The following is a 115,343-nucleotide window of genomic DNA, read 5'->3' on the forward strand; positions in this document are numbered from 1 at the left end:
CCCGCCCATTCCCATTCCCGCACCAGTCGATGGCGATCGAGACCCTGCCCCAGCGCTGGCCTCGCCTGCGGTCGCTTCCGTCGTGTCGCCCGGTGATGCATCGAGTGCACCTATTGGTGTCCCGCCCATTGCCGTCCCCGCACCAGTCGATGGCGATCGGAGCCTTGTTCCTTCGCTGGCCTCGCCCGCAGTTGCTTCCGTCGTGTCGCCCGCTGATTCATCCAGCGCACCTGTTGGTGCCTCGCCTACGGGCATCCCCGCATCAGCTGGTGGTGATCGGAGCCCTATCTCTGCACTGGCTTCCTCTGCAGTGGGGTCCCCGGCGTCGCTGAGCGGCGTTTCAACCGCGCCCGCTGGTGCCCCGCCCATCACCATCTCCACATCAGCCGACGGCGTTCGGAGCCCTGCCTCGGCCTCGCCCGCTGATGCCGCCGGCGACCCCGTCACGTCGAGTCCAATACCTGTCCCCGCTGGTTCCGTTCGTCCGCCCTTGTCGATCCCGCTCGCTGCTCCCCAGGCGGACCAGTCGGCCCCGACCGCTGATGTCGCTGGCCACCCCGTCGCGCCGAGTTCGACACCTGTCCCTGCTGCCTCGGCTCGTCCGCCTTTGTCGATTCCGCTCGCCGCGTCTCAACTGGACCAGTCGACCTCGAGTTCGTTGTCAGAGCAGCCTGTTCCGGCGACTACCTCGTCGTTGCCGTCAGCTCAACTGGCTCCCACGGCGATCCCGCTGCCCTCGTCGGGCCACGGGCTCCCGACACAGTCCGCGGCCTCTCGGATTCCCGCGTCGCTCCGTCCGACCTCCATTCCGCTAGCCGCGCCGGATCGATCGGCATCGGACGCCCAGTCCGCGGCTTCGGTGCCCGTGGTGCAACAGGGAACCGTCAGTGCACCGGAGCCCAGCCCGGCAGCTGAGCGACCGCTGCCGCTCTCGGTGTCGTCGGTGTCCGTGCCGGTCGCGGTTACCCCCGCGTCCCAGGTACCCACAGCTCCACCCGCGCGCTCTCTCCCGCCCCTTCCCGGCAGCCTCGCCCCGGCAGCCGCACCTCCCACTGCCCGGCCGACCCCGCAGGCCGCTCCGGCGGGCACCCCCGCCGACGCGCGCAGCACCGAGGCACAGCGGCGCGCGGTGCGGACCGCCTTGGGCACTAAGTACGACTCCGCCACCCGCGCAGTCGTCCAGTTGCTTGCGGAGCGCCCTGGCCTGCGGGCTTCCGGTGACCCCGCCGCGTTGTTGACGGAGCTCGCGGTCGTCCGGGTGTTCGCTGAGGAGCCGGGAGCGTACGACGCCGCGTTTCACACGTGTTTGACGGCGGGGTTGCGGCGGTTGCCGACGATGCGTGGGGTCGTGGTCACGGGCTCGCGGCAGGTGAACCACCAGGAAGGCAGCAAGTTCAGGCTGCAAGGCCCCATGCTCGCCGTCGCCGCTGTTGGCGCTGCCGTCCCGGGGGAGACGGAACTGCTCATCTGGACGAACACCGCCCGCCGACTTGAAGGCCTTCTCGACGCCGACCGTCGCAACGACGTGGTCTTGGCCGCTCACACCCCCCTTCGAGTCTTGGCCGTTGAGGACAACCGGCTCCTCTTGGCCGAAGAAGGCGCGCCCACCGAGCGAGCACTCTCCAACCTCCGCGCCGCAGCGACCGCCCGAGCCGCCGTCGACATCCCGCACAACCCCAACGCCGCGCGCTGGTTCGGCGCGCTACCCGCCGCCTGACCGGAGCCCGCCATGCTCGCCACGCACCCCCTCACCTCGGACGCGGTGACCACCGCGCTCCCACACCCCCACGCCGCCCAAAGACCGCGCGCTCCGCACTTGCCCTCTCACCACCCAATCCAGCCCTCCCACTCGGCGGCCGGTCACCCGGCAACCTCCACTCACGACACTCCTCACCGCACCACCTCCACCCCCACCCACCACACGAACATCCAGCGACAGCCGCCCGACCAGCCCGCCATCGCTCTCCAACCACCTCGCCCGGCTTACAAGCGCCACGTCACCGACCACCCGGCCACATCGCACCAGCCTCCCGAGGCAGGCGCCCCGAGCCATGCTCTCGGCCCGACCGCCCAGGCCACCCTCACCCCACAACCGCAAGCCGGTATCAATCCGAAGGCCACCAGTCAGCCAGCCACGTCTTCCCGGCTGGCCAGCTGTGCTTTCGCGCATCAGGCCACCGGCTCGGCGATGCCGTTTGACCCGGCCGAGGCAGGTGCCGCGGGCAAGGCTGTTGGCCGCCGTTACCCGACGAACACTCAGGCTGAGCTCGCCTCGCGCCGTCACCTGGGTATCCAGCAGACCACTGGTGATCCGGTCATGCCTTCTCAGCTGTTTCGCCCTGATGGCGCCCATCAGGCCACCGGCCGCCCGGCCTTGCCGCCTCAGCATTTTGGGGCGGGTGTGCCCAGCCGGGCTGTTGGTCATCCGGGTGCCTCGCGCCCTTGGGGGTTTGCCGAATCCCCGCAGCGGCCCGGGTACCCACTCGTGCCTCGAGTCGGCCACCCACTCGAGGTCACCGATCTCCCGATCACCCCTTTCCAGATCGTGCCTCCACCAACCTCCGCACGGCAAGCACCCGGCCACTCGGCCACGTCCCACCAGGTCCGTCCGGGGCAGGGCATTCCCGCGCACCTGCCACGACAGGCTCCACTCGGCTGGGACCCGCACGTCGACAACCACCAGCGGCTGATCGACTTCCTCGCCGGTGTTGACCCCCAGGAGGTGCCGTCATGGCGAGCAGGTTGACCAATGTCCGTTCGGTTCTCAGCGTCTCGCCCACCGACGCTGACTGTTTCCGGACCGTCAACGACGCCATCGCGGCCGCGGCGGACGGTGACGTGATCGCCGTGCGGCCGGGGATCTACCGGGAGTCGGTCGTCATCGAGCGCGACATCACCCTCTCCGGTGCCGGGTCGGCGGGGGAGGTGCGCATCGAGGCGGTCGGGGCGCCCGCGTTGCACCTGACGGCCGAGCGGGCGACGGTCTCCGGGATCGTGCTCGCGCACAGCGATGGCGAGGCCGCCGTAGATCTCACCGCCGGTTCGTTGCGGATGGACGAGTGCGTGGTGGCAGCGGACTCGGCCGTCGCGGTCGCCGTGCGCGGGGGTGCGGAACTGCGGGCGAGGGACTGCACCGTCAGCAATCCGGGTGGCGCCGGTCTCCTGGTGTTCGACGGTGGCGGCGCGGAGGTGCGGACCACCACCTTCACCGGCATCTCGACCACCGCCGTGGTCGCGCGCACCGGGGGAGCGCCCCGGCTCACCGATTGCGACATCGTCGAGTCCGGTGGCGCCTTCCTCGCCGCCGACAACGCGGGTGGCACGGTGAAGAAGTGCCGCATCGAGCGGATCAACGGTCCCGGCATCGTCGTGGAGGAGAACAGCACCCTCAGCGTCACCGGCACCACCCTGTCCGAAGTGGAGGGTGTGGCCCTCCTGGTCGGCGCGGGCTCGTCGCCGAGCATGTACGACAGCACCATCATCAACGCCCAGGCCCAGGCGATCGTCCTGGTCCAGGGCGCGACGGCGACGATCGAGCGCACCGAGATCCGCGGCGCGCGCGGCCACGGCCTGCACGTCCTCGACTCCTCCCGGGCCGAGCTCACCGAGTGCGCCTTCACCGACTCGGGCCACGACGCCATCCTCGTTGGCGGTACCGGATCCGCCACCCTGACGAAGCTCACCGTCACCGGCGGCACCAACTCCGCGGTCATCGCTGAGGACAACGCAGACGTCGTCATCGCCGAGTCTCGAATCGAGCGAGTCAAGGCCACCGCGCTCATCGCTCGCGGGGCCGCCCGGCTTCGCGTAGACGGTGGCTCCATTAGAGAGTGTGGCACCGGCATCCTCTGGGAAGGGGCGTCCTCCGGGCAGCTCGGAGGCGTCGTGGTCGAACAGAACCTCGGCGACGGCGTCGTGCTCCGCTCCAGCGAACCGATCGAACTGCGTGGCTGCCGCATCGAGCGAAACCGAGGCAAGGACCTGCGCGACGACTCCGGACTTGCCCAGGTGGAAACTCCACAAGAGATCGGGCCACCCAAGGTCGAGACCTCCGACGACCTCAGCACCCTCCTGGAACAGCTCAACAAGCTCGTGGGTCTGGACGGCGTCAAGCGCGAAGTGGAAACCCTGGTGCGACTGCACCAGATGGCAGAGCGCCGCGCGGCCGCGGGCCTGCCGTCACCCCCGCTCGGCAGGCACCTCGTCTTCGCGGGCTCACCGGGTACCGGCAAGACCACCATCGCCCGGCTGTACGGCCGCATCCTCACCGCACTCGGGGTTCTGCGCACCGGCCAGCTCGTCGAGGTGGCCCGAGCCGACCTGGTGGCGGCGGTCGTCGGCGGGACCGCGCTCAAGACCGCTGAGAAGTTCGAGGAAGCACTGGGCGGCGTCCTGTTCATTGATGAGGCCTATTCCCTTTCCGCTGGGTCCGGCGGCACCGGACCGGACTTCGGCCGCGAGGCCATCGACACACTGGTGAAGCTGATGGAGGACCACCGCGATGACGTGGTGGTGATCGTTGCGGGCTACACCAACGACATGCGCACCTTCATGGCCGCCAACCCCGGACTGTCGTCGCGCTTCACCCGCACCATCGAGTTTACCGATTATTCGGCCCCCGAATTGGTGACAATTGTCGAGGGACTCTGCCGGGCTCATGATTACCGTCTGGAGTTTGAGACCCGGGCCGCGGTGCACTCTTACTTCACCAAGCTCCCGCGCGACGCCACTTTCGGGAACGGACGCACCGCACGCAAGGTGTTCGAGGAGATGGTTGGCAGGCAGGCCTACCGCCTCGCGGAAGACGACGAAGCGACTGCCATGGCTCTTACGAGGCTGCTCCCCGAAGACCTAGGACCGTTGCCCGGCAGCGGAATCGGTGCTGGAGCAGGGCGCATAGACCAAGAGCAAGTGGACAGACTCTTGTCGGACCTGCGCGGTTTGGTGGGCCTAGATGACGTCAAGGGCGAAGTCAGCAGCATGGTCGATCTGCTTGACTCGGCAAGACAGCGCCGTGAAGCCAACCTGCCGGTGCCATCGCTAAGCAGGCACCTCATCTTCGCGGGCCCGCCAGGAACCGGTAAGACGACCGTGGCAAGGCTCTATGGCTCAATCCTTGCTGCTATGGGCGTTCTCGCTCAGGGTCAGGTGATCGAGGTGAGTCGCGCCGACCTTGTTGGCGAGTACATCGGCCACACCGCTAAGCGCACCACGGAGTCCTTTGACCGCGCGCGCGGTGGCCTCCTGTTCATCGACGAGGCTTACACGTTGTCCAGCCGTCCCGGTGGCGGGCAGGACTTCGGCCGTGAGGCGATCGACACGCTCGTCAAGCTCATGGAGGACCACCGCGACGAGGTTGTGGTCATCGCCGCGGGCTACGCGGGGGAGATGGCGGGGTTCCTCGCCGCCAACCCCGGCCTGCAGTCGCGGTTCTCCCACCACGTCAACTTCGCCAACTACACCGCCGACGAACTGGTCACCATCGTCAGCCAGCACGCCACCAAGATCGGCTACGAGTGCACCGCCCCTACCGTCGCGGCGCTGCGCAGCCACTTCCTCGCGATCCGCCGCGATGAATCGTTCGGCAACGGACGATATGCGCGCCAGGTCCTCGATGAGGCGGTCACCCGGCACGCCCGCCGTATGCGCGGGATCACCTCGCCGACGATCAGCGATCTGTGCGTCCTGCTCCCGGAGGACATCCCGGCGGCGAGCCAGAGCGGCAAGCCACCCGGGCAGGCGTAGCGCTGGATTGGCCTGCCCATTCGGCGGGTTGTGCGGCCGGGCAAGGGAGTGTGAGCCTTGTCCGGACCGCGCGCCTTCTGCGCGGCAGCGTAGGGGGAGGAATCTCAATGTACGAACAGAAACGGCGTAGACGGCTGTCCCTCGTCTTCGCCTTGATCACGCTCTTATCCGTGTTGAGCCCAACTGCGTCTGGTGCGTCAAACAGCCCAGTACGGTCGCAGGCCAAGGAATCCGCAGTCATCGACGGTAGTTACATCGTGGTGTTCAAGGATGCGCCCGGCCCCAGGTCAGCCACGTCGAACACCGCCGCGACTACGGCATCTCGCTACGGTGCGCAGTTGACTTACACGTATCGACACGCCCTCAACGGTTTCGCGGGCCGCTTCGACGCTGAGACCGCCCGCAAGATCGCCGCTGACCCGGCGGTGGCGTACGTAAGCCAAGATCTCAAGGTCAAAGCCGACGGAACCCAGGTAACGCCACCGTCTTGGGGCCTGGACCGCATAGACCAACGCGATCGTCCATCGGACAACACATACAACTACCCGGCGAACACGGCTTCCAACGTCACCGCGTACATCATCGACGGCGGCATCCGCACCACCCACCAGGACTTCGGTGGACGGGCGACATGGGGCACCAACACCACAGGCGACGGCAACAACACTGACTGCAACGGCCATGGAACACACGTTGCGGGAACAGTCGGAGGTAGCACCTATGGCGTCGCGAAGGCTGTTAAGCTCGTGGCCGTCAAGGTACTGAACTGCGACGGTAACGGTACCTCCGCTAGCTTCATCGCGGGCCTCGACTGGGTGACGGCCAACCACGTGTCCGGGCCCGCAGTCGCCAACGTCAGCCTTGGTGCTTCCGGCACCAACCAGGCATGGGAAGACGCGGTCCGAAACTCCATCAATGACGGCATCGTCTACGCCATCTCCGCGGGCAATGACACCGAGGACGCCTGTAACCACACGCCAGCGCGCACTCCGCAGGCCATCACTGTTGGCGCTACCGACATCAACGACCGCATCGCCGACTTCTCCAACTATGGCACCTGCGTTGACATCCTCGCCCCCGGCGAGGCCATCCTCTCGGCCTACAATGACAGCGACACCGGTAGCGAGTACTTGGACGGCACCTCTATGGCCGCTCCGCATGTAACCGGAGCTGCCGCGCTGCTTGTCGCCGCAGAGCCCACCTTGACGCCTGCACGCGCCGCTGAGGCGCTCCTGCTCGATTCCACTCCCAACAAGGTCACCGCTGGCCGGGTCGGCACGCCCAACCGTCTGCTGGCGACCAACACCGGCAACCGGCCGGGCTACCCGGTTGTGGCGAACCCGGGCTTTCGCGCCGCACGCGTTGGTACCGCCTTCTCACTGACACTCACCGCGGCGGGTGGGACTGGACCGTACAAGTGGACCGCTACTGGTCTGCCTGCCGGCCTGACCATTAACCTCAACACCGGTGCCATTACCGGTACTCCTACGACTGCGGCGACCTCAACCGCTACCGTTACCACTACCGACGCCGCCAACCGGACTCGGGCCACGGCGTTCCAGATCACGGTGACGCCAGCCGCGGGTAGTTGCTCCAGTCCTGGTCAACGGCTGGTGAACCCCGGGTTCGAGAGCGGCTTCGCCCCCTGGAACGGCTACACCAACGTTATCGGTGCGTGGACAGGCGGTGACCGAGGCCCACGCACCGGCACCCGCGCGGCGATCGTCAACGGCAACGGGGTGCAGCACGACGAGATGCTCAACCAGGCCGTCCTGATCCCAGCGGGGTGTGTCCACTCGACACTGTCGTTCTACCTGCGCATCACGACGGAGGAGACCGATCCCGTCCCGTACGACACTGTGAGTATCTGGCTGGGTAACACGATCCTGGCGACTTATAGCAACACCGACGCTGGTGCGTACGCACTCAAGTCGTTCCCCGTGGGTGCCTACGCGGGGCAGGTGCTGGTGTTGACGATCGATGGCTCGGAGGACTTCGCGGCCGCGACCACATACTCCTTCGATGACTTCTCTCTCGTAGCGTCCTAGTGTGCAGAGGGCGGCGCGGGGTCAGCGATGACCTCGCGCCGCCCGTGCGGCCGGTCCTAGGCCCCCGTGCTCAGGATGGTGACCGAGTCGCTGAGCGTATTGGTCACGTAAGCCTCTTTGCCGTCAGGGGAGACGGCTAGTGACCACGGCTCTCGACCGACAGGCACCGTCGCCGTGACCTGGTTGGAGCCGACGTCAATGACCGAAACGGTTCCCGAACCGTTGTTGGCGACGTAGGCATGCTTGCCATCCGGCGCTACCGCTACCGCCATCGGCCGCTCGCCTACGTCAATCGTGTCGGTTACCTTCTGGGACTCCGTGTCCACTACCGACACGGTGTTGTCGTCGAAGTTCGCTGTGTAGATGGTCTTACCGTCCGGCGATACGGCTAACGCCAAGCTGCTCTTGCCGACCCGTACCGAGCCGAGCACTCGATGGCTGTCCAGATCGAGGATGGTGACCTGGTTGAGTTCCACGCTCACGACATAGACCTTGTTGTGGTCCACCACGAGGCCACGGGAGCCCGCCGGAGCCTTCGCGAACGGCGTCGCCACTGTGCCGTCCGTTTCCAGTTCGAGGATCTGGGCAGCTTCCTGGTCAGGGATGAGTAGCCTCTTACCATCAGGTGTCGTGTCCGGGACAAACAAGCCCTTGCCCGCCGGGACCGTCGACACCACCTCATCCTTCGCGGTATCGACGACAGCAACAGCGTTGCCCGGGCTAAGAAGCGTCACGAAGGCCTTGTCGCCGCTGACCACCACGTACTGCGGTGGCGCGGTCATCGGGATCGCTCGGATCACCTTCCGCGTGGAGCGGTCGATCACCGACACCGTGTTGGACACGCTGCTCGGCACATACACCTTCGACCCGGAGACGGCCACGCCACGGGGACGCCGTCCTACCCCGTTGATCGTCCCCGCCACGGTGGGGGAGCCGCTGCTCGCGCCAATGACAGCATCTGCTTGCGCGGCCACGGTCTCGCTGCCGCCACCAGTGAGGAAAGCGATGCCCCCGCCTACAACGGCGGCAGCCGCAACCGCGGCCACCGGGATCAGGAACTTCCGCCGACTGACCTTCGGGCGGGCTGATGGAGAGGGAACACGTACGGGCGTCGGTGCGACCCGCCTAGAGGCGATGGCGGCGGCGCCTAACGCAACGGTGAACTTCGGGTGTAGCCCGGTCCTCACTGGACGGCCGAAGGCGGCGGAGACAACCTGGTCCACCAGCGGGATGCGTGACGATCCACCAGCGAGTAGCACGGCCGCCAAGTCTCGTGGGGTAAGTCCAGCTGACGAGATGGTGCGGTACAGCGCCTCCACTGTTAGGTCTACCGACGGCCGGATCATCTCGTTGAACGCCAGCCGGGTGACTACCACCTCACGATGACCGGACAGCAGTGGCACTCGAACAGTCACGTCCGGCTCGATCGACAACTCTTCCTTGGCGCGCACACAGGCTGCCCGTGTCGCGGCCAGCACTCCGGCCATAGCCGGGTCCGCGGGGTCCGACTCGGTGAGCCCGCCGCCCACGGCTGCGTCCACATGGGCGAACAAGGCCTCGTCGAAATCCATGCCCCCCAGGCGTTCGATGCCCTCGGGGGTACCCACGATCTCCATGCCGTCTTCACGGGCCCGCAGGATGGTCGTGTCGAACGTTCCGCCGCCGAGGTCGTACACAGCGACAAGTTCGCCGACACCCAGTCGCCGCTCGGCCGCGTAGTGCGTGGCGGCCGCCTCAGGCTCAGTCACCAGGACCGCACCGGGTAGACCTGCCAGCCGGGGGACCTCGTCGAAGTGCTCCCGCCGGTACGGCCCCCACACCGCCGGGCACGTCAAGACCACAGATTCAGGGACTGCGCCAATAGTTGCAGTCACCCTCGCCATCACGGACTTCAACTGCGCCGCTAATAGCGCGGCGGGGGAGTAAGGGGCCCCTCCCACGACCAATGGTGTCGGATCACCCAACCGGCGCTTGAATCCGCGCGCCAACCTGTGCGGCTCATTCCGCGCCGCGTCCACCGCCGCGTCACCCGTGAGCAATGTCCCGTCCACCGTGGCGAAAACCGCTGATGGCTCAACGACTCCGGCTCGCCCCAGGGACACCATGGTCGTGGCGATCGGGCCGGAACCGGTCGGACCGATAATGGCGGCTCCGGTGAAGGTGGTGCCGAGGTCGATACCGACGCCGTGGCCCATGGAGTTCTCCCAGTCCGCGCGGGCGATAGCCCTGCTCCGGTAGTTGACTCTATCTTTGCGCGGCGGGGTAGGGATATCCCTACCCGGCTAGAGGGCAACCCCTGTTGCCCGTGGTCGCCCGCGAACCGCAATATTGTCCGATGAACCCGATCACGCGCTGGTGGCGACGGGTCCGCCCGGTGCGACTGCGCCCGGTGGACCCGGTGACCTGCGCGCTGCGCCGGGGGCTGGAACGTGATCTTAACGACGGGCCCGCGCAGCGGGTCGCGGCCTTGTCGGTGGAGCTAGGGTTGCTGTCCGTGGACCTCCCCGACGACCCCGCGTTGGCCGGGCGCATCGACCAACTGCAGGGCTCGCTGGACACCGTCCTGGCGGAGCTGCGCGAGATCGGTGGCGCGTTGTACCCGCCCGTGCTGGCCAGCGACGGGTTCGAACCGGCGCTGCACGCGGTGGCCGAGCGGCACGGCGTCGCCCTCGCCGTCAGCGGCGGCCCGGTGGACCGCGACACCGCGGACGCCGCGTGCCTGGCCGTGGCCGACCACCTGCGGTCGGTTCCCCGCGACACCCGGCTCGACGTGCGGGTCCGGCGCGGACTGGGCTCCGTGTGGGTCGACATCACCGAGGAGCGGCAATGCGGGTAGCCATCGCCGATGACGGTGCCCTGTTCCGGGAGGGCCTGGTCATGCTGCTGCGCGCGGCCGGGCACGAGGTCGTCGGATCCGTCTCCGATGGGGACAAGCTGGTCGCCCTGGTGGCCACGGACCCCGTGGACGTGGCCATCCTCGACATCCGGATGCCCCCTGAGCCCGATGGTGGGCTCGCGACCGCGGAGCGCGTGCGCGCGCTGCGACCGGAGACGGGGTTGTTGTTGCTGTCGCACTACGCCGAGACGCACTACCTGATGCGGGTCCTCGAGATCGGCACCGAAGGCGTCGGCTACCGGCTTAAGGAGAAGGTCGCGGGCGTGCAGGTGCTCGACGACACTCTCACCCGCCTGGCCTCAGGGGAGATCGTGATCGAACCGTCATTGGCCAAGCGCCTGGTGGAACGCCCCGCGGGTGGGGACGGTCCGGTCGGCGCGCTCAGCGAACGCGAACACGACGTGCTCCGGCTCATGGCCGAGGGGCGCACCAACAACGCCATCGCCAAGGAACTGTTCATCTCCGCGAAAGCCGTGGAGAAGCACATCGCGGCAATCTTCACCAAGTTGGACCTACCTGGTGACCCCAGCGTCCACCACCGGAGGGTCCTGGCGGTGCTCGCGTACCTGCGGGCCAGGCGGATCGACGGGTAACGGGGTGGACTACGAGGCGTTAGTCCGTGAACTGGCTGAATCGACCGGTCAGTCCGCGGCGTACTACGCCCCCGACGGCGATGGACTGACCGTTGCCGCTGCCTGGCCCGGCCCGGCTGCCCCTGCTGATCGCGTCGAGTCGATCCCAGGTGTTGTCGAGCGGGTACCGGGTGGGGGAGCGGTGGCGTTGTCCGCCGCGGGTTCGGGTGATCTGCAGCGGTTAGGCCGAACGGCTCACAAGATCGCTCTAGTCGCTGCCGACGAGCGGTTACGTGCCGAACGAGAACGGCTCACTGAGCGGGTCCACGTGCTTGAGGCCGATGCGCGCGCTGCACGCGAACGGCTCGCGGAGGTAAGAGAACTCGAGCGGCGCCGGATCGCTGGTGCGCTCACCGCTGTCACCACTCGCGAGTTCACTGATCTGCGATCCCTACTCGCGGACTTGGACTACGCGGGCAGTGACACCGCCCGTGCCCTTACCGCGTTCCGCACTGCCCTCGACGACGTCATCGACCGCTTTCGTACGGTTGTGCGCGGTGTCCACCCTGCAATGCTGCCCGAACGCGGACCAGTTGCCGCGCTTGAAGAACTCGCGGCAGATCTACCCCGCCCGGTTCGCTTCACTGGTGACCTGGGACGCCGTGTCGGCTGGGAAGTGGAGTCCGGGATCTACCACGCCGCCGCGGCCGTGGTGTCGTTGTTGGCAGAGGGCTCATCCCGCGAACCAGTCGAGGTGGAACTGTCGCGTGTGAACGGTGCTCTGGTATTGACCTTCGCGGACAGCTCCTCAACACTCACCGCCGCCGAGTTGCGATCCACGTTGAAGGACGATGCGGACCGGCTGGCGGCGTTCGGGGGCATCCTCGACACCTGGGTCACGGGTGGACGTGTGGTTGTGCGGATATGGCTACCAGAACGCCTCGACGGATCCGCCGTCGTGGCACCTGCCTCGGCCGAGGGGACTCTCTTAGCGCGGGTCCGGGACTTGGTGACCACGGCGGTGCGAGAGTCGGTAGCCGGTTGGTCGGAGATCGCCGATCGCTTAAACCAGCCGCCCACGGTCGCTCTGGTCGACTCTTCCGGCGCAGTGGAGCTGCTCACCGGATACACCTTCGCCAGCGACGGCGCGGTCACCTGGTACATGCACGGCCGTACCGGGGATGTCACCTTTCACCGCCAAGGCCTACCTCCCGTCACCACCCCAGTTTCGGTAGCGGGACTCACCCGCCCCTCTGACGTTTCCCGCTTAGTGATCCGCTGGCCAGCAGACATCCTGCGCCACATCACTCTCGTCGACATCCCGACCCTGCCGACGGCGGTAACCGGCTACGACGTAGTGGTCCTACCGCAACCCAATCCCACTTTCTTGCGTACCTTCCGCGACAAGGTCGACATCATTGTCGGCACGGACGACCTCGCGACCCTCTTACGCCGCCGCGTCATCGAGCGGGCCGACCTCATCACCGCCCGTTCGGTCCTGGCGGCTGCACGTCGCGCTCCACGCCCAGAGCCTCTGGCCCGCCTCTTAGACCGCATCGAGGCTGACGCTCATGAACTCGCCGAGCTATCTCTGCTGAACGACCTGGAGTCCGGTCACTTAGCCCTTCCCGGTGACCCGATACGCCTCTTAGGCGCCCACGGCCGCGCCCCTCATGCCCGTCTAGGGCTGCCAGCTTCCTCGAACCGCGACGAGATTCACCACGCCGCCGTCACTGCCACCGCCCTCTGGCGTACCCGTGCAGGCAACCCCGCCACCAGCCCTCACCACCGCGACGCCTGCCTGATTCTTGTCCGAACCTGCGAGGGCCTGTCCCTGATCTGAGGGGTCACGACGACGCGGGGATGAATCCTTCGACCGTGGTCCCGTTGCCCAGGGCCGAATCCACCCGGACTGTGCCACCGACATCGGTGAGTCGCGTCGTCAGGTTGACCAGGCCGGTACCGCTGCCGACCGCCTCGAACCCCGGCCCGTCGTCGCGGACGGAGAAGTGCAGACCGTCGGTGGTGGTGTGCACACGGACATCGATGGCGGCGCCGACCGCGTGCTTGTGGGCGTTGTTCACCGCTTCCAGGCACACGAAGTAGACGGCGGTCTCGACTGGCGCGGGATAGCGGGGCAGATCGGCTGCGACTTCCAGGCGCACATCGGTGTGCGGGGCCAATTCGGCCCCCAGCGCTGCCACCAGCCCCTTGGCGAGCGCCGGTGGCAGGATTCCCGCCGCGGTGCGCACGAGGCTCTCCTGGGCCGCGTCAAGCCTGCCGGACAGGGTGCTGATGACCGCGGGGTCGTGCTCGGCGACGGCGACGGCCATGCGCAGGGCCACCAAGTGGTGCTGGGCGCCGTCGTGCAGGTCGCGTTCGATGCGGCGGCGCTCGGTGTCCATCTCGGCGGCGGCCCGCCAGCGGCCGTCGGCCAGGTCGGCGGTGGCCTCGTGGCCGCGGCCGCGCAGGTCGTCGACCGAGCGGGTGAGCCGGATCAGGTCGACCACCGGCGCGAGCACGGCGGCGACCGCGCCCAGCCTGGCCCGGCTCGGCCGCACGCGGAGTTCGGCACCCGGGCAGATCACCGCCCGGAACCCGCTCCCGCCCGCTCCCCACGCGTAGCGGGCACCGTCCAGTCGCAGTTCGCAGCCCTCGGCGCCCAAGGCAAGCCCAACCGCCTCGGCCACGGCTTCCGGGCGGGGATCGCGCTCACCGACGACCGTGGCGACAGCGGCGAGAACGGCATCCACCGCAGGGTCCCCGTGATCACGCCGCGCCACCCCACCACGGTACCTCTCGGGTACCTCAGGCGGGACGGCTGCTCAGCACCGTCGACTGGTCGATCTTCCACTGACCACCTTCGTTAACCAACACGTAACGGTGTACTTCCCTGACGTTCCTGCCATTGGCGAACCGGTAGTCGATCGTGGCCGTCACGGTGTTCTCCCCGGCAGGGGTCACCCCGGAGATCTTCACCCCCTTGATAGAGCCCCAGAAGCGCTGGTAGCCCTCGTACCCGCCCGCCGGGTTCCGCTGGAACTTCTCCGTTAGGCGCGCCCACCCCTGGTCGAGCCCACCCGGCATCAAGGCGTAGTACTCCGTTAGTGCTGCCACCGGGTCGCCCGGCGATTGCACTACCGGGACCTCGGCAGGAGGAACGGTGGTGATGACAGGTGGCTGGGGTGTCGTGGTCGGGGACTGTGCCGTTCCCGAGGGAGTCGTCACCGGCGGAGTGGCCGCGGGGGGAGACGTCTCGGACGCTATCGGGGCAGCAACTCCCGAGCCTTGGCTATCAACCAAAGCAAGGACGGCAACGGTGCCGCCCGCTAGTAGTGCCAACGCCACCAAGACAATCGCCGACCTCTTGCGCCTCGGTGGCTCTACCGGCTCCAACTGCTGTGTCGGAGTGAAGGCAGTCGGAGTGAAGGCAATCGGATCGGCCTCAAAGGTGCTCAACGCATCGCGGACTTCCACCATGGTCGGCCGCGCCGCCGGGTCTTGATCCAGCATCCGAAGAAGCAGGGGTGTTAAGCCGCCCGCTCGCGCTGGGTTTGTGAAGACCCCCGTCGAGACCCGATAGAGCAAGGCGATCGGGTTGTCGTCACGCCCAAACGGCGGCTCACCCTCGACAACGGTGTACAGCGTCGCTCCCAGCGAGAACACATCAGAAGCAAAGGTCGCCACCTCGCCCCTGGCGACCTCTGGAGCTAGGTAGGCCGGGGTGCCTCTAACGGTGGTGGTAGCGGTGGCGGATGAATCGGCGGCAAGGCGAGAGATCCCGAAGTCGGTGATCTTTATGCGGCCGTCCTCGCCTAAGAGCACGTTGGCTGGCTTGACATCTCGGTGAACCACCCCAGCGTCGTGTGCGGCAGCCAAGCCCGACGCGACGGCCGCACCGATACGTGCGGCCTCCTCCGGGGAAAGCGGTCCGGAGGAGGCCAGCACCTCAGCCAAGCTTGTCGACGGCAGGTACTCCATGACAAGGCAGGGGTAACCGTCGTCATCGATGACGTCGAACACGGTGATGGCACCGGGGTGTTGCAGCTTCGCCGCGATCCGGCCTTCTCGCACCGCGAGCGCGCTGACGCGCTCCGCCTCGGGTCCAGGTGGGACCCGCATGCGCTTCACCGCCACCGTGCGGTGCAGGCGTTCGTCGTAGGCCCGCCACACCTCGCCCATGCCGCCTTTACCCAGCGGCTCGACCAGACGGTAGCGGCCGGAAACCTGTCGCCCGGAATCCCGTCGTTCAATCACTCAGGTGGGGTTACCCGCGCGGGGAACAGGTGAAACGGAGGGTTAGAACGGAGGGCTAGTTGTGGGTCATGCCGGGCGTGGAGTTGTGCGTCATGCCGGGGTCGGTGCCCGCCGAGGCCGGGGCGGCGATGACCGCGCCCACGACGAGCGCGACAGCGGCGAGGAGGGCGGCGAAAAGGGAACGCTTGGCGCGCATGGGGTTCTCCGTCGGTCGGCCGTCCGGCCGGTGCGGCCCGGACGGGCTGTGCACGGTGTGGAGCGGACCGATCGTCGCAATGCCACGCCACGGTGACGCCACACCCGCGTCAACGGCCGGTGAATGCGCGCGGAACCCCAGGCGACCACGCTGGGTGAGCGGGCGCTAGGCCATTGGGTTCGACCTTGCCGGGAACGTCTGTTCACCTGCAGTTCATGTTTCTAGGCTGATCCGATGTCCGCACCGCTGGGTCGCGCCCTTCAGCGTCGTCGCCTCGACGCCGCTGTCGACGCTGTGCGCGTCGGGCGGGGCCGTGTGCTGTTGGTCGAAGGTGAACCTGGCATCGGCAAGACGACCCTCGTGCGTGCGGTCACCGCGGCGGCTACGGGGTGCGCTGTCCGTTGGGGCTATGGCGATGAACTTGGCCAAGACTTGCCGCTGCTGCCTGTGCTCGACGCTCTACGGGGGGACGACCCCAGGCTTGAGGCTGCTGACCGGCTGTTGCGGGGTGAGACCGGTGCTGTCGACCCCGTGGCCGCCGCGTCGCGCCACCTGCTCGCGATCATCGCTGACCAGTGCGCTGCCGTCCCCACCGTGATTGTCATCGACGACCTTCAGTGGGCCGATAGGGCTACCGCCACCCTCTGGTGCCACCTAGCGAGACTTGCCCGCGATCTACCCCTGCTCCTCATCGGCATGGCCCGCCGAGTCCCTCGCGGCACCGAGCTGCTGGCGATCCGGCGAGCCGCGGGCCGGTCCGGGATCCTGACCCTTGACCGCCTCGATGACGACGCGGTGAACATGCTCGTCGCCGACCTCGCGGGCGGCACTCCCGGGGCGCGGCTGCTCGCACTGGCTGATGGTGCCGCCGGAAACCCGCTCTACATAACCGAACTCGTTGAAGCACTTCGCCGCTCAGGTTCCATCGCCGCGCAAGAAGGGGAGGCGGAGCTAACCGCGGACCTAGCGCCCGGGTCGCTTGCCGCCGCTATCGCACACCGCCTGGACTTCCTGCCTGAACGAGTCCGTTCGGTCTTAGGTGCCGCCGCTCTGCTAGGTGTCGAGTTCGATCCGGCTGATGTAGCGGCAGTGTTGGGGGAGAGGGTCACCGATCTAGTGAGCGCGTTGGAGGAGGCCCGCGCGGCGGGCGTTCTTCGCGAGTCGGCAGACAGGCTTGCCTTTCGCCATCCGCTGATCCGTTCCGCCATCCACGACGATCTACCCGCCGCCGTCAAGGCTGTTCTGCACCGTGACGCCGCGGTTGCTCTCGCTGGATCCGGTGCGCCGATCCGCCGTGTCGCGAAGCAGTTCCTGCGGGCGGTGGACCTCTCCGGAGCGGCCCGCCTCGACGCGTGGTCCACCGCATGGCTCGCCGACGCCGCATCGGCTCTTATCGCGCAATCCCCGGCTCTCGCTGTGCGCTTACTCGACCGCGCGGTTCGCGACACAGGCGAAGGCGGCCCGCTCGCGGCCCGTCTCGCCGACGCCCGCTATCGCACGGGCGACCCCGCTGGCGCCGAAGAGGTCGCAGCCCGTGCCTTGGCCGCTACAACCGACCCTGATCTGATCATCGACCTCCACTGGACCCTCGCCCAATGCCGTGCATTGACCGGCCGTTCCCGAGAGTCACTCGCCGCTCTAGCGGCGGCGGGCGACCATCTGCCTGACAGGCACAAGGCTCGGCTGTTGGTGCTTACCGCTCGCGCTCACCGTGACCTCGGTGAAGTTGACTTGGCCGGAGTTGTCGCCGCCCGCGCGTTAGAGGCCGCTGAAGACGACCGCTGGACAGTCGGCTGGGCCTTGCACGTCCTGACGGTCGTGTCAGTCATGAGAGGCGACGTCGCCTCCGCTCTGCCGCTGTTCGACCGGGCGCTCGCGGTCACCGGTGCCGACCCGGCGCTTCTCGACCTGCGCCTGCTGCTGCAGATCAATCAAGCTGTGGCACTCGGAGATGTCGACCGCTACCCGGAAGCCATCGCCGCTGCGACGACTGTGCGCACGTTGGCCCAAGACGCGGGTGGCCTGGTCCGACTCGCCCAAGCCCACAGCGCTCTCGGTGAGCTCTTGTTCGACGTCGGCCGCTGGGACGACGCGCTGACCGAAGTGACAGCTCTACCGGACGACGTCAAGGACCCCGGTGTCGCGTGCTGTGACCACGGCATCGCCGCTCTCATCGCCTTCCACCGTGGCGACCCCGAACGCGGCACCGCCCACCTCGCTGCGGCGGCTGAGCCCGCCAAGCACATCGGCAACCGTGTGATCGGGTCTCTAGCCCTCGCTAAAGCTCTCGACCATGAACGGCGAGGTAGGGCTGACCGCGCCCTCGCAGGGCTCTTGAGCTGTCTTTCCGAGACAGCTCAAGAGCTAGAGGAGATGGAAGACCTGCTCCCCGAGACCGTTCGTCTCGCGCTGCTGGTTGGTGACCACACCGCGACCGAGTACGTCGCGGGCTTGGCCGAGAAGTCCAACGAACCCACTGCGCACCGACTAGGGGCGGCAGCGCTATGCCGAGGCCTGATCGACCGTGACCCGCTAGCGCTGTCTCGGGCCGCTGAGCACTACCTCACGGCTGGACGTCTCTTCGCACGCGGCCGCGCGCTTCACGCTGCCGCAATTGCGTGGGCTCAGGCAGGGGACACGGTGTCCGCACGAGCGGCGTTCACAGCCGCCGACGACCTCTATGACACCCTCGGAGCGGCCTGGGATGCGGCAGGACTGCGTTCGGCACTCCATACCCATGGCATCCGTCGCGGCCCCAGGTCTCGCCATCGCGTAGAGCGCACGGGATGGAGCAGCCTCACTCCGGCAGAGTCAACGGTGGCGGAACTGGTAGCGCGCGGACTGACCAACCCCGCGATCGCCGCAAGGTTGGTGCTATCGCCACGAACCGTGGCCACCCACGTCTCCCACATCCTCGCCAAACTGGGCATGGCCTCCCGGACGGAGATCGCCAGGGAGGCCGCCGCTCACTACCGCGAGTCCGGGTGACGCTGTCCGCGCCGACGACTCCACATCGGCACCGCGAACCACCAAATCACAAACCACCCGACGATCCCCGTCGTCAGCCACGTCGCCTGACGCGTGCCCAGCACCACGTCCAGGATCAGAAGCATCGACGCCCCCAATGACAAGACCAGGAAGCCCAACCCGCACAAGGTGAACCACCCTGTCGCTGCCACCAAGTGGCTCTTGAGCCTCCGCCGGAACACAAGCCGGTGGAACGGCGCAGGCGCGATAAGAAGCGCCGTGGCCGCCGCCCCCAACAACAGGGCGATCACGTAGACGGTTCGCTGGAACTCGCTGATCTCAGCGAACCGGGGCGTGAACGCCAACGCCAGCAGGAAGGCCAAGAGGAACTGCACCCCGGTCTGCGCGACTCGGATCTCTTGCAACATCTCTCCGTAGTTGCGCGTCAGGCGCTGGTGCGGGGTCTCGGGATTGTGGATCATCGCGCTCTCCAGGATCACAGGCAGGGTGGTTTGTCCTGGTATCAGCCTGCTCGTCCACCCCGCCCGAGACATCCGTCCACTGACCGACACGGGAACGCCGCGTGACGAACCACCCGGGATCGACACAGCGGCCGCGCGAGGGGCGGGTCGTCCTGCTCGGCGAGGCGAGGTGCTCGCTGATCTGCCTGGGTGAGGCTCGACTGGTCCGTTGCGTCGACTATCAGGCAGCTTGGCCGATTTTCACTACCGCTGACGGTGGTCCTGTGCCACGGTCCGGCTGTGAACAGACGTATGCTTGTGACCAGCGTGCTCGCTTTGACAGGTGTGCTCGCGATGACCACAGCGGCTACGGCAGCGCCAACTCTGACGGTATTGCCCGACCTGACCGGGCAGGCTTACTCCGCCGTGAGTGACGTGAACAACCTCGATGTGGCGGTGGGCGCCTCCGGCGACGGCGACGAGGTTTACCACGCCGTCCGGTGGGCCGCCGATGGGACGATCACCCAGTTGCCCACCCTGCCCGGCGACACGACCAGCGGCGCGACCGCCATCAACCGCCACGGTGTCATCATCGGGGCCTCCGGTACCCGGGCGGTCAAGTGGAACGCCAATGGCACGGTCGTCGAGCTTGCCAAGCCGGTCGGATACACCTCGGTGCGGGCTGCGGCGATCAACAACAGCGGCGTCGTCGTCGGCACGGCTACCACCGACTTCGGCCACTACGCGGCTGTGCGGTGGGCAGCTGACGGTACGCCCACCCTCCTGCCGCAACCGGTCGGTGCGCGCTTCTATAGAGCGGCGGACATCAACAAGGACGGCGTGATCGTGGGCGCGGCCGACTCCGGTTCGACGACGGAGGCCGTGGTCTGGAACATCGATGGCACCATCACCGCGCTGACCCTCCCCGCGGGTGGGAGTGATGGCGCGGCCTCGGGCATCAACGACAACGGAGTTGTCGTCGGTAACGCTACCGTCGGCCCCAACCTCTTCCGCGCCGTGCGGTGGGATGCCTCAGGTGCACCCACCTTCCTGGCCATCCGCTCTGACGCCACCGGTAGTGCCGCCGCTGACCTCAACAACAACGGCGTCGTTGTGGGATACGAGCGGGGATCTGGCTCCTTCTCCTTCCGCGCGGTGAAGTGGAACGCGGCCGGTGTCGTTGTCTCGCTTCCGATCCCGACAGGGTCGTGGAGCAGCCAGGCAACCTCGATCAACAACAAGGGCACGATCGCGGGCGTCTCGCTGAACGACGCGCTCCGCTGGAACAAGCCATAGATAGAAGCCTTGGCGGCGGCCATACGCCGCCGCCAAGGCTTCTAGTGAGCCACTAGTGCTTGCGCGGCAGGATGATCTCCGCCCACACGACCTTGCCGTCGTGGGTCGCGCGGGTTCCCCATCGGGACGCGAAGGACTCGACGATGTGCAGGCCGCGGTGGTGCTCGTCCTCAAGAGCGGCGGGAAGGGTGCGAGGACGGGTAGAGCCGTAGTCGCTCACGTCGATGCTTAGGCGTGTCGTGTCGGCGTGCAGGCGTAGGACAGCAGGCTGGCCGGTGTGCACGATCGCGTTGGTGACCAGTTCGCTGGCGATGGTGACAGCGCGATCTGTCAACGCACTCAAGCCCCAGGCTTCCAGATGCCTAGAGGTGAAGTCCCGCGCTCGCGCCGCAGCGTCAGTGCCGGTCGTAAGGGTAAGCGTGGCGAAGTGGCGGTTGTTGCCCTCGTTGCGTACGTACAGCAAGGCCACGTCATCGGTGTGGGCGCCTGCGGTCAGCTGCGTGATGAGCTCGTCCAACGCGTTCTCATCTTCGGGCAGTTCGCGTATCGCGCTGGCAAGAGACTCGATGCCGTCGTTGAGGTAGCCGTTCCGAGTCTCGACCAGACCATCGGTGTAGAGCACAAGTCGTGCGCCTACCGGGAACTCGATCTGCTGCTGCGCGAAGGTAGTGCCAACACCCAGGGGCATCCCCATCATCTGCCCGATCAAGGAAGGTGTGCCGTCGGGCGATACGTACACCGCAGGCAGGTGACCGGCGCTGGAGAAGGTCAAGGTGTTGTCTGTGGGGTCGTGCACCGCATAGAGGCACGTGATGAAGTCAGCGTCCGGTGTCGCCATCGCCAACTCGGAACTGTTGCGCAGCACCTCTGACGGCGGTAGGTCCAACAGCGCGTACGAGCGCACCGCCGTCCGGATCTGCCCCATCACCGCAGCCGCTGAGACACCTCGGCCCGCGACATCCCCGATGACGAACGCCGTGCGCCCAACCGGCAGTGACACCACGTCGAACCAGTCACCGCCCACCTCGGCGCCGGTAGCGGCAGGCAGGTACCGGGACGAGACACGCAAACCCGGGGTCTGCGGGATTGTCGGCAGCATGCTGCGAGCTAGCTCGGTCGCCATCGTCCGCTGCCTAGCGAACAGTCGCGCGTTGTCCAAGGCGATCGCGCTATAACCGGCGATGCCTTCCGCCAACTGCTCGTGCCGCTCGGTGAACTGTCCCGGCTCGGGATGGCCGAAGAAGAACCCACCCAGAACCTCGCCGGACGACGGAGATATCACCGGCACCGCAAGGTAGCTGCACACCGGCAGGTGACCCTCCGGCATCCCGTGATAGGGCGGGTTGTGCCCGTACCTCGAGTCGTTGGTGATATCGGGGGAGCGGGTGGTGCCGATCCCCTTGAACGTCGGCGCGAACACCTTGGTGTTGCGCGGCATGGGGAACTTCTCGAACGCCGACCGAGGTACGCCTGACAGCGTGAACAACGTGTACGACTCGCCATAGGAGTCGATCAGGTTGTAGAAGAACGCGCCGAACGATGCCCCGGTCGCCTTCGTCGCCGCGTCGGTCGCGTCCTGGACCATGGCGTCGATGTCCAGCTGCGCCGTCAGCCGCCTACCCACCACTTGCAGTGAGTCGACCAGATCGGCCGCGGCCCGCCACTGCTCAACGGCTTCCTCAAGAGCGGTGGCCTGATCCCTAGAGGCCTTCTCGAGCACGGTCAGGTGCTGGCGCAGCGCGTCGCGTTCCGCGGGTAGCCCTGCCCCGTGCGCGAGCAGCCCGACGCGCAGCCCGATCGCGACCGCCTTGAACTGCTCCGCCGTCCCGGCGGGCACCGGCACCCGCGAGTAGAGCACCACCGCGAACGGCGTCCCACCTGGCAGCACGCCCCCGAAACCCAGCACCGAGGCGATCCCGTGCTCGGCCACCAGCGCCTGGTCCCGCACGAACCCGCTGCCCGCGGCGACCGGCACGTGGAACACCCCGTACCCGTCGGCGTCGCCGTGGCCCCCGAGCGTGTCGCCGGGGGTGAGGCCGAACTCCCGGGTCATCGCCGCCATGATCGGCATCGAGTCGAACTCGTCGGCGGGTGGCAGCCCGCGCACCCGTTCGTCGTCGCTGTACGCCCCGACAGCGGCCTCCAGCACCAGGTACCTGGCCCCGGCCAGCACGCCGGGGTGCCCGGTCAGCTCCGCGCCACCGCGGATGGTGAGCAGCCGGACCAGCGGCAGGACCGGCCCGCGCGCGTCGGTGAAGCACTCGTGCAGCCGCTTGACCACCGCGCGCGAGGCCGCGGTGAAGTCGACCGCCAGCTCCGCCAGCCTGCGCAGGTCGGCGGCGGTGCGGACCATGTCGGAGAGACCGAACCGGGTGATGTCGTAGGTCCGCGCGTCGGGCACCCGGTCCGGGCTCACCGCCCCGGTACCTCGTCGGCGATGGTGAACAGCCGGTCGAGCGCGGTCGCCGAGATCGTCGCCGCCACCTGCGGCCGCAACCGGGCCAGCGTCAGCGCCCCGCCCGCGGCGACGGCCGCCTTGTGCAGCCGGACCAGCGCGCTGAGCCCGCTCGAGTCACAGAAGGACACCTCGCCCAGGTCGAGCACCACCGCCCGCCCGCTGCTCACCACGGCATCGGCCGCGCGCAGCAATTCCGGCGTCGTCCCGAAGTCCAGTTGTCCGATCACCGACACCACCGCGGTGGCCGCCTGATCGTCCACCGTGATCGTCAGCAGTGCCGGATCACTCACCCCGGGCTCCTTCCGCTCGCTCGTCGGGTGCAGATCGTAGCCGCGTGTGCCCTAGTCACGCACAAAGCGCTCTATCGCCGGTCAGGCCATTGCCGGGCCTGTTCTGCCGCGCCTGTGATGGCGTCGACCACGGCAGACAGGGGCTGCCTCGCGTCCACGGGTATCGCGCCTAGAGCAGTCACCTGCTGCTGGTACTGAGGACACCAATTGCGCAACCACGTTCGTTGGCCGGAGGCGCGGCCGAAGTCGTGGTCCCGACCGGGGTTGTCCAGGCGGGTCACCATGGTGGTTTCGTCGATCACCAGCAGATAGGCCCGGTCGAATCGGGGCCAGGCCAGGGCGACGTTGTCAGCGTTGCCGCACACATAGCGAATACCAGGCCCATCCACGAGTTCATCCAGGAGTTCCAGGTCCCATGACCAGGTGTGCTCCGAGAACCATGCCGGGTCAGCGTCGTCAGGCAACCACACCGGCTTGCCAGTGCGGTCCAACCACGCTGCCAACACGTTGTCAGCGTCAACTGCGTCTAACCCACGTCGTGTCAGCTCGGCGGCTACCGAGGTCTTGCCCGACCCAGAGCAGCCGGTGACTAGTACGGCTCCCACGTCAGCGTGTCGACCTATAGGCGACCACTGCCACATCGTCGTCGTATCCCGTTGCGGGGCGTAGGTCGTCAAATACTTGGTCGATCACGGTGGCTAGGGGGACGTCGTGGGCGATTCGGTTCGACAGGCTCAGACGCAGCCGGTCAAGACCCGCATCCCAGGGTTCGTCTCGCCGTTCCACCAACCCGTCTGTGTAGAGCAGGACCGTTGAACCCGGTGGTAGCTCTGTCTGCGCGTCCGTCCGGTTTGTGTCCGGTAGTACCGCCAGCGGCACGGACCCAGCTTGGTCCAACACGTGCGTGTCGCCATCCGCGGTGACCACGACCGGCGGCGGATGACCTGCACGGCTGTATCGCAATGTGCCAGTGGCAGGGTCAACAATCCCGCAGAACACCGTTGTGCAGCTTGCCCCGGGCACGTCTTCCGCATAAGAGTCCAGTTGAGACAACGCTTGCGCCGCACTGTCCGCCTGTTGCAGCAATGCCCGGCACGCGCTACGCAACTGGCCCATCACCGCCGCCGCAGCCAGTCCATTTCCCACGCAGTCACCCACCACGATCCCGATGCGCCCCTCCGGTAGCCGGACAACGTCGTACCAGTCGCCGCCGACCTCCAAGGGGACCACAGCGGGCTCGTAGCGCACGGCCAGCCCAGGTGGCAGATCAGTCGGCCCCAAGAGGGCGTGTTGCAGGGTCAGCGCCACCCCGCGTGTCTCATCGAAACTGCGGGCCCGTGCCGTCGCCAACGCCAGGTGCTGGGACATCAGCGCGAACAGGGACCGGTCGGCCGGGTCCGGCGCCGACCACGGCCGCACCACCAGCACGGCGTCCGCCGCGCCGAGTGCCGTGACCAGGGCCAGTCCCGCCTCATCGCGGGCCACGGCCACCGCTCCCGGCCTACGCCGCGTGGCGTCCGCGATGGCCTGCCTCAGGTCGGGTGACCAGTGCTCCCAGGTCACCGCGTCCGGATAGGCCACTACGCGCGGGTCAGGGGAGCCGGTCCGCCACAGCACCACCGCAGCCGACCACGCCCCGAACGCCTCCGCCAACCCGGGTAGCCCGGCGCCGAGCACGCCGTCGACGTCAACCGCCGTCGCCAGCGCCGCGGTGTACCGAGCCAGGGTGGCCTCCCGGTCGGCCGCCGTCACCCGAGCTGTCACGTCACGGACCGTGCCCACTGACATCCGAGCCGCTCCTGTCCGGTCCGGCAGGGTCGCCACCAGCGACGACACCCACACGCGGTGCCCATCCCGGTGCCGGATCGGATAGAGGAACTCGCCCTCCCCTTGGCGCAAGAACTGCTGGTGCACCCGCTCTTGCTTGTGGCGGTCCGGCCCCTCTGACAGCCACGGGTAGGGCCACCGAAACGGCAACCCGCTCACCGGGTGGCCGGTGATCTTCCCGAAGGCCGCGTTCGCCTCGATCACCGTCCCCTCCGCGTCAGCCAGGTAGAACCCTTCCTGAAGCGCCTCAACGAGGGTCTTGCGGAACCTCGCTGCCCGCGTGCGTAGCCGAGCCAGTTCCAGGTTCGAGCGAACCCGCGCCACCAACTCCGCTGGCGAGAACGGCTTAGGTAGGAAATCGTCCGCGCCTGCGTCCAGGGCTTCCACCGCGGCGTCCTCACCAGCGCGTGCCGATAGGAACACAACCGGTAGTTCCGCCGTCATTGGATCGGCGCGCAAGGTGCGCACCAACTCGAAGCCGTCCATTCCGGGCATCATCACGTCGCTAAGCACCAGGTCGGGGGCCTCTTCGGCTATCCGAGCCAAGGCGGAGGTGCCGTCCTCGGCCTGCACAACCTGCCAGGTGGGGCTTAGTAGCGCCGTCACGAACCGCCGCAGATCAGGGTTGTCGTCGACTACCAACACAGTCGGTGCGTCCTTCGGCGCTCGTGCCACCGGCTCCACCGCCGCGTCCGACCAGCGCAGCGCCTCCGTCAGATGCGCAGTCCGCCCCGCGGGGATCGGAACACTCGACTCGGTCGCGGTCTCTCCATAAGGGATACGAACGCGAAAGGCGCTACCCGCGCCGACCTGCGACGTGGCGCCGGTAGACCCGCCGTGCAGCCTCGCCAGCTCGTCGACCAAAGCCAGCCCGATCCCAGCGCCCTCGAACGAGCGCCCACGCCGATCCGTGACTCGATGGAATCGCATGAACACCTGGGGCAACTCGTCCTCGGGTATCCCTACACCGGTGTCGCGCACTACTAGTTCGACGTCATCGCCCAGGTCGACCAGGTCCACCTCGACGTGCCCGGCGAAGGTGTACTTAACCGCGTTCGACAGCAGGTTGAGCACGATCTTCTCCCACATGCCCCGGTCGACCGCGACCATCTGCGGCAGCAAGGGACACCGCAGCACCAGTGATAGCCCTGCCTTGCGCACCGCGGGCGCGAATGAGGTCGCCACCTCTTCGGTCAACGCCGCCAGGTTGGTCCACCTGAGTTCCGGTGTAAGTGCGCCCGCCTCCAACCGCGCCAGATCCAGCAAGTCGTCAACCAGCCTGCGCAACCGCTCCGCGTTGCGCAGCACTACCTCGGCCCGCTTCTGCTGCGCAGGCGCAAGAGGGGTCACCTTGTCGGCTACCGCGTCGGCGGCCTCACCGGCGATCAGCGTCAACGGCGTGCGGAACTCATGGCTGACGTTCGCGAAGAAGTCCGACTTGATCCGGTCCAACTCGGCCAGGTCCGTGATCTGACGCCGTTGCTCCTGGTACGCCCGCGCGTCGGACACCGCCGCCGAGATCTGCCCACCCACCAACACCAGGAAGTCGTGGTAGTCCTCATCGAACTCCCGGTGCTCGGACACCCCCAACACCAGCACCCCGGGCGAATCGCCCCCACTACCTGGCTGCAACGGCACCAGCAGCTCGCGGTTGCCCCGCCGCACCGACTCCCGCGCGTGCCACGCCGCCGCTACCGCCGCGGCCCGTCCCTCGTCCTCGGGCGCCAACCCGCACTCGGCGGCCACCGGTAGCGCCTCGTCCGCCCCGAGCAGGTGGAACCGGGCATAGGCGACCTCCGCGTGGTGCTCGGCCAGTACCCGCGCCGCCGCCGAGCACACCGCCTCGACCGAGTTGTCCGCCGAGCGGGGCAACCCGCCGAGGTCGCGCAGCGCTGCCAGCCTGCGCGCGGCCACCACCCGCGATGTCGTGTCGGTGGTCGTGCTGAACACCCCCGCGATCCGCCCGTCCCCCTCGCGCACCGGGCTGTGCGAGTAGGTCCAGAACGTCTCCTCGGCGAAGCCGCGGCGGTTCATCACCAGCCGGTGGTCGTCCACCCAGGTGCCGGTACCGGTGCGCAGCACCTCGTCGATCTCCGGCCCGATCGTCGGCCAGACCTCCGCGAACACCGCCCGCCCCGAGACGCCGAGGGCGCCGGGGTGCTTGGCGCCCGCCAGCGGCGCGAAGGCGTCGTTGTAGAGCACGGTCAGCTCGTCGCCCCACCACAGCAACATCGGGTGCCGTGATTCCAGCAACAGCCCGACCGCCGTGCGCAGCGCCTCCGACCAGCTCGTGCGCGGCCCCAGCGGCGTCTTCGACCAGTCGACGCGCAGCACCAGCCCGGCCATCTCCCCGGCTACCGGCTCGTCGACGCGCACATCGGTGACCTTGCCCCATCGCCGCGGTGGACGCGACCTCTTCCCCAGGTGAACCGCGTCCGTCAGGATGAACCTGCGGTAACGGATACATTGCCGGTGGCGACTCTTCCGATGACGTGCGTATGGCGTGACCAAGGGGGTATGACGGTGTCGACCGCACCGGACGCTGGGGAGACCGGCATGCCGACCGTCGTGTCCGCTGTGGCCTCGACCCGGGGTGATGTGCTCACGGTGCACATGCCACCCAGGTTGGAGCACCTGGTCACGGTTCGTAACCACGTGCGGGTGTGGCTCGCCGACTTCGGCGTGGCCATCGAGACCGCCCGCAACATCGTCATGGCGACCGACGAGGCCATGACCAACGTCGTCGAGTACCGCTTCCGCGCGGACTCCGCTGCCGGGGTGGTGACGTTGACCGCCCAGGCCAGCTCCAACACCATCGTTGTCACGGTCGCCGACAACGGCCCCTGGCAGTTGCCGACGCAGGGCAACCCCATCAACGGCGGGTTCAACCTCCCCCTCTTGCGTGTCCTCGCCGACGAGGTCCACCTCCACCACCAAGACGGTAGGAGCACCCTCGTCGCGCACTTCCCGCATCGCGGCTGAGCGCACGCGCTCACCCGGCTCGGGGCATCATGGGCGCCATGAGCGTGCTGCGAAACGTCAAACGAGTCGGGTACGGAGCGATGCAGCTGGCCGGTCCAGGCGTCTTCGGGCCGCCCGCCGACCCGGATGCCGCCGTCGCCGTCCTGCGCCGTGCCGTCGAGTTGGGCGTGGACCACATCGACACCTCCGACTACTACGGCCCGTACGTGGTCAACGAGCTGATCGCCCGCGCCCTGCGGCCCTACCCGGCCGACCTGGTGATCGTGACCAAGATCGGCGCCCGCCGTGACGACACCGGCAACTGGCTGCCCGCGCTGGCGCCCGCCGAGCTCCGCTCCGCCGTGCACGACAACCTCACCCGCCTCGGTGTAGAGCGACTCGACGTGGTCAACCTGCGTGTGATGGACGAGTCGCCGCTGGAGGAGTCGTTCGCCGTCCTCGCCGCGCTACGCGAAGAGGGGTTGGTGGGGGAGTTGGGTATCAGCAACGTGACACTCCCTCAGCTCGAGAAGGCGCGCGAGGTCGCGCCGGTCTCTTGCGTCCAGAACCACTACAACGTCACCGAACGCGGCGACGACGCCTTGGTCGATCGGACCAACGAGCTCGGGATCGCTTATGTGCCGTTCTTCCCACTAGGTGGGTTCCAGCCGATCCAGGCTGAAGTGCTGCACACGGTCGCTTCCCGCCATGGCGCTACCGATCGGCAGGTAGCGCTCGCCTGGCTACTGGCTCGTTCGCCGAACATCCTGCTCATCCCGGGCACCAAGACGCTGGCGCACTTGGAGCAGAACCTGGCCGTGGCCGATATCGATCTCACCGCCGAGGACATCGCCGAGCTCGACGCCATCGCGGGCTGATCACGGGGCTGATCACCGGGTTGGGACCGTCGGTGGGGACCGGCATCTGCGTCATCACGTCGTGGTGATTTGTCGGCCCCCGCTGATATCCTGGTTCGGTGACGGGGCAGAAAGCCGACTGGGGCGCCTTCGGGCGGCGTTACCGGACATTCTTCCGCAAGCGGGCCGAGGTGCCTTTCCGCGTCGAGCCCCCCACCGGGGACGGGCGCACGCTGGGTTCGGGTGAGCCGCTCTTCACCTTGATCGCCAACGACAGCAAGGGCATGGCCGCGCTGAACTCCCTGGACCAGGTCCAGGTCGGTCTCGCCTACCTCGAGGGCCACCTCGACATCGAGGGCGACATCCTCACGGCCTTGAAGGTGCGCAAGTTCTTCGGGGACTTCCACCCCCTCTCTTACGCGAACCGGTTCCTGCCCGCCGTCGTGCGCGGTAAGACCGAGCACGACCGCAGGTCCATCACCGCGCATTACGACCGCGACCCCGAGTTCTTCCTGTCCTTCTTGGACGATCGGCACCGCTGCTACACCCAGGGTTCGTTCAAGTCCGACGACGAGCCCATCGAAGACGCCATGACCCGCAAGATGGACATGGCCATCGAGCAGCTGGGCCTCAACCCGGGTGACAAGGTCCTCGAGGTCGGTGGTGGCTGGGGCGCGTTCGTCGAGTACGCGGGCCGCAAGGGCATCGAGGTCACCACGTTGACCCTGTCCGAGCCCTCTGAGCTCTACCTCAAGGAGCTCATCGCCCGCGAGAACCTCCCGTGCCAGGTGCTGCGCCAGCACATCTACAAGTACTCGCCGGGCATCAAATACGACGCGGTCGTCAACATGGGTGTCACTGAGCACTTGCCTGATTACGCGACGTCGTTGCGCAAGTACGAGGAACTGCTCAAGCCCGGTGGACGGGTCTATCTGGACGCCTTGGCCATGCGTGCCAAGCACCGGATGTCCACCTTCATGAGCCGCTATGTCTACCCGGGTGTGTCGAGCCCCCTGCTGCTGCACGACTACCTGCGCCATGTGGCGAAGTCGCCGTTCTCCCTGACCTCGGTGGACGACGAGCGCCACAACTACTACCTCACCTGCAAGATCTGGGCCGAGAAGCTCGACCGCAACCGCGAGCACGTGATCAAGAACTGGGGCGACCCGCTGTACCGGCACTTCCGGCTGTTCCTCTGGGGCTCCGCCGCGGGCTTCGACAGCGGCCTGGTGCAGGCGTACCGCTGGACTCTGGAGCTGCCCGCGCGCTGATCCGACCGCGCCTGTGGACAACCGCGCCCGCACTGTCGGTGCCCGCCGCTACTCTCTCCGTGCGTGGGGGTTCTTCCTCCACTTCGGACCGGGTTGTGGAGGGGACTGGCTGTGCAGGGAACAGGCGCCGGGGGAACGGCCGCATGAGCACCGACACCGCGCTGCTGGCCGCGGGAGCGGTCCTGCCGGGCGCGAGCGCGGGCGCCGATCGGGACGACCTGCTGGCCAGGCGCTACGAACACCCCGCGCTCGAGGACCGCGTGGTCGTGCGGCTGGTGGCGGGTGTGCTGGCCGAGGCCGAGGACCTCACCGCGGAGTACCTCGGGTTCGCCGCACCGGTGAGCAGTGCTCGAGTCGGCACCGCCCGTCGCGTCGCGCTGGGCTTCCCGGCGTGGGCGCTGGTGCACGACCCGGCCAACGCGCACCACGCGTTGGCCCTGGTCAAGGAGATCGAGCGGCTGGACAGGGTGGCCAAGTCCAAGGCCGGGGCGGCGAAGGACGGGTTCACCGAGCTCGCCGCGATGCTGGGCCGGTCGGCGCCGCACTTCCTCCCGACCTTCTTCGAGGAGGCGGCGCGGATCTTCCTGCGGCACGGCAACGCCAACTACGCCGCCACGATGTTCAGCAAGGCCCGCGAGGCGGAACAGGTCCACGACCTCACGGTTGACCCGGATCGGGTCCGCGCGGTCTTCCTGGAGTTCGCGTTCGCGGGCGTGCTGCCAGCGAAGACGTTGTCCGCTTATGCCAAGGAGCTTGCCCGCCGCTACCCGCCGGTTGAGGCCTACGAACGGTTCCGCACCCTCTGCGTTGAACGCGTCAAGGGCGGGCTGCCCCCGCACGCCGGGATGCCCGAGGACCTCCGCCGCCTGGTCAAAGCGGCCAAACTCGATGCCCGAGTCGAGGACGAACAGGTGCTCCGGGCCATCCTGGACACCTCTGCCGTCGCCCACGCGGCGGCCGGGTTCTGGAAGTCCTATCGCGACGCCTTGATCGCACTGGCCGAGACCGACCCCGAGGCCAGGTCCCGGTTGCTGGTTCTCGTGCCGCGCAGGCACGGCACCCTGGAACCGTGGCTGGACATCATCACCACCGGTGGCGCGACCGCCCTGCTCACCGGCAGTCCCGAACCGACGGCCCCGGCCACTCTGACTCCGCCCACTCTGACTCCGCCCGCCCCGACCCCGCCCACTCTGACCCCGCCCGCCCCAGCCCCGCCCACCCCGGCCCGCTGGCTCAGCGAGGTCATCGCGGCCCGGTGGGCCGACTGGCGGACACCGGAGCGCACCCCGGCCCTGCTCGACCTGGTCGAGACGATGGCCGAGCGGCTGGTCGCCGACGGCGAGCCCGTCTCCGTGGTCGCCCGTCGTGACGACGTCGAACTGGACCTGCTCGACTTGCTCCTGGCCAACGGGGTACCGGTCACCACCGGTGAGGTCCCCTTGGACATGAACCTCCGGGCCTGGTTGTCCGACAACACCCCAGGTCGACGCGACCTGACCGCGGTGGCGGGCAGCGCCCTCGCCGAACGCCTGGGCGCGGAGGTCTTCAGCTACCTGCGGATCCAGTCGCGCGGCGGTGTTGCCGATGCCGCCTTGCTACGCGGTGCCCTGGAGGTACCCGGGTTGCGGGCAGCGCTGAAGGACTGGATCACCGTCCGGGCCGCCAGCCCCGGTCGGACGGTCATCGCTCTTGGCGCCACCTTGCGCGAGCTGGCCGTGCTGGGCATTCCTGAAGCCTTCGTCGACGCTCCCGAGGCCGCTGACTCCCTGGCCGCGGTCGACGTCGAGAGCGCCCTCCAGCACACGCTGCGGGCGGGGCTGCTCGATGAAATCGGGTGGGACGCGCTGGACCAGGCCGTGGTCACGTTCCCGATCGACAAGGACGGCAAGCGCGCGGTCGAGGTCGTCGGCGAGGGCTGGCCCGCGTTGGTGTTGGGCCGCGAAAGCCGCATCGTCGTCGCAGGGCCGGACGGTGTCCTCGCTGAACACTTGGCGCAGATCCCGGCCGAGGCCCGTGCGACGTGGCACTCCGCGATCAAGGCGGCGTGGTTCGACAGCGCACTCATCACTTATTGGCACGGACCCGAGAAGAACCTGGCCTACTGGAGTGACGATCCGCGAAAGCACTTCACCCCTGGCGAGCTGAGCGCGTGGGGTACCCATGCGATCACTCCCTCGGTTGCCCTGCCTGGTGGCGGTAGGTTCACCGGCAAGCGGGCGATTCACCCTGGCGACACGCATCTCTCCGAGCCACGAATGACCTATGGCGACGGAGCTACCGTGTGGTGCGCCCGGTGGGGCAATGGGTGGGAGTGGTTCCAGGTGGACCCGACCACCGGTGTGGCAGGCCGGGCCAGCCTTCCCGCCTTCCTCGACGACTTCACCGCTGATGGTGCTCAGCTGGAGCTTGTCCAGTGCGATCTGCGGCCGACGGCACCGGGTACCGAGTCCAGCCCTCTTGGCGCTGCTGGTGGCCTGCACGGGTGGCGGCTGCGCAGAGAGCAAGACGGGTCCTGGACCGGGGAAGGGATCGACGGTCGGCGCGTCCGCTCCACCAGCGCCGTCAGCGGCTTGCTTGAGGTACCGGGCGGCAGACTCGCCGTGGTGCGCAGCCACCGGGTCATGACCGTCCACGACGCGGATGACACCCCCGTGGCCACTGTCCTCGAAGGGGACAACCACCCCGACTACGCCGCCGGAACCCCCATGGTGGTCCCGTTCCTGTGGTGGCACCTGTTGCGTCCGCGGGACACAGTGGGTTCGGCCGCGCTACGCGGGGCGACTATCGACGCCGTGCGCATCATGCTGGCGGCCGCGGTGGCAGAAATCGAAGCCGATACCGCGCCCGACAACCAGACCGCCTATAGCGACATCATGGCGGACAAGCGCGACACCGTTGCCACGGCCGTTCTCAGGGCCCTACCCGGCCTCAGCCACCCCGCGCTGCTCGCGGGGGTTGTCGGTGTGGTTCGCGCCGCCGCGCGGCACCAGGTCGGGCTACGCGCCTTCGCCGACCTCGCCGTCAGGGCGAAGGAGCTCGGTGACTGGCTCGGCGACACCGCCCCCGTAGTGACTGACCACGACGTCAACACCGCGCTCAACTGGTTCGGCCACTTCAACGGCGGTCGTCAGACCGGGGCAGCGGCCACTCTGCCTGTTGTCATCGATGCGCTGCGCGCCGCTGCGGCACGGCCCACCCCGGTTGCTGAGGGCCTGCCGGAGCTCACCAGTACCGCGTGGCTCACGCTGCTGCCGCACCTCGGCGCCTTGGCACACCGAGCGGCCTCCCCGCTGGCGGCCGAGGACGAGCGGTCCGCGCTGGGGCACGTCCTGCGGTGGACCGCCGACAGCACCATCCTCGACCAACCGGGCCAGTGGCGGACACTCGCGATCAAGGTGCCGGACAACGACTCCTTCACCCGGCACAGCGTGATCCCGGTGGCAGGCGGATTCCTGAACGTGGTCGAAGGCGGCTGGTACGGCAGGCACGCGACCGGGATCCAGTTCACGGCGAACCCGGGCAGCTTCGCGATGCCGTCGGGCTGGACCGTCGAGCGGGAAGAGGTGGTGCCCACGACCCTGGACCGTGGTTGGATCCACCGCTTCCTCGACAACCTCGCCACCCATGGGCCGTTGCCGTGGCGCGAAGAAGCGGTCGCGGAGCTCGTCGAAGCCACCGGGATGGGCACAGCCGAGGCCGCCTACCTGCTCGCGGGGATGCCCGGCGTCACCAATTGGGGAAAGACCTTCCTCAGTACCCAGGACCGCGCTCTGCTCGGGCTGTCCGCGCCAGCGGCGAACGCGGCGCGGGAGCGGATGAAGGGCCTCAAGGACGACGTGCGCGGGCGGCTGCTGGCGGCGCTGGCTCCCGTGGACCCCGACGACCTGTGGACCACCGGCCCGGACGTCGCCGCCGCGGCCCGCGTGTGGAACGAGGTGTTCGGCCGGTCACGCCCGGTGGACGACGCCATCCTGGTGGAGGCGGCCAAGCTGCTCGTGCAGAGCCCGGTCGAGCACGTCGTCGGCTTGCTCAACCCAGCCGGGGCCCGTGTCCTCACCACCGACGCGGTGATGCGGCACAACGGACGGCACCTGGTGAGTCAGAACCCGGACGGGTTCACGCTCAACGACCTGGACGCCATCCCGCGGGTGCTGCTCTGGTTGGCGCAGCGCCTCCCGGCGGGGTCGGCGCACCGCGCCACCCTGCCCGAAGCCCTGGCCCTGGCCAGGCAACGCGCGGCGCACCCGGATTTCGGGATCACCTTCAGCAGCCTGGTCGGTGCGGCAGAGGTGCAGGCGTTGCTGGGGGTGGACCTGCCCGAGCCCGACGCCACCGCCAGCGTCCGCGAGTGGCTGGACGTCCATGGCAGCAGGCACACGATCTACTTCACGGTGTGGCCGGGCCGGGTCGGCCCACAAGACCGGGAACTCCTGGTGGCCATTGCCGAGATCTCCACCTCTCGTGACTTCCTCGCGGTGTGGGACCTCCTTGCCAGCGACGGTCTCGCCGCCGCGTGCGCGGTGCCGCCGCAAGGCGGACCGGACGCCTACTTCCAGGACCCCACGTTCTCCGTGCCACACTTGGTGAACCAGGTTGTGGAACGCCACAACCTGGACCCGGACGCCGCCGCCATCTACCTGCAACTGTTGGCGTTACCTGACCCGACAGACGCCAATGTGGCCCGCTGGACCGGGTGGAAGCCTGCCCGGCTGCGTAAGGCGCGGACGGCGCTCGCTGAGACCGACCTCGTGCTCACCGCCAAACGCGCCCGCGCGGGCCGTTCGCTGTTCCTGCCCGGCGGGTGGCTCGCTCTGCCCACACCCCACGTACCTTTGGAGACCTGGAAAGCCCCCATGTTCGGTTTCACTGACATCCCCACCCGCGTGATCGCCGCGCGAGAACCGATCACCGACCTGTTCACCCGCGCCTGGCAACGGGTGCTCGACGACGACGCCCCCGCGTACGAGGAAATCCGTACTGGGCGGCGCCGATGAGCAGGCAAGTGGATCCCGCCGAGGACGCCTACCGCGACGAGTTGGCGTTCCTCGCCGCTTATGACGACGGCCGCAAACCCCCGGGTTGGCTGCTCACCCCACGCGCCGCTGTCACCTTCATCATGGGCAGCGATCCGCTAACCCTGCCCACGCCCGTTGACGGGCTCCCCGCGCGACTGGCGATCAGCCAGAAGTTCGTCGGCGAGCGCGCGCTGGTGGAACGCGCCGTGATCACCTTGGCGGGCGAGCGCGGCCTGTTGCTGGTCGGTGAGCCGGGCACGGCCAAGTCGATGCTGTCGGAGTTGTTGGCGGCGGCGGTGTCCGGAACCAGCCAGCTGGTAGTGCAAGGGACCGCGGGGACCACTGAGGACCAGTTGCGCTACGGCTGGAACTACGCCCTGCTCCTCGCGGAGGGGCCCAGCCCGCGTGCGTTGGTTCCCTCTCCGGTCTTCACCGCCATGCGCGGTGGTGGTGTCGTGCGGGTCGAAGAGATCACCCGGTGTCTGCCGGAGGTGCAAGACGCGTTGGTATCGATTCTGTCGGATCGACGCATCGCCGTACCTGAGCTGTCGGGTACTGATGACGCCACCGTGCACGCGGCTCCCGGCTTCACCGTGATCGCCACCGCGAACCTGCGCGACCGGGGGGTGTCGGAGATGTCAGCGGCTCTCAAACGCCGCTTCAACTTCGAGGCCGTCGGCCCCATCGGCGACTTGACGGCCGAGATCGCGCTGGTGCGGAGGCAGGCCACGACAGCCCTCGACCGGGTCAACGCGCCGTTCGCGATCGACGACGTCGTGCTGGAGGCCTTGGTGACCGCGTTCCGCGACCTGCGCGCGGGGACCTCGGTGGAGGGCTGGGCGGTCGAGCGCCCCAGCACGGTCATGAGCACCGCCGAGGCCGTCTCGGTCGCCACCTCACTCGGCCTGGCCAACGCCTACTTCGCGGGCGACCGCGACCCGTTGTCGCTGCTGCCCGGCCACCTGCTGGGGGTCGTCCGCAAGGACGATCCCGCCGACGCCGCCCGACTCCTCGCCTACTGGGACGGCGCGGTGCGCCGCCGCGCCGAGTCCGGCACCCACACCTGGCGCCGCCTCTGGGACCTGCGCGATGTCCTCGACCACTGACCTGGCGACGACCACTGACCTGGCGACGCTCGACGAGCTCGTGACCCACCGCGCGCCGTTCCTGATCGGCGTGCGGCACCACTCGCCCGCGGTCGCCGCCGTGGTGCCCGCGTTGTTGGCGGCGGCCGAGCCGGAGGTCGTGCTGATCGAACTGCCGGAGGAACTGGGGGAGTGGCTTCCCCATCTGGCCGACCCCGGGTTGGTGGCCCCGGTTGCGTTGTCAGGCGCCGATCGCGAAGGCGGCGGTCTCGCCTTCTACCCGTTCGCCGACTTCTCACCGGAGTTGGCGGCGATCCGGTGGGCTCACCAAGCAGGCGTGGAGGTGAGGACCTGCGATCTCCCGCTGTCACGCCACGGCAGCGGCTACCGGCAACGCCAGGCCCAGGCAACGCCGCTGTCCGATGCCCTGCGGGACAAGGCAACCGGCCGCGGGGGCGACGACCTGTGGGACCGGCTCGTCGAGGCTGCCGCACCTGGACAGACCCCGGAGGCGGTCCGGCGGGCTGCGCTCTACGTCGGGTGGGCCATGCGCGCTGACGGCACTGTCGACCCGTTCGACACGCGTCGTGAGGCATGGATGCGTCAGGTCATCGCGGAAACCGACGGGCGGCGCTGCGCGGCTGTGATCGGCTCTTACCACGCTGCCGGGTTGCTGCGCGGTGCCGAGATCTCCCAAGAGCCCGCCAGCGCGCGTGAGACCATCACGTCATTGGTGCCTTACACCTTTGCCATGCTCGATGAGCGTTCCGGTTACCCGGCAGGCATTCGCGACCCGGAGTGGCAGCAGGCAGTTCTATCGGCCGCTGGTGATCCTGCCGAGGTCGAGGCGGCCGCAGCGAACGTGATTGTGCGAATCTGTTCCAGGGTAAGAGAACTGGGGCACCCCGCTGGTCCCGCCGAGGCGCGCGAGGCACTGCGCCTAGCGGTCGACCTTGCCCGGCTGCGCGGGCTTCCGGCGCCGGGCCGCAGCGAGGTAGTCGAAGCCATGCAAACGGTGCTCACTCACGCGGAGCCTCTAGGGCGCGGTCGGGTTGTCGCCAAGGCAGCCGGAGATGTCTTGGTTGGGCGGCGCACCGGAGGGCTCGCGCCAGGCACACCCCGCTCCGGCCTGGCACCGTCGGTGGAGGCACTGCTCACCCAGTTGCGGCTACCCGGCCCGTCAGACCGCGACCCTGCCGACTTGCGGCTAGACCCGCTGCGCTCCGAACGGGACGCGCGCCGCGAAGTCACCTTGCACAGACTCGCACTGCTGGGCGTCCCCTACGGAGAACCGACCGCCACCACCGGAGTCGGCGGCGCGGACGCCCTCACCACCCGTTGGCGGGCCACGTGGACCCCGGCCACCGCGGCGACCCTCCCCGTCGCCGGGCTGTGGGGTCCGACGCTGCCTCTTGCCGCTGCCGGACGGCTGAGGGCCAGGCGAGCCGATCGCGACGGTCACACCGCCCGAGATGTCGTCACGGACCTCGCCGACGCCGCCCGCTGCGGACTCGACGAGCTCCTCGCCGACGTCCTCGCCGACGCCGCCATCGTCCTCCCCGCCACGGCAACCCTGCCTGACCTGCTCGCCGCGCTCGACCAGCTCGACCGCCTCCGCGCGGGTCACTCGCCCGGCGTCACCGGCGACCCGGTCCCGCCGGACCTGGCGCGTGAGCTGGAGACCGCCGCCGTGGCACAACTCGACGGCCTAGCGGGCTCGCAATCCCCGGCCGACGCCCGATCCTTGGTCGAACTCGGCCAACGCCACGACGCCCACGGCACGGGCCTTCGCCTCGGCGCCGCTCTACGCGGCCTGACCGACCATGGCGCCCCGCTCATCGCCGGTGCCGCAGGCGCGACCCGGGTCTTGCTCGGCCTCCTCCCGCCGCAAGACCTGGGCGAACGGGCCGCCTCCCTGGTCGACACCGCCTCCTCCACGTCAGGCCGCGACACCCTGCGGGGATTCCTCACCGGTGTCCTCGCCGCGGCGGAACCGCTCTTGGAGACACCGGAAGCCCTGACGCCGCTGCTCGACCGCGTCGCCACGCTCACCGACCGCCAGTTCCTCGACCGCCTCCCGGCCCTGCGCGCCGCGTTCGCCACCGTGGGCCCCACCCCTCGACAGCGCATCACCGCCGTCGTCGAGCAGCACACCGGCGCTCGGATCGACACCGCGCATGACCCCGTGCTGCTGGCTCGGTGGATCCGGGCCGAACAGGCCGCCCTCGCCATCGTCGGCGCGCACGGCCTCCAGCCGGGCAGGCAGGCCGCGCCAACCCCGGCCGAGCCCGAGGCAGCACCGCAGCAAGGTGACATCACGCCCACGACCCGGTGGCGGCTGGTGCTGGGGTCGCGTGACGAGCAGACCGACGGCGCCAGCAGGCGGTACGCGGCCGCGCTGGACGAGCTGTACGGCGGGGGCAGCGGAGAGGGCGCGGACCGGCACGGTGTCGGAGCGGGCCGGGGCACGCCGTTCCCGAGCGCCCGCGAGTGGTCGATCGAGCTGGGCGAGTTGTTCGGCGAGCGCGTCCGAGAGGAGGTCCTGGCCGCGGCGGTCGAGAGCGGTCGCGTGGAGGCGGCCCTGCACCTCGACCCCGACGCCGTGCGCCCGTCGGTCGAACTGCTGCGGGATGTGTTGTCCCTGGCCGGTGGCCTGCCGGAGGCGACCCTCGCGCGGCTGCGGCCCCTGGTCGCGCGGCTGGTGCGGGAACTGGCCGCGCAGCTCGCCGTCCGGCTGCGGCCCGCGCTGACCGGGATCCAGCTCCCCGTGCCCAGCAGACGCCCCGGCGGTGGCCTCGACCTGCACCGGACCGTGCGCGCGAACCTGGCCACCGCCCGGCGCGGCGCCGACGGTCGCGTGCAGGTCCTGCCGGACAAGCCGGTCTTCCGCACCCGTGCCCGCCGCACCAGCGACTGGCGACTTGTCCTCGTGGTCGACGTGTCCGGCTCGATGGAGGCCTCGACGGTCTGGTCGGCGCTCACCGCGGCCGTGTTCGCGGGCATCCCCTCGCTGACCACCCACTTCCTCGCGTTCTCCACCGAGGTCATCGACCTGACCGAGCACGTGGCCGACCCGCTCGCCCTGCTGGTCGAGGTCCAGGTCGGCGGCGGGACCGACATCGCGGGCGCGCTTCGCCACGCCCGCACCTTGGTGACCGTGCCCGAACGCACGATGGTGGTGGTTGTGAGCGACTTCGAGGAAGGCGGACCTATCGGCCCCCTCTTGGCGCAAGTCAAGGAGTTGGTCACGGCAGGGGTAACCGTCCTTGGTTGTGCCAGCCTCGATGACACCGGTACTGCCCGCTACTCGGCTGCCATCGCCGGAGGGCTTGTTGCCGCCGGGATGCCTGTGGCGGCGTTGAGCCCGCTGGAGTTGGCGCGCTGGGTAGGGGAGAAGGTGCGCGGATGACCCTCCCACCGGTGGCACCGGAAGTGGTGCCGGAAGTCCTGGACGCCCTGCCGCCACGATTGCGCAAGCGGATCGACGGCGCTCTCGACCGGGCGGGCACTTGGCAGGTCGAGAACACCGACACGGGTGCGCGGGCGGTGCTCGACGCCGACACGACCTTGACCTGGACACTCCACAGTGGAGTTCTGACGGTCGCCGATGGCCTGGTGTGCAGCTGTTTGCTGGCGCCCAAGTGTCTCCATCGCGCGATAGCTGTCGCCGCGGCCGAGGTGGGCGAGACATCGGTGGTGGTCGAGGAAGTACCAGTGGTCGAAGGTGACCCAGTTCGTGAAGACGAACGTGCGGCCGCAGGAGCACTGTGGGCCGCCTGCGCGGAGGTCTTGCGGGTCGGGGCGACCGCAAGTGGTGCCGTCGTGCGCGGTGAGGTGCTGCGGGCCGTGCACAGTGCCCGGGTCGTGGGACTGCACCGCGCGGCGGCCGGTGGGGTCCGGGTCGCGACCGGGCTCGCCGAGGCGAAGGCAGGGGCGTCGTCTTTCGACCGGGAGACCTTGGCTGATGACCTCGTCGAGGTGATGCTGCTGTGCCACGACCTCCAGACCGGAGTGGGTGACCCGACGTCGCTGAGGGGGACCGCGCGCCGCGAGTACCGACCGGTCGGGTCGCTCCGGTTGCACGGTCTGTGCACGGAAGCTGTCCTCTCCGATACGGGATATGCCGGTGCCGTCACCTACCTGGTGGCCGCGGATAGAACACTGTGGACGGTCAACGCGGTCCTCCCCGGCGGCGAGGACCGGGTCATGGCCGCGGCGAACGGGCCGGTCGCGATGGGGGAGACGGGCCTGACGCACCGAGAACTCGGCCGTGCGGGACTCATGCTCACCGGTGCCACCGCATCCGAGGACCGCAGGTTGGGCGCGGGCAGCGGTGTCCGCGCTGTCGCCGCCACCGGAGCGGGGTGGGACGCGTCCCCCATCGCCGACTTGTGGGATGAGCCGCTGGCTGACCAACTCACCCGCGCGGACGGTCTCTTGTTCCTATCGGGAGCCGTGAGCGGCCCGACCTCGACCGCCCTCCGCATGAGCCTGAACACCGGTGACATCAACCTTCTAGGCGCTACCGACGCGGCGCGCGACAACCTCCGCCTCCTCGGCGAGCGCCCGGGGATGCCCATGCGCGTGGTCGCCCGGCTGGTGCCCGACCAGCCCGCGACCGCGGTCGCCATTGCCGTGCTGGCCCCACTCAACCGGCCCGGCCACGTCGACCTCACCCTCGATCGCCTGCAACGAGCCCACCTCCCCGCGGGTGAACCCAGCCCTCCGCTGCCCACCCCGCGTCCCGAACCGACCCCGTCCAGCCTGATCGCCAGCGTCGTCCAGCGAGTGGTCATCGGTGGCCGTGCCGTCGCTGCCTTGCCTTCCACCGCCCGCGACGCGGGAACCCTGGCCCGGTTGGGACTCGCCGCCACCGCGGGGCTGCTCGGCGACCTGGCCTCGACCGCCCGCGACCGCGAGCGCGACGCCTTCGGCCGGGTTGTCCCGGACCGCACCGACGCCTTCCCGGTCGCGTGGTTGACCGCCGCCGTCCACAGCAGGGAGTTCGCCCGGGCCGAGGTCCGACTCAGCTGGCCATTACCCGACGGCCAGGAAGATGAGGACACCGACGAGGGCTAGGCCGCCTGCGATGGCGGCCGCGACGAGCGACCAGACCACGGCCAGGCCGAACCGCCAGTCGTCGTCGCGAACCGCCAAGCGGACGAGGTAGCCGCCGAACCCGACAAGTGTCGCCACAGCGCCGGTGATGAACACGAACCCGACCGCGGCGATGCCCTCGCTCGGTACGAACACCTGGTCGCCGACGCGGCGGACGGTCAGCCGGGCGCCCTCTTGGTGCGTCTCCCGCGCCGGGGCGAGCACCGACTTGCCCGCGGGCTGGCTGCTGCCCTCGGGGTAGAACACGCCCGTGCACTGGTGCACGTCGCCGTCGGGTGTCGAGCGGCTCGTGCACCCGGCGACCTCGAACACGCCCGGCTCGCCCTTGTACCCGGAGTCGGTCCTGACCCCGCCCCAAACCAGCACGAACAGGACAACCGCGGTGGCCACCAACACCACCGCTGCCACCACCCGCGTCACCCTCAGCACCGTGGCCTCCCCGCTTCTCGAACCGGGAGTATGGCTCACCCGACGAGGTAGAGGACCACCGCCAGCACCAACACCGGCACACCGACCCCGAGCGCGGTGGCGAATCCCCGTCCCAGCGCCTCCCAGGTGCGCCACGGCTGCCGCCGCACCGCCTGCAGCCCGATCGACACCGCGAACACCACCAGCGCGACGACGCAGATCAGCAGCGCGCTCAGCAGCAGCACCAGCCGCCACACCTCGCGCTGGTTCGCCAGGGTGCCCTCGCGGTACACCGTGACGTGCTGCCCCTCGCCGATGCCGTGCGCGTCGGCGACGCTGACCCTGGTCACCGGCGCCAGCGCCCCGTCCGGGGTGAACTGGCCCCGGCAGCCGCGCGGCCCCGACTCGACCTCGTGCGCGCACTCGTCGACCGCCACCGTGCCGCGCTCCCCGGTGAACCCCGACATCACCAGCGCGCGGGGACCGAACAGCAGCACCAGCCCCACGGCGAGCCCGGCGACCACGACGGCCACCACAGCCTGGGCCAGTCGCCGTCGCCGCCGGTGTGTCATGCCTCCATGGTTACCACGCCGCACCGACGAAACCGGCGGATCGGCGGAAGATCAGGGCCGCGGCACCGGGGTTGGACAAGATCACACCGCGCTGGGCAGGCCCCGAACCCGGCCCACCGGGCGGCCGCGCGGGCGGGTCTGCCGGTGGACAACCCGGCTCGGGGTGGAAGTGTTGCCGCCCAACGAGGTGCTGGCCCCTCTCCGGGCACGAGGAGAGGGGCCAGCACCGGTGTTCGGGTTACGGCAGGGCGTTGAGGAACGGCCGGTGCGCGTTCTGGAATTCCCAGTTGTAGTACCGGTCCCAGTTGATCGACCAGGTCATCAGCCCGCGCAGGTTCGGCGAGGTCCCGCCGCGCAGGGTGTAGCTCCCGCAGCTCTGCCCCTTGACCAGGCAGGTCAACGCCTGCTGGACGGCGGCGGGCGCGGTGTGCCCGCCACCGGCGCTGACCGCGGCGGGAACGCCGAAGCCGAGCTGGTCGTCGCGCAGGCCGGGGAAGGTGAACCCGGTGTTGGCCACCGGGAACCCGGCCTTGAGCATGTCGGTCATGGCGATGTGGAAGTCCGCGTTGCCCATCGAGTGCCACTGGTTGTCCAGACCGGTGACCGAGCCGGAGTTGTAGTCCTGCACGTGCAGCACGGTCAGCGCGTCGCGCATCGCGTGGATGACCGGCAGGTACGACCCGGTGCGGTTGTCCCCGGCGCTGGTGCCGCCGTAGAACTGGTAGCCGACCTGGACGAAGAACGTCTCCGGCGCCATGGTCAGCACGAACTTGGCGCCGTACTTGGCCTTCAGCGACTTGAGCGCGGCGATCAGGTTCACCACGACCGGGGTGGTCGGGTTGCGGAAGTCCTTGTCACCGGCGTTGAGGTAGAGCGAGTGGCCCTCGAAGTCGACGTCGAGCCCGTCGAGGCCGTACTTGTCGATGATCGCCGACACCGAGCTGACGAACTTGTCGCGCGCCGCGGCCGAGGTCAGCTGCACCTGGCCGTTCTGGCCACCGATGGAGATCAGCACCTTCTTGCCCTTGGCCTGCTTGGCGCGGATGGCGGCGATGAAGTCCGCCTCGCTCTCGACCGACGGGCACTCGGCGACCGGGCACTGCGTGAACCGGATGTCGCCGGAGGTCACCGAGGTGGGCTCACCGAAGGACAGGTTGATGATGTCCCAGCTGTCCGGGACGTCGGCCATCTTGATGTAGCCGGACCCGTTGGCGAAGCTGGCGTGCAAGTAGCCGATCAACGCGTGCTTGGGTAGCCCGGTGTCCGGGCAACCGGGGGTCGTGGCACTGGCCTCTTGGCTGCGCGCCGACTCGCCCTTGTCGTTGTACGCGGTCACTGCGAAGCCGTGCGTCGTGCACGCGGTGAGGCCGCTGATCGTCGCCGAGGTGCCGGTGACCGTCGCCTTGAGCGCCGATCCCTCGTAGACCTTGTAGCCGGTGACGGTCCCGGTGGCCGCGCCCCACGACAGCGCGATCGAGTTCGCGGTGACCGCGCCGACGGACGGGTTGCCCGGCGCGCTCGGTGCGCCGCCGCCCGGGTTGTCGCCGCCACCACCGGGGCCGTCGAGGACGAGGTCGTCGACGTTGAAGGTGCCCGCGCCGTACCAGCCGTGCACGTAGAGCTCGGCGGAGGTCTGGGTGGCGGCGCTGGTGAACGACAGGGACAACTGCGTGTAGTTGGCGGCGGCGGTCCAGGTGGAGCCACCGCCGGTGATGCCGAGGTAGACCGGGTTGCCGCGCACCCACGCGGAGACGGTGTACTTGGTGTTCGGCAGGACCGACACGGTCTGCGAGCACCGGCCGTTCTTCGCGCCCGCGGCGGTAGAGGCCAGCGCGTTGGTACCGGAGTGCACCGGGGTCGTGACCACGGTCGCCGAGTCGCAGGTCCAGCCCGCGGTGGTGCCGGTCTCGAACCCGGGGTTGGTGAGCAGGTTGGCCGCCGCCGCGGGACCGGCGGCGAGGACACCGGTCGCGATCGCGGCGACGGCGGCCAACCCGGCCACCACCACCCGCCCACGCCGGCGTCGGGGAACGACTGTCATCTCGACAACCTCCATTGCCGCGGTGCGCAGGGGGGACACCGCTGCCTATTGTCTAGACCAATCAGCTGGGGTTGTCCAGACCTCTGCGGCCCAGCGGTGGCCCGCTTCCGGTGCTGGTCGGGCCGGGTGGGAGTCGGATGTCGCCGGGGACCCCCGGGCGGTCCGGGCCCGATCATCGGATGACCTTGTGGACCTGGCGATCTTGTCGGGCGGGGGGGGCGGGTGCCGGGAGAGTTCACCCGGTTCAGGGACAGAAGTTATCCACAGGTGGGCCCCGTGGAGATCGACAACGCCGGTTTCGTCGGACCCCTCGGGTAGAATGGTCCTGGGGACGCCCCCCGGGACAGGGTGGGGGCTGGGGTCGTTGATCTTGGGGGATCGCGGCGCCGGGGGCGGGGCGGTCGTGGGGGGTCCGAAGTGGGTGGGGTGGTCCACTGTGGATGGTTGATGACTCTCCGGGTGTCAAGGGGTTGGTGCGGGGGCGTGTTGTCCGAGCGGGACGGCGTGGGCAAATCAGCCACAGTGGACAGATGTGTCGTGTGAGGACTAATGGTGCGTGGCGGGGTGGTGAACGTTGCGCGGTGGGTGGGGGCCGAATGGGTGATCGCTGGGCCGTTCGGGGGTGCGGGTTGATCAAGGTGGCGGAGTCTGCGCCTTGTGGAGTAGTGGGTTGCTGCATTCGTCGAGATGTCCTTTGAGGACAGAGGTGTGTCCATTCGGCCTAGTCGGGGGTTGGCGCCTTTTGGCGTATCGACGCCCCGCGCGCGGCGGCCATATGCTCACGCGAAAATCGGCGGTCTCGTCGAGGATCGACGCGAAGGGGAGAGGGGGGTCCGACATGCGCAACGTCCGCGAGCTCTGATCAACCGGTAGTACGAGCAGGAGCCTGATCGGGGCGCTACCCGAGACGGTGTGAGCGGGCGCGGCCGCCGAGCCTGGACGGCCGCGCCCCCTCGGGTGGGAGACGAACCAAGGATGACCCTGGACCCCCAGGTTGAGCGGTACCGCGCCGAGCGTGAGCGGCTGCGGGTCACCCCGCTCTACGAGTTGACCCTCGACCAGGCCCGGGCGCAGGACCTGCGGTCCATCCAGGACGCGGCGGGCGAGCCCGAGCCGGTGGCGGCCACCGAGGACCTCGACGCGCGGGGGATACCGGTGCGGGTGTACCGACCGGACAGCACCGGCACGAGTCCGACCGCTCCGGTGCTGGTCTACTTCTTCGGCGGCGGTTGGACGTTGGGCACCATCGACACCGCCGACGCCATCTGCAGGCGGCTGACCAACGCCACCGGCTGCGTCACCGTGGCCGTCGGCTACCGACTGGCCCCCGAGCACAAGTTCCCCGCCGCGGTCGAGGACTGCCACGCCGCGACGAAGTGGGTCGCCGAGCAGGACTGGGCGGGCGAGATCGCCGTCGGCGGTGACAGCGCCGGGGGCAACCTCGCTGCTGCGGTGGCGCTGTTGGCGCGCGACAGCGGCCCCGACCTGGTGCACCAGGTGCTGGTCTACCCCAACACCGACCACGGCGCCGACACGGCCTCGCTCGCCGAGCACACCGACCGGTACCTGTTCAACCGGCACTCCGTGGCCTGGTACTGGGACAACTACCTCGCCGATCCGGCCGACGGCGCCAATCCCCTCGCCTCCCCGCTGCGCGCGACCGACCACAGCGGCCTGCCACCGGCGACGGTGATCACCGCCGGGTACGACCCGCTGCGCGACGAGGGCGAAGCCTACGCCCGCGCGCTCGCCGAGGCGGGCGTGTCCACCGAACTCACCCGGTTCCCCGGCATGGCACACGGTTTCTTCACCATGTTCGGGGTCCTGCCCGCCGCCGAGCAGGCCGTGGCGATCGCCGCGAGCAGGCTGCGCGCCGCGTTCGGCCTACCACCGGGGTGATCGGATCACCCCAGCACCGACCGGTCCAGTTGGGCCGTCGTCGGGCGGCCGCACAACGCCATGGCCTCGGCCAACTCCTCGCGCAGCAGGGTCAGCACGTGCTCGGCCCCCGCCGCGCCCGAGTGCGCCAAGCCCCACAGCACCGGCCTGCCCACCAGGACCGCCGCCGCGCCGAGAGCGAGGGCTTTGAGCACGTCGGCCCCGGTGCGCACCCCGCCGTCGACCAGCACCGGCAGCCGTCCGGCGATCGCGGCCACCACCTCGGCCAGCACGTCGGCGGTGGCCGCGACCCCGTCGAGCTGGCGACCGCCGTGGTTGGACACCACGATCGCGTCCACCTCGTGCTCGGCGGCCAGCCGCGCGTCTTCGGCGGTGAGAATTCCCTTGAGCACCAGCGGGAGTCGGGTGCGATCGCGAAGCCAGGCCAGATCGGCCCAGGTGATCGTCGGGTCGAACCGCTCCCGCGAGTGCCGCTCGATCGCCGACACCCCGGCCGCGGCGAGGTGGCTCTCGGCCATCAACTCCCTGCTCAGGTTCACCGCGCGCACGTGCGGGGGCAACGTGAAACCGCTGCGCAGGTCCCGGTGCCGCCGCGCCACCCTGGGCGCGTCCACGGTCAGCACCAGCGCCCGGTACCCGGCCCGCTCCGCGCGGCCGACCAGCTCCAGCAGCGCCGGGCGGTCGCGCAGCCAGTACAGCTGCATCCACAGTGGACCCGTGGCGACCGCCGCCATCTCGGCCAGGTCGGTGCTGGCGAAGATGCTGGCCACGAACAACGCGCCCGCGGCTCCTGCGGCCTTGACCGTGGCCAATTCCCCGTCCTCGTGCACCAACCTGTGGTATGCCATCGGCGCGACCCCCAGCGGTGCGGCCAGCGACGAACCAAGCAGGTCAACGCTCGTGTCGCAGGTCCCCACGTCCACCAACACCCGCGGTCGCAACCGGATCCGCTGGTAGGCGGCGGTGTTGGCGCGCAGTGTCCACTCCGCGCCGGACCCGCCGTCGAGGTAGCCGAGCACATCGCCCGCGAGGGTGGCTTTCGCGTGGTCGGCGTAGTCGCCGACGTGTAGTGGATTCACGAGTGCACTCCTGGGCCGCGCCGCTACTCTGCGCCGTTCGGGGTATTGAGCGGGGCATATCCTGTCATCCGCTCACCACAATTTCCAGCGTTTGGATCAGCTGGTCACCGACCGCGTTTCGGCCCCTTCTTTCGTGCGCTCCGCGTAGTCGGCGCCGAGCCCGATTCGCCTGTGCACACAGTGAGAACGCCTGGTAGTGGGCTTGTTGGCGCGACCGCGATTAGTCCTTTCGGGCGACCTTGACTCTCGTTGAGCCGGTATGCGATTGTTTCAGCCAGCCAGGGCGGCTAATGAACTCTCGCTACGGCGTTCGGCCTAGCAAACAATGTGAAGGAACCAATGGCGGGCGTGGATCTTCCGCTGGTGAATGAGCCTGCGGTGAACCCGGAATGGGTGGATGACCTGCTGCTCGGCGGGCCGGACGCGACTGTGCGGCTGCGGCTCGATCGGCCGATCGACACCGCGGCGCTGCGCCGATCGGTCGCGCTGGCGGGGGACCGGTTGCGCGCCGAGGGGCTCGTCGCGGGTGGCACTGTCGCATTGCGACTGCCCCCCTCGCTGACCTACATCGCTTTCCTGCTCGCCGCCTGGCGGATCGGCGCGCAGGTCAGCCTGCTCGACCACCGGCTCACCCAGCACGAGGTGGACGGCGCGCTCGAGCGGATCGGTGCGCAGTACGTCGTGGACGCCCTGGAGAGCAAGGGCCACCGGCTGTGCGGCTACGCCGAGGTCGTCGCCCGGGTGTCCGCCCGGGAGGGTGGCCGTCCGGCCGGGACGGCGCACGCGCTGGTGCAGTTCAGTTCCGGCTCGACCGGCGCGTCCAAGGTGATCGCCCGCACATCCGATGACCTGATCGCCGAACTCGCGCGCTACGACCGCCTCCCCGAGTTCCCCCGCGCCGGGGAACGGGTCGTGCTGCTGTCGTCGATCGTGCACGTGCTCGGCCTCGTCGGCGGTCTGCTCAACGCGCTGCACACCGGCGCGGAACTGGTGTTCCCGCGCAGGCTCACCGCCGAGGGCATCCTCGCCGCGGTCGCCGAGTCCGACCTGCCCACGACGATCATCGGCGTGCCGTTCCACGCCGAGCTGCTCACCTCGATCGCCGACCCCGCACCGCTTCCGCAGCTGCGCCGGATGATCGTCGCGGGCGAACTGGTCCGCCCCTCGGTGCCGACCAGGTTCCGCGAGACCTTCGGCGTCGCGCTGGGGACGATGTACGGGATGACCGAGCTCGGCGTCATCGCCACCGACCTCGACGGCACCCGGTGGCCCTCGGTCGAACCGACCCACGGCATGGACCTGCGCGTCAGCGGCGGTGAACTGTGGATCGCGATGCCCGCCTCGCCCTACCTGGGCGCGCAGGACCCGTCCCGCTTCGTCGACGGCTGGCTGTGCACCAAGGACGCCGCCGAACTCGACGCCGGTCTGCTGACCGTGCTGGGCCGGTTGGACTCGCAGGTCTCCATCGGCGGCCTCAAGGTCGACCTGACCGAGGTGGAGCAGGCGATCGCGGCCCTGCCCGCGGTCCGCGAAGCCGTTGTGCTGTACGACGGCGGGATCCAGGCCTACCTCAGCCTCACCGACGGCGCGACCGCGGAGCAGGTCCAGGCCGCGCTCACCGAGACCCTCGCGCCCTTCAAGCGCCCGCGCAGGCTGGTGGTGCTCCCGGCGCTGCCGCGCACCACGACCGGCAAGGTCGTGCGGGCCACCGCCGCACTCGTCGCCGCGGAGGCCGCATCGCGGTAGCCCCATGGTGACGGCCGCACAGCAATGGCCAGTGGTACCCCGGTCCGGGCAACACCGACGGCAATCGCACAGATAGGAGGCAGCGATGCAGGACCAGCTCCGCGAGTTCGTGCTCGACACGTTGCGGGAGATGAACTACGACGTCAGCGAGGTCACCGAGGACACCGACCTCGGGCCTGCCGGACTCGACCTGGAGTCCTTGGCACTGGCCGACCTGGCGGTGCAGATCGAGGACAAGTACCAGATCAAGTTCGGTGACGACGACATGGAGTCGCTCGCGCTGATGAACCTGGGGGAGTTCGTCGACGCCCTCGCCGACCGCCTCTCGGTGGCCCCGGCCGACACCGCGTCCTGAGATGGCCGCACCCGTACCACCGGAACCGACCGGTGGCGTACCCGATCGCGCCCAGGTGGTCGCGATGCTCAGCGGTTTCGGCGACCGCGGCACCGGCGAGGTCGGCGAGACCCTCGACTCCCTGGAGCTGACCTGGCTCATCGCCCAGGTCGAACAGCGCTACGGCGTCGAACTGGAACTGTCCGACGAGGTGTTCGCGGGCATGGCCACGGTCACCGGCGCGGTGGACACGCTGGCCAGGGTGCTGCCCGGGGCACAGGGCCATGGCTGATCGCCGCGTCCTGATCGCCGCCGCCGCGGCGCGCACCGCGTTCGGCGACCACGCCCGGCTACTGGCCGAGGGGTTCGCCGGGGTACCGGCGTTCGCCCCGGTCACCCGGTTCAGCACCGCGGGCCGCCGCACCCAGCACGCCGCGACGTTGCCCGGTTCTCCTTCCCTGGTCGACGAACTGGTGCGGGTCGTCGACCAGGTCTACCCCGGTGACCGCGCATCGGTTCCACTGCTGCTCGCCGCGCACGCGGACGCGAGCAACCGCGCCTTGGCCGAGGAGGTGGCGGCCAGGACCGGGGTGCGTGACGTGCCCCGGGTCTACACCGGGGCTTGCGTGGCGGCGACCTCGGCGGTGGCCGACGCGGCGACGATGATCGCCACCGGTCAGGCCGACCGGGTGCTGGTCGCCGCCGGGTACCTGGTGGAGCCCTCGACCTTCGCGCTGTTCGACGCCGGGAGGGCGTTGGCGCGCGACGGTCGGGTCCGGCCGTTCAGCGCGGGCAGGCAGGGGATGTTGCTCGGCGACGGGGTGGCCGCGGTGCTGTTGACGGCCGAGTCCGCGCGCCCGGTGGCGAGGTTGGTGGGCTGGGCCCGGTCGGGTGACGCCTACCACGTGTGCAAGCCACGCCCGGACGGGACGGGCCTGGCCCGGGCGATCCGGGGTGCGGTGGACCGGGCCGGGGTGTCCACAACAGACATCGACTACGTCAACGCGAACGGCACCGGCACCGGCTTCAACGACGCCGCCGAGGTCGCCGCGCTGCGCTTGGCCGGTCTGGACCGGGTGCCGGTGAGTTCCACGAAGTCCGTGCACGGCCACGCCCTGGAGGCTTCCGGGCTGGTCGAGCTGGTGGTCACCGCGTTGGCCATGCGAGCGGGCAGGCTGCCGGTGAACTCGGGTTTCCTCGGTGCCGACCCGGACTGCGCGGTGGAGTTGGTCGTCGACGGGCCGCGGCGAGCGCGCGTGGGGTACGCGCTGACCGTGAACTCGGCGTTCGGTGGCGCCAACACCGCACTGCTGCTGGAGGCCGCGTGAACGCCACCGTCGTCCCGGTCGTGGCCTCGGCCAGCTGGCCGGAGTCCGATGTGGACACGATCACACCGGTGACCGGGTTCGTCCTGTCCACCTTCAACCCGCTGGTGGCCGAGGTTGCGGCGCGATGCTTGGCCGGGCAGCAGCCCGGTGCGCGGACCGCGATCGTGCTCGCCAGCGCGACCGGTGACCGCACCAGTGCCGACGCCGTCGCCGAGGCGGTGGCGTCGGGCACCCGGGTGGCACCGCTGTTGTTCTTCCAGTCCAACCCGAACGCGGTGCTCGGGCACGTCGCCGCGCGGTGGGGGCTGACCGGCCCGGTGGTGTGCACCAGCCCCACCGGGGACCCGATGGCGGACGCTTTGGCGTGCGCCGAGCTGCTCTTCGCCGCGGGCGAGGCGGACGCGGCACTGGTGATCACCGTCGAGTTGGCGGACGACCGAGGCGGAACCGACCGGGCGGACGCCGTCCTGGTCACGGCGAGGGAGCGGGCATGACAGCCACGAGCATCCGGGCCACGATGGCGCGCGATCCGGAACTGGGCGCGGGCAGCGTGCTGAGCACCCTGGTGGCGCTGGGCGGCGATCTCGACCGGCCCGCGTTCACCTTCGACACCGCCGTCGAGGACATCCCCGCCTGGACCGCGCTCACCGTGCGCCAGCTCGACGAACGGGTGCGCGCCAGGGCCGCCGCGCTGCACGCGGTCGGCATCGGCAGGCGCGACCCGGTCGCGGTCACCGCCACCAGCGCGGCCGACAACATCCTCACCTTCCTCGCCCTGGCCAGGCTCGGCGCCATCCCGGCGCTCATCAACGCCAAGGTGACACCGGAGATCACCGCGCTCTACATCAACCGCCTCGGCGCGGTGGGTGTCCTCGCCGACGCCGCCCGCCGCGAAGCGCTCGCCCCGCACGGGCTGAAGTTGCTTCCCCCCATCGAGGACCTGGGCCACGCCGACCCGGCGGACGCCCCCGAGCCCTACCGCTTCTTCCGCGACGACCCGGTCGCGATCACGCACTCCTCCGGCACCACCGGTGTCCCGAAAGCCGTGCTGCACTCGCACTCCAGCCTCTTCGCCGCCAACCGGCACCGGCTGCGGATGCCCAAGGCGCAGGGGACCGACCGCATCCTGTCCGCGCTCCCGGCCCCGCACGCCGCCACCCTCATCGCGCTCAACCTGGCGTTGGCCAGCGAGAGCCAGCTGCTCGCGCTGTCGGCCCAGACCGGGTCGAGCGTGGTCGAGGCCATCGAGCGGTGGCGCCCCAGCGGCGTGCTCGGGTTCGCCGCTACCTGGTCGGAGATGGCCAAGACCGACCTGCGCGGCCGCGACCTCGACTCGGTCGCCCTGTGGTGGAACACCGGTGACTGCGCGCACGAGGCGCACATCCGCAGGCTGATCTCCCTCGGCTACCGCGAGGTGTCCACAAAGGAAGGCCGGGTCCGCAAGCCCGGTTCGGCGTTCATCGACGGCCTCGGCTCGAGCGAGATGGGTCACTCGCACTTCTACATCACGCACACCACCGACACCAACCGGTACGGCCGCTGCATCGGCCGCCCGCACACCTTCGCCGAACCCGTCGTGCTCGATCCCGACGGCAACGAGCTGCCACCGGGTGCGGTGGGGGAGTTGGGCACGAAGTCGCCGACGCTCTCACTCGGGTACTGGAACGACTCGGTCACCACGTACCGCACCCGCGTCCGCGGCTACTTCCTCACCGGGGACCTCGTCTACCGCGACGAAGAGGGTTACTTCTACCACGTGGACCGGCTTGTCGACTCCGTCGACCTCGGCGGTGGCAAGCGCTTGCACACGGCGCTGTCGGAGGAGCGGGTCCTCAACGCCTGCCCGGATGTCGCCGACTGCACCGTCGTCGCCGTTCGCGCCGACAGCGGCGTCGTCACCGACGTGCTGCTCCAACTCGACGCCGCGGGTGACCCCAACGCCGATCGCGTCGAGGCGATCCGCGCGGCCCTCGGCCCGGACGTCGCCGCTACGCTGCGCGAGGTCGTGGTCGTCGACGAGGACCGGATCCCGTTGGGCCCCACCGGCAAGGTCCGCAAGGTCGCGCTGCGCGAGCAGTACCTGCAGAGCCTGGGCGCGCGGTGAGACCGGCCGCGGCGATCACCGGGATCGGGCTGGTGACCCCGCTGGGTCGCAAGCCCGCCGAGGTCTTCGACGCCCTGTGCGTCGGCCGCTCCGGTGTGGTCTCCCCACCCGAGGGGCACCCGCTCGCCGGGCTGCTCGACGCTGCGGGCATCGCGCCGGACATCGACCCGGCCGAGGTCATGGACGCCAAGTCCGCCAAGGCCGTCGACCGGTTCGTGCTGCAGGCCATGGCCGCCGCCGATGACGCGCTGGCCGACGCCCGGATCACCGTGGGCACCGACGTCGACCCGGAGCGGGTCGCGGTCGTCGTCTCCACCGGTGGCGCGGGGCTGGAGACCTACGAGCATTTCGCAGCGCAGCGCTGGGAACGCGGCCGCGCCAAGGTGAGCCCGTACCTGCTGCCCGGGATGTTGGCCAACATGGCGGCCGCCCGGATCGCGATCAAGCACGGCATCCGCGGCCACAGCGCGTGCATCGCCACCGCTTGCGCCGCCGGGGCCCAGTCCATCGCCGAGGCGCTGCGGCTCATCCGCGGCGGCGAGGCGGACGTGGTCGTGTGCGGTGGCAGCGATACCGCCCTGCACCCGACAGTGGCGTCCGCGTTCGCCAACGCCTGGGCCCTCGCTCGCGGCTGGGGCGCCGACCCGACGGCGGCGAGCAGGCCGTTCGACAAGCGCCGCAACGGGTTCGTGCTCGGGGAGGGCGCGGGCGTGCTGGTCGTCGAACGCGCCGATTTCGCTGACGCGCGCGGCGTACCCGCCTATGCTGGACTCCTCGGGTGGTCGGTCAGCACCGACGCGCACCACCCGACCACCCCGCGCCCGGACGGCTCCGGTGCCGCGGCCGTCATGCGCCGCGCCACCGCTGACGCGGGCCTCACACCATCTGATGTGGACTACATCAACGCGCACGGCACGTCGACACCACTCGGCGACGCGGCGGAAGCCGCCGCGGTGCGCGCGGTGTTCGGTGACGACAGCCCTGCTGTCAGCTCCATCAAGGCGCTCACCGGACACATGCTCGGCGGCTCCGGTGCCGTCGAGGCCGCCGTGACCGCGCTGTCGGTCGCGGGCGGCGTCCTGCCCCCGACGCACAACCTCGACGACCCCGACCCGGACTGCGCGCTCGACCACGTGCGCGGCGCCCCGCGCCTCGGACCGGTGCGCGCGGCCCTGTCCAACTCCTTCGCCTTCGGCGGCCACAACGTCAGCCTCCTGATCGGCGCGCCCACGACCCGGCTGACCCGCGCCACCCCACCCGCTGACCCTCACTGACCCCTCTCACCCACCCGAATCCCGTAACCCCCGTCCACTGGCCAGAGGTCAAACATGCACGTACAAGCGATAGACCACGTCGAGTTCTACGTCGGTGACGCCGATGAGGTGGCCGCCACGCTGCGCGCCCAGTACGGCTTCCGGCTGCACGGGTGGGTGCGCGACCAGCCCGACCACTACTCCGTCCTGCTGCGCCAGGGGTCGATCCAGGTGCTGCTCACCACCGGGCGCGCCGAGAGCCACCCGGCCGCGGTGTACGTCGCCGAGCACGGTGACGGGCTGGCCACGGTCGCGCTCTCCACCGACGACCCCGCCGCCGCGCTGGCCGAGGCGCTGACCAGGGGCGGCACGGCCACGGGCACCCGGGTCACCGGTTTCGGCGACGTCGGCCACGTCTTCGTCCGCCCGGGTGAGCTGCTGTCCACAGTGGAGCAGGCCGACGGCGTCGACGAGGGCGCGCTCGACCTGCTCGACGCGGTGGACCACATCGCCGCCTGCGTCGGCCCCGGCGAGCTGGACCCGATCGTCGAGTACTACGAGAAGGTCCTGGGCTTCAAGCAGATCTTCGAGGAGCACATCGAGGTCGGCGGCCAGGCGATGAACTCCAAGGTCGTGCAGAGCGTGTCCAAAGAGGTCACGCTGACCCTGCTGGAGCCCGACACCACCGCCGAACCCGGCCAGATCGACGACTTCCTCGCGGCTCACCACGGCCCGGGCGTGCAGCACCTGGCCTTCCGCACCGACGACATCGCCACCGCCGTGCGCACCCTGCGCGAGCGCGGTGTCGGCTTCCTGAGCACCCCGGGCAGCTACTACGACGCGCTGGCCGAGCGCTTCGACCACGTCGCCGTGCCCGTGGAGCAGTTGCGCGAACTCAGCATCCTGGTCGACCAGGACAACGAGGGCGAGCTGTTCCAGATCTTCACCCAGACCACCCACCCCCGCCGCACGCTGTTCTTCGAGGTCATCGAGCGCCTCGGCGCGCTCACCTTCGGCAGCGCGAACATCAAGGCGCTCTACCAGGCCGTCGAGCGCGAGCGCAGCGGGGAGAACGCGCGAGGAGCAGCCCAGTGACCGCCGAGTTGACCGACCAGTACGCCCTCACTGAGGCCGAGCGCGCCCTCCTGCCGACCGACGACGAGGTCGCCGAGTACGCCGCCCGCGGCTGGTACCTCTCGCGCAAGCTGTTCTCCGACGCCGAGATGGACACCCTGGTCGAGGCCACCGAGCGCTTCTACGCCGGGCACACCGACCGCCGTCTGCCGCTGCGCCCGCCGAACCTGGCCTACTGGACGCCGGAGAAGGGCGATGTCCAGCGGCACAACGACTACATCCACTACGAGAGCGACGAGGTCGCCGCGATCCTGCGCAAACCGCTGCTGGGCGCGGTCGCCGCCCGGCTGGCCCGGGCCGAGGAGATCCGGGTGTGGCAGAGCACCCTGATCTTCAAGCCGCCGCGCCCGCAGGAGCAGTCCAACCAGGTCCCCTGGCACATGGACCGGCACTACTGGCAGACCTGCACCTCCGAGCGGATGCTCACCGCGTTCATCCCGTTCCACGACTGCGACGAGCGCATGGGCACCATCACCATGGTCGACGGCAGCAACACCTGGACCGAGATCCCCGGCGACGACTCCACCCGGCACTTCGCCCACCGCGACAAGGCCGAGCTGGAGCAGCTGCTGGCCGCCAACGCCGCGCACAACGGCGCCGAGGTCCGCAAGATCCCCATGATCATCCCCAAGGGCCACGTCAGCTTCCACCACTGCCGCACCTACCACGGCAGCGGCGCCAACCTCGCCGACCACCCCCGCCGCGCCATCTCCCTGCACCTGCAGGACGGCGACAACCGCTTCCGCCCCTACCTCAAGCCCGACGGCACCCCCGTCTTCTACAACCACGACGTCCTGGTCCGCCGCAACGACGAGGGAATGCCCGACTACACCGACCCGACCTACTGCCCCACCCTCTGGCGGAAATAGAACTTCGCACCCTGCGGAAATAGCCCGGATCTCCACCTCCGGGCTATTTCCCATGCCCATTTATTGCCGCACTGAGCGCCTCGACCACTTTCCTCGCCCGCTGCCCCTCCACTACCCCTCACCCCGACCTTGATCCCACTCCTGTTCCTGCTCGATGGGGCGAACTTGTTTTGCGTGGGGGAGCACCACCCGTAGCGTTACCAGCGGCAGGGCCACGCTTTTCGGCCCCTGCTTTGCGGACCTGCGTCGGGTGGTGCAGGGGCCCCGCGCAAAACAAGTTCGCCCCATCGAGTCCCCCCACCTGCGCACCCCCACCTGCGCACCCCCACGCCCAGCCCACACCCCAAGCGCCGTCCCGACCCAGCCCAGGACACAGCCCGGACCTAGCGCCGCCCCCGACACACCCCCCCAACGCCAAGAAGGCCCCCGGGAGCAGTCCCGGGGGCCTTCCAGCACAGCAGTCGGTCACCGCACCTGACGTGCGAACATCCGCGTGGCCCAGGTCACCGTCAGCGCCGCCAGCGCGATCACGATCAGCATGCCCGCCCACACCGACACGTCCCCCGGGTTACCCGTGAACAGCGACCGGGTGCCGTTGGTCGTCCAGTAGATCGGGTTCCACTCGGCGATCGCCACCAGCCAGCCCGGGGCCAGCGACAGCGGCAGCAGCACGCCCGAGAGCAGCGACAACGGCTGCGACACGCTGTTGATCAGCGGGCCGAGCGCGGCCGGGGAGGGGATCAGCATCGCCATCGCGTAGGACAGCGCGCAGGCCATGAGCGCCATCAGTGCCAGCATCAGGTAGGCCAGCATCAGCCAGCCCAGGTGCACCGTCAGCCCGAACGGCAGCGCGACCACGGTGATCACCACCGCCTGCCCCATCAGGGTCACGACCTCGGAGAACGCCCGGCCCAGGATCAGCGCGGTGCGGCTGACCGGGGTCACCCGGGAGCGCTCGATCACCCCGGAGCGCAGTTCACCGAGCAGCCCGAACCCGGCGAAGAAGCCGCTGAGCAGCACCAGCACCACCAGCAGGCCGGGCACGTACACCCGGTAGGCGTCGGCGTAGGTCTGCGCGCCGGTCGGGGCGAGCGCGGTCTTGAGCAGCGGGGCGAACAGCACCAGGTAGGCGACGGGCTGCACGAACCCGATCACCAGCCGGGCCGGGGTGCGCCACACCAGCAGCATCTGGCGGGTGAAGACCAGCCACGTGTCACGGAGGAACTTCATCTCGGACTCCTACTTGTCCCGCAGCGAGCGGCCGGTCTTGATCAGGAACACGTCGTCCAGGCTGGGCCGGTGCAGCTCGACGGTGTCGAAGTGGATCTCGCCGGCGTCCAGCACCCGCATGATCTGCGGCATCGCGGTGGTGCCGTCGTCGACGTAGAGGCGCAGGCCGTCCTCCCCGAGCTCCAGCTTGCGCACGTAGTCGTGGCCGTCGAGCAGCTCGGCAGCCTTGGGCCCGCTCCCGTTGAGGCCAACGGTCACCACGTCACCGGCCACGCCGTGCTTGAGCTCGGTCGGGGTGCCCAGCGCGACGATCTCACCGTGGTCGATGATCGCGATCCGGTCGCACAGCGCGTCGGCCTCCTCCAGGTAGTGCGTGGTGAGGAAGACCGTCATGCCCGCGTCGCGCAGCCTGCGCACCTCGTCCCACAGGTGCGCCCGCGACTGCGGGTCCAGCCCGGTGGTCGGCTCGTCGAGGAACAGCACCTTGGGCTCGTGGATGATGCCCATCGCGATGTCCACCCGGCGGCGCTGACCACCCGAGTAGGTGCGGCACTGCCGGTCGGCGAACTCGGTCAGCTCGAAGGCGGCCAGCGCCTGCTCCGCCCGCTCGATCGCCTCGGCCTTGCCGATGCCGTACATCCTGGCCTGCAGCACCAGCTCCTCGCGGGCGGTGACCTCGTCGGTCGTGGTGCCGCCCTGGGGGACGTAGCCGACCTTGGTGCGCACCGCCCCGGGGTCCTTGCGCAGGTCGGCGCCCGCGATGACCGCCTCCCCGTCGTCGGGTTCGAGCAGCGTGCACAGGATGCGCGCGGTGGTCGTCTTGCCCGCGCCGTTGGGGCCGAGGAAGCCGAAGATCTCCCCCTCCGCCACCGACAGGTCGACGCCGCGGACGGCCTCGACTGTGCGGGTCTTGCGCCGTTTGCCCAGCGTGAAGGACTTGCGCAGTCCCTTGACCTCGATCATGACGTGCTCCTGCTCAGGCCGGCGGGGGCCGGCGACCGGGTGGTCAGCTCCAGCAGCGCCGCCGCGGCGGCGTCCGCTCCGCCCGCCTCGGCGAACGAGGCGCTGACCGTGGCGGCGGCGGCCCGGTGGCCCGGGTCGCCGAGGACGTGGGTGGTGGCGGCGCGCAGCTGGGCCGCGTCCGCCCTGGCGAACCCGACCCGCACGCCTGCACCGGCCGCGACCACGCCGTTGGCGTTGATCGGCTGGTCGTGCCGGATCGGCGCGACCACCAGCGGGACGCCGTGGGCCAGCGACTCGCAGACGGTGTTGAGGCCGCCGTGCGAGACGACCAGGTCCATCCGCGGCAGCAGTGCCAGCATCGGCACCCTGGTGCGGGCGATCAGGTGTGGCGGTAGGTCGGGCAGGGTGTCCGGTGGGGCGATGAAGACGGCTTGCAGCCGGTCGCCCAGGGGCGCCAGCGCGGCGGCGGTCTCGCGCAGGAAGCGGGTCGACACGTCGTCGGCGAGGGTGCCCACGGACACCAGGACGTGCTGTTTGTCCTGGTCCAGCCAGTCGAACGGGAAATCGGGCTGACCGTGGCGCTTCGCCAGGATCGGGCCGACGCCCAGGACGTCCTCCGGCAGCGCGCCGGTGAGCGCCCGCGTGGTGCACGCCAGCACCAGGTGCGGTGAGTAGCGCAGGTCGAAGTACTCCTCGGCGGGCATCCCGGCCTTGTCCCACAGGTACCGCAGCCGACCGCGCAGCCACTCGTGCACCCGGGGCAGGTCGGCCAGCGGCTCGCCGAGCTCCATCGTCGAGCAGGCCAGCGTCGCCCAGGTGACCCCGAGCCGGTGCGCCACTATCGCCCCCGCGGGGGAGTGCTGGTCGACCACCACGACGTCCGGGCGCACCGCCTCGACGGCCTTCTCGACCGCGGGGAGGCTGAACCGGGCGAACGGCACGATGAACCGGTCCCACACCGAGCGCACCGCGGCCAGCCCGTGGTCCGACTGCGGCCGGTGCAGCCGCGTGCCGGTCGGGTGGATCACCGCGTCCGGGCCCAGCATCGGGCGCAGGTGCAGCTCAGGGCCGCACCAGGCGACCTCGTGGCCGCGCTCGACCAGCGCCGCCGCCAGCCCGATGGTGGGGTTGACGTGGCCCGCCAGCGGGGGGACGACGAACAGGAAGCGGCTCACCGCGCCCGCCCCGCCACGTAGTCGACGACCTGCCCGACGGTGAACCCGGTGATCTCGTCCAGCTCCAGCCCGCGCACGTGCCGCGCCAGTTCCACAGCGGGGCCGTAGCGCCCGCTCAGCGCGGCGTCGACCCGGGTCAGGTCCAGGCTGTCGAAACGCAGATCCCCTTCGAGTGTGGCGTTCGGCGTAATTGCGGGCGGGCATCCGCCGCACGGGCCGACGACCTCTCGGAGTATTCCCGAGACTTCCTCGAATAGCGCCACCGCGCCCCTCCAAACACCGCCCCAGTTGCGCGCCAAGGTACCGCACCCCGCCCGGTCCGTCACGAAGTATCTCGACGCGGGTGAATGGTCGGCAGGTGGAGTATTGACACTTTCCGACCGGCTCCCAACAATGCCCGCTAGAAGCTCAATGCGGCGGGGAGTAAAGCGGGATGACGGAGAAGATCCTCGTCGATTTCCACGGGACCGGCTCCGGGGTCGGTGACCTCACCTGGGGCCAGCGCACCGTGTGGCGCACGGTGGTCAAGACCGGGCACTCGGAGACCATGGGCGGCATCACGGCGCTGCCCCCGGGGACGACGGTCGAGCAGTCGGCGATGGTGCTGCGCTACGTGATGGGCAGGCACCAGTCGCTGCGCACCCGGCTGGTGTTCGACAAGCCCGACGGTGGTCCGCGCCAACAGGTGCACACCTCGGGGCAGGTCGCCCTGGCGGTCGTCGACGCGGGCGCCGAGGACCCGGCGGAGGTCGCCGAGCGGGTCAAGGCCGAGTACGAGGACGCGGACTTCGACTACGCCCAGGAGTGGCCGGTGCGGATGGCCGTGGTCACCAAGGACGGCGAGCCGACGCACTCGGTCGCGGTCTACAGCCACCTGGCCATCGACGCGCACGGCCTGGACGCGCTGGTGTCCGATCTGGCCACAATGGACTGGGCGACCGGTGAGCCGACGCTGCCGCTGACCGCGACCCAGCCGCTGGAGCTGGCCGAGCAGCAGCGCAAACCCAACGTGCTGCGCAACAGCGAGGCCGCGCTGCGCTACTGGGAGCGGGTGCTGCGCACCGTCTCGGCCAAGCGCGTCGAGGGCGAGTCAGACGACCACCGGTCCCCGCGCTGGGGCGACCTGTCGCTGCGGTCCCCGGCGTCCTGGCTGGCGACCAAGGCGATCGCCGCGCGGCTGGGCACCGACACCTCGCCGGTGCTGCTCGCCGGCTACGCGTGCGCGCTGGCCAGGACCGTGGGCAACAACCCGGTCGCGGTGCAGATCGCGGTGAACAACCGGTTCCGCCAGTCGCTGGTGGGGTCGGTCAGCACCATGGCCCAGACCTGCCCGCTGATGGTCGACCTCGCCGACGCCGGGTTCGACGAGGCGGTGCACCGGGCCAGGCAGGCCACCATGGTCACCTACAAGTACGCCTACTACGACCCCGAGAAGCGCGCCGCCATGGTCGACCGGGTCGCCGAGGAGCTGGGCGGGCGGGTCGAGATGGACACCTACTTCAACGACCGCCGCCCGCCCGGGCGCGACGAACACGAACTGGTGGCGCCCCCGGCTGAGGAGATCCTGGCCGCCCGCGGGTCGAGCACCCACGAGTGGGTCATGTGGACCGATGTGGACAGTCCGCTGCTCTACCTCGACGTGGACGCCGAGCCGGACGCGATCGTGTTCACCCTCACCGGCGACACGACCCGGGTCGCGCCCAAGTCCATGCTCGACCTGCTCACCGAGATCGAGACCGTGCTGGTCGACGCCGCGCTCGACCCGGGCGCCACGACGGGCATCCGGTCGTGACCGCGCTGCGCGAGGTGGCCGCGTACCTGCCGCCGGACCGGGTCCCGCTCGACGAGCTGGCACCCCGGTTCGGGCTCACCGAGCGGCAGGTCCGGTTGTTCCGCCGCTTCCACGGCCTCGACCAGGTGTGCCTCGACACCGGCGGCACCCTGCTGGACCTGCTCGTGGGCGCGACCGACCGGCTGGAGACGTTGCGCGGCCAGGAATCGCGGGTCCGCTACGTCATCTACGCCCGCGGCATGCCGGTCGCCGTGCCCTACCCGCGCAACCCGTTGCGCGAGTTGTGCGGCAAGCTCGGGTTGGACCACGCGCTGACCTTCACCGTGACCCACCAGGCGTGCGCCACGGGTCTGCTCGCGCTGGACGTGGCGGGCAGGCTGCTCGCCGCCGACCCGGACCCCGAGGCGTTGGCGCTGATCGTGTCCGGGGAGAAGACCTTCACCCCGGACGCGATGCTGGTGCCCGACACCGCCGTGTTCGGCGAGGGTGCCGCGGCCGCGCTGGTCGGCGCCGACGGTCCGCGCGACCGGCTGCTGGCCTACGCCTCGAGCGTGCGCGGCGACTTCGACGGCAGGCTGATCATCGACCCGGAGTTGGCCGCCCGGTTCCAGTACGAGTACCCGGAGCTGCTGACCGGGGTGCTGCTCGCCGCGGTCGAGCGGGCCGGGCTCACCCTCGACGACATCGCGTTGGTGTTGCCGCACAACGTGAACTCGGTGTCGTGGCGGCGGGTCGCCAAACGGATCGGGTACCCGGTGGAGCAGGTGCTGCTCGACAACGTGGCGGTCACCGGGCACAGCTTCGCCGCGGACCCGTTCCTCAACTACCGCACCGCCCTGGACCGGGGGCGGTTGCGGCCGGGGGACCGGTACCTGGTCGGCGCCGCCGGGTTGGGCGCGACGTTCTCCGCGATGGTCTTCGAGCACTAGCGTGATGGGAGGGCCCCGTGGGGTCTGTTGAGGTTGCTGAAGTTGAGGCTGTTGGTGCTGCTGACGCCGGGGCGGTCGGCGCCGGAGTGGACACCGAGTTGCTCGGGCGGGTCACCGACAGCATGGCGGAGCTGCTGCCGCGGGTGCTCAAGCGCGAGGTCACCGGGCTGAGCGCGGACACCAAGCTGTTCACCGAGCTGGGGTTGAGCTCGGCGAGCACGCTGGAGCTGCTGCTGGAGCTCGAGGACGAGCTGGAGATCCAGATCGACGTCGAGGAGATCGACCAGAACGACCTGGAGACCGTCGGCACCCTCGCGGCCTACATCGCCGCCCACACCGTCGCGGACGAGTGATGTTCACCTCCGGCGCCCCCGGCGCGGCCACCGGGCCGGCCCGGCTGGTCGCCGCGCACGCCAGGGTGTTCGCCGAGACCTCGCCCACCGCGCTGGACCCGGCGTTGCGCCCGTTCCTGGCCGACCTGGTCCGCCCGTACGGCAACGCTCTGCGCGAGGACCTGCTCGAGGAGGGCGTCGGGCACTCGTTCGGTGAGATGGCCGAGGCGATGCTGCCCTCGATCGTCGGACCGGACGAACCGGTCGACCTGCTGGTGCTCGCCTTCGCCATGCACGACCTGCGCCTGGGGCGGGCCACGGCCTGCTACCTGAGCGACCGGTGCTCGGGCAGGCCCATGGCGTTCGCGGTGTGCGACCAGGGCAGCGGCGCGGCGTTCACCGCGCTCCGGCTCACCGAGGCGTACTTGGGTTCAGGGGAGTGTTCGCGGGCGCTGGTGTTCATCGTCGAGCAGTCCGCGTTGCACTACGAACTCCAAGAGCCCGCACCGGTTCCCGATCGCCACACCGCCGTCGCCCTGCGGTTGGAGCAGGAGGGTCGCCGGCTCGGCCTGCGCCAGCACACCGGCGTCGACGCGCAGCGCGTCCCCGGCCTGCTGCGCTCGTCCCTGGCCGGGAACGACGCCCCGGTGATCGCGTCCGCGCGGTTGGCCGAGGTGGCCCCCGGCGTGGCGACCGTGGTGGCCGACGCGGGGCAGCCCTACACCGGGATCTGGTGGGAGCTGGCGCAAGGCGGCCACGAGGGCCCGGTGGTCCTCGCCGACTACGAACCCGCACACGGTCTACTGTGTATATCCACTGTGGATCAACTCACCCTGGCGCGACCGGCACCGGCGGTGGCATGATGGACACGGTCAGCGTCTGGCTCGTCGATTCGGTTCTCCCGCAAGGGTTCCTCGACGAGCTGCACGGCTACCTCGACGCCCGCGAGCGGGAGCGGGCCGGGGAGCTGGACCCGCCGCGGCGGCGCGAGTACGTCGCGGCGCACGGCGCGGCCCGGGTGCTCACCGGGCGGGCGCTCGGGATCAGCCCCGACCGGGTGCGCTTCACGATCGGGCGGCACGGCAAACCCGAGGTCGACGGCCTGCGGATGAGCCTGTCCAAGTCCGAGGGGTTGGCGATGGTCGCCTGCACCGCCGAGCGGGCGGTGGGGGTCGACCTGCAGCGCGTCGACGCGGGCATGGACGCGGCGCGCACCGCGCGCAGGTTCTACCCGGGCGAGGAGGCCGAGCACGTGGCCGACTGCCCGGTCCGGTTCACCGATCTGCTCGCGCGCAAAGAGGCGTGCGTGAAGGCGGCGGGCGGACGGCTGTTCCCCGGTTTGCGGTTGCCGGTGCACGGGCGCCGCGTGGTCCGCCAGGCCGACGGGCCCTACCGGGTGCGGGACCTGCCCGCGCCGAGCGGCTACGCGGCGGCGGTGGCGCTGGCGGGCGAGGACGACTACCAGGTGCGCGAGCACCTCTGGCCAGGACAGGGAGTGGCGCCATGAGTTCGGGACTGGGTGCGGGTCTGCCGCTGGAGACGGGCGTCCCCGGCGTGTTCCTGTCGCCACCGGGGTTCGAGCGGGTCATCGGGCTGCTGCGCGACGGGGTTGCCGCGCTCGCCGCGGACGAGCCCTTCCACCGCTTGGTCATCCCACCGGTGATCTCCCGCAAGACCATCGAACGCGCCGGTTACGTCGCCGCGTTCCCCAACCTGCTCGGCACCGTTCACGGCTACGGCGGCACTCCCAGCGGCTGGGCCAGGCTCAAGCCGCTGGTCGAAGAGGGCGGTGAATGGCATGCGCAGCAACAGATCGGCGACCTGGTGCTGCTGCCCGCCGCCTGCTACCCCGTGTACGCGGCGCTTGAGGGAAGCGCGCTCGACGAGCCCGCCAAGGTGACCGTCGAGGCGTCCTGCTTCCGCCAAGAGGCCACCAGTGAGCCCGGGCGGATGCGGTCGTTCCGGATGCTGGAGCTGGTCACCGTCGCCACCGACGAGCACTGCCTGAAGTGGCGGGCGGCTCGGCTCGAACAGGTCGAGGGCTGGTTCACCGACCTGGGGCTGGCGGTATCGGTGGAGGTCGCCGACGACCCGTTCTTCGGCCCGGGGCGCAAGCTCTACCAGGCCGCGCAACGGATGCAGGAACTCAAGTGGGAGCTCAAGGTCCCGGTCGCCGACGGCACTGTGCAGGCGGTCGCTTCGGCGAACTACCACAAGGAGCACTTCGGCGAGACCTTCGGCATCACCGCGGGCGGCGAACCCGCCAACACCTCGTGTGTCGCGTTTGGACTTGAGCGGTTGGCGTTGGCGCTGATCACCCGCCATGGCGAGGATTCCACGCGGTGGCCCGCCGAGGTGCTGGCCGCGTTGGGCGGTGGTCACCGTGGCTGACAACGTGGCGAATCCCGCTGTCGCGGACGGCCTCGCCGTCGCCGGTGTCACCGCGGTCCCGGCCACTGCGGCCGTGCCCGCTGGCCCGACCGTCCCCAGCAGTCTCGAGTTGTACCGGACCATGCGGTTCATCCGCCGGTTCGAGGAACGCGCCATCGACCTGGTCCGCGCCGGGGAGATCTTCAGCGGCATCCACCCGTGCATCGGGCAGGAGGCGGTCGCGGCGGGGGCTTGCGCGGCGCTGGCCCCCGATGACATCGTGCTCTCCAGCCACCGCGGCCACGGGCACCTGCTGGCCAAGGGCAGCGACCCGGGGCGGGTGATGGCCGAGATGGCGGGCCGGGTCACCGGCATCGACAAGGGGCGCGGCGGGTCCTTCCACCCCTCCGACTTCACCGCGGGCGTCTACAACGCGACCGGCACCGTCGGTCACGGCGCGGGCATCGCGGCCGGGATCGCCTGGGCGGCGGCGAAGGCGGGCGAGCCCAAGGTCGTGCTGAGCTTCTTCGGCGACGGCGCGGTCACCCAGGGCGCGTTGCTCGAAGGCTTCAACCTGGCCGGTTTGTGGCAGCTCCCTGTGGTATACATTTGTGAGAACAACCGTTACGCCACAACGCTTCCGGTGGAGACGGCGGTCGCCGGGACGATCACCGGCCGCGGCGAGGCGTTCGGCATCCCGTCCTCCGTTGTGGACGGACAGGACGCCGAGGTGGTGCACGAGGCGGTCGCCGAGGCGGTCGCCCGGGCCCGCTCCGGCGGCGGTCCGTCGCTGCTGGAGATGCGGACCTACCGCTACCACGGTCACCACACCTTCGAGATGTTGGTCCGCCTGCGCTACCGCGACCAGGCCGAGGTCAACGCCTGGAAGGAGCGCGACCCGCTCGACATCCAGGCGGCCAGGATCGACGCCGCCGCGAAGGACCGGGTCGACGCCGAGGTCGAGCTCGAACTCGACGAGGTCGTCCGGTTCGCCGTGGACAGCCCGCGGCCGGACCCGGCCGACGCCATGGACCACTACTACGCCGATGGTTTCCGACCGAGACCAGGCGTGTCGCTCTGACCGGGAAGGAGGTGTGCCGTGCCCAAGTTGTCCTACCTCAAGGCCCTCAACCGCGCGCTCGGTGACGAGATGGACCGCGACGAGTCGGTCTTCGTCCTCGGCGAGGACGTCAACTTCGCGCTGACCAACGTCACCGCCGGGTTCCTCAAGCGCTTCGGCCCGGACCGGGTGGTGGAGGTCCCGCTGACCGAGCAGGGCTTCACCAACTTCGCCACCGGCGCGGCGATGGCCGGGCGCAGGCCGGTGATCGAGTTCCAGATCCCGTTCCTGCTGCTGCTGGTGTTCGAGCAGATCACCAACCAGGCCAACAAGTTCCTGATGATGAGCGGCGGCCAGCGCAGCGTCCCGGTCACCTACCTGATGCCCGCGGCGGGGTGGCGGGCCGGGTGGGGCGCGCAACACTCCGACCAGCCCTACAGCATGTTCGCGCACATGGGCGTCAAGACCGTGCTGCCCGCGACGCCGACCGACGCCTACGGCCTGCTCACGACCGCGATCCGCGACGACGACCCGGTGGTGTTCTTCGGCCCCCTCGCCTCGCTGAGCGTGCGCGAGATCGTCGACTACGCCGACCTGGCACCGATCCCGCTGGGCAGCGGCCGGGTCCACCGCCCGGGCACCGACGTCACCGTTGTCGCTTTGGGGCACTTGGTGCACGAGGCGCTCGCGGTGGCCGAGGAGCTGGCCGACGAGGCGTCGGTCGAGGTGTGGGACCCGCGTTCGGTGTACCCGTTCGACTGGGCCGGGTTGGCCGAGTCGGTGGCCAAGACCGGGCGGCTGGTGGTGTTCGACGACTCGAACCGCTCGTGCGGGATGGGCGCGGAGATCCTCGCGACCGCCGCGGAGGAGATGCGGCTGGTGGCCCCGCCCAAGCGGGTGACCAGGCCGGACGGCGCGATCGTCGGCGCGGTCCCGGAACTGGACGAGGTGCTGCAGCCGACCAGGCCGCAGTTGGCCGAGGCGGTCCGCTCGGTGCTCAAGAGCCCGGGTTGGTGATCATGGAGCTGGAGCGCGTCCCCGTTCCGTTCCAGGGAGATGGCAGTGGCGAGGCCGGGCTGACCTGGGGTCAGATCGGCATCTGGCAGGCCATCGCCCGCTCGGGCGAGTCACGGACCATGGGTGGTGCGATCGCGCTGCCACCGGGGGTCACGGTGGAACAGGTCGTCGCCACGTTGCGCTCGGCCGTGGGCAGGCACCAGGCGTTGCGCACCCGGCTGGTGTTCACCGACGGCAGGCCCCGGCAGAGCCTGGTGTCCTCCGGCGAGGTCGTGCTGGAGGTCGTCGACGCGACCGGGTCGGACCCGGCCGCGGTGGCCGACGCGGTGCAGGAGCGCTACGCGAGCGTGCCGTTCGACTACGAGCACGAGTTCCCGGTGCGGATGGCGGTCGTGCGCTCCGGCGGGGCGCTCACGCACATGGTCGCGGTGTACCTGCACCTGGCGATGGACGCGGGCGGGCTGGAGGTGCTGATCGGCGAGCTGGGCAGCGACCCGGCCACGTTGCCGCCGGTCACCGCCGTGCAGCCGCTGGCGCAAGCGCTGGCCCAGCGGGAGCCCGCGGCGTTGCGCCAGTCCGCGGCGTCGTTGCGCTACCTCGAGCACGTGTTGCGAACGGTGTCGCCGTTGCGCTTCGGTGAGCCCCGCGAGCTGGGCGATCCGACGTTCCGGATGGTCCGCTACCGCTCCCCGGCGACCAGGCTGGCGGTGGACGCCGTGGCGCGCCGAGCCGGGATCAGCACCTCGCCGGTGCTGCTGGCCTGCTTCGCGGTCGCGTTGGCCAAGGCCGGGGCGAGCAACCCGGTGATGGCGATGCTGATGGTCAGCAACCGGTTCCGGCCGGGCTTCGCCGACTCGGTGAGCACGATCGTGCAGATCAGCCCCTACCTGATCGACGTAGCCGATATCACCCTCGGTGAAGCGGTCGCCCGGGCGGCCCGCAGCACGATGAACGCCTACAAGCACGCCTACTACGACCCGGACGCCCAGGACGAGGTGGTCGACAAGGTCGTCGCCGAGCGCGGCGAGGCCATCGACTTCTCCTGCTTCTTCAACGACCGCCGCAAATCCGACCGCGCCCCCGCCGGCGGCGCGGACCCGGACGCGGAGTCGCTCACGGCCGCGCTGGCGCGCTCGTCGGTGCACTGGGAGGACGAACCGGGCATGCCCCGGCAGAAGCTGTACCTGCACGTCGACGATCCCGCCGACGCGATCGAGTTCACCATGTCGGTGGACACCCGCTACTTCACCGCGACCGAGACCGAGGCCGTCGTGCGCGGCATCGAGTCGGTCGCCGTGCGCACCGCCCTCGACCCGGACACGCCGACCGGCGTGCGGGGCGAGACCAGGCTCCCGGCCACCGCCGGTGCCGGGGCGGACACTGCAGAGGGAGGTGCCCGATGATCGAGATCAAGTGAATCGCGCGGTAGCGCGGAGACCCTTCCGCGCTCGCTGAACAAGTTGGCTGCGGGGGTGGGCCGTTGGTGGACCCACCCCCGCACCCATGTCCACCCGGGAAGCACGCATGCACAGGTTTGGTCGAGCCGTTTGTGTCGTCGGCGCGGGTCCGCGCGGGCTCAGCGTCCTGGAGCGCCTGTGCGCCGGTGCCGAGGGTCCGGTGGTGGTGCACCTGGTCGACCCGTTCGCCGGGCGCGGTGGGCGGGTGTGGTCGACGAGCCAGCCCGCGTCGCTGCTGATGAACACCATCGCCTGCCAGGTCTCGATGTTCACCGACGTGACCGTCGACTGTGCTGGACCTATCCGACCCGGTCCGTCCCTCTATGACTGGGCTGCCGCGGGGTTGGCACCCGCTGTTGTCGCTGCCGAGGCCGCGGCGTTGACTCCGGACTCTTACCCCACGCGGGCGTTCTATGGTCACTACCTGGACTGGTTCCTCGATCACGTGCGGCAGGCAGCGCCGCCTTCGGTGGAAGTTCGGGTACATCGTCTTACCGCTGTCGCGCTCGATGACCTCCCCGACGGGCAGTGCGTGACGCTGTCCGACGGCCAGGTTCTTACCGGGCTGTCGGCCGTCGTGTTGGCGCAAGGCCACGTGGACATGCCTCTAGGGGCTATGGAGTCACGGTTGGCCGGTTTCGCTGACTCACGCGGACTGGGCTACCTCCCGCCGGGCAACCCGTCCGAGGTGGACCTGTCGGGGATCATGCCCGGCGAGGTCATCGCGGTTCGGGGGATGGGGCTGGCGTTCTTCGACTACCTCGCGCTTCTTACCGGCGATAGGGGAGGGCGGTTCAAAGAGCGCGCGGACGGGTCGTTGGCCTACGTTCCCTCGGGCCAGGAACCCGTGATTGTCACCGGTTCTCGGCGCGGGCTGCCCTACCACGCGCGCGGGGAGAACGAGAAGGGCGCGTTCGGGCGCCACGAGCCGGTGTTCCTGACGCTGGACGTGATCGCCGAGCTGCGCTCTCGCGCCGCGGTGTCGTTCCGCGAGGACATCTGGCCGCTGGTCGCGCGTGAGGTCGAACTCGTCTACTACCGGACCCTGCTGGGCGATGAGTTCGCCAGCCGGTTCATCGCGGGGGAGCCGGGGCTGGTCGAGTCGTCCGGCGTGCAGCCGTGGGACTGGGGGCTGATCGCGCACCCGGACGGTGGGCGCCGGTTCGGGTCGCCCGCAGAGTTCGACGCCTGGTTGATAGAGCTGCTGCGGGCCGACGTACCGGGCGGGAACGTGACCGACCCGGTGAAGGCCGCCTTGGATGTTCTCCGGGACATGCGCAACGAGATCCGCTTGGCGGTAGACCACGGCGGCATCACCGGCACCTCTTACCGCAACGACCTCGACGGTTGGTACACCCCGCTTAATGCGTACCTGTCCATCGGTCCGCCCGCTCGGCGCGTGGCTGAGTTGGTGGCTCTTATCGAGGCTGAGGTCGTGCGGGTGGTCGGCCCGGGGATGCGGGTGGATCTAGCCGATAGAGGCTTCCTGGTGAGCTCGCCCCGGGTCGGTGGGTCCGGGGTCCTGTGCACGACGCTGGTCGAGGCGCGGCTACCGGAGGTCGACATCCGGCAGACCACGGACCCGCTTATAGCGTCCATGCTCGAACGAGGCGACTGCGTCCCCTACCACATCCCGGATCCTGAAGGGGCGGTCGAGACAGGTGGGCTTGCCGTCACCCCACGGCCCTACCGGCTGTTGCGCGCGGACGGCACACCCCACCCCACCCGGTTCGGATACGGTGTCCCTACCGAGTCGGTGCACTGGGTCACCGCGGCGGGCATTCGCCCTGGGGTGAACTCGGTGATCCTGGCCGACGCGGACGCCATCGCCCGGGCGGCGCTGGCGGTGACCAGCAGCGCGCGGCCCCCGGTCGCGCGACCGGCGTGAGGAGCCGCGTGACCGGTACCGACAGTGGCCTGCTCGCCCCGGTGTGGGCGGGCGCCGAGGCGGCCGACCTGGTGACCGACGAGGCGTGGGTGGCCGCGATGGTCGAGGTCGAGGTGGCCCTGGCCCGCGCGCAGGCCAAGCTGGGGGTCATCCCGGCCGCCGCCGCGGCGGCCATCGCCGACACCGTCGCCGACATCGACGTGGTCGACCTGGCCGTGCGCTCACGCGGTGGCGCCAACCCCATCGTGGCGTTTGTCACCGCCTTCACCGCCTGCGTGCCCGAAGACGCCCGCGAGTACGTCCACCGCGGCAGCACCAGCCAGGACATCCTCGACACCGCCGCCATGCTCATCACCCGCCGGGTCTTCGACGTGGTGTCGCGCGACCTGCTGCGAGTTGCCGCTGCCTTGGCGAGGTTGGCCGAGGAACACCGGGACTCGGTGATGGCTGGGCGCACTCTTACCCAGCACGCGGTGCCGGTGACTTTCGGTCTTAAAGCCGCCGGGTGGCTGACCTCGGTGCTGGACGGGCTTACCCGTGTGCGTGGAGTGGTTCTGCCCGCGCAGCTCGGTGGCGCTGCCGGGACCCTGGCGTCCTATGTGGAGTACGCGGGGGATCCTTCGCACGGCCCCTTGCTGTCGGCGGAGTTTTCAGCCGTGTTGGGCTTGCCGGAAGCCGTAGTGCCCTGGCACGCCCTTCGCGCCCCTTACGTCGACATCGGTTCTGCGGCCTCTATTGTCACCGGTGCGTTGGGGAAGTTCGCGCTAGACGTCCAAGGCATGTCCCGCACCGAGGTGGCCGAGGTAGTCGAGCCCTCCGCCGAAGGCCGCGGCGTTTCGTCCGCGATGCCGCAAAAGCGCAACCCGGTCCTGGCCACCCTCATCATGGCCGCCGCCCGCCAGGTCCCCCTCTATGCGACAGTCCTGGCCCAGTCGATGCTCGCCGAAGACGAACGAGCCCCCGGCGCCTGGCACGCCGAATGGCAGCCCCTGCGTGAGTTGCTGCGCTCCCTCGGCGGGGCTGCCGCCACCGCCGCCGAGCTAGCCGAAGGCCTGGAGGTCTTCCCCGACCGCCTCCGCGCGAACCTATCGCTGACCGGCGGCACCATCGTCTCCGAGCGCTTGAACGTCGCTCTAGCGCCTGTCTTGGGCAAGGTAGAGGCCAAGAAGCTCCTAGCCAGCCTCTCCCGCTCCGAAAACTTCGCCGACGCTCTGCGAGCCGCTCCCGAGCTCGCTTCCGTGGACGTGAACGCGTTGTTGGATCCCGCTGAGTACCTGGGCTCCACCGGCGCCCTCATCGACCGCGCCCTCGCCCACTACCGCAACCTCCCATGACCCGCCGCAAACCCCCCGGCGTCTCCATGGAGTCCTGGGTCGAGTCCCAGATCCGAGAAGCGGCCAACCGCGGCGACTTCGACGACCTCCCGGGAGCGGGCAAGCCGCTCCCCAACCTCCACGACCCCAACGCCTGGCTAGCCGCCTACCTCAAACGCGAAGGCGTCGAGACGGAGGCGCTGCTCCCCGAGCCTCTGCGTCTGCGCAAGGAGATCGAGCGGCTGCCGGAGGTGGTACGGGGTGCCCCGACGGAGCGCCTGGTGCGAGAGCTGGTGGCGGACCTGAACGACCGCATCAAACTCTGGATGCGCAACGGCCAGGACACCCACTTCATGGTGCCCCTGGTGGACGAGGACGAGATCGTCTCCGGCTGGCGCGAGACCCGCCCCGTGCCCGAGCCACCGCCCGCTATTCCTCCTCCTCAACCGAAGCGCCGTTGGTGGAATCGCCGTGGAGCTTCGCGTACTCAGTAACGATCTCCTCGAAATCGACTGTAGACATATTTCTTGTGCGAAAGGAGATGGTGATCATCTCCGAAATTGCCGCGAGTGCGCGCGCAAGAAGTGTATCTCCCGCTAGTTGCGCGACGAACCCTTCGGGAAAGATTCCGCTGTACTGTCCTGAATCATAGAGTAGTGCGACGGCTGGTATCCAACCATTCTTGGGCAGGGTTTGCCAAAGGTGGATAGTCGAGCTCCATGAATGGTGTTTAGTGAGTGACTTGAACTCCTCTTTGCTGGTGTCGATCACGTAGGTGATAGTGATCAGGTTGGCCGAGTATGCTGCTAGTTGGCGCACCAGATCTACCGGTGTGGGCCGATATGCATCGTATTGGCTTGACCTGGTGCGGCTGCGATAGTTCCCGATCGCCGTCAATAGTATCGCGACGACGATATCTTCGTCGTCGGTCTTGAGTATCTCTCGAATGGTGGCGAGAATGTTGTATTGTTCGGCCAGGGCCCGGTGAGAGAGTAGCGCGAACAGTATTGCGTCGTTGGGGCCATCCCGGTTGAACTTGGCCCCGTGTGCCATGTTGATCAGTTCCTTGGTGATGTAACGAGCCACCAAGAACTCGCCGAAGGTGGCGTGGAGGAACTCGTACGAGCGCTGCTTCTGGAGGGTCAGCGCTTCTGGTGAGTGGATGAAGAAGAACTCGGCCAGCAGTCGCTTCCCGCCGTCGGGCTCGTGCCCGAGTAGAGCGGTCAAGTCCGCCGAGAGTTCAGCTTCGCTGATGTACTGGGCGCCTCGGTTGAACATCCCGAGTGCGGCGATGGACAGCCGCTCTATCTGCGCCGCGACGGCGGCGTCGAGGTTCACCGACGTGGTGGTCTTCGCGGCTTCCCGGCGGGCGAAGCTGTCGAAGATGCGCTCGTAGAGCGCGGTCGTGGACATGTCCTCGCTCAGGCCGGGTGAGGTCGGATCGGCCGCGTACAGCGCCAACATCAGCAACAGCAGCGGTTGCCGCGCCAGGTCTTCGTGCTTGGCGAGGTCTGCGGGCCGCAGGTCGCGGATTGTTCCCTCGTCGATGGCGCGGTGGTTCGCCGCTCGCCACCGATCGGTCCACGCTTCGATCCGCGGATCGTCGAACTCCACCAGCTTGACGATCGTCGCGCCTTCGGGAACGTGCACCCGGTCGGCGACCAGTGTCCGCGACGTCACGATCACCACGACCGGGAGCTCCTGGTCGTGCTCCACCGCCTGGAACTCCATCGCCTCGCGGAGGTAGCCGCTGCGGTCGATCTGCGACGCCTGCAGCAGCTCATCCAGACCGTCGAGGAGCACCACACGGACCGTCTGCGCGGTCTGTGCTGCCAACCGCGGCCAGGAAACGCGGTCGTTCGTCGCCTGGTCCAACGCCTGGCGGATCTGGTCCTTGACCGGTGCGCTCGCCTCCACCGACCGCAGCGGCACCCGGACCACGGTGTACCCCGAGGTCGGCAACCGGGCAGCGATCACCTTCGTGAGTAGCGACTTGCCCGCGCCGGGGTGGCCCAAGAGCAGCAGCGGCACCCGAGTCGCGTTAGGCGAGGTGAAGTGCGCGGCCAACATCAGGTCGAGGTCGTCGTGCGCGGGCAGCCCGGCCCACCACTGCTCACTCGCGATCTGCCCACCGGTCGAAGTGATCTTGTACTGAGGGGTGACGAACCCGTCCCCAACGGTCGGGAACCGGACGTCGACCCCGTACCGCTCCGCGTCCGCCGCGATCACCGGCTGGCTGAGCACTCCGCGGTTGGCCCGGTGCAGGGCCTCTTGGTCCCCGCCCAGGTCAGGGCCGACCGGGGTGAGGGACAGCAGGCCCTCCAGCCGCTGCAATGCGGCGGACTGCGCGTCGAGGACGGCGCGCACCTCGTCAGACAGCCCGGTGATGGCCTGCCGGGTGGCGGCGTGTTCGCCGAGGCTGGACCAGAAGAGGAACTCGGGGACGTCCGCCGCGAGGGCGAGGTAGCGGGACTCGTAGCGGGCCAGGACCTTCCCGATGAACTTGGGGTTGGCCAGGGTGATGTGGCCCGACCAGGCGTCCAGGCCCTTGAGGAAGTCGTCGGTGCGGCCCGCCGCGATGCCGATCCAGGAGCGGATGCCGGGCAGGGTCTCCTGGAAGCCGCGCGACGGGCACGGGGCCGGGATCGCCGCGAGGTAGAGGGCGTCGAGCGCGGATTGGTTCTGCTTGGCGATCGCGCCGGTTGCCACGTACCCGCGCTCGGCGTCGGTGATGGCCAGCTTCTTCATCGCCTTGGGGCCGACGGTCTCGGTCAGCACGTCCAAGAACGACGACGCGACGAGCAGGCTGTGGGCGGCCTCGATCAGCTCCCGGCGCTCACGGCCGCGCTTGTCCCGGAACCGCGCGGGCTTGAGCAGTGACCGCAGCAGGGAGATGGCCTCGTTCTTCTGGTCCACCCAACCCCACACCGTGGCGAACAGGACCAGCGGTGCCAACGGAGTCCCCAGCGTGGCGACTCCGGCGACCAGGCCAGCACCCAAGATCACCCCGCCGAGCGCCTTGTCCAGCTTGTCGACGAACCCCGGTTGGTCCCGGTCCAGGACGCGCAGTGCTTCGGCGAAGGTCAGGTCCGGCTGTCGTCGCACGCGGTAACGGTACAACGCACGGTTAGCCGCGGAGTTCTCGGTACATCGCGGCCGCGGCCGGGTGGAGTGGGGCTGGGGCGGTGTCGATGAGGGAGCGGACGTCCAGGTACTGGGTGCCCAGGGCCTGTTGGGGGACCAGGTTGGTGGCGCGTTCCACGAGGACGCGGACGGTGGCGGCGATGGTGGGGGACGACAGGCTGGGGGAGGGGATGAGGAGGTTGGGGACGCCGACGGTTGTCACGGGGGTGGGGGCTTGGTAGGTGCCGCCGGGGATGGTGACCTGGTCGTAGACCGGGCCGTAGCGGTCGCGGAGCGCGGGGATGTAAGAGGTGAGGTCAAGGAGCCGGATGCCTATCGCGTTGTCCAGCTCCGACAAGGCGGGAGTGGGGAGGCCGCCGGACCAGAGGAGTGCTTGGACGCGGGTATCGCGTAAAGCGGCTACGGCGTCGGCAAGGGGGTGGTGGTCGATGATGACCCGGACGTCCGCTGTGTCGATCAGTCGACCGCCGAAGAGGGCCGCGCCAGAGCCGGAGGCACCAAGAGACACGTGCTGCCCCGTTAGATCTGCCAACGTGCGGATAGGGCTATCGGCGCGGACGACGAGTTGCATGTAGTTCTCGTAGACCCGTCCAAGCGCGGTGAGATCTATAGGCGCGGTGAACGGTTCGGTGCCGGATCGCGCTGCGGCCAAGGCATCCGCCAGCGTTAAGCCAAGTTCAGCCTCGCCGGCCGCTACCCGGGAGAGGTTCATGACGCTGCCCAACGTCGCCACCACCTCGACTCGCCACTCAGGCTCAACAGCCCGCATCTCCCCGGCCAGCAACCGCGCGAACTCGACATAGAACCCGCCCGGCTCCCCGGCAGCGATCCTTACCCGGCCGGTCGGACTGCTGTAAGAGCACCCAGCAACCGCCAACGCGCCGACCAGGAAACTTCGCCGCGACAGCGCCATCACGCACCCCCGGGCAGCGACACGGTCACCGCCAACCCGTGAGGCTCCGCAAGGGCGATCCGCAACTCACCGCCATACGCGGTCACCAGGCGGTCCGCGATGGCCAGTCCAAGGCCCGACCCCGGGGCCGAACCGGAAGCACGCCAGAACCGGTCGGTCAGCTTCGGCAAGTCCTCCACGCGAACCCCCGGACCATCGTCGGTAACGGCAACTATCCCCGGTAGCTCAACCGACACGCGGACAGTCCCGCCTGGCGCGTACTTGATTGCGTTGTCCAGCAGCACATCCAACACCTGCGCCAGATCCGACTCCGAGCAGCCCACCGGAACCGATGCGATGTCCTCCACCACCTTCACCCCAGCCCGGTCGGCGGCAGGCACCCACGAATCGATTCGCTCACGAGCGACCACCCCGGCGTCGCAGCGCGCGTCCGACCCCACAGCCAACTCTGTGGCAGCCGTGTCCGCTGACGCCAGCAGCAGCATCGAGTCCAGCAGCGACTCCAACCGGTCCAGCTCGGCGACCATCGACGAGTACGCCGGTTCAGCCGATGGCGACACCCGGCCAGCGAGCGAGTCCATCCGCAGCCGCAACGCCGCCAGCGGGTTGCGCAGCTGGTGGGACGTGTCGGCCACCAACGCGCGCTGCCGGTGCGCGGACTCCGCCACCGCGTCCGACATGCGGTTGAACGACCCGGCCAACCCGCGCAGCTCCGGCGGCCCCAGCACCGGCGACACGTGCGCCCCCGGCGACCCGCCGCCCACCGCGCGCACCCCCCGCTCCAGCTCCGCCACCGGCCGCAGCACCCACCTGGCCAGCAGCAACGCCAGCGCCACGAACGCCAGCGCCGCGCTCAGCACCCCGCTCAGCACGATCCCCCAGCTGGCCCCGACATCCGCGGCCGCCCGGTCCACAGTGGAGCGCAACGCGACCGCGCCGGTGACCCGGGTGCCGCTGCCGATCGGCCTGGCGAACAGCACCGCGCCCGAGGACCACGGCAGCACGTCCGGCGCGGTGGCGGCGGGCTGGTTGCGCAGCGCCGCGTCCAACGCCGCCCGGACCAGCGGGTCGTCCGCGCGCATGCCGGTCTCCAGCACCGGTGTGCGGCGCGCGTCGATCACCACGACGGCGTCGCCGTAGAGCTCGACGTGCGCGCGGACCTCGGCGAGCAGCCGGTCACCGCCGACCGAGGCCAGCTCGGCGAACCGGTCCAGGTCGGCGGTGCGGCTGAGCGCGAACCGCTGGGTCCGCTCGGCGGAGGTGCTGTGCAGCAGCGGCCCGGCGAACCCGGCGAGCGCGGCCAGCGACAAGCCCAACAGCACCAGCAGCAGGCGCCTGCGCACGTCAGTCGCCCAGGCGGTAGCCGAAGCCGCGGATCGTGCGCACCAGGTCCGGCCGCCCCAGCTTCGCCCGCAGCGCCGCCAGGTGCACGTCCAACGACCGCGACACCGCCAGGTACGCGTCGCCCCACACCTCGTCGAGCAGTTGCTGCCTGCTCACCGCGGTCCCGGCGTGCCTGGCCAGCGCGGCCAGCACCTCGAACTCCAGGTTGGTCAGGCCGACGACCGCCCCGGCCACCGACACCCGCCGCGCGTTCAGGTCCACCGCGACGTCGTCGACCTCCACCACTGCGGGCCGGACCCCTTCCGCCGACAGGGCCCGCCGGGTCACTGCCTCGATCCTGGCCAGCAGCTCGATCAGCCGCACCGGCTTGACCAGGTAGTCGTCAGCACCCAGCCGGAGGCCGCGGACCACGGTGCGCTCATCGCCGTGCGCGGTCATCACCACCACCGGCGTCGAGGAGAGCTTGCGCAGCTTGCGGAGCACTTCTAGGCCGTGGATGTCCGGTAGGCCGAGGTCGAGCAGCACCACGTCGGCGTCGCGGTGGCGGATGAGCGCGTCGGCGCCCCGGGTGACCCACTCCACGGGGTGCCCGTGCGTGGTCAGCACGTCGTTGACCGCCGCGGCCACCCCGTCGTCGTCCTCGACCAGCAGCACACGCATCGTCAGTCCCGATCCTCGAGCGGCGAGTCGGTGGACGTTTCCCCCATCACCGCGTAGACCACCAGGGAAACCAACACACATCCCGCCACATAGTAGAAGAACACCGACTCGTGCCCGGCTTGCTTGAGCCACAGGGCGATGTATTCAGCCGTTCCGCCGAATATCGCTACTGTGAGCGCGTAGGGCAGTCCCACGCCCAGGGCACGGACCCTCGTTGGGAACAGCTCCGCCTTCACCACCGCGTTGATGGAGGTGTAGCCGGTGACGATGACAAGAGCGCCCACCATCAAGAAGAACGCCGGTACGGCCTCGTTGGTCCCCGCGAGTGCCGTCAACAGCGGCACCGTCAACAGCGTCCCCAGCACACCGAAGCCCAGCAGCAGTGGCCTGCGCCCGATCCGGTCTGACAACGCCCCCGCGAGTGGCTGCAACGCCACGAACACCACCAACGCCAGGAAGTTGATCCACGCGACCGTGCCCTTGTCGATGTGGCTGGTGTTCACCATGAACTTCTGCAGGTAGGTCGTGTAGGTGTAGAAGGCGACGGTGCCGCCGAGCGTCAGGCCTACCACCAACAGGAGTGACCTGGGGTGGCGCAGCAGGGCCTTAAGCGTCCCCCGGCTCTCGTTGGTCTGCTCGGCCTCGAAGCTGGGCGATTCGTCCATCGTGCGCCGCAGGTACATGACGACCAGAGCGCCGAGCGCCCCGACTGCGAACGCGATGCGCCAACCCCACGAGTCCATCTGCGTAGGCGTCAACACGTTCTGCAGCACGATCTGCAACCCCAGCGCGGTCAGCTGCCCAGCCGTGAGCGTGACGTACTGGAAGCTGGAGAAGAACCCGCGCCGCCCGCTCGCCGCCATCTCCGACAGGTAGGTCGCCGAGGTCGCGTACTCGCCACCCACGGACAGCCCTTGAAGCAACCGCGCCAACACCAGTACCACCGGCGCCGCCACGCCTATAGTCGCGTAGCCCGGGGTCAGCGCGATCATCAGCGACCCCAAGGCCATCAACGTCACCGATAGCGTCAACGCCCTCCGGCGGCCGAACCGGTCGGCGAACCGCCCCAGCAGCCACCCCCCGATCGGCCGCATCAAGAACCCCACCGCGAACACCGCCGCCGTGTTCAACCACTGCGCGGTCTGATCGCCCTTGGGGAAGAACGTCGCCGCGAAGTAGATGGAGAACGCCGTGTAGGCGTACCAGTCGTACCACTCGATCAGGTTGCCGATCGACCCCTTGGCGATGTTGGACACTACCCGCCGATCGGCCCGCTCCTTGACTGACATGGTCCCTCCCGTGGATCCCGTGATCGGGACCACAGTGCGGGGTGTAGTCGGGCATCGACAAGGAGTTGCCCGGGAACCTTACAGTCCCTTAGGGGAACGGGTCCTATAGGAGAACGCCACTAGGACGAGCGGGCGGCTAGACGTTGCGCGACTCCCATGCGCGACTTCACGCCCAGCTTGGTGAACACGCGCGCGAGGTGTCCCTCGACGGTCTTGCGGCTGAGGAACAGCCGGGTCGCTACCTCTCGATTGGTCAACCCGGACGCCACGAGCTCGGCGATCTCCAACTCTCTGCCGGACAACGCTTCTACCGTCCCGTGTGGACGACGTGGACGAGGTGCGCGGGCGCCCAACCGCGTCTCGGTAAGCCTGACTCGAGCCGATAGCCATGTCGCGCCGCAGGCGAGGTAACCCTCCTTCGCCCGACTCAACTCGACCCGCGCCGCGGTGAGGTCGCCTTCGGCCGCGAGGTGCTCGGCCAACAACTCCCTGGCACGCGCTTGCCGCACCGGGCCGCCGGTGATGGCACGGGCAGCGTCATCCCGGGCGGCGGTCGATCGGCCCAGCGCGGCCAACACGTACGACCGGGCGAAATGCCCGATCACGCTCGATCGCGCCACCGCCTCCTCGGCGAATCCGGCGGCCTCCTCGGTCCTGCCCAGGCCGACCAAGGCGATCGCGAGATGTCCCGCCCACGTTCCCCGGTCCCGCCCGCTTGCCCGGGACAGGTCAGCGCCAACCGACGCCGTGATGTGGCTTAAGCACCCGGCGAAGTTGCCCATCGCGAGGTAGGACTCAGCTGCCGACAACCCCGCGATCTCTGCCCACCACGACGACTTCGGTAGCACTACCGCTGCCAAAGCCTCTTCCGGGCCGTTCTGCCACAAAACCGCCAATTGCTCCACGGCCGACGCCAGTGCCGCTAGCTCCGGGCTGCCCATGGCTGTGGCAACGGCGTGCGCTTCCCGACAACCCGTACGAACCCGGTCAAGGCGTCCCGAGTGCAGCGCCAATGCCGCGTCCACCGCCAGGAGCTCCGGCAGACTCGACCGACGGCCGGTAGTCCTAGCGATGTCCAAACCGCGCTGCACGTGCCTAGTCGCTTCAGCGGTCCGATCCAGTGATAGCTCTACCCAGGCCAACCCAGCTAAATGGTCGCCGACAGCAGCGTCCGGCAACCCGTCCACCAGGCGAACCGCGGGCCACGTGCCATACGCGTTCGCCTCACCCGCGCGGACCGAACCGAGGGCGAGCAACACATGCCCCGCCACCTCATCGCCCTCCGCGATCGCGTGCCTGGCATGCCCCATGCACCCACTCGGGTCGCCCAGCAGTACAGCCACCGCAGCCCGCTCCGCCGCCACGCCAGGTGTTCTCGCGCGGGCTAGAAGCGCCTCAGCCTCGGTATAACGCCCCAGCAGGCGCTCGGTTCGCGCGCACGCCCGCACGACCTCCGGCCCTGGCGTCTCATCGGCCAGTGCTTGGTGCAGCACGTCCCTGGCGCGGACGAGGTTGCCGCCGAGCCCTAGCGCGCGCCCCAGCAGCGGCGTCAACCGGTGCCCTGTGCCGTGGGGGAGGAGTTGGATGGCGCGGTCCACCCACGCTGCCGCGGTCGCCGGCGCCGAGTCGAGCACCACCTCCGCCGCGCTCGCCAACGTCCGCGCCGCCTCGGCGTCGCCATAGGTGGCCGCGCGGGCCGCGTGGAAAGCCTGGAGCGGCAACGGCCCACCCTTGAGCCGGAGATACTCACCCGCCCGCCGGTGGGCTCCTGTCCGCCACGTGACGCCTGCCGACTGGTAAGCGGCCGCCCGGACCAACGGGTGCCGGAACGCGATCCGCGACCCGTGCGCGCGTACCAGCCCGATGGTCACAAGCTCGTCGAGCGCCCGAAGCACCGCGGTCTCAGGTAGACCTGCCGCCCGAACCACCACGTCCACGTCAGCCGGCGCGCCAGAGGCTGCCACCGCGTACGCGACCTCTCGCTGTACCTCGTCCAACGCGAGCACCTCACTGGCAGCGACCGCGAGCACACCATCCGGCAAAGGCGTCTCCCCAAGCCCCCGCGGATCAATCGCCGATAGCACTACTTCAGGCGAGAGCCCCGCCATCGCGGACAGATAGAGCGGGTTACCGCCACTGGCAGCGACCAGCTGCGCACACACGTGCCTAGGCGTACCGGGCAGCAGCGCGGCCACGGCTGAGGCGTCCAGTGGACCGGGGGACAACCGGGTCACCTGCCACGGCGACCGCGCCAGCGCCGCGGGCAGCCACTGGCACCCGTCCCGGTAGGCCAACGCGACCAACACCGGCCCCGGTGACGGCACCCGGAGCAGCGGCTCCAGCCAGTGCGCCCATTCCACCGCGTGCGCGTCATCAATCACCAGCACCGACGGACAATGCTCGGAGATCCGTTCGTTCGGCGGTCGAGGCACCGCCGCGAATCGCACGTCGACACCGAGGGAATCGGCCTGGTGGGCGAGTTCGGCGAGCAGTCGGGTTTTCCCGGTGCCCGGCTCACCGTGCACCGCGACCACCACCGCCTGGCCCGCGACCAGCGCGTCCAGTGACCGCCGGAGTGCGGAAAGTTCCTGCTCGCGACCAACGAGGGGCTCGCGGGCGGGTCTTCCCATCCGCCACCCCCAGAATCGCTAATCGAAAGGCGGAATCGCCGGTGTCGATTGTCGATCTTAGGTTACCCGGTTAATCGGCAGAAGCGGTCGGACGGCCCGAACCGGAGTCCAGAACGGTCCCCTGGATGTCATGGATCACATAGTGGTGCGGGGCCATCGCCCCGGGCCTGCCCGGCAGCGCGGCCAACACCGCGGTGTGCAGCTCCCGCGGGCCAGGCGCCGGAGCCGCCACGTGCGCGGTGATCCGCCCGTCCTCGGCGGTGACCCGAACCGCGCCACCGCCCACCGCGTCGCTCACCGCCGCGTGCACCTCGTCCAAGTCCACCCAGGACGAGTCCAGCAGCCGCCAGGACTCCTCGCGCCGCACCGGTGACACCCCGGTCGCCGCGCCGATGTCGCGCACCCGGACCTCACCAGTCGCCGCCGTCACCAAGAGGCGCTCTAGCGCCAACAACACCGTGTCGACCTCGGCCGCGGGGAACCGCGCCGTGTCCACATGCAGGCGGATGTCTGCGTCGGTGTCGCTGACACCGCCGAGAGTGAGCAGGAACGCCGTAGGCAACGTCCGGTCCGGCATCGGCTCCAGACGTGTGTCCGCTAAAGCCGCCACCGGGTCATCCGGGGCGTTGGTCGCTGCGGCCGCCGTTGTGGCACCGAGGTCGTTGAAGACAGCGTCGCGGTGGAAGTAGGTGCCGCGCTCACGGCCAACGTTGTCGATGACCTCCCACAGCTCGATCGAGTCGAACTGCGCGTAGCGATAGGCGTTGATGGTGGTCGCTTGCACCTGCCGCACGACGTCATCGAAGGTCGCGTCGTCATCGAGCGTGTAAGGCACCAAGGCGTCTTGCGCCAACGGCCCCACGTACTCCCGCCAAGCAGAGCGGAAGCGGTTGCCGCAGATGGACACGATGACCCCGTCCGGCGTCGCGGTCCGCACGCTGAGCAGCGCCGCCGCAGCCGCCAAGACCACGGTGGAGTAACTGGCGCCGGTACGTTCGACGATCACCCGCAGTGCCGACGCGGCCGCGGTCGACACCATCCGCCGCTCCAGGTAGCCCGGGGTGCCGTCCGGGTGCGGCGGCATCGCGCACATCGCCTGCGGGACCTGCCGCAGCCGGGTGTCCCAGTACTTCAGCGCCGACCGGGTCCGCCGTCTGCCGACCTCCGACTGCTCCCACTCCGCCTGGTCCAACGGCTGGTGCCCGCGCTCCTCGGCCAGGTCGTCGCGCCCGGCCAGCAGCGCCCGCAGTTGCTCGCCCACGATCGCCGCCCCCGCCGCGTCCACCGCGACGTGGCAGAACAGCAGCACCGCCACGATCGGCGCGCCACCGTCGGTGATCACCAGCACCCGCAGCGGCAACCCGTCGACCACGTCGAACGGCACCCCCAGCTGCTGCCACACCAGCTGCCCGATGAACGCCAGCGGGTCGTCGCCGGTCAGCTCGTGCAGCTGCAGCGCGACCTCGCCCTCGACGAGCACCCGCTGGGTGGGTCCCTCGGGGGAGTCGAGCACGAACGTCGTGCGCAGCGCCTCGTGCCGGGCGACCAGCACCCCCAGCGCCCCGACGAGCTCCGACACGGTGTGCCCGGGGGACAGCTCCACGAACACCGGCAGCACGTCCGAGCGGTCACCGTCGGTGCCCAACCACCGCAGCACGTTGCGCTGCCCCAGCGTCACCGGGCCGGTCCCACCCCGGACACCGCGGAACCGAACGGACAAGACGGGCACGGTAGGGCCATCGGTACTGGGCTTGGGCGCTGTCGACTGCGGCACCGTCATGGCGAACACTCCTCATGTCCCGGCGGCGAACACAGCAGGACCCTAGGCAGCCCGCCTGCGCCGAGCATGGGGGAAATCCCCTATCTTGACCGATCCCACCCGCCGGAACGCGGCTCGATGCCAAGCTCGGTTACTCCCGCCGGGGCAACTGACCGGTCGGGCCAGCGGTGACCGTGAAGCGGCCCGGTCCGAAGGTGACCTGACCGGTCGGGCCGGGCGAGATCGGCCCGGTCCCGGCCTGCAGGTCGGCCTCGAACCCCGGCAGCTTGAGCTTGATCAGCGACGGCAGCAGCACCGCGATGGTGAACAGACCAACTAGCACCGGCGTGGTCGTCGTCAGCATCACCGCGGTGACCTTGTCGCTGGTGAAGAAGGTGACCCATAGCGTGCCGAGCAGCGCGATAGACACCAACGCGACGGCATAGCCACCCCAGATCGCGGGTGCCACCGCCTTCAGTTCGCGTTCCAGCAGGTGCAGGTTGCGCTGGGCGTCGGCGTGCCCGGAGTCCCGCTTAAGACACTCCCGCAGGTGCGCCATGGCCCGTTGGCGGTACAAGAGCCGCCCGCGCGTGTCTCCGGCAAGAGAGCCCATGCGGTGGTGGGCTACTCCGGCGACGAAGTGCGGGTCGGCCTCGCTGTCTGGAGCGGACGAGATGGCTCCTTGCGCGTGGGCGTAGGCCTCGGCGTGCAGGTCAGCGTTCTGCTGCTTGTCGCCACGTTGGACTAAGAGCCGGGCCAAAGCCAGATTGGTACGCCACCGCGCCGGTCCATCTTGGCGCAAGAGCGCCGCCCGCAGAGTGGACTCCGCCTCGGCCTCATCACCGGCCTTGGCGAGCGCTTGAGCGGTTCCGATGGCAGCAGCGGCAGAGGCAGGATCAACGGCGAGCGCTTGCCGGAACTCCCGCTCAGCCTCAGGCAACCGATCGGTCCGCAGCAGCAGCGCCCCCAACTCCACATGCGCCGCCGCGTCGTACCAATCCCGACTGATCGCCTTGGCCAGCTCTGCCTCGGCCTCTTCATAGCGTCCCATTTGGACGTACAAGGCACCCAGGTCGGCATGGCTACCGTGGTACGGATCGATCTCCAGCGCCCGCTTGAAGTGGTACTCCGCCGACGCCAGTTGCTCCTGCCGGAACGCGGCAACCCCCAGACAGATGTGTGCGGACGGGTCGTCCCGCCGCTTGAGGAGCTCGGCAGCGATGACTTCCCCCTCTTGCCACCGACTCACCCCCTCTTGCCTGATCAATGCCCAAGCCAGCGCCAACCGCTGGTCGAAGTCGTTGGTGGGCAACGCCCTGAACTCACTCTCCGCGACCGCGAACCTGCCCTCGCTGAACGCCACCCACCCCAGTCCATACCGAGACGCCCGACGCTCCCGGTCGTTAACCGAGCCATCGAGCAACTCTTGGAACACCCGCCGCGCATCGGGCAACCGGCCGTCGTCGTGGTGAATCCACCCCAACTCGGCACGCAGGCTCCGCAGATGCGGATGCACCTTGATCAGCCTCGCGATCAGTCGCTCCGCCTCCCCATACCGGCGCAGCGACCGCAGGGTGGTCGAAAGAGCAACCCCATAGTCCGGGTCGTTCGGCACATCACGCATGGCCTCGGCTGTGCAGCGCGCAGCAGCGTCGAACGCGAGCCGGTACTCGTGCACCCGCGACAGCGCCAGCCGCAGCCAGACATTGGTCGGATGCCACTCCAGCCCGGCGCGGACCACCCGTTCGGCCTGATCGATCCGGTGCAGCCGGAACAACGCCTGGATCTTGTGGTCCATCGCGTCCACGTCGCGCGGTGCGATCTCCAACGCGCGGTCGGCGGCGGCCAGTGCTCCCTCCGCGTCGTCCAGTTCTAGTCGCAACCAGGCCGTCGAGGTGTGCACATCGGGATGCCCCGGCAGGAGTGCGACAGCCTCCGCCGCGGCCGCTTGGGCCTCGTCGAGCCGCTCTGCTCGCCGAAGCACCTGAGCGTGCGCGGTCAGCGCCCAAGGGGAGGTCGGCATGACAGCCAGAGCCCGCTTGCACCATGCGATAGCGGTGTCGTCGTCTCCGAGATCGGAGTTGAGCCATGCGCAGGCCAGGTACGCAGTGGCGTTGGCGCTGTCGTCTGCGAGTTCCGCTGCGGTCATGGCCTCCTCGAACCGCCGCGCGTAGCTGAGGAAGTAAATGAGGTTCTGCCGCGCCCACGCGTAACCAGGGGCGAGTGCCACAGCGCGCTGCGCCAGTTCAACCGCGGCGTTCTCGTCGTTGAGGTGGCTATGGAGCCATGCGGCCCCCAGCAGCATGCTCACGTTCTCCGGGTACTCGGCGACTGCCCGCTCCGCTTCCGCTAGAGCTTCGGGAAACCGATGTGCCTTCCGCAGGAAGTCGATCTTCCGGCGCAGCGCCCACAGGTAGCCGGGGTTGGCGGACCACACCTCGGTGGCGATGGCGATCGCGCTGTCGAACCGCCCCTCGGTCTGGAACACCTCCGCCTTCGCCATGCGCACCCGCACGTCCTCGGTGTTCGCGGCACTATCAGCTGCTTCATGCGCGTCGTGGTATCGACCCAGCTGGCGCAGGCATCCGATTCGTGCGATCAGTGCGGCCCTGTTGGCAGGCTCCTCCTCCAAGACCTTTTCGGCCTCGATCAACGCCTTGTCGAACCGGTGGAGGTCGATGTAGGCGTTAGCCGCCGCCATACGAACCTTGGTTGAACTCGGTCGAAGGGCCAAGGCGTGCGCCCCTGCCTCACACGCTTCGGCGTAGCGGCAAAGGTCACGCAGGTAGTCGATACGAAAGGCGAGTGCCTCCGCGTACTGGGGGTAGACGCTCAACGCGCGCTCGACCAGCTCTAACGCGCGGGTGTCTTCATCCAGCGTGCTGAAGTGCCGTGCGGCGGAGAGGTTGATCGCCGGGTCGTTCGGGCACCGTGAGAGCGCCGTGGCCACGGCGTCCGCGAGGTTCTCGGTGCTTTGGGCGTACGAGATCCGCGCGTTCAGCGATACGCGGTCAAGCGGGTGTGCCGCGATCGTGTCGTTAAGCACCGCCGCAGAGCGGTCGTCAAGGCCAGCCTGGTGGAAGGTGTAGGCGGCGACCCGGCTGATCGCCGGGTGTGTGTGGCGCACCCGCAGTGCGTTGTCCGCCGCTTGAACAGCGTCCTCTGTGGCGCCAGTGGATCGCAAGATCTGGATCAGTGTGGCCGTTGCGCGGCTGGCTCTGGGGTTGATGTCCAATGCCCGGCGCACGCATGCGATGGCCGCGTCCGGGTCATTGCGTTGCTTCTCTGTCCATGCGGCGGTGACGTGCGCATCCACGTCCCGAGGCCGTGCGGCGATCGCCTGGTCGATCACTGCTCGGGCCCGGTCCGGCTGCTTGCGGGCGTTCTCGATGGCGGCCAAGCTGCGCAACGCCCACGAGTGGCGCGGGTCCAGATCGATGGCGCGTTCGGCCAACGCGGCGGCCTCATCGAGCCGATCTACTGCATGCAGGGTCCATGCTGCTGTCACCAGCAGGTGGGCGGCGCCTGGGAACTGCTCGATCGCTTTAGCCTCCCACTCCTGGGCTTCCGCGTACCGCCACATCTGCCTCAGTGCTGTAGCCCGGTTTGAATAGGCGCTGGACAGATTGGGGTCGACTTCGATCGCGGCGTCGAAGTGGGGGAGTGACTCTTCGAGCGCGCCTCGCTCAAGATGGACACGCCCCAGCGTGACGTGGCACTTGCCTATAGAAGGGTGTGCGGCGACCAGACGCTCGGCGGCGGCCTGGGCCTCTGACCACCGGTACAGCTCAGCCAACCCGTCGGCGTACCAGCGCGCAGGGCGCCAGTCGGTGGGGGATAGGGCCACTGCCGCGTTGTACTGCTCCAGGGCCTCTTCGTGTAGATCGAAGTTAGCGTAGGCACGCCCGAGTGCTACCCGCAGCAGTGCATGCTCAGGGAAGCGCTCGAGCGACTCAAGCCCGAACGTGATCGCGTCCTCGTACGCACAAGACTCTGCCAACGCCACGAGGTGCCAGGTGGTGACGGCGGGGTCTTCTAGTTGTCGGGAGGTGAGTTCGGCGGCCTCGTCTTCTCGGCTCATCGCCAGCAGGACCCGGGCGTGTGCGACCACCACCTGCGGATCGTGCGGGGACGCGGCCAGCGCCTGTTCGCTGGCGGCCAGGGCGGCCGGGAGCTCCCAGCGGCGGCGGAGGAGGTCGATGTCGGTGGTGCTCACAGCTCCCCTTACGCTCGTTCTCCCACCGTGGTCGTGACACTCTCACGTTCCGTTACCGCTCGGGAGCACCGTGCCAGATCCGTTTGTGGCGTTGCGGGCCGATTGCGCCAACTGCCACGCACTGTGCTGCCGTGTCCCCGCCTTCGCGGCCTCGGCCGACTTCGCCATCACCAAGCCCGCCGGTCGCGCCTGTCCGAACCTGCTCGCCGACCACCGGTGCGGCATCCACGACCACCTGCGCACCAAGGGCTTCACCGGCTGCACCGTCTACGACTGCTTCGGCGCTGGCCAGAAGGTCACCCGCACCGCCCCCGAGGCGGCCCAAGACGTGTTCCCGGTCGTGCGTGACCTGCACGAGCTGCTCTGGTACCTCACAGAGGCCCGGGAGGTCGCGGCGCCACTGCGCGCTGACCTTGACCGCATGCTGGCCGAGACCGAGGACCTCACCAACGCGGATGTCGCCGCCCTGCGGTCCCTTGACGTCCACTCCCACCGGCACCGGGTCAACACGCTGCTGCTCAAAGCAAGCGAGCACGTCCGTGCCGGAACCAGAGGGAAGGACCACCGGGGCGCCAACCTGATGGGTGCCCGGTTGCGTCGCGCGGACCTGCGCGGAGCCAGCCTAAGAGGGGCCTACCTGATCGGGGCAGACCTAAGAGGCGCCGATCTGCGCAAAGCCGACGTGATCGGCGCGGACATGCGGGGCGCTGACCTAAGAGGGGCTGACTTCACCGGCGCGCTGTTCCTGATCCAGTCCCAACTGGACTCCGCGCGCGGCGACAGCACCACCAAGCTGCCTGCGAGCTTGGCGCATCCGGCCCACTGGTCGACTAAGGCATGAACTTCTTCGGGCCGATGAGTGCGGCGGCGCCGATCAGGACGTAGCCGACCACCGGGCCGAATGAGCCGACGCTGAGGTTGTCGAAGCCGTCGGCGAAGTCGGCGACGGCGGCCACGTGGACGCCGGACAGTGCCAACAGGATCAGGCCAGCGACCCGGCGGAACATGCTCACCGCGGTTTTCAGCACGAAGATGACCACCACAGCGACACCCACAGCGGCCACCGCCACGACCACGTCACGGGTGCTGAAGTCCTGCTGGACGCCGAACAGCCCGGTCATCGGGCCGACCCCGTAGCGCAAGAGCAGGTAGCCGACGCCGAGTAGGACAAGACCCGCCCACACGGCTTTCATCGCCACGGACTCGAGCACCGCCGAGAACGACAACAGCACGCCCAGCACGACCAGCGGGTAGCTGAAGATCACGACGTACCAGTCACCGAAGCCGTGGGCTTGGCCGTCGGACAGGTCACCTACCAAGCTCGCCAGCGACTTGGGGTCACCGCCGTGCGCCACCCACGGCAGCAGCGTCAGGCTCAACAGCTGCACCAGCGACCCGACGATCGCCAGCACCAACCCGACACCGGGGATCCGGCGCGGACCCGACGACGACCGCGACGGCTGCGTGGGCCGGGGTGCCGCGGGCCGCTGGGGTGACTGCGCGGCCGGTCGCTGGGACGACTGGGCAGGCGGGCCCGCCTGGCGCTGGGGCTCCTGCCGGTACCCGCCCTGCGGCTGACCCTGGCGGGGCTGCTGCGGGTAGGGCTGCTGCTGGGGGTTGGGCCGGTAAGGGCCACCTCCCACGGGCGGACCGTAGCCGCCCTGGCTGGGGTACCGGGGGTCGTGCGGCGGCGGTTGCGACATGAGCGAACCGTACAGTCAGGACCGGTCGAAAACAGCCCGTCGCCGAGGTGTCGATTCGCGAGGCAGCCATTCGTGTAGGAGGTGCGGGCAGCCGGACCGCCCGCCGACCCGGACGACAAGAGGAGACGACATGGCCCAGTACCTGCTCAGCATCCAGCAGCCCGACGGCGACCCGCCGCCGCCCGAGGTGCTCGACCCCATCATGCGCGACCTCGCCGCCCTCAACGAGGAGATCCGGGCAGCGGGCGCTTGGGTGTTCAACGCGGGCCTGCACCCGGCGCACACCGCGACCGTGCTGCGCCCGAAGGGCGACGACGTGCTGGTGACCGACGGGCCCTACGCCGAGGGCCGCGAGCACGTCGGCGGCTTCTGGGTGATCGAGGCACCCGACCTCGACGCCGCGTTGGCCTGGGGCCGCAAAGCGGCGCTGGCGATCACCCTGCCGATAGAGGTGCGGCCCATCGGCGGTCACTGCGAGTGAATCTGGACGACGTGTTCGCCCGGGAGTACGGGCGGGCCGTGGCGGTGCTGACCCGCGTCTTCGGCGACATCGACATCGCCGAGGACGCGGTCCAGGACGCTTTCACCCAGGCGCTGCGCACCTGGCCCGAGCGCGGGGTGCCGCCGAGCCCGGCGGGCTGGATCATCACCACCGCCCGCAACCGGGCCATCGACCGGCTGCGTCGCGAGGCCGACCGCGACGACCGGCACGCCCAAGCCGCGCTGCTGCACGCAGCGTCGGAACCACCCGAGGAGGGCCCCGTGGGTGACGACCGGCTGCGAATGGTCTTCACCTGTTGCCATCCGGCGCTCGGCAGACCTGCCCAGGTCGCGTTGACGCTAAGGCTGCTCGGTGGTCTCACCACCGCGGAGATCGCCCACGCGTTCCTCGTGCCTGAACCGACCATGGCGCAGCGGTTGGTCCGGGCCAAGGCGAAGATCCGCGCCGCTCGCATCCCCTACCGCGTCCCCAGCGACGCCGACCTGCCTGAGCGGCTGAGGTCGGTGCTGGCGGTGGTGTACCTGGTGTTCACCGAGGGGCACGCCCGCCGCCGCCGCGACCTGTGCGCCGAGGCCATCCGCCTCGCCCGGCTGCTGGTGGAGCTGATGCCGGACGAGCCGGAGGCCCTGGGCTTGCTGGCGCTCGTGCTGCTCACCGACGCTCGCCGCGATGCCCGGGTCGATAGTGAGGGCGCGTTCGTGCCGTTGACCCGTCAGGACCACGCCCGCTGGGACCACGCGATGATCACTGAGGGCCACGACCTGGTCCGCCGGTGCCTGCGCCGGGGCGCGCCCGGTCCGTACCAGATCCAGGCCGCGATCAACGCCGTCCACACGGACCCACCCACGGACTGGACGCAGGTCCTCGCCCTCTATGACCAACTGATCGCGGTAGCGCCAACTCCAGTCGCACGTCTCAACCGCGCCGTCGCGGTCGCCGAGGTCTCTGGGCCTGCCCTGGCCTTAGCCCTAGTCGAGGAGTTGGACCTCGATGGCTATGCCGTCTTCCACGCTGTGAAGGCCGATCTACTCCGGCGACTGGATCGCGTCGGAGACGCCGGGCCGGAGTACACGCGCGCGATAGAGCTGAGCCCGGACCCCGTCGAGCAGGACCACCTGCGCCGTGTACGAGATGCCCTGTGACGCGACCACGGGGAGTGCACGGCATGATTCGGGAGTGCCATCGCCCCTGCGTGCCGTTTCCGCCACTCGGTATGTGACCCCGTTGCGGGAAGGCGGGTCGTTGCCCGGGCTGGTGGAGGCGGACGACCTCGGGATGTACGTGCTCAAGTTCCGCGGCGCGGGCCAGGGCCTCAAGGCGTTGGTGGCCGAGGTGGTGGTGGGGGAGTTGGCGCGGGCGTTGGGCCTACCTGTGCCGGAGATCGTGTTGGTCGACCTGGACCCGGAACTCGGTAGAGCGGAACCGGACGAAGAGGTCCAAGAGCTTCTTCGTGCAAGTGGCGGCCGTAACCTCGGGTTGGACTACCTGCCCGGCTCGTTCGATTTCACCCCGCTAGTCCGCGATCCAGGGCCGGAGTTGGCCGCGCAGGTGCTGTGGCTGGACGCCCTGGTCCTCAACGTGGACCGCAGTTGGCGCAACCCGAACCTCTTGCTCTGGCACCGCGATGTGTGGCTCATCGACCACGGCGCCTCTTTGTACTTCCACCACCGGTTCGCGCAGGGCTGGCAGCCCGCGCAGACCTACCGGTTCGACGCCTCCGACCACGTGATGCTGCCGGTGGCAGGCTCCGTCACCGAGGTTGACGTGGCGCTCACGCCCAAGGTGCTCCCGGTGCTCGATGGCGTGCTCGACCTGGTGCCGGACGAGTGGCTGGACGACGTGTTCGGCACGCCCGACCAGGCCAGAGCGGCCTACCGGGCGTACTTCGAAGCGCGACTGGCCGACGCGCCGCGCTGGGTCGGGGAGTTGGAGGCGGCTCGTGTCGCACGTGTTTGAGTACGCGCTGCTGAGGGCCGTACCCCGCCAGGACCGCGGCGAGATCATGAACGTCGGCGTCCTGCTCTATTGCGCCAGCCTGGACTACCTGCGCTGCCGCACCCATGTCGACCCGGATCGGCTGCGCGCCCTAGACCCGGATCTCGACGTCGATACCCTCGCCTCCGCGTTGACGCTGTTGTGCGGCGCTTGCGATGGCACCGACCTTCGAGCACCGGTTACGGGAATCTCCCTAGGGCAGCGCTTCCGCTGGCTGACAGCGCCACGCAGCACCCTTGTGCAGACATCACCCACCCACCCCGGCCTCACCAACGACCCGGACGCGGACCTAGAGCGACTGTTCCAGCGTCTTGTCCTACCGGTAGGCGCCTAAGCGCTTAGGCGCGCCCGAACGGGAGAGTCGCGTCGATGAAGCCGCGCTCGTCCCCGCGCGGCCACTCCGACCGCGGCGTGCCCCTCGTGGCCATCGCCCACAGCACGTCCTCCGCGCACGAGGCGTCCACATCGTCATCGGTGAACACGATCAGCCTGCCGAACGGGTGCCGGTCGAACGCCCGACGCGCCACGTCCGCGAGCCGGTGATCGTCGGCGTGCGACCGCTTGCGCACCGAGACCACCAAGAGCAGCATCCCGCCACCCGCCGGGCTGTGGTGGACATCGGTGACCAGTTCGTCGTCGACCGCCCGCGCCACCGACAGCGCACCGGCCAGGCCCAAGACGACCGACTGCTCCCGCCCCTCTTCCAGCATGCTTTGGTAGAGCGGCTCCGGTCGCGCGGTCACCCCAGTCACCGTGAGCACCGGGCGCCCGTCCGACATGGTCTCGTCGAGGTAGCCCTCCAGAACAATCTCGGAGTCCGCCAGCACGGTGGTCTTAGCGCCGACAGTTAGCGCTACCGGCGCACCAGCCAAGGCACCGGCAAGAGCCAACTTGTCCACCGGCCACAGCTGAGACGTCAACGCGGACGCCACCGTCGCCGCGGGAGGCGCGCCGATGTTCACCGACACCGGTAGCCGCTCCCCGGTAGCCAGTGCCTCGGCACGTAGGTTCGCTAGCGCCTCATCCGGACCCATGCACACGGCCAACCGAGACTGGTCTAACACCAGCATCCGATGCGCCGACAACACGACCGCATCGCCACGGTTGGCATAGGCAACGCCCAGGGTGAGATAGCGCTCGGCATCCCGGCGAGTCAGCATCGGCAGCCTGTACAAATCCACATGGGGCCACCGGTCCCGGGCCCGCATCACATGCACAGGCGGGATCGCCGCGTCGATCAGCGTGTTCACCGTCTCTTGGTTCGCACGCCGGGGGAGCCCAGGTAGGAGTGCCCTAACACGGTTGATGTCGCCGTAAACCCCGAGCAGCAGCGGGATGCCGGTATCCGGCACCTGGTACTGCACCACCATCTCCGAGCGCGGCGCCGACGGTAGACCGGTGAACCGTTCGACGAAATCCGCTGCCACCGCGTCCCGCCTGAACAAACGACTCATAGGGCCGTGCTCGCCCGGCGGGATCCGACGCAACGCCGCGCGCAGCGACAACGCCGTGGGCTCCTCCACCATGGGGGAGCGCGGAGTCGGGATGGCGGTCATCTAGGCACTCCAGCGCGATAGGACAACCAGGCTGCCGCGTTGGGTGCCCGCAGCAGAGCCGTACCGACCAGCACCGCGGTGTATCCGGCGTCCACCAGTCTCCTGACCTGTTCCGGGCGCTCGATGCCGCTGGCGCTCACGGGGGCGCGACAACCCGCCGCCCGCAGCACCGGGAGCAGCCGCTCGCTGCGGCCCAGGTCGGCCGGACCGCGTTCCCGCAGCCGGATGTCCTTGTTGTTCACCGCGAGCACGCACTCGGCCGCGTGCGGCACCGCGGCGATCTCGGCCTCGGACACCACCTCGACGAACGGCGTCAGCCCCAACAGCAGCGCCTTGTCGACCAGCGACGCCAGCACCCGCCCCGGCAGCAGGGCGGCGGTCAGCAACACCGCGGCCGCCCCGACCTCCTTGGCGTGGATCAGTTGCGATTCCCTGGTCAGGAAGTCCTTCTGCAGCACAGGCAGTTCGCAGCGCGCGGTGATGTCGGCGAGCAGCCGCAGATCCCCACCGAACCACCTGCCCGTCACCACCGACAAGCACCCGGCCCCGGCGCTTTGGTACGCCGCCGCGATCGCCACCGGCGACCGGTTGCCCAGCAGGGACAGCCCGTCAGCACCCTGCATCTTGACCTCGGGGATCACCGGGATGGACGCTCCGAGCACCGCCTCGATGAACCCACTCACAGCCGCCACCCCGCCAGCAGCGCGCTTACCCTGCCGGGGTCGATCTGCCCATCGCCGCCTCTACAACCGGTATCCACATCCACTCCCGCGAACCGGGGATGCCGCCGGACGCTTGCGAACTCGGCAGCGTTGTTAGGGGTAACTCCGCCCGACAGCAGAAACGGTCGGTTCAAGTAGTTGGCGATCTCGAGCACTACTGCTTCCGCGAGAGGCCGCCCGGTGCTGCCTAGCGCCCCGTCCGGTCCCACACAGTCGAGTACGAACATGTCCACGCCCGCCCGCTCATAAGCGCCCACGAGTGATCCCTCCACGCAAACCCCGTCCCTGACGTGCAGCGCTTTCACGACCGTCAGGCCTGCCGCCTTGAGCACCCTGACCACCCTCGGTGGTTGAAACCCGTGGAGTTGGACCCACCGGACCCCGGCTGTCTTCGCGAGCCAGGCAATGTCGTCGGCGAAGGTGACCATCACCGGCTCAGGGCCACCACCGGAGGCCAACTCCGCGAAGGTCGACGGCGACAGGTTCGCGTGGCCGCCCCGCACACCACACCACAAGCCCACCAAGTCCACGCCGCCCAATGCGGCGAGGTCCGTGGCGCGTGTAGCGCCGCAGACCTTCACCATCGGCTCAGACATCCGGCAACCCCGCCAGGGCCGCATACATCCCGCCGACATCGAACTCCTCGTCCTGCAACGTCCCCGAGAAGTACTCCCCGTAGGCGGACAGGTCGAAGTGGCCGTGCCCGGACAGACCGAAGAGGACCGTTCGGCCGACCCCCTCCTCCTTGCTGCGCAACGCCTCCCGAATGGCGGTCTCAACCGCGTGACACGACTCAGGTGCAGGCACGATCCCCTCTGCTCGAGCGAACCGCACACCCGCCGCGAAACACGCTGATTGCGCTACCGCCACGGGCTCGATCAACCCCTGTGCGACGGCCTCACTCACCAGGGGTGCCATGCCGTGGTAGCGCAATCCGCCAGCGTGCAACGGCGGTGGGATGAACCCATGCCCGAGGGTGTGCATTCGCAGCAGCGGCGTGAACCCGGCAGTGTCACCGAAGTCGTAGGCCAACGTTCCCCGCGTCATCGACGGACACGACGCAGGCTCGGCCGCTATCACGCGGACAGACCTACCGCCCCGCAGTTGCTCACCCAAGAACGGGAACGACAACCCGCCCAAGTTGCTGCCGCCGCCCGCGCACCCGATCACCACATCCGGGTAGTCGTCGGCCAACGCGAACTGGGCGATGGCCTCTTGGCCGATCACGGTCTGGTGCAACAACACGTGGTTAAGCACACTGCCGCAGGCGTAGTTCGTCGACGGGTCCTGCGCTGCGATCTCCACGGCCTCCGAAGAGGCGATACCCAGGCTGCCGGGAGAGTCCGGGTCTCGCGCCAAGATGGACCTACCGGTCTCGGTCTCGCTGCTCGGACTTGGCACACAACGAGCGCCGTAGGTCTGCATCAACAGTTGGCGGTAAGGCTTCTGGTCGAAGCTCACCCGCACCATGTAGACGCTGACGTCTAGGCCGAACAGCGCACCCGCCAGTGCCAGCGACGATCCCCACTGCCCGGCCCCCGTCTCCGTGGCGAGCTTGGTGATCCCTGCCTGCTTGTTGTAGTAGGCCTGCGCGATGGCGGTGTTCGGCTTGTGGCTGCCGGTAGGACTAACGCCTTCGTACTTGTAGTAGATCCGCGCGGGCGTGTCCAAGGCACGTTCCAACCCGCGCGCCCGCACCAACGGCGAGGGACGCCATCGCGCATAGATCCGCCGGACCGGCTCCGGGATCTCCACCTCCCGGTCCAGTGTCAACTCCTGCCTGGCCAGCTCGGCGGGCACGATCGGCAGCAGGTCGTCAACGGTGATCGCCCGACCGGTCGCCGGGTGCCGGGGCGCGGCGAGGTCGGGCAGGTCGGCGGCGAGGTTGTACCAAGCGCGCGGGATGTCCTGCGCGCTGAGCGGGAACTGCACACGCTCGTTCATCGGCGGGCTCCAAGGTGTCGGTCGCTTCCGGTCAGCTTGCGCGCCGACAAGCCCGAGTACAGGCCCTCGACCAGGTCATCTCCGGCCGGCCGGGGATCGCTGTGGGTGGCTGTCGCGGCCGCTCGCTCACCCATGGCGACCCATCCGGGTCAACAACGCCACCGCCGCGCCACCGCGCACGGCCTCGACCGCGTCCGCCTCGGCCCGCGTCCAGTCCGACCGCGCTCCGGACAGGACGGCCAACGCCGCCGCGTTCAGGCACACCGTCCGCACCGCCGTGGCGGGCGCGGTGCCCGACAGCAGCGCGCGCAGATCCGCCACCGCGTCCACACCGGGTGCCAAGTCGAGCACCGTGCCCGGTCCGGACGGCTCAAGCCACCAACCCCGCCCGGTCGCTCCCTCGTGCACCCAGTTGGCGGCGAAGGACACCAGCTCGTCGACCCCGGCGTCGTTGTGGCACAGCCAGGTCCGCTGATCCGACCGCCGAGCCGCCAGCACGCGCAACGCGGGCAGGTCTTCCGGGCGCGACACCCCGGTCAGCTGCGCCGCCACCGACACCTGGGCCAGGAACGGCCCCACGGTGTTGACGAACCGTCCCACTGTCCGCAAGTCCAAAGGCACGATCTCGGCGGCTAATAGCGAGATCTCCACCGGATACACGAAGACCCCGGCGAACCCCACCCCGAACCGGTCCACCATGTCCATCAACTCGGTATGCGAACCGGCGACAGGTATGCCTGCCGCGCCAAGCACGTCCAAAGAGCCCGCCCGGCTCGAGTACCCGCGAGACCCTGTCTTGACTACCCGCACTCCCATCGTCGCAGCCACTACCGCTGCCGCGGTGGAGATGTTCACCGTGAGAGGCCCACCGCCGGTGCCAACGATGTTCACCGCCCCCGGGTAAGCGACCGTCTCACCGCCGCCACGCTCCTGCGCGGCATCGAACAACGCGGTCAGCGACCCGGGGTCCGGCATGGCCGTCGACAGTGACGCCAGCACTGCCGCCGCCTCACCCCTGGCCAGCCGCCCCCGCGTCAGCCGATCCAGGAAACACCCCCACTCCGCCACCCCCACCGGGTCGACCCGCCTGGTCAACCCGGCAAGCAGCCCCGACACCTCAACCCGCCCGCACCGGCGCCGCGGCGAGTCCCGCCACCGCGCGCACCGACCGCAGGTCAGCCGGGTCCACGTCGTCCGCGGGCACGTCGAAGGTGTCCTGCAGCCAGGCCAACACGCGCAGCACACCGAGGCTGTCGAGCACCCCGGCCGCCACTAGGTCCAGATCCGGGTCCAACTCATCGGCGCGCACATCGGGTAAGAACTCCTCGACGACGAACCGCGTAACGGCGCCCAGCACTTCGCTCACGGAAACCTCTCCCCCTCACCGCGCGGACCCCGGGCACGGTCTCCACAGTGGACATCCCGGTAGCCTTACCACCACCGGGTTGCCTAAGTTAAGGCCGGTAGGGGGGTCGGACATGGGTGTCCGCTACCCACATTCCGGGCCGCGAGCGCCCGTGTTCGCGCAGGCCACGGCGCGGTACCCCCATCAGGGGGTCCTCAAGCTGGGGTGGAGCGCCGAAAGGGCGTGGTTTCCACCCATGGGTATGCTGGGGTGCTCACCCCAAGGCTCCTAAGAGGACAAATCGGGTGGGGTTCCCGTAGGTCAACCGGGGTGGCCTACCCCTATCGGGGTGCCACCCCGTGGTAGGCCCGCTACGATGCGGGGGACAACCCCGCTCACCACCGCGCGACGGAGGACCCCAGTGGCGTCCAAGCCAGCCCCGCAGCCCACCCCGGCCGAGGAACCCGCGCCCGAGAAGGGGATGCGCGCGCACGCCAAGCGCAACCACGAGAAGCTGCGCGTCGCGGCCAACATCGTCGTCGCCGAACAGGGCGCCGACGCCTCGCTCGAGGAGATCTCCCGCCGCGCGGGCCTCGGCTCGGCCACCCTCTACCGGCACTACCCGACCCGGCTGATCCTGCTCGACATCGTCTTCCACGACCGCGTCGAGGCGCTCAACGCCGAGACCGCGCCGCTGCTGACCGCTGCTGATCCTGGAGCCGCCCTGGTCACCTGGGTGCGCACGTTGGCCGAGCACTTCACGGCGAACCTGGGTCTTGCGAAGTTCCTCATGCTCGCTGAGGGGGCTAAGGAGCTGACCAGCGCGCATGCGCAGGTTCGGGAAACGGGTAAGAAGGTGCTCGGGCGTGCGCAGAAGGCCAAGGCTGCTACGGCTGATGCCAGCATTGCTGACCTGCTTGACCTGGTGAACTCGATCGTGCTGGCGAATGAGCGGGATGCGGCGCGGGTGCGGCGGCTGCTTGATCTCGCTGTGGGGGGTATTCGGCGCTGATACGGGGGGCTCGTCTGCGGGCGGCCTGCCTCGTCGCCTGGCGGCGACCTTGGGGCCGGATCACTGCCTCGTCGCCTGGCGGCGAGCTCGGCGACCCGGATCGGACGGCCTCGTTGCCTAGCGGCAACCTCGGCGTCCGATCCGCGGCAATGCGGAGAGCTCGATGGGGCGAACTTGTTTTGCGTGGGGCCCCTACGACACCCGTGGCAGAACCGCAAAGCAGGGGCCCAAAAGCAGGCCCTGCCGCGTGAACAACGCTACGGGTGCCGTCCCCCCACGCAAAACAAGTCCGCCCCATCGAGCCGGCTTGGCACCAGCGGGTCCGACTGTTCAGGCGCTGAGCAGGCGGGCTGAGGCGGACCTGACGGGAACCGGTCTGGCACCAGCGGCTTCCGCCGTGGTCGACGAAGCGGCACGGTTGCCACCTCCAACCCCGCCTCAACCCCCGCGGGCTGGACCGGCGGCTCCCTCTCCACCCCCAAGGGCGCCATCTGCGCCGTCGCCAAATCAGGCACAGCCGTCGTCGTGAGCACCAACCAAGAACAAACCATCAAAGCCCGTCGCATCACCGAAGCCGTCATCACCAACCTCGGCCTCTAGCCCCCGTCGCCCTCCCCGCGCGCGCACGCGACCGAGTGGCGCCCAGCCCCCACCCTCTCCGGGGGGCGTCCCCGATGCCAATCTACCGGGTGTCAACCCTGCGGAGGGGGCTGGCGGAAATCTGTGGATGGCCGGGTGGGTTGTGGATAACTCGCGACCTGGGGAAACGGCAGCGGAGGGCTGAGCTTCACCTGGTTGAGGCGTTGATCGTGGCCGACCTGGCCGCTCCTGGAGCGAAGTGGTGCCATTCCGAGCTGGCGGGTTCGGACGGGGGCTAGATCACGGGGGTTGTTTCGGTGACTGGGCCGTGGCGTTGGAGGTCGGCCCAGGCGCGGGCTAGGCGGCGGACCAGTTCGGTGATGACGTCGTGGGGGAAGGTGAATGGCACTCGGATGTGGTTGTCGTGGGCGCCGGTGGGGTCGGTTGCTGATCCTGGTACCGCTTCTACGCCGTGGCGGAGTGCGACTTGGGCGAAGATCTGCGCGCTGGTGTCCGGCAGCGCCACCCACAGAGCCGAGCCGCCGTCTGGGGTTTGCCAGCGCCAGGTGGGGAGCTGTTCGGCCAGCAGGGTTTGCATGTGGTCCAGCCGCGATCGCATTGTTGCGGCGCGGATGGCGGTGATCTCGTCCAGTCTGGGCAGCAGTCGGGCGGTCAACGCCTGGTCGAGGACTGGGCTGCCGAGGTCCGCGCGGACTTTGTAGCGGGCGAGGCGTTCCACGATGGCGGCTGGGCCCCGGACCCAGCCGATGCGCAGCCCGCCCCATACCGACTTCGCGACTGAGCCGACGCTGAGGATCTCGGCATTTCCCCTGGCGAACGCTCCTATAGGGGGCGGTGTGGCGCCGGTGCGGCTGTGGAACCCGCTATAGGCGTTGTCCTCCAGCACCGGCACGTTGAACCGGGCGGCCAGTTCGGCTACCCGTCTTCGCCGGATCGTGGACATCATCCGGCCGGTCGGGTTGTGGAACGTGGGCATCAGGTAGGCCAAGACGGGGCGTTCCTCGGCGAACACGGCCGCCAAACGGTCCGGGAGGATGCCTTCATCATCGAGCGGTACGCCTACCAGGCGTGCACCGGCCGCCCGGAAGACGTCCAGACAACCCGGCCAGCTCGGCGACTCCACCACGACAGTGCTACCTGGCCGCAGGTACATCTGCGCGACCAAGCCGATGACCTGCTGAGCGCCCGTGGTGATGAGTACTTGGTCGGCATCGGTCGGTAGGCCTACCCCGGTGTAGTGAGAGGCGACGGCTTCGCGCAGCGGGGGATAGCCCCTGGGGTGGTAGCCGACATCCGCCATCAGGTCGTTGAGCTCGCCGTCGGCCAGTTCGCGATAGACCTCGGCGAGCTCTGGCGCGGCGGGCTCGATTGCCATCGCCAGGGAGATGATCGGCCCGGGGCCGTCCACCAACCGCTGGAAGATGGAGGTGGCTCGCCCACCCGGGATGCGCCCATGTGAGCCGTTGACCCTAGGTCGCGCGCTGACCCGGGTACCGCTACCGCGCACGCTGTCGACAAGACCCTTGCCGCGCAGTTCGTCATAGGCAGCGACAACGGTGGCGCGGCTGACCGTGAGCAGTTTGGCCAAGTCGCGCTCAGAGGGGAGGCGTTCCCCCGCGGGCAGATCGCCCACCTCGATGCTTTTCGCTACCGCGCCCGCGAGTTTCCGGTAGAGCGGACCGCCCGCGGTGGTCCAATCACCGAGCAACTCCACCAGGCTGTTCGCGTCGGAGAGGCGGTCCATGATCATTAAGGTACCGGTCCGGGCCACTGGGAAACCGGTCCACTTCCGCCGTGATTGGACTGGACTGGGCCCGCGCATGCCGGTATGCGGCCCGAAAGGGGCCTCGACGGCCATCGCGGCGGAGTTCGGACCGGTGCCCGCGCCGTCGACCCGGGGTGCGGGAAATGCGGTATTGGTCACATTGTCGTCGTTTAGCGCGACCTGGGAATCAGCGTTCGGGAATCCGCTCGACCGGCTCGGTGAACGCCATTCAAGGGGATCGTCCCGGTTATCCGAATATTTCTTCGACACCTCGCCCGCGGCCGGGGCGCCACCGCGCACTTCGCCCGCTCAGGTCCCTGGGCTGCGGGAACCGGCGGCGGTGGGGTCGGTTCCGGTAGGTCCGAGAATCGCCATTGCCCGGTCGGGCGCCGACAATTCCGACGGTCGAACCGACCCCCACCTGGCGACCGGGTGGCCGGGCTGACAAGATCGACGCCGTGCCGAACCCGACCCCGAGTCCCGCACCCAGCCAGACGTCCGTCCAGCGCGCCGTGACCGTCCGGTTCACCCGCGTCCCCGACCAGCCGGTGATCCCCGCTCAAGCCGTGCCGGTGAAGGCGCCGCGCGCCCAGGAGCCCCCGGTCGACCTGTTCGCCCCCTTCCGGCCGGTCGAGCCCGAGGCCCCCGCCCCGCCCGCGCTCACCGACGCGGCGGCTGCTCAGGCCTTCGCGCCGGTGGAGCAGCCCCCGCGGCCCGCCGCTGTGCAGCCCCCCGCCGCTGTGCAACCCATGGCCGCTGTGCAGCCCATGGCCCCGCCGCCCGCGCCTGTGCGGCCCGTGGCCCCGCAGCCTGCCCCCGTGTCGCCGCAGCCAAGGCCGGTCGCGTCTACGCAGGTAGTTCCACCCGCGCCGTCTCCGTTCGCCCCGCCCGCGGCTCCCGAGGCCCCGGAGTCGCTATCGTCGAGGCTGAACCCCGCGCACCTCGCACCCACCGCGCCGGTGGGCCCGCGGTCCACCGGGCTGGAGTCGCTGTCGGCCCGGATGTCTCCGGTTGCGCCATCAGTGGCAGATGCGCCTGCCGCGCCCACAATGCCTTCACCCGCTGCGCCTTCACCCGCTGCCCGCAGCGCCGAAGCCGTCGTCGCACCAGTCGCGCCTATCGCGCCGAGCCCGGTGGCCCCGGCGCCGCTCCCGCCACAGGCTCCTTCGCCCGCTCCGGCTCCAGTGGCTAAGAAGCCCGAGCAGAAGCCTCTTGTGCGGCGGGTGGTGCGGCGGATTATCGGGCCGAGCCTGCTGCAGCGCCGCGACTGATCCCGCCGGACGGCGTGAGGTCCTCACCGGAGTGAAGAACGCCTGGTTGGTGGGCTGTTCACCGCCACAGACGGTGGATGCACGCTGGCTGAACGTTGCCCGAACAGGCCTATCGCGGGGTCGTTCGGCGATCTAGTTTCAGCCGGCAGTGTTGGGCAGGGTTGTGTGGATGAAGGGGAGTTGACGTGCGCTCACGTCCGCGACGTCTCCTCGGTGGATTGGTGGTGACCACTCTCGCGGCGTCCGTCGTCGCGGTGGTCTCCGGCCAGTCCGCCGCGGCTGTCGGGTTCGCGCCAGGGAACATCGTGGTGGCCAGGGTGGGGACCGGTGACGCCGCGCTGAGCAGCGCGGCCACGGCGGTCTTCCTCGACGAGTACACGCCTGCGGGCACGCTGGTGCAATCGGTGCCGCTGCCCACCGCCGCGGGCGCGGGCAAGCGCCTGACGCTGAGCGGGTCGGCGACCTCGGAAGGGGCTCTTGCCCGCTCCGCCGACGGCCGCTACCTGACCTTGGCCGGCTACGACGCCGACCCGGGCTTGGCAAGCGTCGCCAGCACCAACTCCGCCGCGGTCAACCGCGTGGTCGGCAGGGTCGACGGCTCCGGCACGGTCGACACCACCACTACGGTCACCGACACCTTCAGTGCCAACAACGTGCGTGGTGCGGCTACCGACGACGGCAGCCGGTTCTGGGTTGTTGGCGCTAACGGTGGCGTTCGCCTCGCGGCCCTCGGCTCGACAGGTACCTCTACCCAGATCAACTCCGCCAACCCGACGAACCTGCGTGCCGCGGTTGTTGCGGGCGGGCAGCTCTACGTCAGCACCGGTAGCGGCACCACCGGCGTCTACACCGTCGGCGCTGGTCTGCCGACCACCGGCGGACAGACTCCCGCCTTGACCGTCCCCGTCGCGAGCCCTTACGCCGTCGCGGCGCTCGATCGCGATCCGGCTGTTCCCGGCGTCGACACCCTCTATGTCGCTGATGACTCTGCCGCGGGCGGCATCTTTAAGTTCTCCTCCGACGGCACTGCTTGGACCGCGCGCGGCTCGTTCCGCCCGTCCAACAGCGCTGTCCGTGGTCTCACCGGCGAGGTCACCGGGTCCGGCGTGACCCTCTTCGCCACGACCACCAACAACGTGCTGGTCAAGGTCGACGACACCGCAGCTTCCGCGGCTCCTATCGCCGCTGCCTCGACCGTGCTGCGCACCGCGGCCACCAACACCGTGTTCCGCGGTGTCGCGCTCGCCCCGGCGTCGTCCACCACCGCGCCCTCGATCACCGCGGAACCCCAGGACACCGCCGTCGCTTCCGGCGCCACCGCGACCCTTAGTGTCACCGCGTCCGGCACCGGCCCGCTGACCTACCAGTGGTACAGCGGCACCTCGGGCAACACGGCCAACCCGGTCAGCGGCGCCACCAGCGCGTCGTTCACCACCCCGGCGCTGACCGAGTCCGCCAGCTACTGGGTCCGCGTCTCGGGCCCCGGCGGGCAGGTCGACAGCCGCACCGTCGCGATCAGCATCTCGGGCAACACGAACACAGCGCCGACCATCTCCGCCACGCAGGAACTGGCGCTGACCGTCGCGGACCCGGACAACCCACCCGCGGTGCGCACTGTGACCGTTGGCGATGCCGAGACCCCGGCCAGCGGGCTGACCGTCACCGTCACCAGCAGCGCCCCGGCGATCGTGACCGGCGGCGCTACCGGCACCGGCGACGTCCGCACCCTCACCTTCACCCCCGCCGCGGTTGGCCGCGCGACGCTGACCATCACTGTGTCTGACGGTGTGCTCACCGCCTCGACGACACTGCCTGTCGCTGTTTCCGCTGCCTTGCCCGCGGGCCAGCGCAGCTACTACGGCGCCAGTGACGCCAGCACCGCGATCGACCTCGGTGGTGGCGCGATGGTCGTGTCCGACGACGAGACCAACGTGCTGCGCGTCTACGACCGCGAGCACTCGCGTTACCCCGCGCAGTCCTTCGACGTCCGCGCCGCCGGGCTCGCGCTGCGCGACACCGACGTGACCCGCGAGATCGACATCGAAGCCGCAGCTCGCACCGGCGACACGATCTTCTGGATCGGCTCGCACGGCCAGAACTCTTCGGCCAAGACCCGTCTCAATCGTCAAGAGCTGTTCACCACCAAAGTGACCGGTACGGGCACTGGTGCGTCTTTCGCGCTCGGCGGCAGCTACCAGACCTTGCGCGACGACCTCATCGCGTGGGACCACGCCAATGGTGACACCCTCGGCATCGCCGCCGCCGCGACTCGCGCCCCCGAGGGCGACGGCGCCGGTGGCGCTACCGGCGTGAACATCGAGGGTGCCGAGTTCGCCCCCGATGGCACGACCCTGCTGCTGGCTTTCCGCGGCCCGCTCACCGGCGACGGCAAGGCCATCGTCATCCCGGTGACCAACGCCGCCGCGCTCGTCACCGCCAACCCGACCACCGGCGTCACCGCCTCGTTCGGCACCGCTCTGCGGTGGGACCTCGGCGGCCGCGGCGTTCGCGAGATCCGGCGCAACGCCGCCAACCAGTACCTGATCATCGCGGGCCCGTCGAGCGCGGGCACCGGCGCCGCGGGCGAGTACGCCTTCTACAGCTGGGACGGCGACGCCACCCACCAGCCGCTGCCGCGCTCGGGCTCGCTCGACGCGTTCAGCCAGGTCGGCAAGCCCGAGGCCATCGTGGACGTGCCGAACCCGCTGACCGACACCGCCACCGTCCAGGTCCTCACCGACGACGGCGACACCGTCTTCTACGGTGACGGCACCATCGCCAAGGAACTCCCGCAGTGGCAGCGCAAGGCTGTTGGCGCCACCGTCGCTGTTGGCGCCGCCCCGGCATGCACCTCGCCGGTAGGCACTATCGGCTCTGTTCAGGGCACCGGAGACATCACGCCTAAGAACGGTCAGACCGTGACCATTCGCGGCACGGTCGTCGGCGACTACGAGGGTGCTCAGCCCGCGTTGCGCGGCTTCTACCTGCAGGACGGAGGCGACGGCGACCCCGCCACCTCCGACGGCGTCTTCGTGTTCGACAACGGCGCCAACCTGGTCTCCAATGGCGATGTCGTCCAGGTGACCGGCACCGCGTCGGAGTTCCAGGGCCAGACCCAGATCACCGCGACCGCTACCGGTGTTCAGCCGTGTGGCACGCAAGCCGTGGTCACCCCGACCTCGGTGACCCTGCCGCTGCCTAACGCCACCGACCTGGAGCGGGTCGAGGGCATGCTGGTGAAGGTCGCGCAGACTCTTACCGTTACCGAGCACTTCCAGCTCGGCCGCTTCGGCCAGGTCGTGGTGTCTTCCGGTGGCAGGCTGCAGCAGCCGACCTCGGTCATCCGGGCGACCGACCAGGCGGCCGTGCAGGCCAAGCAGGCGGCGAACAACCTCAACCGGCTGATCATCGACGACGCCACCAACGGCCAGAACCCCGACCCGATCGTCTTCGGCCGGGCAGGCCAGCCGTTGTCCGCGCAGAACACGCTGCGCGGCGGCGACACCGTCACCGCGCCGGTCGGTGTGCTCACCTACACCTGGGCGGGCAACGCGGCCAGCGGTAACGCCTACCGGCTGCGTCCCATCGGCGCGCTCGGCGGCACCGCCGTGTTCGACGCGGTCAACCAGCGGCCGACAGCACGTCCGGACACCGGCAACGCCACCGTCCACGTCGCGGGCGCGAACCTGCTGAACTTCTTCAACACCTACACCGGCTGCAAGCTGGGCACCCAGGGCGCGGTAACCGACTGCCGCGGCGCGGGCGACGACACCGAGTACCAGCGCCAGCTGGCCAAGGAGGTCGCTGCGATCCGCTCGCTGGACGCCGACGTCACCGGTGTCATGGAGCTGGAGAACGACGGCTACGGCCCGGGCAGCGCCATCCAGGCCCTGGTGGCCGCGCTGAACGCCGCCGAGGGCTCGACCGTGTGGTCCTTCGTGGACGCCGACGCCGCCACCGGCGTGGTCGACGTGGCCGGGACCGACGCGATCAAGGTGGCCGTGCTCTACCGCGCCGACCGGGTCACCCCGGTCGCGGGCGCCACCTTCGTCGACCAGAACCCGGTCTTCGAGCGGCGGCCGGTCGCGCAGACCTTCGCCACCGCCGACGGGTCCCGGTTCACCGTGACCGCCAACCACCTCAAGTCCAAGGGCTCCTGCCCGACCAGCGGTCCCGACACCGACCAGGGCGACGGGCAGAGCTGCTGGAACGTCCGCCGCACCGCGCAGGCGACCGAGTTGGCCCGCTGGCTGCGCGAGATCGTGGTGCCCGCCGCGGGCGACGAGGACGTGCTGATCGTCGGCGACCTCAACTCTTACGCGGGTGAGGACCCGATCGCGGTGCTGGAGGCCGCGGGCTACGTCAACCTGCCCAAGGCCTTCGGCGGCGCCGAGGCGTACTCGTACGTCTTCGACGGCCAGTGGGGCTACCTCGACCACGCCCTCGCGTCGCGGTCGCTCGCCCCGCAGGTGACCGGTGCGGGCGAGGCCCACACCAACGCCGACGAGCCGTCGGTGCTCGACTACAACACCGACTTCAAGACTCCGGGACAGGTCCAGTCGCTCTACGCGCCGGACCGCTTCCGCACCAGCGACCACGACCCCGTGCTGGTCGGTATCCGCCCCGGTAGCCCTGCCGCGATCTCCGGCACCCCGACCCCGGCGACTGTCGGCGAGGCGTACTCCTTCGCCTTCGGTCTGAGCTCCCCGGCGGCCGTAACGCTCGCTGCGGGCACATTGCCCGCGGGGCTGTTCTTGAGCGAAGAGGGCGTCATCAGCGGTACGCCTACCGAGGCTGGTGACCGGACCTTCACGGTTCGCGCCACCAACGCCTATGGTTCGTCGGACGCCGTCGCCACCATCCGCGTCGCCAAGGGCTCAAGCTCGACGACGTTGACAGCGACCCCCAACCCGATCGCCGCAGGCGCCGAGTTGACCCTGTCCGCGCGCGTTGACTCTGCCGTCGGTGCTGCGGGCGTGGTGACCTTCCGGGACGGAACCACTGTCCTGGGTCAGGCGTCGTTGGCTGACCGCGTAGCCACTCTGCGCACCACGCTGGCGGCTGGCTCCCACGTGATCACCGCTTCTTACGCGGGTTCGGCCGCGCTTGAGCCGTCTGAGTCCTCGCCGGTCACTGTGTCGGCTTTGGCGCCGGTCACGATCGACGGCACCTTGCCAGACGGTCGGGTTGGCTCGCCCTACACGGGCGCATTGACCATCACCGGCTCGCCGCAGACCGTTAGCGCTACCGGTCTTCCGCCGGGTCTGTCGATCGGGCAGAACGGCCGAGTGACAGGCGTGCCTACCGCCGCTGGCACGTTCGCTGTGACGGTTACCGCCACCAATGCGGTGTCCACGGTGACTAAGCAGTTCCAGCTGCGCATCACCGCGGCCACCACCAGCACCACGGTCGTCGGCGACCCCAGCCCGTCCACCATCGGTGGCGCTGTCCGCTTCACGGCCCGCGTCTCCGGCCCGGCGGGCACGACCCCCGACGGCACCATCCAGTTCGTTGTGGATGGTCGCCCGCTCGGTGCCCGTGTCGCGCTCGTCGGCGGTTCCGCCACCAGCCAGCCGGTCGCGAACCTGACCATCGGCCAACACCAGGTCCGAGCCGACTACAGCGGCTCCGCCTCGTTCGCCGCCAGCGCCGCGACCAGCACCCACCAGGTCCAGTTGGGCGTCAAGTTCCTGGCCCCGACGGGCCCGGTCCGCGCCGGTGACCTGGTGCCGGTCCGCTTCCAGCTGACCGACGCCAACGGCACCCCGATCCCGCAGCTGGCCTCGGCTCTGCTGCTGCTCAGCGGCCGCGTCTCCGTCTCCATCGACGGGGTCCAGCAGTTGCGCGCCACAACCCCGCTCTACGACCCCTTCAGCGACAGCTTCGTGCTGCTGTGGAAGACCGCCAAGCGCCCCACCGGCCAGTCCACCATCACGGTGTCCATCACCTACCCGGACGCCCCGACCCAGCGCACTCCGCTGCGCGTCACGTTGAGCTGATCCACCAGCAGTCCGATGGGGCGCACCCGGCGCGGGGTGCGCCCCATCGGCGTTTCCGGACGCCGACGGCGTGCGCTTCGACCTCGACTTGGTCGAGCAGCGTGCGTTCGGCAGTGGACTGAACTACGCGCGTTATCAGACCCAGTGAGGCGTGGTGTTCAGCCGCCTCGGCCCTCCACTGGCGGAGCCGAGGCGGCTGATCGTTCTACCAGACTGAGTTGATGAGTCCTGTCCCAAGCCGGATCTGGTCGAAACCGTTGCCGTCGTTGTCGTCGGTGTAGGCGAGGATGATCTGCCCGAACGGACTCACTGCCACCGCCGGCTCCGTTTGGCTCCCGGTCACAACTGTGTGGACCTTGATGCGCGGGAGGCGGCCGGTAGTACTGCCGTTGGGGTTCAGGCCCTGGGCAAAGATGTCAGTGGCTTCAGCCCAGTTCACGACCACTGCGAGCTGGTCGTCGATGCCCACCTGCGGGTCCGTTCCAGGCAGGAGCGTGTCGGTGGTGGCCCGCGCAGCGCCCGCCGCGGTGAACGAGCGCACCCCCACCTGGGCGTCCGACTCCCACGCGATCGCGAAGTCGCCATTGAAGTTGGCGGCCACGGAGGGATGGCGCTGCTGGCCCGCAGTGGTCACGTTGGCGACGCCTTGGGCGAGTTTGACCGCTCCTGCGGGGGTCACGATCTTGCGGCCGACGTTGAACGAGCCGTTGGCGTCGCCGTCCTCGGTCCAGGCGACGATGGCGTTCCCGGGGGCACCCATAGCCACGTCCGGGGTTTGGTGCGTGCCGCCTGCGTTGTTGACCTGAACCTCGTAGGTCTTGGACGTGATGGAGGCGAAGCCGGAGAGGCGAACAGTGGGAGCGGCGGTGCCTTGCTGGTCTTCGAAGGCCACAGCGAATCCGGCGCCGTCCGGGTCCGCCGCTACAGACGGGTTGAGTTGCTGTCCGTCAGCGCTGGCGTTCGCGGTAGTGCTACCTGTCACAGTTCCCGCTGCGTTCACTGCGCGCACGGCGATGTTGTAGTACCCGTTGGCATCAGGGTCTTCTGACCACACCACGACGGCGCTGCCGTCCTCGTGCAGGGCAACGTCTGGCTGGACGTGACGCCAGTTTCCTGTGCCGCCAGCGGAAAGCTTCTTCTCGTACAAGGAAGCACCGTCCCTATAGAGACGGAGGTAGACCTCACTGTGGATTGGGTCCCCGGGGTTGGTGGCGTCGCGATCGTCCTCCCACACAACAGCGGTGTAGCCGGTGCGGACGGTGGCGATGGCGGAGTTGTCTTGGTCGCCGGTGGAGGCTGAGTTGGCGGTTACCCAAGTGATGTCAGCGGGGGTAGTGCCATCTGCCAAGGCTTGGCCCGCGAACAGAACGGAACAAACGGCGGTAGCGCCCGCCACGACTAGTGCACGCATGGTTCTCCTGTTCACGGTGCCTGAAGTCCGGGGTTGCCTGCCTGGATGACGTAGCTCTGCACGGTCTTGATCGGGTAGTCCCGCACAGTCACCTTGTCTAGCACGCGGAAGTCGACGTTCATCTGCGTCGGGGTGGTTACCGTTCGCACGTAACCGCGCTGGTTCTTGTGGAACTTCACGTGCGGGTTGAGGCTGGACGTGCCGGTGTCGGCAGCGTTGCCGTCGCCGCCCGAGGTGATCGACGTGGTGACCAGTTCGGTGCCGATCACCTTGTTCTGGGTGGCGTAGTTGTCCATGATGTTCGACGCCCAATGCCGGTGGACATCGCCAGTTAGCACTACCGGAGTATTGCCACGCGCTTGCCAGCCCGCCTGAATCCGACCCCGGTTGGCGGTGTAGCCGTCCCACGAATCCATGCTCTTAGACCCGTCGGCGGCCGCCAGCTTCTGCGCGAAGAACACCTGCTGACCAATCAGGTCCCATGTCCCCAACCGCTGGCCAAGACCGTCGAGCAACCACGACTCTTGCCCTGCCCCGGTCAGCGTGCGCCCAGGGTCATCCGCCGCCGGGCAGACCTTGGTGCCATCACCGCAAGCCTGGTCATCGCGGTACTGACGGGTGTCGAGCATGTGCAGCGTGGCAAGGCTGCCCCACCGCAAACGCCGGTAGAGCTGAAGGTTCGCCCCGGACGGGGCCTGCGCCGAACGCAACGGCATGTGCTCGTAGTAGGCCTTGTACGCCGCCGCGCGCCGCGCTGCGAAGTCGCCAGCGGGGGAGCTGTCAGCGCGGATCAGGTTGGCGTAGTTATTTTCAACTTCGTGGTCGCGCGACGTGAGTCAGCGAACTACAGTTGACGTGGCGTCTACCAGCGAGGATACGACCATGAGCGCACCGACACCCCGGAAGCGGCGCAGGTTCAAGAAGCAGGACAGCGAGCGGCCAGAGGTGGTTCCGTTCATCCCGGATGGGGATGCCGCGCTGTGTTACGTCCGGCAGTCGCATTTCACGGATGAGAGCACGTCAGGTGCTACTCAGGCGAGGGACACGCACCGGTGGGCGAACGCGTACGGGGTGCCGATCGTGGCCACTGTCGAGGACCTTCATGTGTCCGGTGATCTGGAGCCGGAGAAGCGTGGAGGGCTTAAGGCGTGGCTATCGGATGCACCTCCGAAGCCGTGGAAGACGTTGATTGTCTCCAAGTTGGATCGGCTCGTGCGGAATGTCGTGGATGCCCTGAGGTTGCTTGAATGGGTGCGGGCGCGCGGTAAGCGCCTGATTTGTATCGCTGAGGGTATCGACTCCAGTAACTCCATGGCCGAGTTCTTGATCACGTTGATCGCGGCATTTGCTCGCATGGAACGTGAGCGGATGCGGGAGCGCTTCATTGACGCCAAAGCGCGTCTCAAGGAAGCGGGTCGCTGGGGTGGAGAGGGGCACGTCTACGGCACGATGCCGGTCGAACTTCCAGGTGGCGGCTGGATTCTGGGGCTGGACCAGTACGCGGTCAAGGTCCTGCACTCCCTGTCCAAGATGGCAAGGGAGGGAAAGATGCTCACTGAGATGCGCGATTGGCTCACGGATAACAAGGTCCTGGCGCCACGAAACCGCCAGATGGTGTTGGCCGCGCAGCGGAGAGGGGAAGACGTAGCAAAGGTCCAGCTTAAGGAGCATGGCTGGAGCGTTACTGTAATTCGTCGCGTTCTGGCGAACCCCGATCTGGTCGAGTTCGGGATCTTGGAGCCCGCCGAACAAGCGGAGATCATCGCTCGACTTGATGAGCGGGCGATGCGGAAGAAGCGTGGAAGTAACAAGCCGTACGGGTTCTCTGGTGTGCTCGTATGCCCTGAATGTCTTGAACCGTTGTGGCATCGGATCGCGCATCACGATCGAACTCTCTCGGATGGGCGCGCAGTCGAGTATCAGTACAACTACTGGCAGTGCCCGTCAAAGAAGCACGGCCCGGCCATGCATGCTGAACAGATCGAGCCTGTAGCGGAGCAAGCCTTCTACAGGATCTTCGCGATGGTCCCTGTTCGGGAGCGGGTGATCCTGCCTCCCACCACTCATGCGAATGAGATTGCGAAGCTGGAACGTGAGTATGGAAAGATCATGTCGGGGGTTGCGCGGGCCAAGTCGGCGACCGACCGTGGCCGCATCATGAAGGATGGCGAGAAGATTCTCGCCGATATTGACACGCTGAGGGCGCTTCCGATCGACCCGGGCGGGGTGCAGTGGGTTCCGACGGATCGGACGTGGCAAGAGGAACTCGCGGGACTGTCGTCGGAGGATCGGCGGCTACGATGGCTGGAACTTGGCTTCACTTTCGCCGTGCAGAAGCGCTATGACGGGTCATGGTCGGCGGGGTGGCGCTTGCCGGACGGGTGGCAGGAGTCGATGCCGGAATTGGCCAAGTGGTACGACCGCAACACCGGCGCCACCGTGGATGTCGCCGACCTACTGATTCAGCCTCCCGCCGAACAGGAACAACTGAAACCCCACCAGGACTGACCACCGCTGGCCTCCATAAAGAACCCCTCTCGTCCGGGCGACGAGAGGGGTTCTTTGCGTTTCAGGGCGTCTGCCACTTCTGGTGTCCAAGTATCTCGTATGCCGTTTCCATGGTGGATATCAAGTGTTCGATGTCGGCGCCTTCAATGGAGACCCACAGCGCGCCATCGGTACCCGCCGTGATGGCGATAGTGGCGTTGTCCTCGGCGCCGGATGCCGTCCGACCGGATGAGGCGGGTCGTGACTCAATCGTCGTGGCGGCCCCTCCCCTCGTCGTGGGGAAGGGAGGCGGGGTGCCTGGTCGTGGCGCCTGGTTCCGGGCGGGTTGTGGGGGTATTGCGGGTGTGGTTGTGGCGGGTCCCTGGCGCCTGTTTATGCTGGTCAGGGCAGGGAGTGCGGTGCGGGGAGGGGGCAGGGAAAGGTCCCTGGTTCCCGGTGTCGTCCCTGGCGTGTTCCCTGTGGGTGATGGCGGTGTTGATATCGTCGGTTCGGATGACCATGTGGCCGTCGGACTTGCGGGGTGGGATGCCGTGTTCGTCGAGTACGGCGCGGAGGTGGCGGGCGGTCCAGGGTTCGTAGACGTCAGGGTTGAGCGCGGCGAGTCGCGCCAGGACGGTCTGTGTGCGTACGCGGGTCTCTTGGTTGAGGACGTGGTGGATGTCGGCCAGCGGGTCGGGTGGTGCCTCGATTTCCAGGGGTGTGTGGCCAGTGGTGAGGGTGTGGGGGTGTTGGGCGCGTAGTGCCATGGCGCGGTGGATGACGGGGGTGACCATGTCGTTGCCGTCGTCAAAGGGAACGTAGAAGGTGCGGACCAGTTCAAAGGTGTTGTCGGTGACGCCGACCGCGACGCAGGTGCCCCGGTCGGTTTTCATGCGGAGTTCGGTCGCTCGGATACCGGCGCGGTATTTGCCGGAGCCGAGTAGTCCGTCGTTGGCGATGTGGTCGGCGACGGCGAACGCGACACCGCAGGAAATGTTACGGGTGATTTCCTTGGGGATGCTGTCCTTGGTGGGAGATTGGGTGGCAAGTAGCAGGATGATCCCGTACTTGCGGCCGCGCTTGATGAGCCGGACGGCCAACTCCTGCGCTTGTTTGCCGTAGCGGGGGTGCTGGAATAGTTCGTGGCATTCGTCGATGGCCATGACGAGTGGGTGCAGGCCAAGGCGGGGGTTGTCGGCGAGTCTGCGGGAGACCTTGGGGGGCCGTCCGGGTTGCTCACCGAGGACCTTGCCGCGCCGTTCCATCTCGCCCAGGAGGTCTTCGAGGGCTTGCACGGCGTCGGCGGCCACCGTGTCGTCCATCCCGACGCGGTAGCGGCTCAGGCGGGGTGCCAGGGGCTCGAAATCGGGGCTCTCGCCCATGACGTAGGCCCACAGTTCGGCGGTGGGGTCCAGGGCTGCCCCGAGGAGCAGCACCCGCAGAACGTTGGTCTTGCCTTGGCCGGGGCGACCGCCTGCGAGCCAGTTGGTTTCGATGAGGGGTGCGTTGATCACGGTGCCGCGTTGGGACAGGCCGAACGGGACGCCGTCGAACAGGTCCACGGTGCCCTCGTGTAGCAGGGGCCAGTCACCGGCACCGCCGGACAGGGTGCCCTTGTCGGCCACCCACAGGTCCAGCACCCCGTCTTCCTCACCGGTGGTGGGCCAGGTCTCCAGGGCGGCCCGCCCGAGGTTGGCGGCCAGGACCTTGCGGCGGTCGGTGACCATCTCGGCGGTCACCCCGAGAGGGAGCCGGACCTGTGTGTGGGTTCCGTCGCCGTCCTTGCGGGCGGGCACGCTGTAGAGGAGTTCTCCGCCGTTCTTGAAGAACGCTGCCAGTGGCGCGATTCCCAGGTGTGCCAACGCTTTTGAGATCATCCTTTCGTCCACCCAGGAGTCCGAATCGGTGCGGTCGGGGTGGGTGAGCCACCCGGCCCCCGGGGTGCGGTCACGGCCCTCCCACACGGCCGCGCCGAGAGCCCCGAGGGTGGCCAGCCACGGCAGCCACGACCACGCCACCGCCGCCGCGTCGGTGACCGCGTCCCGCAGGTCGTAGAGCCCCCGCAGCCACCCGGGCATGCCCTCCCGGCCGACCAGGGCATCCAACAACGCCAGGAGCACGACCAGGGCGGTCACCACAGAGGCGGTGACCAGCACGCGACGCACCGCCCCGCCGACCTTGGCCCATCGGGCACGAGCGTCCGACCGGATGAGGTCCTGCGCGGTACGCCGCGCCTGCGGGTCACCGGCGACCCGGGCCGCGCGGGCATCGGCCCGCAAGTCCGCGTAGGAGGCCCAACGCCACCCCCGGGACACCCACCGCCCCGCGCCCCGCACCAGGAACCACGCCAGCCGCCCCAGGTCACGGGGCGCCTTCCGGACCCGGTACGACACCACCGGCCGCACCCGAGCGAACATGTCCTGACCTGCGAAAACAGCCCGTATCCCCGCGGTGACCCCACTCCGCGGATTCCACCTTTTCCGTTGCGGTGTAACAGTTTCGTCGTCGACAATCTCCGCATCGAACACCTTGCGGGTGAGTTCACTGTCCGGCATCGACGCCACCGCCCCGATTCCGGCGCACAGTGATGTCCACTGTGGCGGTCCCATCGTGGTCACCGTCAGCGGTGATACCGGCGTTCACTTCGGCCGCGACCCGCGAGGACAGGCCCCGTGAACACCCGGTCACCGACCGGGCCCACGCTGGCGTCACGCTCACCCCCGGGGACCACTTCGCCCGCGCGTCGGCGACGTAGTCGGCCAGTAACTTCCGAGGACGCGGGCCCGGGCCGTCGGGCTGTTCATGAACCGGCGCCGCGTTCATGACCGGGTCGGGAACGTTCATGGCGCCGTCGGTGTGGTCGACGACCGGTTCGGGGTGCGCGGTCCGGTGTAGGTGGGAGGCGTGGGCGAACGCGGCGGTGACCGTCTCGGTGAGCTTGTCCCGTAGGTCGGTGATCGCCTCTGCGGCCACGAACACGACCATGACCGGCACCGAGTGCAGGACCACCCCCGACACCGACCCGGCCGCGTACGACGCCCACGTGTTCATCACGTAGGTGGCCGCCAGGGTGGCCCACTTGGCACGGTGCACCCACGGCCCGGTCCGCACCCGATACCGGGCGGTGACCTGTTCCGCCCGCAGGATCGCCAGCAGCACGAGCGACACCGTGGGGTCGAGCAACCATGCGGCGAGCCACACCACTGTCCACGGCGGGGCGCCGCCTGCGGCGAACTGTTGGACGTTGGTCATCGTGAAGGCCAGCCCCAGCCCGATCCCGGCCCAACACAGCCGGTCCACCTGGGTACGGACTTGCTCCACCCGCAGCGCCACTACGTCCGGGTGCGTCTGATAGGCCCGCGCCTGCGCCGCTGCGGCCGCGTCCTGGACCAGGCGCCGCGCTCGATCCTCGGTGGGCGTGCTCATCGGCGCCCCCGACGCTGCCGGCGTTCATGAACGCCGC

The 115,343-nt window shown here is 69.3% G+C and carries 82 protein-coding genes and 2 pseudogenes (1 of these 84 cut by a window edge); 46 read left to right on the top strand and 38 right to left on the bottom strand.

The genetic code is table 11. The features are described from left to right. Nucleotides 1–1,129 precede the first annotated feature (1,129 nt). The 3 genes from LV75_RS18910 to LV75_RS18920 all read left to right on the top strand — a co-directional run bounded on the left by LV75_RS18910 (nt 1,130) and on the right by LV75_RS18920 (nt 7,793). Nucleotides 1,130–1,717: a hypothetical protein gene (locus LV75_RS18910; RefSeq protein ID WP_253888265.1), complete on the top strand. Its 588-nt coding sequence runs from the start codon at nt 1,130–1,132 to the stop codon at nt 1,715–1,717. A gap of 1,013 nt (nt 1,718–2,730) precedes the next feature. After that, nucleotides 2,731–5,745 carry a right-handed parallel beta-helix repeat-containing protein gene (locus tag LV75_RS18915; RefSeq protein ID WP_253888266.1) on the top strand — a complete coding sequence of 1,005 codons (3,015 nt, stop codon included), beginning with the start codon at nt 2,731–2,733 and terminating at the stop codon, nt 5,743–5,745. A gap of 107 nt (nt 5,746–5,852) precedes the next feature. Next, nucleotides 5,853–7,793 (top strand): S8 family peptidase, encoded by a 1,941-nt coding sequence (locus tag LV75_RS18920; RefSeq protein ID WP_253888267.1) that lies wholly within the window; start codon nt 5,853–5,855, stop codon nt 7,791–7,793. Nucleotides 7,794–7,849: 56 nt separating this feature from the next. Here the strand turns inward: LV75_RS18920 and LV75_RS18925 are convergent, their stop codons facing one another. Then, nucleotides 7,850–9,988 carry an Hsp70 family protein gene (locus tag LV75_RS18925; RefSeq protein WP_253888268.1) on the bottom strand — a complete coding sequence of 713 codons (2,139 nt, stop codon included), beginning with the start codon at nt 9,986–9,988 and terminating at the stop codon, nt 7,850–7,852. Nucleotides 9,989–10,128: 140 nt separating this feature from the next. Here LV75_RS18925 and LV75_RS18930 point away from each other — a divergent pair, with 140 nt between their 5' ends. From LV75_RS18930 to LV75_RS18940, 3 genes are read left to right on the top strand one after another with little or no spacing between them, the layout of a single operon-like run. Beyond that, on the top strand, nt 10,129–10,629 hold the full coding sequence (locus tag LV75_RS18930; RefSeq protein WP_253888269.1) for a histidine kinase dimerization/phosphoacceptor domain-containing protein: 501 nt from the start codon (nt 10,129–10,131) through the stop codon (nt 10,627–10,629). After that, nucleotides 10,620–11,282: a response regulator transcription factor gene (locus LV75_RS18935; RefSeq protein ID WP_253888270.1), complete on the top strand. Its 663-nt coding sequence runs from the start codon at nt 10,620–10,622 to the stop codon at nt 11,280–11,282. Before LV75_RS18930 ends, LV75_RS18935 begins: the two co-directional genes overlap by 10 nt. Nucleotides 11,283–11,286: 4 nt before the next feature. Continuing rightward, on the top strand, nt 11,287–13,104 hold the full coding sequence (locus tag LV75_RS18940; protein ID WP_253888271.1) for a sensor histidine kinase: 1,818 nt from the start codon (nt 11,287–11,289) through the stop codon (nt 13,102–13,104). 4 nt (nt 13,105–13,108) lie between these two features. On the opposite strand, the gene LV75_RS35545 is transcribed toward LV75_RS18940, so the two are convergent. The 3 genes from LV75_RS35545 to LV75_RS18955 are packed head-to-tail and all read right to left on the bottom strand — an operon-like array spanning nt 13,109 to nt 15,714. Then, on the bottom strand, nt 13,109–14,044 hold the full coding sequence (locus tag LV75_RS35545; protein WP_253888272.1) for a sensor histidine kinase: 936 nt from the start codon (nt 14,042–14,044) through the stop codon (nt 13,109–13,111). A gap of 25 nt (nt 14,045–14,069) precedes the next feature. After that, nucleotides 14,070–15,518, bottom strand: a complete 1,449-nt coding sequence (locus LV75_RS18950; protein WP_253888273.1) for a serine/threonine-protein kinase — start codon at nt 15,516–15,518, stop codon at nt 14,070–14,072. 55 nt (nt 15,519–15,573) lie between these two features. After that, nucleotides 15,574–15,714, bottom strand: a complete 141-nt coding sequence (locus LV75_RS18955; protein WP_253888274.1) for a hypothetical protein — start codon at nt 15,712–15,714, stop codon at nt 15,574–15,576. Between the two features lie 234 nt (nt 15,715–15,948). Here LV75_RS18955 and LV75_RS18960 point away from each other — a divergent pair, with 234 nt between their 5' ends. Further along, nucleotides 15,949–18,702 carry a helix-turn-helix transcriptional regulator gene (locus LV75_RS18960; RefSeq protein WP_253888275.1) on the top strand — a complete coding sequence of 918 codons (2,754 nt, stop codon included), beginning with the start codon at nt 15,949–15,951 and terminating at the stop codon, nt 18,700–18,702. Here LV75_RS18960 and LV75_RS18965 read toward each other — a convergent pair. Then, nucleotides 18,684–19,163 (bottom strand): DUF6328 family protein, encoded by a 480-nt coding sequence (locus tag LV75_RS18965; RefSeq protein WP_253888276.1) that lies wholly within the window; start codon nt 19,161–19,163, stop codon nt 18,684–18,686. The two genes, LV75_RS18960 and LV75_RS18965, sit on opposite strands and share 19 nt — an antisense overlap. Before the next feature lie 333 nt (nt 19,164–19,496). Between LV75_RS18965 and LV75_RS18970 the strand changes: the two genes are divergently transcribed. Continuing rightward, nucleotides 19,497–20,438, top strand: coding sequence for a DUF3466 family protein (locus LV75_RS18970; RefSeq protein ID WP_253888277.1), 942 nt, complete (start codon nt 19,497–19,499; stop codon nt 20,436–20,438). A gap of 52 nt (nt 20,439–20,490) precedes the next feature. Here LV75_RS18970 and LV75_RS18975 read toward each other — a convergent pair whose 3' ends face one another. From LV75_RS18975 to LV75_RS18990, 4 genes are all read right to left on the bottom strand, one after another. Continuing rightward, complete coding sequence (locus tag LV75_RS18975; protein WP_253888278.1) at nt 20,491–22,854, bottom strand: ATP-binding SpoIIE family protein phosphatase; 2,364 nt, start codon at nt 22,852–22,854, stop codon at nt 20,491–20,493. Further along, the gene (locus LV75_RS18980) at nt 22,851–23,186 is read right to left on the bottom strand and encodes an STAS domain-containing protein (protein WP_253888279.1); all 336 of its coding nucleotides are present in this window, start codon (nt 23,184–23,186) and stop codon (nt 22,851–22,853) included. Before LV75_RS18980 ends, LV75_RS18975 begins: the two co-directional genes overlap by 4 nt. Nucleotides 23,187–23,257: 71 nt before the next feature. Continuing rightward, nucleotides 23,258–23,692 carry a hypothetical protein gene (locus tag LV75_RS18985; RefSeq protein ID WP_253888280.1) on the bottom strand — a complete coding sequence of 145 codons (435 nt, stop codon included), beginning with the start codon at nt 23,690–23,692 and terminating at the stop codon, nt 23,258–23,260. Between the two features lie 100 nt (nt 23,693–23,792). After that, on the bottom strand, nt 23,793–27,389 hold the full coding sequence (locus LV75_RS18990) for a SpoIIE family protein phosphatase (protein WP_253888281.1): 3,597 nt from the start codon (nt 27,387–27,389) through the stop codon (nt 23,793–23,795). Between the two features lie 141 nt (nt 27,390–27,530). On the opposite strand from LV75_RS18990, the gene LV75_RS18995 reads away from it, so the two are divergent. The 7 genes from LV75_RS18995 (at nt 27,531) to LV75_RS19025 (ending at nt 41,281) form a co-directional block, all read left to right on the top strand. Beyond that, the gene (locus tag LV75_RS18995; protein WP_253888282.1) at nt 27,531–27,995 is read left to right on the top strand and encodes an ATP-binding protein; all 465 of its coding nucleotides are present in this window, start codon (nt 27,531–27,533) and stop codon (nt 27,993–27,995) included. A gap of 38 nt (nt 27,996–28,033) precedes the next feature. Further along, nucleotides 28,034–28,852: an oxidoreductase gene (locus tag LV75_RS19000; protein WP_253888283.1), complete on the top strand. Its 819-nt coding sequence runs from the start codon at nt 28,034–28,036 to the stop codon at nt 28,850–28,852. Between the two features lie 98 nt (nt 28,853–28,950). Then, entirely contained in the window at nt 28,951–30,102 is a 1,152-nt protein-coding gene (locus tag LV75_RS19005; RefSeq protein WP_253888284.1) for a class I SAM-dependent methyltransferase, read from the top strand. Nucleotides 30,103–30,245: 143 nt separating this feature from the next. Continuing rightward, the gene (locus tag LV75_RS19010) at nt 30,246–35,096 is read left to right on the top strand and encodes a hypothetical protein (protein WP_253888285.1); all 4,851 of its coding nucleotides are present in this window, start codon (nt 30,246–30,248) and stop codon (nt 35,094–35,096) included. After that, the gene (locus tag LV75_RS19015) at nt 35,093–36,223 is read left to right on the top strand and encodes an ATP-binding protein (protein WP_253888286.1); all 1,131 of its coding nucleotides are present in this window, start codon (nt 35,093–35,095) and stop codon (nt 36,221–36,223) included. The genes LV75_RS19010 and LV75_RS19015 overlap by 4 nt, the downstream gene beginning before the upstream one ends. Continuing rightward, nucleotides 36,207–39,611, top strand: a complete 3,405-nt coding sequence (locus LV75_RS19020; RefSeq protein WP_253888287.1) for a DUF5682 family protein — start codon at nt 36,207–36,209, stop codon at nt 39,609–39,611. The genes LV75_RS19015 and LV75_RS19020 overlap by 17 nt, the downstream gene beginning before the upstream one ends. Beyond that, complete coding sequence (locus LV75_RS19025) at nt 39,608–41,281, top strand: hypothetical protein (RefSeq protein WP_253888288.1); 1,674 nt, start codon at nt 39,608–39,610, stop codon at nt 41,279–41,281. The genes LV75_RS19020 and LV75_RS19025 overlap by 4 nt, the downstream gene beginning before the upstream one ends. Here the strand turns inward: LV75_RS19025 and LV75_RS19030 are convergent. The 3 genes from LV75_RS19030 to LV75_RS19040 form a co-directional block, all read right to left on the bottom strand. Then, nucleotides 41,240–41,749 (bottom strand): hypothetical protein, encoded by a 510-nt coding sequence (locus tag LV75_RS19030; RefSeq protein ID WP_253888289.1) that lies wholly within the window; start codon nt 41,747–41,749, stop codon nt 41,240–41,242. The genes LV75_RS19025 and LV75_RS19030 overlap by 42 nt on opposite strands. Before the next feature lie 35 nt (nt 41,750–41,784). Then, on the bottom strand, nt 41,785–42,300 hold the full coding sequence (locus tag LV75_RS19035; protein WP_253888290.1) for a hypothetical protein: 516 nt from the start codon (nt 42,298–42,300) through the stop codon (nt 41,785–41,787). Nucleotides 42,301–42,538: 238 nt separating this feature from the next. After that, nucleotides 42,539–44,341 carry a chitinase gene (locus tag LV75_RS19040; protein WP_253888291.1) on the bottom strand — a complete coding sequence of 601 codons (1,803 nt, stop codon included), beginning with the start codon at nt 44,339–44,341 and terminating at the stop codon, nt 42,539–42,541. 975 nt (nt 44,342–45,316) lie between these two features. On the opposite strand from LV75_RS19040, the gene lipP1 reads away from it, so the two are divergent. Then, nucleotides 45,317–46,240 carry a LipP1 family hormone-sensitive lipase gene (gene lipP1 / locus LV75_RS19045; protein ID WP_253888292.1) on the top strand — a complete coding sequence of 308 codons (924 nt, stop codon included), beginning with the start codon at nt 45,317–45,319 and terminating at the stop codon, nt 46,238–46,240. 5 nt (nt 46,241–46,245) lie between these two features. On the opposite strand, the gene LV75_RS19050 is transcribed toward lipP1, so the two are convergent. Continuing rightward, nucleotides 46,246–47,319 (bottom strand): alpha-hydroxy acid oxidase, encoded by a 1,074-nt coding sequence (locus LV75_RS19050; RefSeq protein WP_253888293.1) that lies wholly within the window; start codon nt 47,317–47,319, stop codon nt 46,246–46,248. A 378-nt stretch (nt 47,320–47,697) separates the two neighbouring features. On the opposite strand from LV75_RS19050, the gene LV75_RS19055 reads away from it, so the two are divergent. From LV75_RS19055 to LV75_RS19095, 9 genes are all read left to right on the top strand, one after another. Further along, nucleotides 47,698–49,065, top strand: a complete 1,368-nt coding sequence (locus LV75_RS19055) for a class I adenylate-forming enzyme family protein (RefSeq protein ID WP_253888294.1) — start codon at nt 47,698–47,700, stop codon at nt 49,063–49,065. An 85-nt stretch (nt 49,066–49,150) separates the two neighbouring features. Continuing rightward, on the top strand, nt 49,151–49,420 hold the full coding sequence (locus LV75_RS19060; RefSeq protein ID WP_253888295.1) for an acyl carrier protein: 270 nt from the start codon (nt 49,151–49,153) through the stop codon (nt 49,418–49,420). A 1-nt stretch (nt 49,421) separates the two neighbouring features. Beyond that, complete coding sequence (locus LV75_RS19065; protein ID WP_253888296.1) at nt 49,422–49,691, top strand: acyl carrier protein; 270 nt, start codon at nt 49,422–49,424, stop codon at nt 49,689–49,691. Beyond that, nucleotides 49,684–50,727, top strand: coding sequence for a beta-ketoacyl synthase N-terminal-like domain-containing protein (locus LV75_RS19070; protein ID WP_253888297.1), 1,044 nt, complete (start codon nt 49,684–49,686; stop codon nt 50,725–50,727). The genes LV75_RS19065 and LV75_RS19070 overlap by 8 nt, the downstream gene beginning before the upstream one ends. After that, complete coding sequence (locus LV75_RS19075) at nt 50,724–51,221, top strand: beta-ketoacyl synthase chain length factor (RefSeq protein WP_253888298.1); 498 nt, start codon at nt 50,724–50,726, stop codon at nt 51,219–51,221. Before LV75_RS19070 ends, LV75_RS19075 begins: the two co-directional genes overlap by 4 nt. Further along, complete coding sequence (locus tag LV75_RS19080) at nt 51,218–52,831, top strand: class I adenylate-forming enzyme family protein (RefSeq protein ID WP_253888299.1); 1,614 nt, start codon at nt 51,218–51,220, stop codon at nt 52,829–52,831. Before LV75_RS19075 ends, LV75_RS19080 begins: the two co-directional genes overlap by 4 nt. After that, on the top strand, nt 52,828–54,105 hold the full coding sequence (locus LV75_RS19085; protein WP_253888300.1) for a beta-ketoacyl-[acyl-carrier-protein] synthase family protein: 1,278 nt from the start codon (nt 52,828–52,830) through the stop codon (nt 54,103–54,105). The genes LV75_RS19080 and LV75_RS19085 overlap by 4 nt, the downstream gene beginning before the upstream one ends. Before the next feature lie 54 nt (nt 54,106–54,159). Then, on the top strand, nt 54,160–55,179 hold the full coding sequence (gene hppD, locus LV75_RS19090) for a 4-hydroxyphenylpyruvate dioxygenase (protein ID WP_253888301.1): 1,020 nt from the start codon (nt 54,160–54,162) through the stop codon (nt 55,177–55,179). Continuing rightward, nucleotides 55,176–56,087, top strand: coding sequence for a phytanoyl-CoA dioxygenase family protein (locus LV75_RS19095; RefSeq protein ID WP_253888302.1), 912 nt, complete (start codon nt 55,176–55,178; stop codon nt 56,085–56,087). The genes hppD and LV75_RS19095 overlap by 4 nt, the downstream gene beginning before the upstream one ends. A gap of 465 nt (nt 56,088–56,552) precedes the next feature. On the opposite strand, the gene LV75_RS19100 is transcribed toward LV75_RS19095, so the two are convergent. Genes LV75_RS19100 through LV75_RS19115 form a run of 4 tightly spaced genes read right to left on the bottom strand, consistent with a single transcriptional unit; the run spans nt 56,553 to nt 59,718 of the window. After that, nucleotides 56,553–57,317, bottom strand: coding sequence for an ABC transporter permease (locus tag LV75_RS19100; RefSeq protein ID WP_253888303.1), 765 nt, complete (start codon nt 57,315–57,317; stop codon nt 56,553–56,555). 9 nt (nt 57,318–57,326) lie between these two features. Beyond that, nucleotides 57,327–58,280 carry an ATP-binding cassette domain-containing protein gene (locus tag LV75_RS19105; protein WP_253888304.1) on the bottom strand — a complete coding sequence of 318 codons (954 nt, stop codon included), beginning with the start codon at nt 58,278–58,280 and terminating at the stop codon, nt 57,327–57,329. After that, the gene (locus LV75_RS19110) at nt 58,277–59,455 is read right to left on the bottom strand and encodes a glycosyltransferase (protein ID WP_253888305.1); all 1,179 of its coding nucleotides are present in this window, start codon (nt 59,453–59,455) and stop codon (nt 58,277–58,279) included. Before LV75_RS19110 ends, LV75_RS19105 begins: the two co-directional genes overlap by 4 nt. Next, complete coding sequence (locus LV75_RS19115; RefSeq protein ID WP_253888306.1) at nt 59,452–59,718, bottom strand: acyl carrier protein; 267 nt, start codon at nt 59,716–59,718, stop codon at nt 59,452–59,454. Before LV75_RS19115 ends, LV75_RS19110 begins: the two co-directional genes overlap by 4 nt. Nucleotides 59,719–59,888: 170 nt before the next feature. Between LV75_RS19115 and LV75_RS19120 the strand changes: the two genes are divergently transcribed. The 12 genes from LV75_RS19120 (at nt 59,889) to LV75_RS19175 (ending at nt 72,107) form a co-directional block, all read left to right on the top strand. Then, the gene (locus tag LV75_RS19120) at nt 59,889–61,247 is read left to right on the top strand and encodes a condensation domain-containing protein (protein ID WP_253888307.1); all 1,359 of its coding nucleotides are present in this window, start codon (nt 59,889–59,891) and stop codon (nt 61,245–61,247) included. Further along, nucleotides 61,244–62,176, top strand: coding sequence for a 3-oxoacyl-[acyl-carrier-protein] synthase III C-terminal domain-containing protein (locus LV75_RS19125; RefSeq protein WP_253888308.1), 933 nt, complete (start codon nt 61,244–61,246; stop codon nt 62,174–62,176). Before LV75_RS19120 ends, LV75_RS19125 begins: the two co-directional genes overlap by 4 nt. A 17-nt stretch (nt 62,177–62,193) precedes the next feature. Beyond that, a complete protein-coding gene (locus tag LV75_RS19130) occupies nt 62,194–62,529 on the top strand; it encodes a phosphopantetheine-binding protein (RefSeq protein ID WP_253888309.1) in 336 nt (111 codons plus the stop codon). Continuing rightward, nucleotides 62,529–63,371: a hypothetical protein gene (locus LV75_RS19135; protein ID WP_253888310.1), complete on the top strand. Its 843-nt coding sequence runs from the start codon at nt 62,529–62,531 to the stop codon at nt 63,369–63,371. The genes LV75_RS19130 and LV75_RS19135 overlap by 1 nt, the downstream gene beginning before the upstream one ends. Then, a complete protein-coding gene (locus tag LV75_RS19140) occupies nt 63,371–64,015 on the top strand; it encodes a 4'-phosphopantetheinyl transferase family protein (RefSeq protein ID WP_253888311.1) in 645 nt (214 codons plus the stop codon). The genes LV75_RS19135 and LV75_RS19140 overlap by 1 nt, the downstream gene beginning before the upstream one ends. Continuing rightward, entirely contained in the window at nt 64,012–64,899 is an 888-nt protein-coding gene (locus LV75_RS19145) for a class-II aminoacyl-tRNA synthetase family protein (protein WP_253888312.1), read from the top strand. The genes LV75_RS19140 and LV75_RS19145 overlap by 4 nt, the downstream gene beginning before the upstream one ends. Next, complete coding sequence (locus LV75_RS19150) at nt 64,892–65,959, top strand: thiamine pyrophosphate-dependent dehydrogenase E1 component subunit alpha (RefSeq protein ID WP_253888313.1); 1,068 nt, start codon at nt 64,892–64,894, stop codon at nt 65,957–65,959. Before LV75_RS19145 ends, LV75_RS19150 begins: the two co-directional genes overlap by 8 nt. Before the next feature lie 18 nt (nt 65,960–65,977). Further along, a complete protein-coding gene (locus LV75_RS19155; protein ID WP_253888314.1) occupies nt 65,978–66,955 on the top strand; it encodes an alpha-ketoacid dehydrogenase subunit beta in 978 nt (325 codons plus the stop codon). A gap of 2 nt (nt 66,956–66,957) precedes the next feature. Next, a complete protein-coding gene (locus tag LV75_RS19160) occupies nt 66,958–68,358 on the top strand; it encodes a condensation domain-containing protein (RefSeq protein WP_253888315.1) in 1,401 nt (466 codons plus the stop codon). 121 nt (nt 68,359–68,479) lie between these two features. Next, a complete protein-coding gene (locus tag LV75_RS19165) occupies nt 68,480–70,300 on the top strand; it encodes an FAD/NAD(P)-binding protein (protein ID WP_253888316.1) in 1,821 nt (606 codons plus the stop codon). Between the two features lie 8 nt (nt 70,301–70,308). Beyond that, nucleotides 70,309–71,634 (top strand): class-II fumarase/aspartase family protein, encoded by a 1,326-nt coding sequence (locus LV75_RS19170; RefSeq protein ID WP_253888317.1) that lies wholly within the window; start codon nt 70,309–70,311, stop codon nt 71,632–71,634. Then, the gene (locus LV75_RS19175; RefSeq protein ID WP_253888318.1) at nt 71,631–72,107 is read left to right on the top strand and encodes a DnaJ family domain-containing protein; all 477 of its coding nucleotides are present in this window, start codon (nt 71,631–71,633) and stop codon (nt 72,105–72,107) included. Before LV75_RS19170 ends, LV75_RS19175 begins: the two co-directional genes overlap by 4 nt. Here the strand turns inward: LV75_RS19175 and LV75_RS35550 are convergent. From LV75_RS35550 to LV75_RS19215, 8 genes are all read right to left on the bottom strand, one after another. Next, nucleotides 72,043–74,718 (bottom strand): NACHT domain-containing protein, encoded by a 2,676-nt coding sequence (locus LV75_RS35550; RefSeq protein ID WP_253888319.1) that lies wholly within the window; start codon nt 74,716–74,718, stop codon nt 72,043–72,045. The two genes, LV75_RS19175 and LV75_RS35550, sit on opposite strands and share 65 nt — an antisense overlap. A 22-nt stretch (nt 74,719–74,740) precedes the next feature. Then, nucleotides 74,741–75,670: a TAXI family TRAP transporter solute-binding subunit gene (locus LV75_RS19185; RefSeq protein WP_253888320.1), complete on the bottom strand. Its 930-nt coding sequence runs from the start codon at nt 75,668–75,670 to the stop codon at nt 74,741–74,743. Continuing rightward, nucleotides 75,670–77,013, bottom strand: a complete 1,344-nt coding sequence (locus LV75_RS19190) for a sensor histidine kinase (RefSeq protein WP_253888321.1) — start codon at nt 77,011–77,013, stop codon at nt 75,670–75,672. Before LV75_RS19190 ends, LV75_RS19185 begins: the two co-directional genes overlap by 1 nt. Nucleotide 77,014: 1 nt before the next feature. Then, complete coding sequence (locus tag LV75_RS19195) at nt 77,015–77,674, bottom strand: response regulator transcription factor (RefSeq protein ID WP_253888322.1); 660 nt, start codon at nt 77,672–77,674, stop codon at nt 77,015–77,017. A 2-nt stretch (nt 77,675–77,676) separates the two neighbouring features. Further along, nucleotides 77,677–78,963, bottom strand: a complete 1,287-nt coding sequence (locus LV75_RS19200) for an MFS transporter (protein WP_253888323.1) — start codon at nt 78,961–78,963, stop codon at nt 77,677–77,679. Between the two features lie 119 nt (nt 78,964–79,082). Continuing rightward, a complete protein-coding gene (locus LV75_RS19205) occupies nt 79,083–81,593 on the bottom strand; it encodes a helix-turn-helix transcriptional regulator (protein WP_253888324.1) in 2,511 nt (836 codons plus the stop codon). A 70-nt stretch (nt 81,594–81,663) separates the two neighbouring features. Next, nucleotides 81,664–83,313 carry a condensation domain-containing protein gene (locus LV75_RS19210; protein ID WP_253888325.1) on the bottom strand — a complete coding sequence of 550 codons (1,650 nt, stop codon included), beginning with the start codon at nt 83,311–83,313 and terminating at the stop codon, nt 81,664–81,666. A gap of 190 nt (nt 83,314–83,503) precedes the next feature. After that, entirely contained in the window at nt 83,504–87,568 is a 4,065-nt protein-coding gene (locus tag LV75_RS19215) for a tetratricopeptide repeat protein (RefSeq protein WP_253888326.1), read from the bottom strand. A 70-nt stretch (nt 87,569–87,638) separates the two neighbouring features. On the opposite strand from LV75_RS19215, the gene LV75_RS19220 reads away from it, so the two are divergent. Beyond that, on the top strand, nt 87,639–88,409 hold the full coding sequence (locus LV75_RS19220) for a pentapeptide repeat-containing protein (RefSeq protein ID WP_253888327.1): 771 nt from the start codon (nt 87,639–87,641) through the stop codon (nt 88,407–88,409). On the opposite strand, the gene LV75_RS19225 is transcribed toward LV75_RS19220, so the two are convergent. After that, on the bottom strand, nt 88,399–89,271 hold the full coding sequence (locus LV75_RS19225) for a hypothetical protein (protein ID WP_253888328.1): 873 nt from the start codon (nt 89,269–89,271) through the stop codon (nt 88,399–88,401). The genes LV75_RS19220 and LV75_RS19225 overlap by 11 nt on opposite strands. 130 nt (nt 89,272–89,401) lie before the next feature. Here LV75_RS19225 and LV75_RS19230 point away from each other — a divergent pair, with 130 nt between their 5' ends. The 4 genes from LV75_RS19230 (at nt 89,402) to LV75_RS19245 (ending at nt 92,102) form a co-directional block, all read left to right on the top strand. Continuing rightward, the gene (locus tag LV75_RS19230) at nt 89,402–89,752 is read left to right on the top strand and encodes a YciI family protein (protein ID WP_253888329.1); all 351 of its coding nucleotides are present in this window, start codon (nt 89,402–89,404) and stop codon (nt 89,750–89,752) included. Next, nucleotides 89,749–90,915, top strand: a complete 1,167-nt coding sequence (locus LV75_RS19235; protein ID WP_253888330.1) for an RNA polymerase sigma factor — start codon at nt 89,749–89,751, stop codon at nt 90,913–90,915. The genes LV75_RS19230 and LV75_RS19235 overlap by 4 nt, the downstream gene beginning before the upstream one ends. 73 nt (nt 90,916–90,988) lie before the next feature. After that, on the top strand, nt 90,989–91,729 hold the full coding sequence (locus LV75_RS19240; RefSeq protein WP_253888331.1) for a HipA family kinase: 741 nt from the start codon (nt 90,989–90,991) through the stop codon (nt 91,727–91,729). After that, nucleotides 91,713–92,102 carry a DUF3037 domain-containing protein gene (locus LV75_RS19245; protein ID WP_253888332.1) on the top strand — a complete coding sequence of 130 codons (390 nt, stop codon included), beginning with the start codon at nt 91,713–91,715 and terminating at the stop codon, nt 92,100–92,102. Before LV75_RS19240 ends, LV75_RS19245 begins: the two co-directional genes overlap by 17 nt. Nucleotides 92,103–92,106: 4 nt before the next feature. Here LV75_RS19245 and LV75_RS19250 read toward each other — a convergent pair whose 3' ends face one another. The 6 genes from LV75_RS19250 to LV75_RS19275 form a co-directional block, all read right to left on the bottom strand. Beyond that, a complete protein-coding gene (locus LV75_RS19250; protein ID WP_253888333.1) occupies nt 92,107–93,324 on the bottom strand; it encodes a UbiD family decarboxylase in 1,218 nt (405 codons plus the stop codon). Next, on the bottom strand, nt 93,321–94,007 hold the full coding sequence (locus LV75_RS19255) for a beta/alpha barrel domain-containing protein (RefSeq protein ID WP_253888334.1): 687 nt from the start codon (nt 94,005–94,007) through the stop codon (nt 93,321–93,323). Before LV75_RS19255 ends, LV75_RS19250 begins: the two co-directional genes overlap by 4 nt. Next, a complete protein-coding gene (locus LV75_RS19260) occupies nt 94,004–94,642 on the bottom strand; it encodes a phosphoribosylanthranilate isomerase (protein WP_253888335.1) in 639 nt (212 codons plus the stop codon). Before LV75_RS19260 ends, LV75_RS19255 begins: the two co-directional genes overlap by 4 nt. After that, nucleotides 94,635–95,990 (bottom strand): TrpB-like pyridoxal phosphate-dependent enzyme, encoded by a 1,356-nt coding sequence (locus LV75_RS19265; protein WP_253888336.1) that lies wholly within the window; start codon nt 95,988–95,990, stop codon nt 94,635–94,637. Before LV75_RS19265 ends, LV75_RS19260 begins: the two co-directional genes overlap by 8 nt. Nucleotides 95,991–96,116: 126 nt before the next feature. After that, nucleotides 96,117–97,106 (bottom strand): hypothetical protein, encoded by a 990-nt coding sequence (locus LV75_RS19270; protein ID WP_253888337.1) that lies wholly within the window; start codon nt 97,104–97,106, stop codon nt 96,117–96,119. A 1-nt stretch (nt 97,107) separates the two neighbouring features. Beyond that, a complete protein-coding gene (locus tag LV75_RS19275) occupies nt 97,108–97,356 on the bottom strand; it encodes an acyl carrier protein (protein WP_253888338.1) in 249 nt (82 codons plus the stop codon). A gap of 400 nt (nt 97,357–97,756) precedes the next feature. Here LV75_RS19275 and LV75_RS19280 point away from each other — a divergent pair, with 400 nt between their 5' ends. Next, on the top strand, nt 97,757–98,347 hold the full coding sequence (locus LV75_RS19280) for a TetR/AcrR family transcriptional regulator (protein WP_253888339.1): 591 nt from the start codon (nt 97,757–97,759) through the stop codon (nt 98,345–98,347). Between the two features lie 474 nt (nt 98,348–98,821). After that, a pseudogene (locus LV75_RS19285) lies at nt 98,822–98,947 on the top strand (DUF2020 domain-containing protein); the annotation flags it as partial. A gap of 274 nt (nt 98,948–99,221) precedes the next feature. Here LV75_RS19285 and LV75_RS19290 read toward each other — a convergent pair. Continuing rightward, complete coding sequence (locus LV75_RS19290; protein ID WP_253888340.1) at nt 99,222–100,691, bottom strand: aminotransferase-like domain-containing protein; 1,470 nt, start codon at nt 100,689–100,691, stop codon at nt 99,222–99,224. A 1,516-nt stretch (nt 100,692–102,207) separates the two neighbouring features. Here LV75_RS19290 and LV75_RS19295 point away from each other — a divergent pair. Next, nucleotides 102,208–107,982 carry an ExeM/NucH family extracellular endonuclease gene (locus LV75_RS19295; RefSeq protein WP_253888341.1) on the top strand — a complete coding sequence of 1,925 codons (5,775 nt, stop codon included), beginning with the start codon at nt 102,208–102,210 and terminating at the stop codon, nt 107,980–107,982. A gap of 205 nt (nt 107,983–108,187) precedes the next feature. Here the strand turns inward: LV75_RS19295 and LV75_RS19300 are convergent, their stop codons facing one another. After that, entirely contained in the window at nt 108,188–109,129 is a 942-nt protein-coding gene (locus LV75_RS19300) for a hypothetical protein (protein ID WP_253888342.1), read from the bottom strand. Between the two features lie 275 nt (nt 109,130–109,404). Further along, nucleotides 109,405–110,205, bottom strand: a pseudogene (locus LV75_RS19305) (alkaline phosphatase D family protein); the annotation flags it as partial. Nucleotides 110,206–110,275: 70 nt separating this feature from the next. Between LV75_RS19305 and LV75_RS19310 the strand changes: the two are divergent. After that, on the top strand, nt 110,276–111,901 hold the full coding sequence (locus tag LV75_RS19310) for a recombinase family protein (RefSeq protein ID WP_253888343.1): 1,626 nt from the start codon (nt 110,276–110,278) through the stop codon (nt 111,899–111,901). Between the two features lie 245 nt (nt 111,902–112,146). Here LV75_RS19310 and LV75_RS19315 read toward each other — a convergent pair whose 3' ends face one another. The 3 genes from LV75_RS19315 to LV75_RS19325 all read right to left on the bottom strand — a co-directional run. After that, entirely contained in the window at nt 112,147–114,297 is a 2,151-nt protein-coding gene (locus LV75_RS19315) for a P-loop NTPase family protein (RefSeq protein WP_253888344.1), read from the bottom strand. 124 nt (nt 114,298–114,421) lie between these two features. Next, complete coding sequence (locus LV75_RS19320) at nt 114,422–115,306, bottom strand: hypothetical protein (RefSeq protein WP_253888345.1); 885 nt, start codon at nt 115,304–115,306, stop codon at nt 114,422–114,424. Then, on the bottom strand, nt 115,303–115,343 hold the end of the coding sequence (locus LV75_RS19325) for a hypothetical protein (RefSeq protein ID WP_253888346.1). 304 nt of this gene lie beyond the right edge of the window; 41 of the gene's 345 nt are visible here — the last part of the coding sequence; the start codon falls outside the window, past its right edge — the gene reads right to left on this strand; its stop codon occupies nt 115,303–115,305. Before LV75_RS19325 ends, LV75_RS19320 begins: the two co-directional genes overlap by 4 nt.

This window comes from Actinokineospora diospyrosa, from assembly GCF_024171925.1.
Classification (GTDB): domain Bacteria; phylum Actinomycetota; class Actinomycetes; order Mycobacteriales; family Pseudonocardiaceae; genus Actinokineospora; species Actinokineospora diospyrosa.

Excerpts from the sequence above, each read along its gene's own strand:
- LV75_RS18915 (WP_253888266.1), top strand. The coding sequence starts at position 2,731 with ATGGCGAGCAGGTTGACCAATGTCCGTTCGGTTCTCAGCGTCTCGCCC.
- LV75_RS18920 (WP_253888267.1), top strand. The coding sequence starts at position 5,853 with ATGTACGAACAGAAACGGCGTAGACGGCTGTCCCTCGTCTTCGCCTTG.
- LV75_RS18925 (WP_253888268.1), bottom strand. The coding sequence starts at position 9,988 with ATGGGCCACGGCGTCGGTATCGACCTCGGCACCACCTTCACCGGAGCC.
- LV75_RS18930 (WP_253888269.1), top strand. The coding sequence starts at position 10,129 with ATGAACCCGATCACGCGCTGGTGGCGACGGGTCCGCCCGGTGCGACTG.
- LV75_RS18935 (WP_253888270.1), top strand. The coding sequence starts at position 10,620 with ATGCGGGTAGCCATCGCCGATGACGGTGCCCTGTTCCGGGAGGGCCTG.
- LV75_RS18955 (WP_253888274.1), bottom strand. The coding sequence starts at position 15,714 with ATGCGCGCCAAGCGTTCCCTTTTCGCCGCCCTCCTCGCCGCTGTCGCG.
- LV75_RS18960 (WP_253888275.1), top strand. The coding sequence starts at position 15,949 with ATGTCCGCACCGCTGGGTCGCGCCCTTCAGCGTCGTCGCCTCGACGCC.
- LV75_RS18965 (WP_253888276.1), bottom strand. The coding sequence starts at position 19,163 with ATGATCCACAATCCCGAGACCCCGCACCAGCGCCTGACGCGCAACTAC.
- LV75_RS18970 (WP_253888277.1), top strand. The coding sequence starts at position 19,497 with ATGACCACAGCGGCTACGGCAGCGCCAACTCTGACGGTATTGCCCGAC.
- LV75_RS18995 (WP_253888282.1), top strand. The coding sequence starts at position 27,531 with ATGACGGTGTCGACCGCACCGGACGCTGGGGAGACCGGCATGCCGACC.
- LV75_RS19000 (WP_253888283.1), top strand. The coding sequence starts at position 28,034 with ATGAGCGTGCTGCGAAACGTCAAACGAGTCGGGTACGGAGCGATGCAG.
- LV75_RS19010 (WP_253888285.1), top strand. The coding sequence starts at position 30,246 with ATGAGCACCGACACCGCGCTGCTGGCCGCGGGAGCGGTCCTGCCGGGC.
- LV75_RS19015 (WP_253888286.1), top strand. The coding sequence starts at position 35,093 with ATGAGCAGGCAAGTGGATCCCGCCGAGGACGCCTACCGCGACGAGTTG.
- LV75_RS19020 (WP_253888287.1), top strand. The coding sequence starts at position 36,207 with ATGTCCTCGACCACTGACCTGGCGACGACCACTGACCTGGCGACGCTC.
- LV75_RS19025 (WP_253888288.1), top strand. The coding sequence starts at position 39,608 with ATGACCCTCCCACCGGTGGCACCGGAAGTGGTGCCGGAAGTCCTGGAC.
- LV75_RS19035 (WP_253888290.1), bottom strand. The coding sequence starts at position 42,300 with ATGACACACCGGCGGCGACGGCGACTGGCCCAGGCTGTGGTGGCCGTC.
- LV75_RS19040 (WP_253888291.1), bottom strand. The coding sequence starts at position 44,341 with ATGACAGTCGTTCCCCGACGCCGGCGTGGGCGGGTGGTGGTGGCCGGG.
- lipP1 (WP_253888292.1), top strand. The coding sequence starts at position 45,317 with ATGACCCTGGACCCCCAGGTTGAGCGGTACCGCGCCGAGCGTGAGCGG.
- LV75_RS19060 (WP_253888295.1), top strand. The coding sequence starts at position 49,151 with ATGCAGGACCAGCTCCGCGAGTTCGTGCTCGACACGTTGCGGGAGATG.
- LV75_RS19065 (WP_253888296.1), top strand. The coding sequence starts at position 49,422 with ATGGCCGCACCCGTACCACCGGAACCGACCGGTGGCGTACCCGATCGC.
- LV75_RS19070 (WP_253888297.1), top strand. The coding sequence starts at position 49,684 with ATGGCTGATCGCCGCGTCCTGATCGCCGCCGCCGCGGCGCGCACCGCG.
- LV75_RS19080 (WP_253888299.1), top strand. The coding sequence starts at position 51,218 with ATGACAGCCACGAGCATCCGGGCCACGATGGCGCGCGATCCGGAACTG.
- hppD (WP_253888301.1), top strand. The coding sequence starts at position 54,160 with ATGCACGTACAAGCGATAGACCACGTCGAGTTCTACGTCGGTGACGCC.
- LV75_RS19100 (WP_253888303.1), bottom strand. The coding sequence starts at position 57,317 with ATGAAGTTCCTCCGTGACACGTGGCTGGTCTTCACCCGCCAGATGCTG.
- LV75_RS19105 (WP_253888304.1), bottom strand. The coding sequence starts at position 58,280 with ATGATCGAGGTCAAGGGACTGCGCAAGTCCTTCACGCTGGGCAAACGG.
- LV75_RS19120 (WP_253888307.1), top strand. The coding sequence starts at position 59,889 with ATGACGGAGAAGATCCTCGTCGATTTCCACGGGACCGGCTCCGGGGTC.
- LV75_RS19135 (WP_253888310.1), top strand. The coding sequence starts at position 62,529 with ATGTTCACCTCCGGCGCCCCCGGCGCGGCCACCGGGCCGGCCCGGCTG.
- LV75_RS19140 (WP_253888311.1), top strand. The coding sequence starts at position 63,371 with ATGGACACGGTCAGCGTCTGGCTCGTCGATTCGGTTCTCCCGCAAGGG.
- LV75_RS19145 (WP_253888312.1), top strand. The coding sequence starts at position 64,012 with ATGAGTTCGGGACTGGGTGCGGGTCTGCCGCTGGAGACGGGCGTCCCC.
- LV75_RS19160 (WP_253888315.1), top strand. The coding sequence starts at position 66,958 with ATGGAGCTGGAGCGCGTCCCCGTTCCGTTCCAGGGAGATGGCAGTGGC.
- LV75_RS19165 (WP_253888316.1), top strand. The coding sequence starts at position 68,480 with ATGCACAGGTTTGGTCGAGCCGTTTGTGTCGTCGGCGCGGGTCCGCGC.
- LV75_RS19175 (WP_253888318.1), top strand. The coding sequence starts at position 71,631 with ATGACCCGCCGCAAACCCCCCGGCGTCTCCATGGAGTCCTGGGTCGAG.
- LV75_RS19185 (WP_253888320.1), bottom strand. The coding sequence starts at position 75,670 with ATGGCGCTGTCGCGGCGAAGTTTCCTGGTCGGCGCGTTGGCGGTTGCT.
- LV75_RS19195 (WP_253888322.1), bottom strand. The coding sequence starts at position 77,674 with ATGCGTGTGCTGCTGGTCGAGGACGACGACGGGGTGGCCGCGGCGGTC.
- LV75_RS19200 (WP_253888323.1), bottom strand. The coding sequence starts at position 78,963 with ATGTCAGTCAAGGAGCGGGCCGATCGGCGGGTAGTGTCCAACATCGCC.
- LV75_RS19205 (WP_253888324.1), bottom strand. The coding sequence starts at position 81,593 with ATGGGAAGACCCGCCCGCGAGCCCCTCGTTGGTCGCGAGCAGGAACTT.
- LV75_RS19225 (WP_253888328.1), bottom strand. The coding sequence starts at position 89,271 with ATGTCGCAACCGCCGCCGCACGACCCCCGGTACCCCAGCCAGGGCGGC.
- LV75_RS19230 (WP_253888329.1), top strand. The coding sequence starts at position 89,402 with ATGGCCCAGTACCTGCTCAGCATCCAGCAGCCCGACGGCGACCCGCCG.
- LV75_RS19250 (WP_253888333.1), bottom strand. The coding sequence starts at position 93,324 with ATGACCGCCATCCCGACTCCGCGCTCCCCCATGGTGGAGGAGCCCACG.
- LV75_RS19260 (WP_253888335.1), bottom strand. The coding sequence starts at position 94,642 with ATGTCTGAGCCGATGGTGAAGGTCTGCGGCGCTACACGCGCCACGGAC.
- LV75_RS19265 (WP_253888336.1), bottom strand. The coding sequence starts at position 95,990 with ATGAACGAGCGTGTGCAGTTCCCGCTCAGCGCGCAGGACATCCCGCGC.
- LV75_RS19290 (WP_253888340.1), bottom strand. The coding sequence starts at position 100,691 with ATGGACCGCCTCTCCGACGCGAACAGCCTGGTGGAGTTGCTCGGTGAT.
- LV75_RS19310 (WP_253888343.1), top strand. The coding sequence starts at position 110,276 with ATGAGCGCACCGACACCCCGGAAGCGGCGCAGGTTCAAGAAGCAGGAC.
- LV75_RS19315 (WP_253888344.1), bottom strand. The coding sequence starts at position 114,297 with ATGTTCGCTCGGGTGCGGCCGGTGGTGTCGTACCGGGTCCGGAAGGCG.
- LV75_RS19320 (WP_253888345.1), bottom strand. The coding sequence starts at position 115,306 with ATGAGCACGCCCACCGAGGATCGAGCGCGGCGCCTGGTCCAGGACGCG.